The sequence below is a fragment of the Pseudomonas sp. CH61 genome (genome assembly GCF_059429415.1).
In genome coordinates, this window is the sequence record NZ_CM182098.1 from 4,010,391 (window position 1) to 4,125,733 (window position 115,343).

Genomic DNA, 115,343 nt, shown 5'->3' on the forward strand with positions numbered 1-115,343 from the left:
TGGGCGAGTTTCTGGCGCTGGCTACTATTCACTTTCTGGCCGTGGTTGCTCCCGGCCCCGACTTCGCGGTCACCATTCGCCAAAGCGTACGATTCGGCCGACTGGTGGGGATTTGCACGGCGCTGGGTATTGGCGCGGGGATTTCCGTACACGTGCTGTACACGCTGCTCGGTGTGGGCGCATTGATGCACACCACCCCGTGGTTGCTGACCGTGGCCAAAGTGATTGGCGGTGCCTACATCCTGTACCTGGGTGTCAGCCTGCTGCGCAGCAAACCCAAATCGGCCATTGAAGGTGAGAAAACCAGCGAGGAGCCGGTGGTTGAACAAACCCTGTTCAAAGCCTTCAGCACCGGGTTTCTGACCAACGCGACCAATCCCAAGGCCACACTGTTTTTCCTGGCTATTTTCACCACGATCATCAGCGCCAGCACGCCACTGCAAATCCAGGCCTTTTACGGACTGTGGATGTGTTTTGTGAATGCGCTGTGGTTTGTCGTGGTCGCGCTGTTTTTCTCGAGCAGTCGGGTTCGAGTGCTGTTCATGCGCATGGGACATTGGTTCGAACGCACCATGGGCGTGGTGCTGATCCTGTTTGCCGGGCGCTTGATGCTGTCCTGGTAAACAGACGGAAAATGCAAAAAGGCCCATCGAATCGCTTCGACGGGCCTTTTTCTTCATGACCTGATGGCACAAACACAAATCACGCGCATACAAAAACGCCGCTCTGTTGAGCGGCGTTTTTGTGAATATGGAGCGGGAAACGAGACTCGAACTCGCGACCCCGACCTTGGCAAGGTCGTGCTCTACCAACTGAGCTATTCCCGCAATGGCGTCCCCTAGGGGACTCGAACCCCTGTTACCGCCGTGAAAGGGCGGTGTCCTAGGCCACTAGACGAAGGGGACACAGGCTACAACTTTCACTAATAAAAACGCCGCTCACTGAGCGGCGTCTTTAGAATTTGGAGCGGGAAACGAGACTCGAACTCGCGACCCCGACCTTGGCAAGGTCGTGCTCTACCAACTGAGCTATTCCCGCAAATGGCGTCCCCTAGGGGACTCGAACCCCTGTTACCGCCGTGAAAGGGCGGTGTCCTAGGCCACTAGACGAAGGGGACACGCTACCCGGAACACATGGTGTGTGTTTCGGTGTCCAGATCCTTGTCCGAAGACTTGGTTCTGGTTTCACTCAGCACCGCCCGAAAGCGCTACTGTTTAAAATTGGAGCGGGAAACGAGACTCGAACTCGCGACCCCGACCTTGGCAAGGTCGTGCTCTACCAACTGAGCTATTCCCGCATTGGCGTCCCCTAGGGGACTCGAACCCCTGTTACCGCCGTGAAAGGGCGGTGTCCTAGGCCACTAGACGAAGGGGACACACTACAACATTCACTCCCTGCCGCGCTTCGCTGTGTGCTTTACGCTGCAAGTGGCGCGCATTCTATGGATGGATTGAGAGGTCGTCAACCCCTTGATATAAATTTATTTAAATCAATGACTTCGACCTGCTTTACGGCGACAACCGGGCTTTTCCGTCGCCCGACGATTGACGCCTATATTCTGCCACTCGCCAAGACGTTATAGTCCACCGCACAGTGATGGCAATCTGCACCCGCAGCGCCAGCATTCATATAAGCAGCGTGCGGCCGATACAGATTGAACCTGCCGATCCAACTCGTCGAGCGGCGCTAGGCGGTTAAATGCCCAGCCACTACACTCGCATGCGAACCCTATAAAGAGGTCTTACCGGTGACACCACTCATGATCACCCTGCTTGTCATAGCCGGGATCGCAATTCTGATCGCCATTGGCTACATGAACCATGTGGTGGAAAACAACAAACTGGAGAAGGCCCGCACCAAGGTCGAACTCAACGACCGCCTGCGCCGCTGCGGCGAACTGACCGAAACCTTCCCGGGCCAGTTCATGACCCCGGCCCTCAAGCTGCTGCTGACCCGTCTGGAACTGAACGTCTGCCAGCGCCTGCTGAACCTGGAAAAAACCAGCGCCACCACCAAAGCGCGCATCACCGAACTGAGCGCCCTGGTCGCCCAAGGTGAATCGATCCCGGTCAACAACCCACCGGCACCGATCCTGACCGAAGCCAAAGCCAAAGACGTGCGCTTCCTGCTCGAAGCCCTCCACGGCCAGATCACCCGCGCCGCCCACGACGGATTCCTGCCGCCGAACGAAGCCAAACACTGGATCCGCGAAGTCCGCCACATTCTGGTGCTGCTGCACATCGAATTCTTCAACAACCTCGGCCAACAGTCCCTGCAACAAAACCAGCCAGGCCAGGCCCGCCTCGCCTTCGAACGCGGCGTGCAATACCTGCGCAAACAGCAGGATCCGCAGATGTACGCAGAACAACTGCAATACCTGGAAAAACTACTGGCCCGCGCCAACGCCCAGGTCATGGACAAAATTGCACCGGTTGAAGGTGAAGAGAACCAACTGACTGCCGGCCTCAAAGATGTAGAGGCCGATGCCGACTGGAAAAAGAAAGTGATTTACGACTGAGTGCAGAGGTTGAAAGAGAAGCCATCGAGAGGTGGCTTTTTTGTGGGCTCGCGGGAGTGAATCTGATAGAAAACCGGTGAATGTGAGGCCGCTTTCGCGAGCAGGCTCGCTCCCACAAAGGGGATTGAGCACATCTGACAGAGATGGGTTGGCTGTCAGACCGCGATCGCGAGCAGGCTCACTCCTGCATTGGGACTGAGTACATCCGATAGAGGATTGGTCGGCTGTCAGGCCGCTTTCGCGAGCAGGCTCGCTCCCACAAAGGGGATTGAGCACATCTGACAGAGATGGGTTGGCTGTCAGACCGCGATCGCGAGCAGGCTCACTCCTACATTGGGACTGAGTACATCCGATAGAGGATTGGTCGGCTGTCAGGCCGCCTTCGCGAGCAGGCTCACTCCTACATTGGGACTGAGTACATCCGATAGAGGATTGGTCGGCTGTCAGGCCGCGATCGCGAGCAGGCTCACTCCTGCATTGGGACTGAGTACATCCGATAGAGGATTGGTCGGCTGTCAGGCCGCTTTCGCGAGCAGGCTCACTCCTACATTGGGACTGAGTACATCCGATAGAGGATTGGTCGGCTGTCAGGCCGCCTTCGCGAGCAGGCTCGCTCCCACAGAAAAGCAAAAGCAACGCCCACCTCACAACCGCTTCCGCTTCTCACCACTCAACAGGATGAGCGTTAGCTCGGCTGCAGCTCTTGATCTTAAGGCCCGTCGGCAGGCTGAGTGGAGGGATTGATCCGGGGGTGGGAGCGCAGCGACCGTTCGACGAAGTCGAACACATCGAGAGGAGGTGCAGCGAAGCAAACCGTAGGCGATGCCCCCGGATTAATCACGGAGCGAAGGAACCCCGAGCCCCAGCGAGCGGGCCGAACGTCAGGGCGCAGACCTTTTGGTTACTTTTGGGGCGTTTGCCAAAAGTGACCCGCTGTAAGAGCGGAACCGCCAGCAGCAGCACTCGAAAAAACGGATATACACCCAAACCCCAAGAGCATGGCCGGCCCAAAGGCCGCCAAGCCCAAAGCATCAAAGCGTCAAAGCCGAAAATGCCCAACCATCCCACGCAACTCACTCCCCAACTGCGCCAACTCAACACTCGAAGCCGCATTCCCACGCATCGCGATCGACGACTGATCCGCACTCGCACGAATACTCGTCACACTGCGGTTGATCTCCTCCGCCACCGAACTCTGCTCCTCGGCCGCCGCCGCAATCTGCTGATTCATCTGCTGAATCAACGACACCGCCGCCGCAATACTCCCCAGCGCACTCTCAGTCTGCAACGCATCACTGACCGCCAGCTTCACCAACTCCCCGCTGCTCTGAATCTGCTGCACCGACGAATGCGCCGCCGAGCGCAACGCACTGACCAGCCGTTCAATTTCCTCAGTCGATTGTTGCGTGCGTCGAGCCAGCGCACGCACTTCATCGGCCACCACCGCAAAGCCCCTGCCCTGCTCCCCGGCCCGCGCCGCCTCGATGGCAGCATTCAACGCCAATAGATTGGTCTGTTCGGCGACACTCTTGATCACTCCCAGCACCGTGCCGATATTCTGGATTTCAGCACTGAGGCTTTCGATGCTGGAACTGGCCGACGTCGCCGAATCAGCCAACTGCTCGATGCGCGCCATGCTCTGGCGCACCACCTGCTGACCACTCTCGACCTTGTCATCCGCCGTCTGCGCGGCCAGCGCCGCCTCTTCGGCATTGCGTGCGACGTCATGCACGGTGGCGGTCATCTGGTTCATCGCCGTGGCGACCTGCTCGGTTTCTTCCTTCTGGCTGCTGACCTCAAGGTTGGTCTGCTCGGTGACCGCCGACAACGATTGCGCTGAACTGGCCAGTCGCTCGATCCCCGCCTGCAAACCACTGACAATGGTGTTCAGACCCGCGCCCATCTGTTGCATCGCCAGCATCAACTGACCGATCTCGTCGCGCCGAGTCACCTCAACGGTCGCACTCAAGTCGCCGGCGGCAATCTGCTGGGCAACCTGAATCACGCTGCGCAATGGCGCGACGATCAGTCGGGTGATCAGCCACGCAGCGAGCAACCCGACGAGCAAAGCCAACGCCGATGAACCAATGATCAACAGCGAGTTTTTCTTCAGTTCCGCCTGCATCGCGCCATCTTCAGCGACATAAGCCTGATTCACCCGCTCGACCACCTCGTTGGCGCGCTGGTGCAATTGCTCGTAGACGGTTTTTTCCTGGGCGAGCAAACCGGTGTATTCGGCCAGTTTGTCGTTGAAACCGGCGATATGCCCGGACACCTCATTGAGCACGGTCAGGTAACCCTCGTCCTTGACCGTAGATTTCAGTTCTTCGGCCTGCGTCTGGGCCTGAGCGGCCTGTTCGATATTGCCCTTGCCGGCGCTGTCGGGATCGCCCTTGCGGCTTTGGTCGAGGCGAATCCGCGCTTCGTTCATCGCTTGCAGCATCAGCCGCGACACCTGACTGACTTGGCTGGCCTGCTCAATGAACTGGGCACCGTCCTTGCCCTCGGTGTCCTTCAAGGTATACGCACCGTCGTCGGCAAGCCCGGCCTGCAACACGTCGAGGTTGTTGGCCACACTGGACACCGACCAACTGGCCATTTCCAGCGCAAGATCCTTGGCCTGAGTCAACGAGACAAACTCGTCGAACGCTTTGCGATAAGCGCCGAGCGACTGCTGCACATCATTCATGACCGACACATTGGCCGCCGACTGCGCTTTGAGCTGATCAGCCAGAGCAACCAGCTCGTCGACGCCCTTACGCAAGGCATCGGCCGTTTTCGGATCGCCTCGCAAGGCATACTCCTGCTCGAGCAGGCGCACTTTGAGCAGGCTGCTGTTGAGCGAAGACATCTGTTTCAGCCCGTCGAAACGCTGACTGATGGTTTGCAGGGACCAGACGCCAATAGCTGCCACCAGCGCCGTGAGGAGCAAAACCAGCACAAACCCGATACCCAGTTTTTTTGCCATACCGAGGTTGGCAAAACGTCCTTGCATGGCCGAAATCATTGCGCGTAGTCCCCTGCCATTGTCAGTAGAGCGAAGAGTCGCAACGGCCATCCACCGGCACAAGTCTCTGGCGTCGGAATAATGGCAAAAAGCTACGCCTGCGTCGTTTTCAGAACGCTTGAGGTCGATCCGAACCGGTGTGGCGAAAAAACTGCCGGGCGCGTGGATCACACGCGTAGGCGACGTTGATACGCAGCCAATCGCCCGACTCGCCACTGGGGCTGAAGGTATCAGGCGCTGACAGCAACACACCGTAGCGTTGAGCCTGCCGGCGCACCCGAATCTGATCGCTCATGCGCGAGCGCGCCCAGATGAACAAGCCACCCGCAGGCTTGCCGAAAACCTCCCAATCGGCGTCCTCCAGCGCCTGCAACGCGGCCGCGCGATCGGCATTCAGCCGTTGACGCTGGCGTTGCACCAGTTTGCGGTAAGCGCCACTGACCATCAGGCTGGCCAACACGGCCTCGGAAAACCTCGACACCCCCAGCCCGCTGATCATTTTGACCTGCGCCAGGCGCCTGACAATGTCGCTGTCGGCGAAGACGAACCCGACCCGCAAGGAACTGCTCAGCGTCTTGGAAAAACTGCCCACGTAGATGACTCGCCCACCATCGTCCAGCGCCGCCAGTCGCGTACCGTTACCGGTGTGCAAGTCCGCGTAGACGTCATCTTCGATCACACGCAGATCGTAGGCTTTGCTCAGTTGCAGGATGCGTTGCGCCACGCTCGGCGACAGGCAACTGCCTGTAGGATTGTGATGATGACTGTTGATGAACAACGCACCGGGCCGAAACTGTTGCAGCAAAGTCTCCAGCGCTTCGATATCCGGCCCGTTCGGGGTTCGGCTCACCTCAAGCATACGCACGCCATGCAGGCGCAGCAGATCAAACAGCGGCGCGTATCCCGGCGTTTCGACCACCACGCAGTCTCCGGCCTTGAACAAGGTGCGCACGATCAGATCCAGCGCATGGCTGGCGCCGCCGGTACTCAGCAGCTGCGAACTGCGGGCCTCGATACTGAACAGCTTCAGGCGTTTGGCAATTTGCTCGCGCAACGCTGGAAGACCCAGGGGCGTGCTGTAGTTGAACAGGCTGGCCATGTCGGTGCGCGCCACCTCGCGCAGGGCATAACTGAGGTCGTCAGGCTCGCGCCAGCTTTGCGGCAGTCCGCCGGCACCAAGATTCAAGCCACCTGCGGCCTCGCAGACGGCATCGCACCAGGCAAACCGGCCTTCGAATGGCGCCAATTCATCCTCTGCGCCGAGTGTCGATGGCGAGGCGGCGACACTGAACCCGGTGCCTTGGCATGAGCTCAGAATGCCCTGCGATACCAGCCGTTCACACGCCTCGACCACACACGACTGGCTGAGCAGGTTGCCCCGGGCAATTTGCCGCACGGAGGGCAAACGGGTGGCCGGCGGTACGCCACTTTGCAGGATCCACTCGGTCAGTCCGTCAACAATCTGCTGCACGACCGGCACCATTGCCTGTCGATCAATTCTCAATTCCATGAGCAAGCAAACTCCTGTCCGTTTTGCTGGCGGCAGTAAATCACAGCCGCGCCGGACAGGCTGTGCGACAACGCCGCCAAAAGCGACCGTTCTAACCGTTTGATACACATTGTTTAAGGGACTTCACGGAACTGGCCGTGCCCCACAAAAAAAGCCCGCATTGAATGCGGGCGGTTTTTTCTGGCGCTTTATTCAGAATGCGGTGACGCCGCCGTCCACTGCCAGCGAGTGGCCGGTGGTAAATGCGGCACCGTCGCTGCACAGGTACAACACGGCACTGGCAATTTCCTCGACTTTGCCAATGCGACCGACCGGGTGCATGGCATTGGCGAACTCGCCTTTCTTCGGGTCGGCCTCATAAGCGCGGCGGAACATGTCGGTATCGATCACCGCCGGACACACCGCGTTGACGCGAATTTTCTTCTTGGCGTATTCGATGGCTGCCGATTTGGTCAAACCGATCACCGCGTGCTTCGACGCCGCGTAAATGCTCATCTTCGGCGCCGCGCCCAACCCGGCTACCGAGGCGGTATTGACGATCGCCCCGCCGCCCTGCGCCAGCATCAGCGGCAGTTGATACTTCATGCACAGCCAGACGCCTTTGACATTGACGCCCATGATCGCGTCGAACTCATCCATCGAACCGTCGGCCAGTTTGCCTTTTTCGATTTCGATGCCGGCATTGTTGAAGGCATAGTCGAGACGGCCGTAGGTGTTGATGACCTCGTCCATCAGATTTTTCACTTCGCTTTCGACGGTAACGTTGCAGCGCACGAAGGTCGCTTCGCCTCCGGCTGTACGAATCAGCGCCACCGTGCCCTCGCCCCCTGCCGCGTCCAGGTCGGCGACCACAACTTTCAGGCCTTCGGCGGCGAACGCCTGCGCGGTCGCACGGCCGATGCCGTTGGCCGCGCCGGTAACTACGGCAACCTGACCGGAAAACGTCATGCTCATTGTTATGTCCTCGAAGGGATGGATGCAGGGGGATTTGTTGAGTGGCAGCATAGCCATTGAGGTATGCCGGACGTCAGCACTATCCAACGGCTGTTTAAGTGCCCATGCATCGCAGTGATAAAACCTGCCCAGTGATCATCACTGCACTGGATCGGCGTGCATTCGCCGCATCAGCCGACCTTGCGCCAATGCTGTCGAGGGTCTATCAACAAGGCTTCATTCCGTTCGAGTGCCTGCCATGACCAATCAGACCAATCGCCAGTTTCTGCTCGCCAAACGCCCGGTGGGTGCGGCTACCCGCGAGACCTTCACCTATCAGGAAGTACCGGTCGGCGAACCGGCGGCGGGCCAGATTCTGGTCAAAAACGAATACCTGTCCCTCGACCCGGCCATGCGCGGCTGGATGAACGAAGGCAAGTCCTACATCCCGCCGGTCGGTATCGGTGAAGTCATGCGCGCGCTGGGCGTAGGTAAAGTCATCGCTTCGAACAATCCGGGCTTTGCGGTCGGGGATTACGTCAACGGTGCCATTGGCGTGCAGGATTACTTCCTCGGCGAGCCAAGAGGTTTCTACAAAGTCGATCCGAAACTGGCGCCGTTGCCGGTGTATTTGTCAGCGTTGGGCATGACCGGCATGACCGCCTACTTCGCCCTGCTCGATGTCGGCGCACCGAAGGCCGGTGACACCGTAGTGTTGTCCGGCGCTGCGGGTGCAGTGGGCAGCATTGCCGGGCAGATTGCCAAGATCAAAGGTTGCCGTGTGGTTGGCATTGCCGGTGGCGCCGACAAGTGCAAATTCCTCATCGACGAATTGGGCTTTGACGGTGCCATCGACTACAAGTCCGAAGATGTCGTAGCGGGGCTTAAACGCGAATGCCCGAAAGGCGTCGACGTGTATTTCGACAACGTTGGCGGTGACATCCTTGATGCCGTGCTCAGCCGTTTGAACATGAAGGCGCGCGTGGTGATCTGCGGCGCGATCAGCCAGTACAACAACAAGGAAGCGGTCAAAGGCCCGGCCAACTACCTGTCGCTGCTGGTCAACCGCGCGCGGATGGAAGGCTTTGTGGTAATGGATTACGCGGCGCAGTACGCCAGTGCGGCGCAGGAAATGGCCGGGTGGATGGCCAAGGGGCAGCTCAAGAGCAAGGAAGATATCGTCGAAGGCCTGGAGACCTTTCCGGAGACGCTGATGAAATTGTTCAGCGGCGAGAATTTTGGCAAGTTGGTACTGAAAATCTAAAATCACCACAAAACAAATGTAGGAGTGAGCCTGCTCGCGATAGCGGTGTGTCAGTCAACATTAACGTTGTTTGACACACTGCTATCGCGAGCAGGCTCACTCCTACAGAGTTTTGCGGTGCCTGATCAGGCGATTTCGCCTACAACCGACGCCAATGCCTTGGCCGGATCAGCCGCCTGGCTGATCGGACGGCCAATCACCAGATAATCGGAACCGGCATCCAGCGCCTGACGCGGGGTCAGAATACGGCGCTGATCGTCCTGCGCGCTGCCGGCCGGACGAATCCCCGGGGTCACCAGTTGCAGCGACGGATGTGCGGTTTTCAGCGCCGTGGCTTCCAGCGCCGAGCACACCAGACCGTCCATGCCAGCCTTCTCGGCCAGCGCAGCCAGACGCAAAACCTGCTCTTGCGGTTCGATATCCAGACCGATACCGGCGAGGTCTTCGCGCTCCATGCTGGTCAGCACGGTCACGCCGATCAGCAGCGGTTGCGGGCCGCTACGCTTGTCCAGCTCTTCACGGCAAGCAGCCATCATGCGCAGGCCACCGGAACAATGCACGTTGACCATCCACACGCCCATCTCGGCAGCGGCTTTCACGGCCATCGCGGTGGTGTTGGGAATGTCATGGAATTTCAGGTCGAGGAATACTTCAAAACCCTTGTCACGCAGGGTGCCGACAATTTCTGCGGCGCAACTGGTGAACAGTTCCTTGCCCACTTTGACCCGGCACAGTTTCGGGTCCAACTGGTCGGCCAGCTTCAGTGCGGCGTCACGGGTGGGGAAATCCAGGGCGACGATGATAGGAGTCTGGCAGGCGGACATGAATGGGCTCTCAGGCAGGTCGAAATCGGCGCGCATTGTAGCGGAACCGGCGGCGGCGCGGCACCCGATGATCGGTAAATCGTCGCGCCGACCGTGATCAGCATAGCGCTCGCTGCTATTGTGTCGACTCCGATACACAACCGACATGCCAGCAACAAGCACCCGCGCTAGCCTCGCCAGCCGCAACACGTCCTTACATCAGCACTTCCCGCCTCACGGCCGGACGCCTATGCTGAAACCACCACCTCGCAGCCCATCTTTTGTGGTTGGCGGCCTACTGGCAGATGAACAGCCTCATGCACAACACCCAAATGACCGCGACGGATGAGCCTAAAGACGACAAGCGCTGGAGCATTCGTGCGCTGATCGTCGACGATGACGTGCCGATCCGCGAGCTGATGATCGATTACCTCGCCCGTTTCAATATCCACGCCAGTGGCGTCACCGACGGTGCGGCGATGCGTCAGGCGCTGCTCGCCGAGCATTTCGACGTCGTCGTGCTGGATCTGATGCTGCCCGGCGAAGACGGCTTGTCGCTGTGCCGCTGGCTGCGCGCCGAATCGGACATCCCGATCCTGATGCTCACCGCCCGCTGCGAACCGACCGACCGCATCATCGGCCTGGAACTCGGCGCTGATGACTACATGGCCAAACCGTTCGAGCCACGCGAACTGGTCGCGCGCATTCAGACCATCCTGCGCCGGGTGCGTGATGACCGCACCGAGCAACGGGCCAACATTCGTTTCGACAACTGGCGCCTGAACAGCGTGCTGCGCCAGTTGATCGCTGACGATGGCTTGGTAGTGCCGCTGTCAAACGCCGAATTCCGCCTGCTGTGGGTGTTTATCGAACGTCCGCGCCGGGTACTCAGCCGCGAACAATTGCTCGATGCGGCCCGCGGTCGTTCGATCGAAGCGTTCGATCGCAGCATTGATTTGCTGGTGTCGCGCCTGCGGCAGAAACTCGGTGACGACCCGAAAGCCCCACAGCTGATCAAAACCGTGCGCGGTGAAGGTTACCTGTTCGACGCGCGAGACATCGGCTGATGCGGGCGCGCTTCGACACGCTGTTCGGGCGCCTGTTTGGCGTACTGTTCGTGGCGATCGTCCTCGCGCACCTGCTGGCTTTCACCTGGTTCCGCCTCTACGGCCCGCCTCCGCCACCTCCGGAGTTCTCCCAGGGCGCCAACGGCCAACCGATGGCGCAGGACCCGCGCTACCCGCCACGGCCCCCGCGCCCATGGTTCGGTGGGCCGGTGGTGCCGCTGACCTTCCAGTTCATCACGCTGATGATCGCGGCGTGGTACGGCGCCAAACTGCTCAGTCGCCCGATCCAGCGCCTGAGCGATGCCGCCGAACGCCTCAGCGAAGACCTCGACAGCCCGCCGCTCGACGAGTCCGGCCCACGGGAAGCCCGGCAAGCGGCGCACACCTTCAACCTGATGCAACGGCGCATTCGCGAACAGGTGCAGCAGCGCGCGCGGATGCTCGGTGCCGTATCTCACGACCTGCGCACGCCGCTGTCTCGGCTGAAACTGCGCCTGGAAAACATCAGCGACGAAAAGCTGCAAGGCCAGATGCGTCAGGATCTCGACGACATGATCGGCATGCTCGACGCCACGCTCACCTACCTGCACGAACAGCGCACCAGTGAAGCCTTGCAGTTGATGGATGTGCAGGCGCTGGTCGAGTCACTGTGCGAAAACGCTCAGGACCAAGGTGCCGACGTGCAAGTCAGCGGCCATTGCACACCGTTGCCGGTGCAACCGATGGCGCTGCGTTCGTGCATCAACAACCTCATGGACAATGCCCTGCGTTATGCCGGCCAGGCACGCATCGAGTTGCAGGATCAGCGCGAACAACTGCTGATCCGCGTGATCGACCACGGCCCGGGGATTGCCGAAGACAAGCGTGAAGCGGTGTTTGAGCCTTTTTATCGCTTGGAAGGCTCGCGCAATCGCAACTCCGGCGGTGTAGGTCTGGGCATGACTATTGCCCGCGAGGCGGCGCAGCGTTTGGGTGGGCAGCTCAACCTCGAAGAAACCCCCGGCGGTGGTCTCACTGCCGTCATTCGCCTGCCGCGCCCCTGAGAAACACACATCCCCTTGTAGGAGTGAGCCTGCTCGCGATAGCGGTTTATCTGTGAGAGTTGCTTTGACTGACACACCGTTATCGCGAGCAGGCTCACTCCTACAGGGGTGGAGGTGAAATTTCAGTCTGTGTACCCATCGGTACAAACCCCACATACCCCCGACAACTTGCGCCCTGACGCTGCATAAGCCGGTACACCCACCGGTTTGCCATTCCAGGGAGTGAGTCCGATGATCGGTAGCGTCAGCAATTACACGAGCTATACCAGCACCAGCAGCACCTCCACGCAAAACGCCCGCAGCCAGCAACTGCAAAAAGAACTGTTCGCCAAACTCGACAGCAACGGCGACGGCGCGGTGGACCAGGACGAACTGAAAAGTGCCCTGTCGCAGAAATCCGACGACGGCCTGCTGGTCAACCTGAGCAAACAGTTCGGCGATCTGGACAGCGACGCCAGCGGCAGCCTCAGCGCCGAAGAAATGACCGCCATGGCGCCACCCCCGCCACCACACGATCAAGCACCAGACACCGACCTGGCCGACGCCCTGATCAGCGCCCTCGACAGCGATGGCGACGGCGCCATCAGCAGCGACGAACTGAGCAGCGGCCTGACCAGCGCCGGCAGCACTGCCGACAGCAACGAACTCTTCTCCGCCCTCGACAAGAACAAGGACGGCACCGTCAGCCAGGACGAACTCACCGCCAGCCTGACCCCACCACCGCCACCTCCCCCGCAAATCAACAGCGACGAGCTGTTCAGCCAACTCGACGCCGATGGCGACGGCAGCGTGACCGCGACAGAACTGAGCAGCGCACTGCAAACCAGCAACAACAGCACCGAAACGACCAGCACCGACACCAGCGCCGCGCTGCTCAAGGTGCTCGATAGTGACAGCAGTGGTGGCGTGAGCAGTGATGAACTGAAAGCGGCTTTACAGGCTGGGCGTGAACGACCTGACGAAGAACAGACCGCTTCGACCCAGAGCACGACAGAAGCGCTGAACCGCATGATTGCCAATTTGAGCAAGCAGTACTCGCTGGAGAAGACGGCGTCGGTGGGCAAGTATTTGAATGTGGCGACTTGAGTCGACGACATTATTTGCCGCGGACAATCAAAAGCCCCTCACCTTAACCCTCTCCCAGAGGGAGAGGGGACTGATTGAGGTGTTTGGGAGAGCTACAGCGACGTGAAATACCGAGTTGAACGCAAATTTTGAGAGGCCCACCATCGGCTCCCTCTCCCTCGGGAGAGGGTTGGGGTGAGGGGCGAATCCACCACAAAACCAAAGTCGAACACCCGCTCTTCACCACTCAATAGGCCGAGTGTCAGCTCGCCTGCTCTTGATCTTGATCCACGGGCGACGTCGGAAGGCTGAGTGGAGGGATTGATCCGGGCGTGGGAGCGCAGCGACCGTTTGGCGCAGCCAAACACAGCGAGAGGAGGTGCAGCGAAGCAAACCGTAGGCGCTGCGCCCGGATCGATCCCGCAGCGAAGGAACCCCGAGCCCCAGCGAGCGGGCCGCACGCAGGAGCAAGCCCTTTTGGTTACTTTTGGCTGGGCCGGCATTCCGGGCGTTTGCCAAAAGTGACCCGCCGTAAGGGCGGAACCCTAAGCCGCCGTTACCGCAGCAACGGATATTCACCCAACCCCAAACCCGATCCCAAACCCGCTAGCGCCGCTCCTCAACCCGCCCCTGGCTCTTACTCCAATCCGTCAACAAACTATAAGCCACCGCCAACAACGTAGGCCCGATAAACAACCCGATAAACCCAAACGCAATCAACCCGCCAAACACCCCAAGCAACACAATCACCAACGGCAAATTCCCGCCGCGACTGATCAGATACGGCTTGAGCACGTTGTCCACGCCACTGATGATGAACGTCCCCCAGATCCCGAGAAACACCGCCATCCCATACTCACCCTTCCACGCCAGCCAGGCCGTCGCCGGCACCCACACCAAGGGCGGCCCCATCGGAATCAGACTCAACAGGAAGGTGACAATCCCCAGCACCAACGCCCCCGGCACCCCGGCAATCAAGAACCCGATCAACGCCAGAACCGCCTGCGCCGCCGCCGTGCCGATCACCCCGTTGACCACCCGCTGCACCGTACCCGCCACCAACTCGATGTAATACCCGGCACGATCCCCGATCAAGCGCTCCAGCAGACTGTGCACAAACGCCGCCAGCCGAGGCCCGTCACGGTAGAAAAAGAACACAAAGACAATGCTCAACGTCAGCTCGAGAATCCCGCCGCCGATCTGCGCACTGCGCGCCAGCAGCCAGTTACCGACCTGCCCCAGATAAGGTTTGATCGACACCATCAGTGCGGCGCCCTGCTGATCGATGCTGTTCCACAGCCCGACCAGTCGCTCGCCCACGAACGGCACAGTCACCAGCCACACCGGCGCTTCCGGCAGACCATCGACCTGCACATCCTTGATGAACGCCGTGGCATCACGCACATGATCCCCCACGTTGAACCCCAGCCATACCAGCGGCGCGGCCACGAGCAACATCCAGCCCAGCGTCAGAATCCCTGCAGCCAGCGATTCACGACCATTGAGCCAGCGGGTCAACAGGCGCATCAGCGGCCAGCTGGCAAACGCCAGCACCGCGCCCCAGAACAGCGCCGACCAGAACGGCGCCATCACCCACAGGCTGGCACCAAACAACACCAGCAGCAGGATCTGCACCAGCAGGCGATCATTATTGAGCATGTGAGGTCTCGAAAAAGTCAGTCAGGCAAAGAGTAGGCGAACACGCCGCGCGTGCTCGCCGAAACAGCTTAACGCAACAGATCGATGCGCAGGCCAGAGCCTTCGACACTGCCGGTTTCCATGCGTGCCGCCCGCACGCCCTGATTGATCAGCGCCTGGCGCCAGGCCTCGGCCTTGGGCCCGGATACCGTAACGCGCAACGTCGTGTCGAGATTAAGGCCACGGGAAATCAGGCGTAGCCAGGTGTCATCCGGCTCATCCACGCGATCAGGAAAATCCAGCTCACCGGTGCTTTTCAGTTGACGCAACAGGGTCGCCGAGGTCGGCAACAGCTCACCCAACGGTGCTACCGCCTCGAACTGTTCGACATGCAGATAGGCTTTGCGATTGCCGCGGGTGATGCTGTAAAGCGCCACCAGCGTGTTGTCCCGCGGTGCGGCCAACCTCAATAGCAGGTAGGCCTGTTGCTCGTCGGCGCCATACAGTTTGGCGTTACCGAACACTTCGTTGGCCCACAGGCTGCTTTCGCCGCAATCCCGTGCCTGGCACCAGAACAGCAATTCGGCGTCCTGTTTTTGCAGGGCTTCGCGAGCAGCGGTAAAGGCTTCGTTGGCGGAGTGTTCGGGTGGCAACTCATAGGTCACCGAAGTGGTCTGGCCACGGGCGGTGACCTGGCCGTCGAAACGCAGTTGCCCGCTGATCTTGCGGATCGAACCCAGCGGATAGATCCGCTCCAGTTCAACCGGAGGGCGATAGTCGACGATCTGTGCATCGGCCAGACGCGGCACGATCTGCAGATCCTGACTGCCCGGCACATCGGCGGCGAACGAAACGGTACTGAAACAGCACAGTGCCAACAGACTGAGTGACCGCATAGTCAGGCTCATCGGATCGGCATGACTGGGTAATTCGAGGTCGCAGCGGTGTAGAAATCCATCGTGGTTGTCTCCCATTTCAACCCGACCAGCCTCGACAGTTGCCCGCAGCAAGTCAAGGAATGGCGAAGAAGCGATTGAAACAGTCTGCGACAAGGTCGGCCCCGGCTTCATCGTTCAGGTGCAAATGGTGCCCGCCCGCCAACTGTTCCCGACTAAAGGGTAGACGCTCCAGCAACTCGGGATGTTTGGCCAGCATACCGTCAGCCGCGACCACCAGATGCGTAGGACAACTGACCCGCAGCGCGAAAGCCATTGCCTGTTCCTCGGTCAGGCGCAGCGGCGACGGCAGGGTCAAGCGATTGTCGGTGCGCCAGGTGTAGCCGCCGGGCACTGGCATCAGACCGCGCTGAGCCAACAGTTCAGCCGCCTCACGACTGACCGCCACCAGACCTTTCATCCGCGCTTCGATGGCGCGGTCGAGGGTGTTGTAGACCGGTTTGCGTTTCTCGCGCAGATCCAGTTGCGCTTGCAGTGCCATGCCCATACGTTCGGCGGCGTTTTCGCCTTTATCTGTAGGAGGAATCACGCCGTCAATCAGCGCCAGATGGCTGATGCGTTCCGGTAACGAACCCGCCAACACCATCGAGACAATGGCGCCCATCGAATGCCCGAGCAGGCCGAACCGCTTCCAGCCCAGTTGCTCGGCGACTTGCAGCACGTCATGGGCGTAGTCCCACAGGGCATACCCGGCACCGTTCGGCCGATGCCCGGAATGCCCGTGCCCGGCCATGTCCAAAGCGATGATGCGCAAGCCTTTGAGCTTCGGCGCCAAACGGGCAAAGCTGTTAGCGTTGTCGAGCCAGCCATGCAGCGCGATCACCGGCACACCGTCCTCGGGCCCGAACAAATGCGCGGCCAGTTCGATATGCGGCAGGCTCAGGCGCACTTCTTCGAAAGTCGGACTCATGCGCAATCCTTGTCCTGACGGTTTTGCCAACGGGTAAACAGATTCTTCAACAACCGTGCGGTGTCCTGCGGGCGCTCAAGCGGGAACATGTGCCCGCCGGGCATGCTCAATGCCTCACCCTGGGCCAGACGCGAAACGAAACGGGTGTGATGACGCATGACCACGCGACTCGTGTGCCCGCGCACCACCGCCAGCGGCACCTGCAATTGTCGGGTGCGACCGGGGCTGGTGTGGGGCACGCCGCGATAGATGCTGATTTCGGTCGCCGGATCGAAGCGCAGACGCAGCTTGTCGCCGACCTGGTGCAAACCGTGTTGCAGGTAGGCATCGAAGCATTCCGGATCGAAACCGCGAAACAGTGTTTTACCGGCAAAGTAGCTGCGCGCACTGGCGAGATCGGCGAATTCTTCACGCCGGCCGAGGGTGCGGCCGGCCGGGGTCAGCTTGTCGATGAAGCCAAAACGCTTGGCGGCACGGATCACCCACTGATCGGTGCGGGTCAGCACGGGCGAATCAAGCATCACCACGCCGCGATACAGCTCCGGGCAACGCAAAGCTGCATGCAGGTGCAGCACGCCGCCGAAAGAATGGCCGACACCCCACACCGGTTGATCCTGCTGCTGCAAATGGTGGATCAGCTCATCAACCAGGTTGTACCAGTTGTCGTCCACCGGAAAACGCGGGTCATGGGCATGCTGCTCCAGATGCGCAACCCGGTACTCGGGCGCCAGCGCCGCGAACAACTTGCCATAGGTGCCCGAGGGAAACCCGTTGGCGTGGGCGAAAAAGATCGGTTGCGACATACGGGCAAATCCATGAGCGGGAAACGTGCGTTGATTGTCCGCAAGACCGAGTCCGGCAGCAATGACCGTAACTGCCAGGAATGATGACAGTCCGCTCAGGGCTATGGTGAGTCAGTCGGATCGCTACCCCCTCACCCCAGCCCTCTCCCCCAAGGGGGCGAGGGGGAAAGGGAGCCGATCTCCATGCTTTTCCGAATCTGGATTCGACTCGGTATCTCAGGTCGATGTACTTCGAATAAACCACTCGGTCAGTCCCCTCTCCCCCAGGGGGCGAGGGGAAAGGGAGCCGATCTCCATGCTTTTCCGAATCTGCATTCGACTCGGTATCTCAGGTCGATGTACTTCGAATAAACCACTCGGTCAGTCCCCTCTCCCTCTGGGAGAGGGTTAGGGTGAGGGTGGCTGCTCACCCAACGGCACCACCGCCATGGTCAGGCGCGACACACAACTGGCCTTGCCTTCATCGCTGGTCAGACGGATATCCCACACATGGGTGGTGCGGCCAATGTGAATCGGCTTGGCCACCGCCGTCACCCGGCCACTGCGCAAGCCGCGCAAGTGGTTGGCGTTGATCTCAAGCCCCACGCAGTAGAACTTGCTGGCATCGATGCACAGATAACTGGCCATCGAACCGACGGACTCCGCCAGCACCACCGACGCGCCGCCGTGCAGCAAACCGTAGGGCTGATGGGTGCGATGATCGATGACCATGCTCGCGGTCAGCGATTCTTCGTCGAACGCTTCGAAGCGGATGTCCAGCACTTCGCCGATGGTGTTCTTCTGGATCGCGTTCAACTGCTCGATGTTCGGAGTGGTACGCCACAGGCTCATCGCAGACTTCCTTTGTTGTTTTAGGGGTCGCTCAATCCTGCCACAGCACCGCCTCGCTGCGCTCGCTCCATTCTTCGAAACGCGCGCCATAGGTGTCTTCGATGACGTTGCGCTTGATCTTCAAGGTCGGCGTGAGGAAGCCGTTTTCCACCGCCCAACTGTCCTTGACCACCACCAACCGGCGCAGGCGTTCGTGCTTGTCGAGCACGGCGTTGACCTCCTCCAGGAGTTTTTCCAGACTCGAATGCAGACTCGCCCGGCCCTCCTCCTGATTGACGCTCGACAGCACACACAAACCCAACGGCGCACTTAACCCGTCACCCACCACGCACACCTGCTCGATGCGTGAATGCACCGCCAGGCGATTTTCGATCGGTGCCGGAGCAACGTATTTGCCCTTGCTGGTCTTGAAGATTTCCTTGAGTCGGCCAGTCAGGCGCAGGCGCCCTTCAGCATCCTGCTCGCCCTTGTCTCCGGTGCGCAGAAAGCCGTCCTCAGTCAGGGTCTCGGCGGTCTTCTGCGGCTCCTTGAAATAGCCGAGCATGTTCGCCTGACTGCGTACCTGCACCTCGCCCGACGCATCGATACGCACTTCGACATCCGGGCACGGTTTGCCGATCCAGCCCTGTTTGTATTGCCCGGGCAGGCAAATGTGCGAGTAACCGCAGCCCTCGGTCATGCCATAGACCTCCAGCACATCGAGGCCAAGTTTCCGGTACCAGGCGAGCAAGGTCTGCGGTACTGGCGCAGCACCGGACAACGCCACACGCAAGGCATCCAGCCCGAGTCCGGCGAGCACTTTGTGTCCGACCCGCTTGCCAATGAACGGCAGACCGAGGAGAAAATCCAGACGCTGCGCCGGGATCTTGCTATACACGCCCATCTGAAATTTGGTCCAGATGCGCGGCACGCCGAACATCGCGGTCGGCCGCGCTCGCTGCAAGTCAGTGATAAACGTCTCAAGACTCTCGGCGAAGAACACCGTCTGTCCGGTATAAATCGACGCCAGTTCCACGAACATGCGCTCGGCGACGTGGCAAAGCGGCAAGTACGACAGCAGCCGGTCGCTCTCGTTAAGCCCGAACAGTTGGGTGCCGCGCGTGGTAGCGAAACCGAGATTGGCAAAACTGTGCATCACCCCTTTGGGCAGGCCAGTGGTGCCGGAGGTGTAGATGATCGTCGCCAGTTGCTCGGCCGCTGGACGCGGGTCGTCCTGAATCGGCGAGCTGCGCTGCAAGTCCGCCCAGCTGAAATCGAAATCCCCGGGCGGGTGCAGTGGCAGGCTGATGGTCGGCAGATCCGCCGGCACGCCTTTGGCCATGCCCGGCCAGTCGTCGAGTTTGCCAATGAAGGCCAGAACGCTTTCCGAGTGATTGAGTACTTGCGCGACGGAGTCGGCGGTGAGGTTGGGATACAACGGGACGGAGACGTGCCCGGCCATCCAGATCGCCAGGTCGGCGATGATCCAGTGCGCGCAGTTTTTCGAGATCAGGGCGATGTGGCTGCCTTGTGGCAACTCGCGAGCGCGCAGCCAATGCGCGGCGCAGCGAGCCTGATGGCCGACGTCGGCCCAGCTCAGGGTTTCGACCTGGCCGCCGCCAATGGGCTGCACGAGGAAGCGCTGGCGCGGGTGCCGGGCTTCACGTTCGTAGAACACGTCCAGCGGCAAACGGAAGGCGGCAGACATGCGACTCGCTCCTGTTTTTCGGGTCTGGAGCAAGCGTAGTCAACCAAGCAAGTGCTTGGTTGGAAAATTCACACAAATAATTTCAGGGTGTACGCAGAAACCAATGTGGGAGCGAGCCTGCTCGCGAATGCAGTGTGTCAGACACATAAAGGGTGAATGACACGCCGCTTTCGCGAGCAGGCTCGCTCCCACAAGGGATCAGCGTTACGGATGTTTGAGGCTCTTGAGGGTCATCGAACCAATCAGCAACTCTGGGCTCTCCAGCTCAGCCAACCCGGCGGTGCTGACCTTCTCCGGCGGATACCCGGCGCCATGCTGCAGATAGCTCAGCAGATTGCCCACCAACGGGTTGTGGCTGACCAGCAGCACATTGCTCACCGACACCAGTTGATCGGTGACCTTGTCCGGATCAACCTCCGGCGTCAGCCACTCGACCGTGCGAATCTCCGGCTCGAAACCCAACGCTTCGCGAACAATCTGCGCGGTTTGCTGCGCACGCAGATAGGGGCTGGCGTAGATTGCCGTCAGCGGCTGGCCGATCAACCGGGCGGCGCTGCTCAAGGCTTCTTTGCGACCGTGCTCGGTCAGTTCCCGTTCGGAGTCGGGACACGAGCCGTAAGGCACAGCCTCGCCGTGACGCAATACCCAGAGTTTCATAGCTTGGGTTCCTCATCTCGAACCGGATGTGGCGCCGGGGCAACGGCGTGCGGCGCTTCACCTTCCGGGGTACGCGGCGTTGGCCAGTCGGCGAACGGCCAGGGTTTCTGGTCGCTGTGGAAACTGCCGAAACGGCCGATCTGCGCCAGAAACTGGCTCAGGCTGTCGCCGAAATTCATCAGGCTGGCGCTCGGGGCGCCATAGATCAAACGATAGATCAATTGCACCAGCACCACCGCGCCGAGGATGAACTGCGCCACTTGCCAGACCAGCACATAGACGATCATCCACAACACGCGCAGGAGGATGGACTCGTACTTGGCTTCGGTTTTCGGATCGTTCATGGCTTGCTACTCCCGGCTCACTCAGTTGAAACCGCTGGTGGAAATAAAATCGACGTCGGTTTTCGGCTCGGCCCGCATCAGTAGACCGATCACCTGCTCCAGCGTGCGTCCTTCGAACAGGATCGCGTGCAGCCCGGCGACCAGCGGCATATAGACGCCGACTTCCTGCGACTTGGCCTTGAGCACCTTCAAGGTGTTGACGCCTTCGGCGACTTCACCGAGGCGCGACACCGCTTCGTCGAGGCTCAAGCCCTGACCCAGCGCGAAACCGACCTGATAGTTGCGACTCTTCGGCGACGAACAAGTCACGATCAGATCGCCGACACCGGCCAGACCGAGGAAGGTCATGGGATTAGCGCCCTGATTCACCGCAAAGCGGGTCATCTCGGCGAGGGCGCGAGTGATCAGCATGCTCTTGGTGTTCTCGCCCATTTCCAGCGCCACCGCCATGCCGGCGATGATCGCGTAGACGTTCTTCAACGCACCGCCCAGCTCGACACCAAAACGGTCGGCGCTGGCGTAAACGCGGAACGTACGACCGTGCAGCGCGGCTTGCACGGCTTTGCACAGCTCTTCGTCTTCGCTGGCGACCACGGTGGCCGTCAGCGCGTGCTCGGCAATTTCCCGCGCCAGGTTCGGCCCGGACAACACGCCGATGCGCGCATTCGGGGCGATCTCTTCGAGAATCTGGCTCATCAGTTTGAAGGTCTGCGCTTCGATGCCTTTAGTCAGGCTGACCAGCATCTTGCCGCTCAGGCGCTCGGCATGGGCGGCGAGTACCGTGCGCAATGCGCTGGACGGCAGTGCGACGAAGCACAAATCACAGGCGTCGAGGGTTTCCTGCAGGTCGGTGACAGCAGTCACCCCCGGCAGAATCTTGATGCCTTTGAGGTAACGCGGGTTTTCGCGATTGACCCGGATGGCCTCGGCCTGCTCGGGGTCACGCATCCACTGCCGGACTTGATGGCCGTTCTCGGCCAGTAGATTGGCCACGGCGGTACCAAAACTTCCGCCTCCCAGGACCGCAATCGGGCGCTGTTCAGTCATATGCAATCCGTTAATCCATACCAGTGGCGATGCCGGCATTATACGGGGCGACCCGGTCGCGGCCAGCCCCCGCAACAATTACCGACACTTGTAGGAAGAAGACCGATAAAACCTAGGAAAATGCCTGCAACGTGACTGGAAAAGTCGCTGCCCTCGGTTAACATGCGCGCCAATTCTTTGCTTTCAAGGCTGTGTCGTGTCCGTCGGTTCTCTTCCTCCGCGTTCGTCTCTGTTGCTGGCGCTGCTGTTCAGCCCGGTTTTGCAGGCGGACGATCTGTTTGTCGACAGCGAAGCGCTGCCGCAGGTGCTGACGGCCACGCGCCTGAAACAGACGCCGGCGGAGGTGCCGGGGAGCATGACCGTACTCGACAGCGAACTGATCAACGCCAGCGGTGCCCGCGACATCAGCGAACTGCTGCGGCTGGTGCCGGGGATGATGGTCGGCAACATCAATGGCAATCAGGCAGCGGTCAATTACCACGGCACCAACGCCAGCGAAGCGCGGCGCATGCAAGTGCTGATCGACGGCCGCTCGGTGTACCGCGCCGGTTTGTCTACGGTGGACTGGAGCGATATTCCGGTGGCCATGGAAGACATCGAGCGCATCGAAGTATTTCGCGGCCCGAACACCGTCAGTTACGGTGCCAACGCGTTGATGGCAGTTGTCAACATCATCACCCGCCACCCGGCGGACAGCCACGGCACACGCCTGAAGTACACCCGTGGCCAGCGCGGCATCAATGACTTTTATGCCAGCCAGGGCACCGGTTGGAATGGCGGTGATTTACGCCTGTCGTTGTCTGGCCAGGAAGACGATGGCTTCGACAGCGATCGCAGTGGTGCCGATTACCGTGACAGCCGCCGCTTGAACCGTTTCAGTCTTGCGGTCAGCCACACCCTCAGCGATAACCAGAGCCTCGACTGGCAGGTCAACGCCAAGGATGGGACCAACCAGCGACCGTACACCTACCGCCCGGTGTTCTCCGGGATTACCGCCGCCGGGAATAATTCCGACGTGGTGGCCAAGGATTACGCCGGTTCGGTGCGCTGGAACCTCGACATCAACCCGGAACACAGCCTTTATATACAAGGCTCGGCGCAACACTGGGATCGCCAGCAAACCTGGCGCGCCTGCGATGCCGAGGTGTCATTCAGCCCCGAGCTGACGCAACTGTGGCAGCTCAACCCGAATTACACCGAACGTCTGGCGCGCAACATCACCCGGTTCACCGGCCCCGGCGCGGCGCCCGGCACACCGCAGGAAATGGCCTTGGCCAATCAGGTGCTCGAGCAATGGCGCAACGGCGCCAGCCGAACCCTGTGCGGCGACATCGACCAGAGTGCCCGCGAATCGCGCTACGACCTCGAACTGCAGGACACCCTCAGCCTGTCCGACAGCCTGCGTCTGGTCAGCGGCATGAACTATCGTTACGACCGCGCCGACTCCGAAACCTACTTCAATGGCACGCTGGACGACACCACGTGGCGCGCGTTCGGCCAACTGGAATGGCGCGCCACGGAACACTGGCTGTTGCAGGGCGGTGCGATGTTCGAAAACACGCAACTGATCGGCAGTTCGCTGACCCCGCGCTTCGCCGTCAATTACCTGATCAACCCGCGCCATGGCCTGCGTGCGGTGTACTCGGAAGCAATCCGCTCGCCGGACATGTTCGAGAACAACGTCAACTGGAGCTATCAGGTCAGCAACCTGCACCCTTCCGCCTACGGCCAGTCTTCGGCGCGCTACTTCGTCAAGACGCGGGGGCCGGGCGATCTCGATCAGGAGCACATGCGTTCACGGGAACTGGGCTACAACGGCTATTTCGCCGAGTTGGGTCTGGCTGTGGATGTGAAGCTGTTCTACGACGAGATCACCGGGATGATCAGCGAGCCGCTGCGTAACAACCAGTACATCGCCAGCAACGCCAACAGCTCGCGTTTTCGCGGCACGGAAACCCAGCTCGACTGGCGCGTGAGCCTGGCCGACCGCTTGCGCTTCACCTACGCCTTTGTCGATGCCGAGGCGAGTAACCCACTGGATCAGCAGTTCACTTCGCGTAACAGCGGTTCGGCCGGTTGGCTGCGCGACTGGGGCCACGGCTGGAACAGCGCCCTCTTCTATTACGGCGACAATGCACTCAACGGTTACCGCTTCGAGCGGGTCGACACGCGCATCGCCAAACGCATCGCGCTGGGCAAAGCGCAGTTACAACTGGCTGGCGTGCTGCAACAGCGTCTAGACCATGAGCCGACCACCTTCGTCGACAATAATTACGACGAGCGTCGGGTGATGTATTTCAGCGCCGAGCTGGAGTTCTAGGATGCGCCACGGGCCGTCACGGAAGCTGCCAACCTTTGGCCACTGGCTGGCCGGGGTGTGTCTGTTTCTGACCGCTTGGCTGCACGGTGTGGCGGTGCAGGCCGCCGATATTCTGTTGACCGGCGCCGAGGAAAGCCCCGGCGTGCAAGCGTTCGTCCAGGCGCTCAGCGAATTGCGCCCGACCGACAACGTGCGCTTCCAGCCACTGGCCAGTCTGCCGGCACCGGGCAAACTGCCCGCCAGTCTGCGCCTGATTCTGCTCGATCTGCCGAGCCTCGACTGGCGTCTGCAAGAAACCCAAGGCCCGGCGACGCTGGTGCTGCGCATCAGTCGCTTGCAGGCTCGCCAGCGTCTCGGCAGCACGCAACCGGCACACCTGAGTTTGCTGTGGAGTGATCCGCCGCTGAGCCGCCAGTTGCAGTTGATCCGGCGCATTCTGCCCCAGGCCCGGCGGATCGGCGTGTTGTTCGATGAGCACAGCGAATTCCTCCTCAAGGAGCTGAATCTCGCCGCCGCGCCGCTGAACCTGCAAATCGTCAGCGAGCGCTGGGACAACACCCACGACAGCCGCCCTTTGCAAACCGTGCTGAAAAACAGCGACGTACTGCTGGGGCTCGACGATCCCGATCTGTACAACCCGAAAACCGCGAAGAACCTGCTGCTCAGCAGCTACTCACGGCAAGTCGCGCTGGTCGGTCCCAACATTGCTTTCGTCCGCGCCGGCAGCCTGGCCAGCACGTACAGCGATCAGAACGACTGGCTGGCGATGCTCGATCAATTGCTCGACCAACCCTCGGCCAGTTGGCCGCGGACGCTCTACCCCGCACGTTTTAAAGTCTCAAGTAATGCGCAGGTCGCTCGTTCACTCGGTATCGAGCCGCTGAATGAAGCGTCTGTCGCCAGCGCGCTGGCTGAAGGAGAACACCGCCCATGAGTTTCCGTCGCCGTTGGGACATCAATACCCGCACCCAGTTGATCAGCCTCGGCCCGGCGTTGTTGCTGACCCTGCTGTTGATCAGCTTCTTCACCTTCGTGCGCATTCAGGATTTGCGCCAGGAGCTGAATCACACCGGCCAACTGATCGCCAACCAACTGGCACCCGCCACCGAATACGGGGTGATTTCCGGCAACAACGAAGTGCTGGAAAGCCTGCTCAAAGCCACACTGGCCACGCCCAACGTACGTTTTCTCGAAGTCCAGGACAGCGCCAACCGGATTCTGGTGTACGTCGAACAACCCGCCGCGGCGCACGGTCGACCGCATCAGGTCGAAGTGTTTCAGGCACCGGTACGCTTGCAACGCATCGCCCTGCACAATGATTTCTTTCAGGACGGCAAGGTCAGCAATGGCGGAGCCAGCGAGGACTATCTGGGCCGGGTGATCGTCGGTCTGTCCAATGATGCCTTCAGCCAGCGCCAGCAGGAAATCCTGTTCAAGGCCGGGATTCTCGCGCTGTTCGCCCTGCTGTTTACCTTTGTCCTGGCGCGGCGCCTGGCCGGTAGCCTGTCGCAGCCGATCCGCAATATCGGTGATGCGGTCAAGGCCATTCAGGACGGCGATTATAAAACCCCGCTGCCGATCGTCGATGACACCGAACTGGGCGCGCTGTCGCAGCACATCAACAACCTCGCCCAAGCCCTGGAACAGGCCAGCCGTGAGCAGCATCAAGCCATGGCACAACTGATCCAGACCCGTGAAGAAGCGGAAAAGGCCAACAACGCCAAGTCCGACTTTCTGGCGATGATGAGCCATGAACTGCGCACGCCCATGAACGGTGTGCTGGGCATGCTGCAATTGCTGGAAACCACCGAGATGACCGAGGAGCAGGTCGAATACGCCGCCCTCGCCTCGGAGTCCACCGAACACCTGCTGAAAGTCATCAACGATATTCTCGACTTCTCGCGCATCGAGCGTTCGGAGCTGGAACTGGAGCACATCCCCTTCAACCTCGCCGAACTGATCGGCGCCTGCGCGCAGTCGTTCCAGCACAGCGCGGTACAGCGAGGGCTGGCGCTGAATCTGCGGATCCCGGACGACATGCGCGGTTTGCAGGTGCAGGGCGATCCGACGCGGATCCGGCAGATTCTGGTCAATCTGGTCGGCAATGCGCTTAAGTTCACCGAGCAAGGTCGGGTCAGCATCGAGGCGCAGTGGCAGTCGCTGGATCACGAACTGCTGTGGTTCACCTGTTCGGTGCGCGACAGCGGCATCGGTATTTCTTCTGAAAGTCTGGAGTTGATGTTCAACGCCTTCCAGCAGGCCGACAGTTCGATTTCACGGCGTTACGGCGGCACCGGTCTCGGTCTGCCGATTGCCCGTACGCTGGCCGAACGCATGGGCGGCACCTTGCGCGCGCAGAGCGAGGAAGGTCGCGGTTCGGTGTTCACCCTGGAAATTCCGCTGGCACTCTATAAGCAGGCGCTGCCGCCACTGGCCGCGCCGCGTGCACTTAACGGCAAAGAGCACGGTGAAGGGCGCAATGTCTTGCTGGTCGAAGACAATCCGGTGAACCAGACAGTTATCGAAGCGATGCTGCGCAGTCTGGGCTTTACTGTCAGTGTTGCCACTGATGGTGCACAAGCCGTGCGCAGTGCCGAGGGCAGCGACTTTGAGGTGATTCTGATGGATTGCCGTTTGCCGATCATCGATGGCTACGAAGCGACCCGGCAGATCCGGCGGCTGCCTGGACGCAGTGAGGTGCCGATCATCGCGCTGACCGCCAACGCCTTGCAGGGCGACCGTGAAACCTGTCTGTCGGCGGGCATGAACGATTATCTGGCGAAGCCGTTCAAACGTAATGATCTGCAGCAGATTCTGCAGCGCTGGGTGTCGTAGTGTGGGCCTTTCGACCATCTGCGACTGGCGTGAAAAGCGAAAGTGCGGCAGTCTTAGGCACCCGAACGAGCCTCAAAAGGGGCTTGAATAAAAATTTCAGTGCACAAGTGTACATTCATGTCCTTGGTGCTGTGACTTTCACCACAACGCAATAGTCTATGAGTAGGCTGCCGGTTCGAGGCATGAACGCTTCGAACGGTCGGGAAGATTTGCCCCACCTGCCGCATGGGATTATTGAGGAGCTCGCATGACCAAACAAAACGCCTTTACTCGGGAAGATCTGCTGCGCTGCAGTCGCGGTGAGCTGTTCGGCCCAGGTAACGCGCAACTGCCCGCCCCGAACATGCTGATGGTCGATCGCATCACCCTGATCAGCGAAGAAGGTGGCAAGTACGGCAAAGGTGAATTGGTCGCCGAACTGGATATCAACCCTGACCTGTGGTTCTTCGCGTGCCACTTCGAAGGCGATCCGGTAATGCCGGGCTGCCTCGGTCTGGATGCCATGTGGCAACTGGTCGGTTTCTTCCTGGGCTGGCAAGGCCTGCCGGGCCGTGGCCGTGCGCTGGGTTCGGGCGAAGTGAAGTTCTTCGGTCAGGTGCTGCCGACCGCCAAGAAAGTCACCTACAACATTCATATCAAACGCGTCCTCAAGGGCAAGCTGAACCTGGCCATTGCCGATGGTTCGGTGACTGTCGACGGTCGCGAAATCTACACCGCCGAAGGCCTTCGCGTCGGCGTGTTCACCTCCACTGACAACTTCTAAGGGTTATTCGCATGCGCCGCGTCGTTATCACTGGTCTGGGCATCGTTTCGTGCCTGGGCAATGACAAAGAGACCGTCTCCGCTAACCTGCGTGCAAGCCGCCCTGGCATCCGGTTCAACCCGGAATATGCCGAAATGGGTCTGCGTAGCCAGGTTTCCGGCTCCATTGACCTCAACCTTGAAGAACTGATCGATCGCAAGATCTATCGCTTCGTCGGCCACGCAGCGGCTTACGCCTACCTGGCCATGAAAGACGCCATTGCTGACTCCGGCCTGACCGAAGAGCAAGTGTCCAACCCGCGTACCGGCCTGGTGGCGGGCTCCGGCGGTGCTTCCACGCTGAACCAGATGGAAGCGCTGGACATTCTGCGCGAGAAAGGCGTGAAGCGCGTTGGCCCATACCGCGTAACGCGGACCATGAGCAGCACCGTTTCCGCTTGCCTGGCCACGCCATTCAAGATCAAGGGCCTGAACTACTCCATCGCTTCTGCCTGCGCCACCAGTGCTCACTGCATCGGTACCGCCATGGAACAGATCCAGATGGGCAAGCAGGACATCGTTTTCGCCGGTGGCGGTGAAGAAGAGCACTGGAGCCAGTCGTTCCTGTTCGACGCGATGGGCGCTCTGTCCAGCAAGCGCAACGACACCCCGGAACAAGCTTCCCGTGCCTACGACGCCGACCGTGACGGTTTCGTCATCGCTGGCGGTGGCGGCATGGTCGTGGTTGAAGAGCTGGAACACGCTCTGGCCCGTGGCGCCAAGATCTACGCGGAAATCGTTGGCTACGGCGCAACGTCCGACGGCTACGACATGGTTGCCCCGAGTGGCGAAGGCGCGATCCGCTGCATGCAGATGGCGATGTCCACCGTTGATACCCCGATCGACTACCTGAACACCCACGGCACCTCGACTCCGGTCGGCGACGTCGCGGAAATGAAGGGTGTGCGTGAAGTGTTCGGCGACAAGGCACCGGCGATCAGCTCGACCAAGAGCCTGTCCGGTCACTCACTGGGCGCCGCCGGCGTTCACGAAGCGATCTACTGCATGCTGATGATGGAAGGCAACTTCATTGCCGGTTCCGCCAACATCGACGAGCTGGACCCGGAAGTGGCCGATCTGCCGGTGCTGACCAAGACCCGCGAGAACGCCACCATCAATACCGTGATGAGCAACAGCTTCGGCTTCGGCGGCACCAACGCCACGCTGGTACTGAAGCGCTGGGAAGGCAAGTAATTCCCCCCGCTTGAGCCACACATGAAAACGCCCCGACTGGTTCGGGGCGTTTTTTTTCGTCTGCAGAAAATAGCCGGGACACTACCGGTCCGTGTTGTTGATCGTTCCCACGCTCTGCGTGGGAATGCAGCCCGTGACGCTCCGCGTTACTGGACGCGGAGCGTCCCCAGAGGCATTCCCACGCGGAGCGTGGGAACGATCAAAGACAGGGGGCTGCGGTGTTCTGGAGATGAAACTTCTGTCATGAAACTTTGCGCCCTGCGACCGAATGTCGCGGATTCCGCGGGCTGTAGCAATGTTGCGGTTTTCGCAAAAATACATTGCACAAATTGAGCGTTTACTTAGCAAGCTAACAAACCATATAACAGAGTCCTGCACACGCCTTGCTGCAGATAACTTGAGATTTGGAGCTAGCAGATGACTGTAAAAGTAACTGAACGCGACGATTCACACATGTCCCACGAAGGCGTAGCCGCCGGTATCCGCATCTGGGATGTGCATCAACAAGACTTGCTGGTCGGCATGTTCCACAACGAGATCGATGCCCACAACTACAAGGCCGAACTCGAAGTGCAAGAGCAACAACGCGAAACCCGCTCCTCCTGATTCAAGCACAGCATTGAAAACGACAAACCCCGCCATGAGCGGGGTTTGTCGTTGTTACAGCTTTATCGATTTACCACATCAGATCATCAGGGATCTGATACGCGGCGTACGGATCGTCCTCGGTGCTGACCTCTTCAGTCTGCACGTTGAGCTGGACGATGCGCTGCGGGTCGCGCTCCTGGATCTTCAGGGCCGCTTCACGCGGGATCACTTCGTAGCCGCCGGCATGGTGGACGATCGCCAGCGAACCGCTGCTGAGCTTGTTGCGCATCAGCGTGTTGACCGAGATACGCTTGACCTTCTTGTCGTCGACGAAGTTGTAGTAGTCCTCGGTGGTCAGCTTCGGCAGACGCGAGACTTCGATCAACTGCTTGACCTGCGCCGCACGCGCCTTGGCCTCGGCTTTCTCTTTCTGCTGGCGGTTCAGCTCCTGGTCGCGCTTGACCTTCTCGGCCATGGCTTCCTGGGCGGCGCGTTGCTGCGAGTCATCCAGCTCGATCTGGCCTTTGTGGGCCAGACGCTGCTGCTTCTGCTTGTCCTTGCTGACCTGTTTGGCCTGCTTTTGGTTGACCAGGCCTGCTTTGAGCAACTGGTCGCGAAGGGAAATACTCATGGGACTTACTCACTTGGGCAGTTGCTCAGCCGCAGCCGGGCACATTCTTTTCCTGACGTTTGGCTTCACCCCACAGGGCGTCCAACTCTTCGAGGGTGCAATCTTCTATGGGACGGTGGGTGTCGCGCAATGCCTGTTCGATAAATCGGAAACGTCTTTCAAACTTGCCGTTGGCGCCACGCAGCGCAGTTTCCGGATCGACCTTCAGATGCCGGGCCAGATTGACCACGGAAAACAGCAGGTCACCGATCTCGTCGGCCACGGCAACGGGATCGTTTTCCGACATGGCTTCGAGGACTTCATCGAGCTCTTCGCGCACCTTGTCGAGCACCGGCAAGGCGTCTGGCCAGTCGAAACCGACCTGCCCTGCGCGCTTCTGCAACTTGGCCGAACGCGACAATGCCGGCAGCGTGGCTGGCACATCGTCGAGCAGTGACAGTTGCTCAGGCGCGGCAGACTTCTCGGCGCGCTCGTCGGCCTTGATCTCTTCCCAGCGTTGTTTGACCTGTTCTTCGCTCAAGCGCGGAACATCCAGCGGCGCGTACAGATCGCCAGTCGGAAAGACATGAGGATGACGACGGATCAGCTTGCGGGTAATGCTGTCGATCACCCCGGCAAATTCGAAGCGCCCTTCTTCCTTGGCCAACTGGCTGTAATACACCACCTGGAACAGCAGATCGCCCAACTCGCCCTGCAAATGATCGAAGTCGCCGCGCTCGATGGCATCGGCGACTTCGTAGGCTTCTTCGAGGGTGTGCGGAACGATGGTCGCGTAGGTTTGCTTGATGTCCCACGGGCAACCGTACTGCGGATCGCGCAGACGGCTCATGAGGTGGAGCAGGTCTTCAAGGCTGTACATCATTTAGCTGTCTCACCACAAAATCCTGTAGGAGTGAGCCTGCTCGCGATCGCGGTGTATCAGCCACCATTAATGTTGACTGACACTCCCTCATCGCGAGCAGGCTCACTCCTACATTGGTCATCTTCAGGGCGTACGGTTACGCCGCGTTTCGATGATATTCGGCAACTGCGAAATCCGCCCGAGCAACCGCCCCAGCGCATCCAGACCCGGGATCTCGATGGTCAGCGACATCAACGCGGTGTTGTCCTCTTTGTTCGAGCGGGTGTTGACCGCCAGCACGTTGATGCGCTCGTTGAGCAGCACCTGCGAAACGTCACGCAGCAGCCCTGAACGGTCGTAGGCGCGGATGACGATGTCCACCGGATAGGTGAGCACCGGCACCGGGCCCCAGCTGACCTGGATGATCCGCTCTGGCTCGCGCCCGCCCAGTTGCAGCACCGAGGCACAGTCCTGACGGTGAATGCTCACGCCACGGCCCTGAGTGATGTAGCCGACAATCGCATCGCCCGGCAGCGGCTGGCAGCAGCCGGCCATCTGCGTCATCAGGTTGCCGACGCCCTGGATCTGAATGTCGCCACGCTTGCCCGGTTTGTAGCCGGTGGCTTTGCGCGGAATCAGTTCCAGTTGCTCGTTACCGCGTTCCGGCTCGACCAGTTGCTGCGCGAGGTTGACCAGTTGCGCCAGACGCAAATCGCCAGCACCGAGGGCGGCGAACATGTCTTCGGCGGTTTTCATGTTGGCCTTGTCGGCCAGCTTGTCGAAGTCCACCGCCGGCAGACCGAGGCGCGTCAGTTCGCGTTCGATCAGGGTTTTACCGGCGGCAACGTTCTGATCGCGCGCCTGCAACTTGAACCAGTGAACGATCTTCGCCCGCGCCCGCGAGGTGGTGACGTAACCGAGGTTGGAGTTCAGCCAGTCGCGACTCGGCGTGCCGTGCTTGCTGGTAATGATCTCGACCTGCTCACCGGTCTGCAGGCTGTAGTTGAGCGGCACGATGCGCCCGTTGATCTTCGCGCCACGGCAGTTGTGACCGATTTCGGTGTGCACGCGGTAGGCGAAGTCCAGCGGCGTCGCACCTTTCGGCAAGTCGATGGCGTGACCGTCCGGAGTGAAGATGTACACCCGGTCCGGCTCGATATCGACACGCAGCTGTTCCGCCAGACCACCGATATCGCCCAGCTCTTCGTGCCACTCGAGAACCTGACGCAGCCAGGAGATTTTCTCTTCGTAGTGGTTCGAGCCGGATTTGACGTCGGTGCCCTTGTAGCGCCAGTGTGCGCAGACGCCGAGTTCGGCTTCTTCGTGCATCGAGTGCGTACGAATCTGCACCTCAAGCACTTTACCCTCAGGGCCGATTACCGCCGTGTGCAACGAGCGGTAGCCGTTCTCTTTCGGGTTGGCGATATAGTCGTCGAATTCTTTCGGGATGTGCCGCCACAAGGTGTGGACGATGCCCAGCGCGGTGTAGCAGTCGCGCATTTCCGGGACCAGCACGCGCACCGCACGCACGTCGTAGATCTGGCTGAATTCCAGACCCTTGCGCTGCATTTTGCGCCAGATCGAATAGATGTGTTTGGCCCGGCCGCTGATGTCAGCGTCGACGCCGGTGGCCTGCAATTCATCCTTGAGCTGGGTCATCACGTCGGCGATGAAACGCTCGCGATCAAGCCGTCGCTCGTGGAGCAACTTGGCGATCTGCTTGTATTGATCCGGCTCGAGATAACGGAAGGACAAGTCCTCCAGTTCCCATTTGATATGACCGATGCCGAGTCGGTGCGCGAGCGGCGCATAGATGTCGAAGACTTCGCGGGCGACACGGTTACGCTTTTCGTCGTCGGCGGTTTTCACCGCGCGAATGGCGCAGGTACGTTCGGCCAGTTTGATCAGCGCAACGCGAACGTCATCGACCATGGCGACGAGCATTTTGCGCAGGTTTTCCACCTGCCCTTGCGTGCCCATGACCATCGACTGACGCGGACTGAGACTGGCGCTGATGGCCGCCATGCGCTGCACGCCGTCGATCAGTTTGGCCACCACCGGGCCGAAGCGCTGGCCGACCGCCGCGAGTTCGATCTGGCCTTCGCGCACGCCGCGATACAGGACCGCTGCGACCAGCGAATCCTGATCGAGCTTGAGGTCGGCGAGAATCTCGGCGATTTCCAGGCCCGTACTGAAACTGCCGGAGCCTTCGGCCCACAGATTCTTCCTGGCATTGGACTGTTGTTCGGCCTCGCGAGCGAACTCGCAGGCTTCCTTCAAGGCTTCGCGATCCAGTGCCAGATCGACACTGACCGCGTGATCGAGCCAAGCCTCGAGATTGATACTGCCGTCAGTGTTGATCGGCTGGTGTGCTCTCACCTGTACCATCTTGCTTTACCTTCCCTACGACGCAGATTCAATGCGTCAAATCGCTGATCCTTATTGTCCGTTTGCGCTCGCGGGGCTAAAGCGAGCGCTGCGCGGACAGATCAGACGGATTCAGACGAGCCATCCTGGCTCGCTTCAAATAACGCCATGGCCTCGACATGTGCCGTCTGAGGAAACATATCGAGAATCCCGGCACGTTTTAACCGGTAGCCCTGCTTGATCAATTCGACCGTGTCGCGCGCCAGAGTTGCAGGGTTGCACGACACATACACCAACCGTTTGGCACCCAGGGTCGCCAGCTTGCGAACCACCTCGAAAGCACCGTCACGCGGTGGGTCCAAGAGTACCGCAGAAAAGCCGTTTCCGATCCACTGGGCATCGGTCAAAGGCTGGGATAAATCGGCTTGAAAAAACTTTGTGTTATGCAAATTGTTACTAGCGGCGTTGGCTTCGGCGCGATCGACCATGGTCTGCACGCCTTCAACTGCCACCACTTCGCGCACGGCTTTGGCCAGCGGCAAAGCAAAGTTGCCCAGGCCGCAGAACAGATCCAGCACGCGCTCGTCGCTGCCAGGTTTCAACCAGTCCAGCGCCTGCGACACCATCGCTTCGTTGACGCCGGCGTTGACCTGGATAAAGTCGCCCGGCCGGTACGCCAGATCCAGATTCCACTGTTCCAGGCGATAGCCCAGCGACTGAGTCGCATCCACCGGTTGTGGCTCACCTTCGCCATGCAGCCACAACTGCGCTTGATGGAACTGGCAGAAGTCCTTGAGGATGTTCAGATCCGCTTCGGACAACGGCGCCATGTGCCGCAGCAATACCGCCAGCGACGAACCACTGAACAACTCGACGTGACCCAGCGCTTGCGGTTTGCTCAAGCGACGAAGCATCTCCGGCAAACGGGTCATGATCGGTTGCAAGGGCTGTACCAGCACCGGACATTCGCTGATCGCGACAATGTCCTGACTGCCGGCGGCACGGAAACCGACTTCGAGTTTCTTCGCCTTCATGTCCCAGCGCACCGCGATCCGGGCGCGACGGCGATAGCCGAATTCGGGACCGGTCAGCGGTGCTGCCCATTCTTCAGGTTCGACACCGGCAACGCGCGACAATTGCTCGGCGAGCATGCGCTGTTTCAGGGCGAGTTGTTCGTCATGGGGCAAATGCTGAACGCTGCAACCGCCGCAACGGCCGGCGTGCTGGCACGGTGCCGGGCGACGCAATTCGCTGGCCTTGAACACGCGCTCGGTGCGCGCCTCGACCACTTTGCCGTGGGCGCCGAGCACCCGCGCTTCGACCTCTTCACCGGCAAGCGCGCCGAGGACGAACCAGGTTTTGCCTTCGAAAAACGCGATACCGCGACCGTCATTGGCCAGGCGCTCGATGCTCAAGCGCTGCTTTTTACCGGTCGGAATTTGCGCGGCCTTGCTGCCACCCGTGGGCTGGAAGCGCAGGCCTCTCTCGTGCTTGGCCATCAGTTGGGCGCGTCGAAAATGCCGGTCGACAGATAACGGTCGCCACGGTCGCAGATGATCGCGACGATCACCGCGTTTTCAACTTCTTTGGACAGGCGCAGCATCGCTGCCACCGCACCGCCTGAGGACACGCCGCAGAAGATGCCTTCCTCGCGGGCCAGACGCCGGGTGACGTCTTCGGCCTCGCTTTGCGCCATGTCGACGATGCGGTCAACGCGGTCAGCCTGATAGATCTTCGGCAGGTATTCCTGCGGCCAGCGGCGGATGCCGGGAATGGCCGAGCCTTCCATCGGCTGCAGACCGACGATCTGCACGCTGTCGCTCTGCTCTTTCAAGTAGCGCGACACGCCCATGATGGTACCGGTGGTGCCCATCGAACTGACGAAATGGGTGATGGTGCCCTGGGTCTGACGCCAGATTTCCGGGCCGGTGGTGGTGTAATGCGCTTCAGGATTATCGCCGTTGGCGAACTGATCGAGCACCTTGCCACGGCCTTCGGCTTCCATACGCTGCGCCAGATCGCGCGCGCCTTCCATGCCGTCTTCCTGGCTGACCAGAATCAGCTCGGCACCGTACGCGGTCATTGCCGCTTTGCGCTCGGCGCTGGAGTTGTCCGGCATGATCAGGATCATCTTGTAACCCTTGATCGCAGCGGCCATGGCCAGCGCGATGCCGGTGTTGCCCGAGGTTGCTTCGATCAGCGTATCGCCGGCGTGGATGTGCCCGCGCAACTCGGCGCGAGTGATCATCGACAACGCCGGACGGTCCTTGACCGAACCCGCCGGGTTATTCCCTTCGAGCTTGAGCAAAAGGGTGTTGCTGGTGGCACCGGGCAGGCGCTGCAAACGCACCAGCGGAGTGTTGCCGACGCAATCGGCGATGGTTGGGTACTGCAGGGTCATGGCGTATTCGCAATCCAGACGTGCGGGGGCGCCTATCATACCGGCAAACCCGCGCAGGCCATATCACGCAAAGTGCGGTGCTTATGGTTTATGGGAATAAGCAGCAATAGTCTCACCACTGGTGAGACTTTTACGCTGGGTCATCTTTTTTTGCGGTGATGCAAATGGCCTCATCGCTGGCAAGCCAGCTCCCACAGTGACCCGTGTTGCTCTATTAATAATGTCAGCAGTGCTGACACTGTCTTGTATTGCTCAAACAATCTGCGGGTAAAACACACTCCCTATGGGATGGGAGTAAGCGATAAAAGTCGCACCAGTGGTGCGACTTTTGTGTTGAGCCATTTTCATTGGTGGTGATGCGCAGAGACTCTTCGCGAGCAGGCTCGCTTGTATGGTAGGACTTGAAGGGAGGAGGAGGGACAAGGCTCGATTCTGACTGTTAGCGCAGTACAGACCGTGGGAGATTTCACCCTCCTCCTTTCACCCAAGCGCCGATAAAGAATGCATCTGGCCTAGACCGACGATAGGAACAAGCCTGCGCCTCTGGGTGAACCCTTCAAGTGTTCAAACCTTAGCCCGGAGGATTTCTCATGGCAATGCCCGTCGTTACTACTCAGTCGATCATCGGGGTTGATGTCGCCAAGGACGAACTGGTGATTTATTGCGCCGAATCAGATCAGCTCGAGACAATCTCTAACACCAAAGCAGCAATCAAAAAATGGCTCAAAACTGTAGCCAAGCCAGTGGCAATCGCCATCGAAGCCACCAATATCTATCACCAGGAATTTGCTGATCTGGCGTATGCCAATGGTTGCGTGATCTATATGGTTGGCGGTTATGAGCTCAGCCATTACCGCAAAGGCGTGAACGTTCGCGCTAAAACTGATGCGCTGGATGCCCGATTACTGGCCCGTTATCTGACAAACGAAGGGGACCACTTACACCCTTGGACACCGCCGTCGCCCTTGTATTGCCGGCTCATCAGTCTTTTCCGGCGCCGTGCGGCTCTGGTCCAGGCTCGTGTCAGCCTCAAGCAGAGTTGGGAGAATGAGCCGTTGCTCAAAACCGCTTTCAAAAATCAGATAAACGCCATGCAAAGACTGGAAATCCTGCTGGAGAAAACGATCCTGACGCAGATAGACGAAGCCGGTTTAGGCGCTCAGCTCAAGCGTTGCATGAAGGTAGAAGGCATCGGTACGTTGACCGGCGCCCGCTTGCTCGCATCCTTTCAGCGTGGGGATTTCAGGAATGCCGACGCTTTCATCGCCTTTCTAGGCCTGGATCTGCGCATATCTGACTCAGGCAAAAAGAAAGGCCGTCGCTGCCTGACCAAACGAGGCGACTCAGAGGCGCGTCGGTTGCTGCACAACGCTGCAATGGCGGCGAGCCGGACCTCGGCGTGGAAAGGGTTTTATGAGGCTTTGAGAGCGCGCGGATTGAGCACTACCCAAGCACTGGTCGCACTAGCCCGCAAGCTTGCTCGGGTGGTATTTGCTCTGTTGAAAAACCAGAGCGAATACTCAACTAAAGCCGTTTAGGGGCTAGGCATGAACCATAGAATCTCCCACAGGGAGTAGTGTCATTCGCAGAATAGTGTCAGCAGTGATGACCCTATTAGCTGTTGATCACACAATCTGCGGCGAACCGAGCTCCAATGTGGGAGCGAGCCTGCTCGCGAAAGCGTCAGACGGCGCAACACAATCATCCGCCAGCAACCGCAAATTCAACCGCAACCCCACCCCGCCATTCTCCGCCCAAATACTTCCGCCCTGACGCTGCACGGCATTGCGCGCGATGCTCAGCCCCAAGCCAAATCCACCGTCCCCAGGCCGCGAGCCATCCAGCCGGGTGAACGGTGAGAAGATCCGCTCCAGATCCCCTTCCGCTACGCCGCCGCCCTGATCTTCCAGCCACAGATGCCAGAAATCGCCATCGCGCCGTCCATCCAGTCGTACGATCCCGCCCGGTGGCGAATGCCGAATGGCGTTACGCAGAATGTTCTCCAGCGCCTGCGCCAGCGTGTTCAGATTGCCCCGCACCCAGCACGACGCTTCGACCGCGCACTGCAACTGCAAACTCGGCCAGCCGCTTTCGTAGCAGGCGTTATCCGTGAGCATTTCCCACAGGGCCTGGATCTGAATCGCCTCGTCAGGCAGTGGCGTACGGTCGGTATCGAGCCAGGCCAGTTGCAGGGTTTCCTCGACCAGACGCTGCATACCGTCGACTTCACGACCGATGCGCTCGCGCAGTTGCACCAGACCCTGTTCACTTTCGCTGGCCACGCGCAAGCGGCTCAACGGCGTGCGCAATTCGTGGGACAGATCACGCAGCAATTGCTGTTGCAGAGCCACGGTCGATTGCAGGCGCTCTGACATCGAGTCGAACGCTCGCGCCAGCTCTCCAAGTTCATCCGGGCGCTGGGTGATGCCGCTCGACAGGCGCACATTCAATTGATCGGCGCGCCAGGCATTGGCCTGTTCGCGCAGGTTGTTCAGTGGCACAACCAACAGGCGATAGAGACCGACGCACAGCAACAAGGTGAACAGACCGGGAATCACGCCATTAGTGATAACGCGCCAGAACAGCCGATATTTGCCCGGCAGGAAACGCTCGGGTAGCTCGATCACCAGGCTGCCGGCGGCCGGTTCTTTGGGAAAAGGTATGCGCAGCCACGGCCGGTTCTGTTTGTGAATCGGCCAGTCGAGACCACGCAGGAAAGTCAGATGCTGGATCTCCTGCTCATTCAGCGGATCGCTGCTCAGCGACTGCAAGTTGCCGCCGATGACGCCGACCCAGCTGGCTTCACGCAACTCCATGCTCTGCAACCAGTCATCGACCCCGCTGCGGCCGCCGTGCTGCCACGCCTGTTCCGCTTGCGCGGCATAACGGCTGAGCGTGCCGCGTGCCTCGTCGGAGAGGAACTGGTTGCGCTCCTCCATATAACGACCCCACGACCAGCTCAGCCAGATCATCAGCAGACAAAATGCGACCAGCAGAAACGCCAGTTTCCAGAACAACGAATGCCGCCCCGGCAGTTCAGAGCGTTTCATCGGCGGCGCTCAAGACGTAACCCTTGCCCCACACGGTGCGCACTTCACGCTCGGTGTAACCGATGGCTTTGAGTTTGCGGCGGATCTGGCTGATGTGCATGTCGAGACTGCGGTCGTGCGCCGCGTAGCCGCGCTGCAGAACGTGCTGATAAAGGAAGGCTTTGCTCAGCACTTCCTCATCATTGCGGTTGAGGGTTTCCAGCAAGCGGAATTCGCTGCGGGTCAGACCGGCGGGTTGCTCGCGAAAAAACACATCGCACTGTTCGTCATCGAACCTCAGCGTACCGGCGGCTACGGGCATCGCAGGCGCGGCCGGGCGCCGATCCAGCGCAACCCGACGCAGGATCGCTTCGATGCGCACATGCAACTCGGCCATGCTGAAGGGTTTGGGCAAATAGTCATCGGCGCCCAGACGGAAACCGCTGATGCGATCCGCCTCGGCACCGAGGGCCGACATCAGCAGCACCGGCGTCGAATGGCTCTGGCGCAATTGCGTCAACACCTGCAAACCGTCCATGCCCGGCAACAGGATATCCATCAGCACCACGTCGAACGGCTGGCGTGTGGCGATGCTCAGGCCCTCCTGGCCATTCTGGCACCAGGTCACCTGAAAGCCGCTGCGGCCCAGATGTTCGTGAACATAGGCGCCGAGAACCGGATCGTCTTCGATGGAAAGAATGCGTGGCTGGCCGACGGAAACAGGAGTCATGAGTATCTGCAAGTAATTCTCAGTTGAGCGCGATTATTCAAGATTGCCGGGCAACGGGCAACACAAGGCTGCCCTTTCTGACAAACGAGCACCGGCGCCCTGACCCACCCTGACAGCATTTTTCCGGAGATTGCCTGCGAGCAAATCGCTACACTGCGCCCATGCCGCGTGCCGGATGCACGCATGAGTCAACAGATCAGCGGGATGCAGGAGATAGGCGTGCTCAAGAAACTGGGAATCAAAGGTCGCGTGTTGTTGCTGACCTTGTTGCCGACCAGCCTGATGGCGCTGGTGCTGGGTGGTTATTTCACCTGGACGCAGCAGTCCGACTTGCAGAGCCAATTGATGCAGCGCGGCGAGATGATCGCCGAGCAACTGGCGCCGCTGGTGGCCCCCGCCATGGGTCACGGCAACAGCGATCTGCTGGAGCGCATTGCCACGCAGTCCCTTGAACAACCGGATGTGCGCGCGGTGACCTTCCTCGCCCCGGACCGCTCACCGCTGGCCCACGCCGGCCCGACCATGCTCAATCAGGCGCCGAGCGGCGACAGCGCGCATTTGCAACGGCGCAGCGGCAATGACGCGACGCGTTATCTGATGCCGGTATTCGGCAAGCATCGCAATCTCGCTGGCGAACTGATCCCGGAAGAGTCCGAGCGTTTGCTCGGCTGGGTCGAATTGGAACTGTCGCACAACGGCATGCTGCTGCGCGGTTATCGCAGCTTGTTTGCCAGCCTGCTGCTGATTGCCGCCGGTCTGGCGGGCGCGGCGCTCTTGGCATTGCGCATGGGCCGCACCATCAACCGCCCGCTGAGCCAGATCAAACAAGCCGTCGCGCAGCTCAAGGACGGCCATCTGGAAACGCGTTTACCGCCGCTCGGCAGTCAGGAACTGGATGAGCTGGCGTCGGGCATCAACCGCATGGCCGGCACCCTGCAAAACGCCCGCGAAGAACTCCAGCACAGTGTCGATCAGGCCACCGAAGACGTGCGCCAGAATCTGGAAACCATCGAGATCCAGAACATTGAACTGGACCTGGCGCGCAAAGAGGCGCTGGAAGCCAGTCGGATCAAATCCGAATTCCTCGCCAACATGAGTCACGAGATCCGCACGCCGCTCAACGGCATTCTCGGTTTCACCCATCTGTTGCAGAAAAGCGAACTGACCCCGCGTCAGCTCGACTATCTGGGCACCATCGAAAAATCCGCCGACAGCCTGCTGGGGATCATCAACGAGATCCTCGACTTCTCGAAAATCGAAGCCGGCAAACTGGTGCTCGACCATATTCCGTTCAACCTGCGCGACCTGCTGCAGGACACTCTGACCATCCTCGCCCCGGCCGCGCACGCCAAACAGCTGGAGCTGGTCAGTCTGGTCTATCGCGACACGCCGCTGTCGCTGGTCGGTGACCCGCTGCGTCTGAAGCAGATCCTCACCAACCTGGTGAGTAACGCGATCAAGTTCACCCGCGAAGGCACCATCGTCGCCCGAGCGATGCTTGAAGATGAACAAGAAGACAGCGTGCAACTGCGCATCAGCATTCAGGACACCGGCATCGGTTTGTCGAACCAGGACGTGCGCGCGTTGTTCCAGGCGTTCAGTCAGGCCGACAACTCGCTGTCGCGGCAACCGGGTGGCACCGGTCTGGGGCTGGTGATTTCCAAACGCCTGATCGAACAGATGGGCGGCGAAATCGGCGTCGACAGTACCCCGGGCGAAGGCTCGGAATTCTGGATCAGCCTGAGCCTGCCCAAGACCCGCGACGACGCCGAAGACTTGCCGGCTGCGCCGTTGCTCGGGCGCCGCGTGGCGGTGCTGGAGAGTCACGAACTGGCGCGGCAGGCCTTGCAGCATCAACTGGAAGACTGTGGCCTCGATGTCACGCCATTCAACACGCTCGAAACCTTGACCAATGGTGTCACCGGTGCCCACCAGACCGATCAGGCGATTGATCTGGCAGTCATCGGTATCACCAGCAACGACATGCTGCCCGAGCGTTTGAATCAGCACATCTGGGACCTCGAACACCTCGGCTGCAAAGTGCTGGTGCTGTGCCCGACCACCGAACAGACGCTGTTCCATTTGTCGGTGCCCAATCCACATAGTCAACTGCAAGCGAAACCGGCCTGCACACGCAAATTGCGCCGCGCCTTGGCCGATCTGGTCAACCCGCGCCAGCCGCGCAATGAGCCGGGCGAACCGCTGTCGAGCCGGGCACCGAAAGTGCTCTGTGTCGACGACAACCCGGCCAACCTGCTGCTGGTGCAAACCCTGCTCGAAGACATGGGCGCCAAGGTGCTCGCCGTGGAAAGCGGCTACGCGGCGGTCAAAGCGGTGCAGAGCGAGTCCTTCGATCTGGTGCTGATGGACGTGCAGATGCCGGGCATGGACGGTCGCCAAAGCACCGAAACCATTCGCCAGTGGGAAAGCGAGCGGCATTGCACGCCGCTGCCGATTGTCGCGCTCACCGCCCACGCCATGGCCAACGAAAAACGCGCGCTGCTGCAAAGCGGCATGGACGACTACCTGACCAAACCGATCAGCGAGCGGCAACTGGCGCAAGTGGTGCTGAAATGGACCGGCCTGGCCTTGCGCAATCAAGGACCGGAGCGCATCAGCGACAGTACGGCGGGCAACAATGAACTGCCAGTGCTCGATCACGAGGAAGGTTTGCGTCTGGCCGCTGGCAAGGCAGATCTGGCGGCGGACATGCTGGCCATGCTGCTCGCCTCACTGGAAGCCGACCGCGAAGCCATTCGTACGGCGTGCGAAAACCGCGACCAGAACGCCTTGATCGAACGTGTCCATCGCCTGCACGGTGCCACCCGTTATTGCGGCGTACCGCAATTGCGCGCGGCCTGTCAGCGCAGCGAAACCCTGCTCAAGCAGGACGACCCGAAGGCCGTAGCAGCGCTGGAAGAACTGGAGCGCGCAATCAACCGGCTGGCGGCGCAAGCGAAGATCAGCGCCTGATCCACGGCAATGCCGGCCGACACCGGCAGCGCTAAAGTGGGTTCGGGTGATTCAATCCGTGTCGATGCTCAAGGAGGATTTCATGCGCACGCTCGTTTTCAGTAGCCAAACCTATGACCGCGACAGCTTCCTCGCCGCCGATTGCCCGGCGGCTATCGAGCTGCACTTTCAACCAGCGCGACTCAGCCTCGATACGGCGGCCCTGGCCGACAAACATGAAGTGGTCTGCGCCTTCATCAATGATGACCTCAGCGCGCCGGTGCTCGAGCGTCTGGCCGCTGGCGGCACACGCCTGATTGCCCTGCGATCGGCGGGTTACAACCATGTCGATCTGGCCGCAGCGAAACGTCTCGGACTGGCCGTGGTGCGCGTGCCGGCCTACTCGCCGCACGCGGTGGCCGAACATGCCGTGGCGCTGATCCTCGCCCTCAACCGCCGTCTGCACCGCGCCTACAACCGCACCCGTGAAGGCGATTTCAGCCTGCACGGCCTGACCGGTTTCGATCTGGTCGGCAAAACGGTGGGGATTGTCGGCACCGGGCAGATCGGCGCGACCTTCGCGAAAATCATGCACGGCTTCGGTTGTGAGCTGCTCGCCTACGACCCCTTTCCGAACCCGGATGTTCTGGCGTTGGGTGCGCGTTATCTGAGCCTGCCGGAACTGCTCGCGCAGTCGCGGATCATCAGCCTGCACTGCCCGCTCAACGAGCAGAGCAAACACCTGATCAACCGCGATTCACTGGCGCACATGCAGGCCGGCGCCATGCTGATCAATACCGGTCGCGGTGGACTGGTGGACACCCCGGCACTGATCGATGCATTGAAGGACGGCCAGCTCGGCTATCTGGGGCTGGATGTCTATGAAGAAGAGGCGCAACTGTTTTTCGAGGATCGTTCCGACCTGCCCTTGCAGGACGATGTGCTGGCGCGCTTGCTGACCTTTCCCAACGTGATCATTACTGCGCATCAGGCCTTTTTGACGCGTGAAGCACTGGGGGCGATTGCCGCAACCACCCTGCACAACATCGCGACCTGGGCGGCGGGAACGCCACAGAACCAGGTCGAGGGCTGAGCGCTTTTCAGCTTACTTAGGTGAAAGCGAGGACGCCAGAATCAGCAACGCCAGCCAGGCGAAGCCAAAAAAGCGCTGTTTCATCGAGTGGCCGTTGCGCAGCAGGAACCAGACGAAAAACATCGGCAACAGGAAGATCATGATCTTCAGCCAACCTTCCACCGGGCGACTGCCGTCGGCATTGGCCTGCTCAGTGGCCGGTTGCTCGGTTGGCTGCTGGCGCCGACGCCGCGCGGCGGCCGGCATGACTTTCGGTAAAGGTTGCGGTTCAGGCGCTGGAGCACTGACTTCGGGCACAGCCTTGTTACGCGGCAGGCTGCCAAACGAGATTGTTGCAGCCTGTACTGGCGCGGCTGCGGTCTGCGCGTGTACTGCTTGCTCCGCCATTGGAGCCCCACAATGAATGCACGCGTTGGCTTCGGAGCTGATGCTCTTCTTGCATTCATAACATTCGATCAGCGCCATGTTCCGTTCCTTCAGAGTCGAGGCCGGCAGTTTGCCATGAGCGTCGCCTCAATTGAACCTGATCGAAGGTCACACGCGCGCATCATTCTGCAATCAAGCCCGTGCTAGCATGTCGCGCATATTTGGAGGACCCATGGTCGAACACGATTTCCGCTACACCCTGATGAACCCGCAACACACCCTCACCGAATGCCGCGCCCTTGTTCCGGGCCGCTATCAGGTCACCGGCAATGGTGGCTCGATTCGCATCGGTGACGCGCTGTTGGTCACCCTCAAAGGCAGCAAGGACTTGTCCATGCGCCTGACCGTTGAAACCGTCCGCCACCTGATCAATCCGCCGGGCCAATGGACCGCGATGACCACCGGCCCGGTGTTCGGTGAACTGGCGATCCACACCTGGCAGGTCAACTGCGACAGCTGCGCCAAAGAGCTGAGTTTCGAATTCGCCGTGGACGCCAAACTCGGCAAAGCCGCCGAGAAACCGGCTGCCACCGCGCGCATCGCCGAGCTGGGCTGGAAAGCCTTTGGCGACAAGCACCTGTGCCCGAAATGCCAGGAGCCTGCGTGATGAAACGCTTTGCCCTGACCGCGTTGGTCGGTGTGGGTCTGGTGGGGTGCGCTGCGGAGCCAGTGCAACTGCAACAGAACCGCAGCTACATTCTGGAGTGGATCGGCGAGCGGCCGTTGATGGATTACAGCCATCTGACCGTGACCCTGGGCGATGATGGCCGCGCTTACGGCAACGGTGGCTGCAACCATTGGTTCGCGCCGTATACGCTGGACGGTGACAAGCTGACCTTCGGCAAGATCGGCAAGACCCGCAAGCTCTGTGCACCAGCGCTGATGGAACAGGAACAACGCTTTCTGCAGGCGCTGGAACATGTCGAGCGCTGGGACATCTCGCCGATCGAGCAGATGCGCTTCTGGCCGGCTGAAGGCAAGCCCTTGCGTTGGTGGCTGGAAGAAGGCTAAAAAGCCCTCACCCTAACCCTCTCCCAGAGGGAGAGGGGACTGATTGGGGGGTATTGGGGAGCTACGCCGACCTGAAAGGTCTTCATCGAATCCATAATCGACTGGGTCTTTTAGGTCGGTGAGTCGGCCAATGCCCTCACCCTAGCCCTCTCCCAGGGGGAGAGGGCACTGATTGGGGGATATTGGGAAGCTACGCCGACCTGAAAGGCCTATGCCGAATCCATAATCGACCGGATTTTGCTTTGGCGACCCCATAATCGACCTGATCTTGCTTTGGCGAATCTACAATCGACTCGATCTCTCAGGTCGATGTAACTCGCCAGACACCTCGGTCAGCCCCCTCTCCCCGTGGGAGAGGGCTGGGGTGAGGGGCTTTTGACGTTACTGGGTCGCCTGCAACGCCTCAAGCTTGGCCATCACCCCCGCCGCCGTCTGCTCCCCCATCAACTGCTCACGCACCTTGCCCTTGTTGTCGATGATGTACGTCACCGGCAGTGCCTCACTGCGTGGCAACTCGAACAACTCCGCCGGATCCTGCGCCAGCACGGTGAACTTGATGCCGAGCTTCTCGCTGGCGTCTTTCAGTTCCACGCCCTGCACATTGTCGAAGTTGACCCCGAACACGCCGACGTTCTTGCTCTTGAGCTCATCAGCCAAATGGTTGAGTTCCGGGATTTCAGTCCGGCACGGGCCGCACCATTCGGCCCAGTAGTTGAGCACCACCCATTGTTTGTCCAGACGCTCCGACGCTACCTTCTGACCGTTCTGGTCGATACCGTAATCATTGCCGCAGCCCCCCAGCATCAACGCCCCGATTACCGTCAATGCCGCTGCCAATCGCCGTGTCATGTCGTGTTCCTTGTGAAAATTTGAAGGCGCCTGCGACCCATTGCCTCCGAAGGTTCTGGATTGCGCGCTGCACAGTTAGAATAGCCGCCACTTTACGCCAGAAGCGACCCGCCATGACCGATCTGACGCTTTATCACAATCCGCGCTGCTCGAAATCCCGCGGCGCGCTGGAACTTCTTGAAGCCCGCGGCCTGACCCCGAACGTCGTGCGTTACCTCGAAACCCCTTTGAACGCGGCGCAAATCAAGGCCCTGCTCGGCAAGCTCGGGATCAGCGCACGCCAGTTGCTGCGCACCGGGGAAGATGAATACAAAATGCTTCAACTGGCTGACGAAAGCCTCAGCGAAGCGCAATTGATCGACGCCATCGCCCAGCATCCAAAACTGATGGAGCGGCCGATTCTTGAATCGGGTGACAAAGCCATCATCGGTCGTCCGCCGGAAAATATCCTGGAGTTGTTGCCGTGAGCGCGCCGTACATTCTGGTGCTGTATTACAGCCGCAACGGCTCGACCAACGAGATGGCCCGGCAAATTGCCCGCGGTGTCGAACAGGCGGGTCTCGAAGCGCGCTTGCGTACGGTGCCAGCGATTTCCACCGAATGCGAAGCCGTGGCTTCGGACATCCCGGACGAAGGCGCGCTGTATGCCACGCTCGATGACCTGAAGAATTGCGCCGGCCTGGCACTTGGCAGCCCGACGCGTTTCGGCAACATGGCCGCACCGCTGAAATACTTCCTCGACGGCACCAGTAACCTGTGGCTGACCGGCGCCCTCGTCGGCAAACCGGCCGGCGTGTTCACCTCCACCGCCAGCCTGCACGGCGGTCAGGAAACCACGCTGCTGTCGATGATGCTGCCGCTGCTGCACCACGGCATGCTCATCACCGGCCTGCCGTACAGCGAGTCGGCTTTGCTGGAAACCCAGGGCGGCGGTACGCCTTACGGTGCCAGTCATCACGCTGGGGCTGACGGTAAAAAAGGCCTCGATCAGCATGAAGTGGCGCTGTGTCGCGCGCTGGGTCTGCGGCTGGCTAAAACCGCTCAGAAACTGGAGGGCTGAGATGGCGAAGAAGCCGAAGATTCTGCCGAGTGTCGAGTGGCTTGAGCCACGGGTGAAAGCGATGCGGGTTGTCAGTCTGCTGAGCTTTTTTGCCCTCGCCGGCTTGCTGGCGGCCTACTACTTGCTGTTCGCCGACCTGCACGGCGCGCGGCCGTGGGTGATTCTGCTGGTCGAACTGATCCCGTGGATCGTCCTAGCCCCGGCGATGATCATGGGCAGCGCCCGTGGGCATTCGTGGATGTGTTTTGTGGTGAATCTGTATTTCATCAAAGGCGCACTGGCGGCGTATGACCCGAACCGCCAGTTGTTTGGTGTGCTGGAAATGGTCGCGAGCCTGGCGGTGTTCTGCTCGGCGCTGTTGTATGTGCGGTGGCGGTATCAGTTGAATCGCAAACTGGCTGGTGAAGGCGAAATCTCCGTCGCCTAAACGGACGCCTTCGCGAGCAGGCTCGCTCCCACAGGGGAAAGCATTCCAAACTGTGGGAGCGAGCCTGCTCGCGAATGGGGCGACTCGGTCTCAATGGTTAACGGTGTACGCGAGCATCATCGAAATCTGGCTCATCGGCCGCCCACCACTCTGCTCATGCCACTGATTGAACACATCCTGCACAATCGCCAGATCGCGCAGACTGGTCGGCGCCTTGTCGACGATCTTCTGTGCATTCAGCGCCGCGACCACGTCATAGCTCGGCACAAACGTATCCTTGCCGACCATGCGCAAAAAGCGTGGCGCCGACAGCCCGCCCAGTTGATGACCGTGCTTTTTCAAGTACGTCCACAGCCCGACGATATCGGTCACCGGCCAGTCGGCAATCAGCGCACCGAAACTGCCCTTCTCCTTCTCCACATCGAGAATGAACTGCGCATTGCGCGGCACGCTTTTCAGTTTGCCGAGATGACGGATGATCCGCGCATCCTGCATCAGGCGCTCGAGATGTTCGGCGCTCATCAACACAACTTTTTCCGGGTCGAACTTGAAGAACACTTCCTCAAAGGCCGGCCACTTGGCGTCGACCAGACTGTGCTTGAGGCCGGCACGAAATACGCGCAGGGCCATGGTCGAGAGGTAGCGGTCGTCGCTGATCTTGCGCAGTTGCGCCGGGGTCTTGGGAACGGGCAGATGGGCTTCCAGTTCAGCCGCCGAACCGAAGCGGTTCAGACAGTATTCGTGCAGCCACTTGTAATCGCGCATGCCCTCTCCTATTGAATGAAGCGAAGAAACCAATGTGGGAGCGAGCCTGCTCGCGAAGTGGGAGTCTCAGTCAACAAATCAGTTGAATGAAACACCGCTTTCGCGAGCAGGCTCGCTCCCACATTTGAAGGTGTTTACAAATTGACGACGTTAACGAAGCGCGAAGCCGCGGTCTCGTCGATTTTCAGGCTGGTGAAGTCGAACAGGTTGCGGTCGGCCAGTTGCGACGGGATCACGTTCTGCAGACTGCGGAAGATGCTTTCGGTGCGGCCCGGGGTCTTGCGCTCCCAGTCCAGCAGCATTTCCTTGACCACCTGACGCTGCAGGTTTTCCTGCGAACCGCAGAGGTTGCACGGGATGATCGGGAATTCCTTGAGGTCCGAATACGCCTGAATGTCTTTCTCGTTGCAGTACGCCAGTGGACGGATCACCACGTTGCGACCGTCATCGGCACGCAGCTTCGGCGGCATCGCCTTGAGGCTGCCATTGAAGAACATGTTGAGGAAGAACGTCTCGACGATGTCGTCGCGGTGGTGACCGAGGGCCATTTTGGTCGCGCCAATTTCGTCGGCAAAGGTGTACAGCGTGCCGCGACGCAGGCGCGAGCACAGCGAGCAGGTGGTCTTGCCTTCCGGGATCAGCTCCTTGACCACCGAGTAGGTGTCTTTCTCGACGATGTGGTACTCGACGCCCAGCTCTTTCAGATAGGCCGGCAGCACGTGTTCGGGGAAGCCCGGTTGCTTCTGGTCCATGTTCACCGCGACGATCTCGAACTGGATCGGGGCAACCTTCTGCAGGTGCAGCAGCACGTCGAGCATGGTGTAGCTGTCCTTGCCCCCGGACAGGCAGACCATGACCTTGTCGCCATCTTCAATCATGTTGAAATCGGCGACCGCCTCGCCGGCCAGGCGGCGCAGGCGCTTTTGCAGTTTGTTCTGGTTGACCGTAAGAGTGCCCATGACGCGAAATCCGTGAGGTGTGACGAAAGGCCGGCATTTTACGCAAAAACCCCGGCGTTGTGGGCACAGGTTGTCGCGGTCAGCCGACAACGGGTTAACAGACCCCGAGGCGATTACCCGCCCTGTTTACAGCGCGATTTGCTCTAAGCCCCCAATACCTGTGCGGGTAAGACCTTTCTATACTGCGACATAAGGTCGCACACAATCTGAAGACCTGTATTTGCTCGGCCACCTTGGCCCGTAGGCGCTCCGTTGGGGGGCGATGGCAATAACAAGAGGAGTGACTGGCATGATCCATCACGTAGTGGGACTTTTTACCCACCCCGATCAGGAATGGAAGGAAATCCGTGGCGACCAAGAGGAAAGCATCAGCCACATGTACCTCACCCACACGCTGATTCTGGCGGCGATCCCCGCTGTCTCGGCGTTTATCGGCACGACTCAGGTCGGCTGGGTGATCGGCAACCGCGCACCGGTGATGCTCACCGTCGAAAGCGCAATCTGGATGACCGTCATGTCGTACCTGGCGATGCTCGGCGGCGTCGCGGTGATGGGCGCGTTCGTGCACTGGATGGCGCGCACCTATGACGCCAATCCAAGCCTTGCCCGTTGCGTGGCCTTCGCCACTTACACGGCGACACCGTTGTTTGTCGGTGGGCTGGCAGCGCTGTATCCGCATATGTGGCTGGGGATGATCGTCGGCACGGCGGCCATCTGTTACACGGTTTATCTGCTGTATGTGGGTCTGCCGACGTTCATGAATATTCCGTCGGACGAGGGTTTTCTGTTCTCGAGCTCGGTGCTGGCGGTGGGTCTGGTGGTGCTGGTCGCCATCATGGCGTTTACCGTGATTGTCTGGGGGCTGGGCGTAGGGCCCGTTTACACGAACTGACTCGACAGGCTGAATACAGGCCGCCGCAAGGCGGCCTTGTCGTTTGGCGGATGACCATTCGGCAGCTCGATGATTCGCAAGTCTGCGGCGTTGCGGCATACTCGACGCCTCTGGAGATCCATCAAGCATGCCCGAGCAACTCAATACCCGCGTCGAAGACTGTTACCAACTCGCAGAATCCTTTTTCAAACGTTCATTCCCTCGTCCTGTTGTCAGCCTCAAGCTGCGCGGGCAAAAAGCCGGTGTCGCGCATCTGCACGAGAACCTGCTGCGCTTCAATCCGCAGCTGTACCGGGAAAACGCCGAACACTTCCTCAAGCAGACCGTGGCCCACGAAGTCGCGCACCTGATCGCCCATCAGTTGTTTGGCGACCGTATCCAGCCGCATGGCGAAGAGTGGCAACTGATCATGCGCGGGGTTTACGAACTGCCGCCGGATCGCTGCCACACCTATGCAATCAAACGCCGCAGCGTGACCCGCTATATCTACAAATGCCCGTGCGCCGACAGCGATTTCCCGTTTTCGGCGCAGCGCCATAGTCTGGTGCGGCAGGGGCGGCGGTATTTGTGTCGTAGCTGCCGGAGTACCTTGGTGTTCAGTGGTGAGATGCGGGTGGAATAACCCGGATTTGCAGTGCCTTGGCTGGCCCCTTCGCGAGCAGGCTCACTCCTACATTTGGAATGCGTTCCCCTGTAGGAGTGAGCCTGCTCGCGATGGGGCCTGTACAAGCACTAGAGAATTACCTTGGCCCGCCGCAATTCAGCAATCCGCTCAGCACTAAGCCCCAACTCCCCCAACACCTGATCCGTATGCTGCCCCAACACCGCGCCAACATGCCGCGGCGCCGGCAACGCCTCGGAAAACTTCAACGGACAGGCCATCTGCGCCTGCGTCGTGCCATCATCACGCGGCACCTGCGTCACCAGTTCCCGAGCCTGCAATTGCGGATGGCGCACCGCCTCACCCAGGCTCAACACCGGCTCGACACACGCATCGATCCCGGCAAACATCTCGCACAATTCAGCAAAGTCATGCTTTTCAAACTCGACCGTCAGCGCGTATTTCAACGCCCGCTGCTGCTCAGGCTTTGAGGACAAGCCCTGCGCCGCCAACTCCGGCCGGCCCAACGCCGTACAAAGTTGCTGCATGAACCCCGGTTCCAGACTGCCTACCGACATCCAGCGGCCATCGCGAGAGCGGTAATAATCGTAGAAGCTGCCGCCGTTGAGCATCTGGTCTTCCCACTCCGGCTCTTCGCCGCACGCCAGATACCCCGCCCCCACCATGGCATTCAGGCTGAACGCGCAATCGGTCATGCTCACATCCAGATGCGTGCCCTGCCCGCTCTGCTGCCGCGCAATCACCGCTGCCAACAAGCCGATCACCCCGTGCAACGAACCACCGGCGACATCCGCCACTTGCATGCCCAGCGGCAACGGCCCGCTGTCGGCGCGGCCGGTGTAACTGGAAAGCCCGGCCAGCGCCAGATAATTGATGTCATGCCCGGCGCGATCCTTGTACGGCCCGGTCTGGCCGTAACCAGTGATCGACACATAAATCAGCTTCGGGTTGATCGCCTTCAGCGCTTCATAACCCAAGCCCAGACGCTCCATCACACCGGGGCGAAACTGCTCGAGGACGATGTCGTAATCGGCCAGCAACTGCTTGACCACTTCCACGGCTTCAGGCTGTTTCAGATCCAGCGCCAGGCTGCGCTTGTTGCGATTGAGGTAGGCGTGACTGGCCGAGACTCCGCCATCATGCGGCGGCAAAACGCGCAGCAGGTCCAGGCGCGTCGGTGACTCGATGCGCAACACCTCGGCGCCCATGTCCGCCAGCAACAACGAGGCAAACGGCCCCGGCAGCAGCGTCGAGAAATCGAGAATTTTCAGTGAGGCCAGCGGTGCGGACATGGGCGAACTCCTTAAGCGATGCACTCAGCCTAGGCAGCGATGCCGCGCACGGCAATCACCGCAAATGTCAGCGGGTGTGACCGTTACGCTCAAACAGCAGGCAAGAAAAAACCCGCCGAAGCGGGTTTTTCATGAAGCGAGGGTTACTTGACGCTGCTAGGCGTCGGGCCTTCAGCCACACCCAGGTCATCTTCCGGACGGGTATCAGCGATACCACGACCGCCCGAGGCCAGCTCGGTTTGCAGCGTGTCGGTGTCCAGCTCTTTCACCCACTTGGCAACCACGATGGTCGCTACTGCGTTACCAACGAGGTTGGTCAGGGCGCGTGCTTCGGACATGAAGCGGTCGATACCGAGGATCAGCGCCAGACCGGCCACTGGCAGGTGACCTACCGCCGACAGGGTCGCTGCCAGCACAATGAAGCCCGAACCGGTTACACCCGCCGCGCCTTTGGAGGACAGCAGCAACACTACCAGCAGAGTGATCTGGTGAGTGATGTCCATGTGCGTGTCGGTGGCCTGAGCAATGAACACGGCGGCCATGGTCAGGTAGATCGCGGTACCGTCGAGGTTGAACGAGTAACCGGTCGGGATCACCAGACCCACTACCGATTTCTTCGCGCCCAGACGCTCCATCTTGATCAGCATGCGTGGCAGTACCGATTCCGACGAGGACGTGCCGAGGACGATCAGCAGCTCTTCACGGATGTAACGGATCATCTTCAGCACGCTGAAGCCGTGCATGCGGGCGATACCGCCAAGGACGATGAGGATGAACGCCAGGCAAGTGATGTAGAAGCAGATCATCAGTTGACCCAGCTGCACCAGCGAACCAACACCGTAGGCACCGATGGTGAATGCCATTGCACCGAAGGCACCGATTGGCGCGAGCTTCATGATCATGTTGATGATGTTGAACATGACGTGGGCGAAGCGATCGATGAAGTCGAGGATCGGCTTGCCGTAGGCGCCCAGGCGATGCAGGGCGAAACCGAAGATCACCGAGAACATCAGCACTTGCAGGATGTCACCGGTGGCGAACGCGCCGACGATGGTGGTCGGGATCACGTTCAGCAGGAAACCGACAACGCTTTGGTCAGCGCCAGCCGCTACATAAGAAGCGACTTTCGAAGCGTCGAGGGTGGCGACGTCGATGTGCATGCCGTTGCCCGGTTGCACAACGTTGACCACGACCAGACCGACCAGCAGCGCGATGGTCGAAACGATTTCGAAGTACAGGAGTGCGTAACCGCCGGTCTTGCCGACCGACTTCATGTTCTGCATGCCGGCGATACCGCTGACCACGGTGCAGAAGATGATCGGAGCGATGATCATTTTGATCAGCTTGATGAACCCGTCACCCAGTGGCTTAACCGCGACACCGAACTGCGGGTAGTAATGACCAAGCGCAATACCGATGATGATTGCGATGATCACCTGGAAATACAGGGATTTGTACAGTGGCTGACGAGTCGTCATTGCAGATTTCCTCAAGAGCCTCGCGTGGCAACATCCATCTGTTGACCGCGAAACCTGAATTGCGAACCCTCCTGCACTGGAGGGATTTGTTGTTGGAGCAGCGTTTTCCATCTGGGCCAAACGCACGCTTCTGTGGCTTGTATCGCAAACGTCGTGCCACTTTGGTGCGATTGCCTGCAAGCCTTTTGATATCAGGGATCACAGGTGCATGGATGTCACCATCCGGTTACTCAAGTGTGGCGGATTTCCGCCAACTCGCCGCTTCTCGTCCTACAATTTGGCGGAAATCCGCCTTGTAGGCGTGTCCAGCCGCCGGCTACCATCCGGCGCCTGAGGAAGGATCTGCCGCTTATGCGCGAACGCACCATCGCCAGTCATTTTGCCCGTGCCGCCCTCGGCGGCGCACGCCGCGTGGGTTTCGATTACTCGGGCCTGCTGCTGCAACTGGGCATCAGCCCTGAATTGCTCGATGAGCCGCGTGCGCGCATTGCTCCGGAACAATTCACCCGATTGATTCAGGGCCTGTGGCTGGCGCTGGACGACGAATACCTGGGTTTCGGCAACGCCCCGAGCAAGCCCGGCAGTTTCGCGATGATGTGCCATGCCTCGATTCACTGCCGCAATCTGGAGAAGGCACTGCAACGCGGTTTATTGTTTTATAGCCTATTCCCCGAAGCCCCGCGCCTGAGCCTGACGCGCGAAGACGAATGGGTGCGTTTGAGCCTCGATGATTCGCAGATGTGGGACCCGGATCACTTTCTCACTGAAAGCCTGCTAGTGATCTGGCATCGCCTCGGTAGTTGGCTGATTGGCCAGCGGATTCGCCTTGAACAGGCGACTTTCAGCTATCCGCGCCCCGAACATGGTGCCGAATACGACCTGCTGTTCCCCTGCCCCATGACCTTCGGCACTGAGCAGAGCAGCCTGTTGTTTCACAGTCGCTATCTGTCTATGCCGCTGTTGCAGGACGAACGCACGCTCAAACATTTCCTCGAACGCTCGCCCGCCGACCTGCTCTCACGCCCGGACGACGGCGACAGCCTGAGCAGCCGCCTGCGTCGTTTGCTCAGTCGTGACAGTGCGAACTGGCCGGATCTGGAAGCGGTGGCGGCACATATGCACATCAGCCCGCAAACCCTGCGCCGGCATTTGCGTGAGGAAGGCACGAGTTTTCAGGAGTTGAAGGATCAGTTGCGGCGGGATATCGCCATTTATCATTTAGGCCGGGCGGAGCTGTCGTTGCAGCAGATTGCCGAGCAGTTGGGATTTTCCGAACCGTCGGCGTTTCATCGGGCGTTCAAGAAGTGGACGGGGCTGACGCCGGGGGCTTATCGGGCGCAGGAGCAGTGAGGCGCTAAATCAAAAACCCCTCACCCTAACCCTCCCGAAACGTCGGACCGCCCGGAGGGAGAGGGGACTGATTGGGGGTTGCTCAAGATGTACGCCGACCTGAACGCTCGCTACTGAATCCATAATCGACTGGCTATTTCAGGTCGATGTAGAACGCCAGACACCCTCAGGATCGGCGTTTCATCGGGCGTTCAGGAAGTGGACGGGGCTGACGCCGGGGGCTTATCGGGCGCAGGAGCAATGAGGCGATAAATCAAAAGCCCCTCACCCTAACCCTCTCCCGGAGGGAGAGGGGACTGATTGGGGGATGTTCAAGATGTACGCCGACCTGCAAGCTCTCTATTGAATCCATATTCGCTGCAAATCGCTCAGGTCGATCATTTTCGCAAGACACTTCGGTCAGTCCCCTCTACCTCTGGGAGAGGGTTAGGGTGAGGGCAACTCCCGATCACACCGCAGGAAAATGAATCCTGAACGCCGCCCCACCCATCGGCGAGTCGCCCAACGCCAGTTTGGCGTTGTAGCTTTCAATAATGTCCTTGACCACCGCCAACCCGATGCCCTGCCCCGGATGTTGGGCATCCAGTCGCTCACCGCGCTCGAGAATCCGCGCACGCTGATCCGGCGGCACGCCCGGGCCGTCATCTTCAACGCACAGTTCGATCCCGGCCAGCGTCTCGCGCACGCTGATGCGCACTTCGCCCAGACACAGGCGATAAGCGTTCTCCAGCAAGTTGCCCAGCATCTCCAGCAACGCCCCCTGCTCGATCGGCACATAACAGTGCTCAGGCAGATCGAATGCCACGCGCACATGCTTGTCGCGGTACACCTTGTCGAGGGTGTCGCAGAGGCTTTTCAGCACTGGTTGCAGGCGCACCTGGTGGCGCACCAGTCCGCTTTTGCGCAAGCTGGCCCGTTGCAGTTGATAGCTGATCTGCTGGCTCATGCGTTCGATCTGACTCTGCAGCACCCACGCTTGATCGCGTTCTTCGGGACGCTGGGCCATGTCCTCGCTAACCCCTTGCAGTACCGCCAACGGCGTTTTCAAGCTGTGCGCCAGATCATCGAGAGAATCGCGATAACGACTACGTTGCTGGCGTTCACTGTGCAGCAAACGGTTGAGCGAGCCGGTCAGGCGCAGCAACTCGCGCGGATGTTGTTCGGTGAGGCTTTCACGGGTGCCACCTTCGATTTCGTCGAGTTCCTGACTGAGCCGGCGCAAGGCTTTGAGGCCCCAGGTCAGGCCGATCCACAACAGTGCCAACAGCACGAGCAACGCAGCGCCGAAGCCCAGATAGAGATTTTCGCGCAGGCCTTCGAGGGTGGTTTCGTACTCGCGCACCGGTTGCAGGGCAACGATGCTGAACGCCGCGCTTTTGCCACCGAGCAGTTTCACTTCGACGTCGTAGACGAAGAATTCCTGACCATTGGTTTCACGGATCCGCGCAAACTCGTTACCGAGGCCGTCGTAGCGCGGCTTGTAGTTGATCTGCTCTTCCTGGGTGGCTTTCGAGCGCCAGACCAGATGCCCTTCGCGGTCGTAGATGTAGCCCAGCAATCGGAAGTCGGTGAGATTGAAGCGCTCATCCGGCAACTGATTGGGCATCACCAGCCGACCGTTTTCAATGCGCGCGGCTGAGATCAGCGTGGTCACGTCCGAAGCCAGGCGCTGCTCGATCGAGTCCTGCAACGCGAGGCTGAACGCGCCTTGCATCGCCGGCAGCAAGGCGAGCATGAACAACACCGCCAACGTGGTGGCGGCGAGCATCAAGCGAACGCGAAGGGAACGAATCAAGTGCAGCGCTCATTGAACAGGTAGCCGAGGCCGCGCACGGTATCAATCGGCTTGAACCCGGCCGGGCCTTCGAGTTTACGGCGCAGACGGCCGACCAACACTTCGATGACATTCGGATCGCGCTCGTCGTCGTCCGGGTAGAGCTGCTCCATCAAGCGATCCTTGGGCACCACTTGTTGATGGTGGCGCATGAGGTATTCGAGGATGCGGTACTCGTAGGCGGTCAGCGCCAGCGGTTGCTCGTCAAGGGTCGCCTGTTTGCGATTGAGGTCGAGCAGCAGCGGACCGGCGACGATGGTCGACTGGGTGAAACCGCTGGAGCGGCGCAGCAAGGCATTCAGGCGCGCATCGAGTTCTTCGAACTGGAACGGCTTGACCACGTAATCGTCGGCGCCGGCGGCGAGGCCTTCGACCTTGTCCTGCCAGTTGCCGCGCGCGGTGAGGATCAGGATCGGGAAGGTCTTGCCGCCCGCGCGCAATTGGCGAATCAGGTCGAGACCGCCCATGCCCGGCAGGCCGAGATCGATCACCGCCAGGTCAAAGTTGAACTGTCCGGTCTGGTACAGCGCCTCTTCGGCATTGGCCACGGACTCGACCACGTGACCGCTTTCCGTCAGGCGGGTTTGCAGGTGATGGCGCAACAGCGCTTCATCTTCGACGACCAACAGTTTCATAACGCTCTCCCGGGTAAATCCAGAATCTCCAAAAACACACCTGTGGGAGCGAGCCTGCTCGCGAAGGCTGTGTGTCAGTCGATAAATTGATCGACTGATTCACCGCTTTCGCGAGCAGGCTCGCTCCCACATTGAACCTGCTGGCAACTCCTTAGAAATTGTAGTTAGCCGACAGGTAAGTCTGCGCGCTGCTGTTCAAGTCCAGCGAACCTTGCTTGCTGCCACCGCTCTCTTTCATCTCGGTGCTGGCGTTGCTCATCAGGTAACGGTAACCGAGTTCGACCGAGGTGTTCTGCGAGACTTGCTGCAACACACCGAACTGGCCGCCGACGGCGTAACCGATGTCACTGTCGCGGCTGTAGCCTGGCGAGTCCTGAGTCAACTTGGTCAGACCGGCCGTGGCACCGCCGAACAACTTGGTGCTGCCGCCCACCGGGTAGAACAGATCGTAGCTGCCCAGCAGGTTTTCCTGACGCAGTTTAATGCCATTGTGCGAGCCCGACACGTTGTCGTAGGTGGCGTAGTAGCGGCCCTGGCTGTTTTGCTGACCGAGGCGCACGCCGTAGGTGTTGTTACCGTCGATGGCGCCGGTGGCGTTCGGGTGGTCGAGGTTGTTGTTGAGTGCGTGGGACTTGTCGATCTTGTCGCTGGTCTGGCCGAACGTCAGGCCGGCAAAGTTGCTGGTGTCGTCGGCATTGGCCGCGATGCTGGAGCCTAACAGGGTAAATGCCAGCAGCAGTTTGTTAAAACGAGTCATGGGTATTTCCTCTTTCACAGTTGCTGTTTGGGTATGGCGCAAGGTTACTGACCCTCCCCTGTACCGCCCCTGAACCGTCTCTGAACCTGACCTGAACCAAATGAACTAGGCTGTTTTGACCTTTTACTGTCAGGAGACCCGACCATGCGCCTGTTCCTCGCCCTTACCTTGCTGGCTGTCAGCAGCCTTGCTCAGGCTGCGATCAAGACTGAAGAAATCCCCTATCAGAGCGCCGACGGCACGAAACTGATCGGCTACTACGCCTACGACGACGCCATCAAAGGCAAGCGTCCGGGCGTCGTCGTTGTGCACGAATGGTGGGGGTTGAACGATTACGCCAAACGCCGCGCACGCGATCTCGCCGCACTTGGCTACAGCGCGTTGGCGATCGATATGTACGGCGAAGGCAAGAACACCGAGCACCCGAAAGACGCGATGGCGTTCATGCAGGCGGCGACCCAGGATGCGGCGGCTTCCAGCAAGCGCTTCGAGGCAGGGCTGAACTTGCTGAAGAAACAGCCGCAGACCGACGCCAACAAAATCGCCGCCATCGGTTACTGCTTCGGCGGTGGCGTGGTGCTCAACGCCGCGCGGCAAGGTGAGCCATTGGCGGGCGTGGTGAGTTTCCACGGTGCGCTAGCGACCAAAACCCCAGCGACGCCCGGCAGTGTGAAAGCAAAGATTCTGGTCGAGCATGGCGCACTGGACAGCATGGTTACGGCGGATAACGTCACGGCGTTCAAGGCAGAAATGGACAAGGCCGGGGCTGACTATAAATTTGTCAGTCTGGATGGCGCCAAGCATGGCTTCACCAATCCGGATGCCGATCGCCTGAGCCATGGCGAGCACGGTGGCCCGGACATCGGGTACAACAAGGCAGCGGATGAAAAATCCTGGGCGGACATGAAAGCGTTCTTGCAGAAAATCTTCAGCTGATCAGAGAGACCGCAGCGCGGCCTTCGCGAGCAGGCTCGCTCCTACAATTGAAATGCGTTCCCCTGTAGGAGTGAGCCTGCTCGCGATAGCTTCACCGCTATCTCGACCTCGGCCCGACTAACCGGCAAAATGCCCGCCATGAATCTCACCCCCATCCTGCCCTCCTGCTGCACCGCGCTCGACAGCCACTGGCCGTTGCCGACGGTGTTGCCCGACACCGTGCTGCTCAGCACCCATTTCGACCCGACCCGACTGCTCGGCGATGACTTTCAGCGCAGTGCCGTCGTTGCACCGCCAAGCATTCAGCGTTCGGTGGCCAAGCGTCAGGCTGAGTTTCTAGCCGGGCGAATTTGCGCCCGGGCGGCGTTGGAGCAACTGGAAGGCAGCAGTGTTGTGCCAGCGATTGGCGAGGATCGCGCGCCGATCTGGCCCGCGCATATCTGCGGCTCGATCACGCACAGCACCGGACGTGCGGCAGCAATTGTCGCCAACAAAAGGCACTGGCGCGGTTTGGGCATGGATCTGGAAAACCTGCTCAACACCGAACGCGCCGAGCGCTTGGCTGGGGAGATTCTGACGCCACCTGAAATGCAACGCATGACGGCCGCCTCGCGCGATCAGTTGGCGTTGTGGGTGACGCTGACGTTTTCGGTGAAAGAAAGTTTGTTCAAGGCGCTGTACCCGATTGTGCAGCAGCGCTTTTATTTCGAGCACGCTGAAGTGCTGGAGTGGACTGAGGCCGGTGAAGTCCGGTTGCGCTTGTTGACGGACTTGTCTGCCGAATGGCGCAACGGCACTGAACTGGAGGCGCAGTTCGGGGTGCAGGATGGGCAGTTGTTGAGTCTGGTCAGCATTCAGGCCTGAAATCTTCAGCGCCTGTTCAGGCCTCTTCGCGAGCAGGCTCGCTCCCACATTTTGAAATGCATTCCCCTGAGGGAGCGAGCCTGCTCGCGAAGGCGGCATCGCGGCCACCACAAGAATTACCGGCGTTCCTGATTGCGCGGCCAACTCAGGCTAAAACAAGCCCCCCCCCAGACTCTTGCTCTTGCCAATGATCGCCCGGCCGTCATGCCAGTGAATGATCCGTCGCACAATCGACAACCCCAGACCATGCCCGCCCGACGCCCGTGTGCGGCTGTCGTCCAGACGTAGAAACGGTGTAAAAATCCGCTCCCACGCCACTTCCGGCACGCCCGGCCCGTCATCTTCGACATCCACGCGGCAGCGCAATTGCCCGACCTGATAACTCACCGTCACGTTCGAACGTGCATGGCGCATCGCGTTGCTCACCAGATTCTGCAGCGCTCGATGCAGATAGCGTGGCTCGGCTTCGACCCAGGCATCATCGTTGTCCGCAGCAGACAGGCACAAACCCCGCTGCACGGTGACCTCGGCGCGCAACGGCGCCAGCTCTTCAATTACCTGATTGACCAGCGCATCCAGATCGATGCGCTGGAAGGTCAGCGCCGGCGAACCTTGCTCCAGTCGCGCATAGGTGAGCATTTCATCGACCAGCTTATCGAGATCTTCGATGTCGTGATCCATGCCTTCGCGGTACTTCTCCAGCGCTTGCGGCGTGGTCGCCGAGCCGATCATTTCCAGGCCGAAACGCAGGCGCGCCACCGGCGTGCGCAATTCGTGGGACACCGCGCGCACCAGTTCGCGCTGGATCGCCAGCAACTGTTGCAAGTGCTCGGCCATGCCGTTGAACGCCGACGCCAGACGCCCCACCGAGTCGGCACCGCGCGCCGGCACACGGGTTTCCAGGCTGCCCTTGGCAATCCGCGTGGCCGCTGCTTCGAGGCCGCGCAAACGGCGTTCGAGCTGACGCACCAACAGATAAACGATAAGGCCGATCAGGCTCAGACCAAGTGCCGCAATCAGCACCAGCCATTCCGGCGGGTACGGGTTCATCTGATACAGCGGGCCGATCTCCAGCACCCACGGCGTGCCGACCATGCCGGCAAACACGCGAATCGAATCGCCGCCCTTGCCCAGCGCCATTACCGTATCGCCTTCGGCCACGCGGCGGCTCTGGTCTTCGTCCATGTCGGCGTCATTCACCGTGACCAGGCGCAGATCAAAGCCGAAGCCTTTCTCTTCCTTTATCTGCGCGAGGCGCTTGGGTTGCTCGCCGACCGGTACGCGCACGAGCTCATCGGCCAACAGGTAAATAGTCGCGCGAGCCAGTTGTTCGCTGATCTGCTGCACTTCCCCCACCAGCACCAGTTGCTCTTTGTCGCTGACCATTCGATAGACCTTCGCCGCGTGCGGTCCGGTCTGCTCGACCAACGCCTGACCACGCTGCACGCGGGTGCGCTGGGTCAGATCAAGGTCGGTTTCGGCAAATTTCTTCAGCGCCAGCGGAATCCCCAGTAAACGCTCCCACACCAGCAACGCGCGATGACGCTCGGTTTCGTTCATCGGCTGCAGGTTGCCGGCCATCAGCGAGAACGTGCCGTGGGCCAGACGTTCGCGGTACTGCTCGCTGCGCACCTGGTTGAGCAGGTTCAGCGCCAGCACCCCGAGCACCGCCACCAGAATGATCGCTGCGCACATGCCGCCGTAGATGCGCAGGAAGATCGAGTTCACAGCGGCAGGTCTACGCAGGCTTCGGGAACGAACAGATAACCTTTGCTGCGAATGGTCTTGATCAGGCGTGGATGGTCGGGGTCGTCACCGATTTTCGGGCGAATGCGCGAAATGCGCACATCGATCGAGCGGTCCTGGCCGTCATAGCCGATGCCGCGCAGGGCGGTGAAGATTTCTTCGCGGGACAGAATGCGCCCGGCGTTGGACACCAGCAGCCATAACAGATCGAACTCGGCGCTGGTCAGTTCAATGCCATTGTCACTCAGCCACGCCTCGCGCAAGGCGTCGTCGACCACCAACGGACCAAATTGCAGACGACGGGATTTTTCGGCGACCGGTTCAGGTGTGTCGCTACGTCGCAGCAACGCTTGAATGCGCGCCAGCAACAGACGCGGGCGCACCGGTTTGCACACGTAATCGTCGGCACCGAGGTCGAGCCCCTGGATCTGATCGGCATCGTCGGTGCGCGCGGTGAGCATCAGAATCGGCCCATCGAAATGATTGCGCACCTTGCGGCAAATGCTCAGGCCATCTTCGCCGGGCAGCATCAGGTCAAGGATCACCAGATCCGGCTGCTCCTTGATGATCCGTGCCGCCGCCAGCGCACCGTTGCCTTCGATGTCCACGCGCAGTCCATTGGCTTGCAGGTAGTCGCGCGTCAGTTCGGCCAGTCGCTGGTCATCCTCGACGATCAATACCTGAAAGGCTTGTTGCTCCACCGGTGACCTCTGCTTTCTATTGTTATTGATAAAAGAGGAACGTCTGCCTCGACACACTTCCCTGTGGGAGCGAGCCTGCTCGCGAAGGCGTCGTATCAGCCAACATCTGAGTCAGATGACACAGCGCATTCGCGAGCAGGCTCGCTCCCACAGTTTCAGATCCTCCCGTCCTTTTGTCATGTTTCGGGAGGATAAGAATGCCTGTGCATGGGCCGATTGTATAAACGGCGTACAGCCAGAACACAAGTCGGTAAATGCGTTCGGAGACGGCAGTTTTTTGTGATAGGGTTCGCGCCCTTAAAAAACCGCTGAAGCGTTTTTCCCGGTGAAAAAACGGAGACAAACGGTCTAGCTCAGCAGGTTCGCGGCCTACACGCTTGTTCCTCGTTTCACACACAATTTACGCACAGGTTTATCCACAGGTAGTACGTTGCAACACCCCTCGAAACGCATTATCTTGTAGCACGGCGAAAAAAAAACCCTACATATAGGGTTTTTGACTTAAACGCCCAACCACATTTCAGACCTGAAACTCAAGCGATTTATTGCCGGTTTCCGGTTGAACCAAGCAAGTTTTTCAAAGCCCAAACCGCACTTGCGGATGGCACCGTTTTTTACCTCGCAGCGGCGAGAACGGTACGGGTGTTGCAGTCATTACTGTCACCTGGGAAGGAATCCGGTTCGAGCCCTGGCTCGTAGCCAAAAACTTCGGCAAGGATGCGGCTTCATCAGCCTTTTTTCCTACTGTCCCGAAGTTGTTATACCCGACGCCCGTCGGCTGTAGTGCTTCTGGACAGAACGGTGGGCACCATGATGGTGCCCAAACAAACATAGAGAATGTGGAGACCACCCCCCATGCAAACCGACACAACTCGCGAGAACCCGCAGGGCACCTTGCCGCAGGCCGCTGATTCGAATTCGGATCTGGCAGCCACCGCGCCTGGCCAACTGCGCGTGATCAAGCGCAATGGCACTGTCGTTCCTTACACCGATGACAAGATCACCGTCGCTATCACCAAAGCGTTCCTCGCAGTTGAAGGCGGCACCGCTGCCGCTTCGTCGCGAATCCACGACACTGTTGCGCGCCTGACCGAACAGGTCACCGCCACCTTCAAGCGTCGTATGCCGTCGGGTGGCACCATCCACATCGAAGAAATCCAGGACCAGGTCGAACTGGCCCTGATGCGTGCCGGCGAGCAGAAAGTTGCGCGCGACTACGTGATCTACCGTGACGGTCGTTCGAAAGAACGCGCTGCCCACGCGCCGGCCGAAGAAGCGGTCAACGCTCACCCGTCGATCCGCATCACCCGTGCTGACGGCAGCCTGGCGCCGCTGGACATGGGTCGTCTGAACACCATCGTCACCGAAGCCTGCGAAGGTCTGGAAGAAGTCGACGGCGACCTGATCCAGCGCGAAACCCTGAAAAACCTCTACGACGGCGTGGCCCTGACCGACGTCAACACCGCCCTGGTGATGACCGCTCGTACCCTGGTTGAGCGTGAGCCGAACTACTCGTTCGTGACCGCCCGCCTGCTGATGGACACCCTGCGTGCCGAAGGTCTGGGTTTCCTCGGTGTGGCCGAAAGCGCCACTCACCACGAAATGGTTGACCTGTACGCCAAGGCACTGCCGGCCTACATCGCCAAAGGTATCGAGTTCGAACTGCTGAACCCTGTGCTGGCTTCCTTCGACCTGGAAAAACTGGGCAAGGCGATCAACCACGAGCGTGATCAGCAATTCACCTACCTGGGCCTGCAAACCCTGTACGACCGTTACTTCATCCACAAGGATGGTATTCGTTTCGAACTGCCGCAGATCTTCTTCATGCGCGTGGCCATGGGCCTGGCGATTGAAGAGAAGAAGAAAGAAGACCGTGCGATCGAGTTCTACAACCTGCTGTCGTCCTTCGACTACATGTCGTCGACCCCGACACTGTTCAACGCCGGTACCCTGCGTCCACAGCTGTCGAGCTGCTACCTGACCACCGTGCCGGATGACCTGTCGGGCATCTATCACGCGATCCACGATAACGCCATGTTGTCGAAATTTGCTGGCGGCCTGGGCAACGACTGGACGCCGGTGCGTGCACTGGGTTCGTACATCAAGGGCACCAACGGCAAGTCGCAAGGCGTGGTTCCGTTCCTCAAGGTAGTGAACGACACCGCGGTAGCCGTTAACCAGGGTGGCAAGCGCAAAGGCGCTGTGTGTGCCTACCTGGAAACCTGGCACATGGACATCGAAGAGTTCATCGAACTCCGCAAGAACACCGGTGATGATCGTCGTCGTACCCACGACATGAACACCGCCAACTGGATCCCTGACCTGTTCATGAAGCGTGTCTTCGATGACGGCAAGTGGACCCTGTTCTCGCCATCCGAAGTGCCGGACCTGCACGACCTGACCGGTAAAGCCTTCGAAGAGCGCTACGAGTACTACGAAGCGCTGACCGAATACCCAGGCAAGGTCAAACTGTTCAAGACCATCCAGGCCAAAGACCTGTGGCGCAAAATGCTCTCCATGCTGTTTGAAACCGGCCACCCATGGCTGACCTTCAAAGACCCGTGCAACCTGCGCAGCCCGCAGCAGCACGTCGGCGTGGTTCACAGCTCGAACCTGTGCACCGAGATCACCTTGAACACCAACAAGGACGAGATCGCCGTTTGCAACCTGGGCTCGATCAACCTGCCGAACCACATCGTCAACGGCAAGCTGGACACCGCCAAGCTGGAACGCACCGTGAACACCGCTGTTCGCATGCTCGATAACGTGATCGACATCAACTACTACTCGGTGCCACAAGCGAAGAACTCCAACTTCAAGCACCGTCCGGTCGGTCTGGGCATCATGGGCTTCCAGGACGCTTTGTACCTGCAGCACATTCCTTACGGTTCCGACGCTGCCGTCGAGTTCGCCGACAAGTCGATGGAAGCGGTCAGCTACTACGCGATCCAGGCTTCCTGCGACCTGGCTGATGAGCGTGGCGCGTACGAGACGTTCCAGGGTTCGCTGTGGTCCAAAGGCATCCTGCCGCTGGATTCGCAACAGATCCTGATCGAGCAACGCGGCCAGAAGTACATCGATGTCGACCTGAACGAAACCCTCGACTGGGCACCGGTTCGCGCCCGTGTACAGAAAGGCATTCGTAACTCGAACATCATGGCCATCGCACCGACCGCGACTATCGCCAACATCACTGGCGTATCGCAGTCGATCGAACCGACCTACCAGAACCTCTATGTGAAATCGAACCTGTCGGGCGAATTCACCGTGATCAACCCGTACCTGGTTCGCGACCTCAAGGCTCGCGGTCTGTGGGACTCGGTCATGATCAACGACCTGAAGTACTACGACGGTTCGGTTCAGCAGATCGAGCGCATCCCGCAAGAACTCAAAGAGCTCTACGCGACCGCGTTCGAAGTGGACACCAAGTGGATCGTTGACGCGGCCAGCCGTCGTCAGAAGTGGATCGACCAGGCCCAGTCGCTGAACCTGTACATCGCCGGCGCATCGGGCAAGAAGCTCGACGTGACCTACCGCATGGCCTGGTACCGTGGTCTGAAAACCACTTACTACCTCCGTGCCCTGGCCGCGACCAGCACCGAGAAGTCGACCATCAGCACCAGCAAACTGAACGCTGTTTCCAGCGGCGGCAACCACGGCGACGATTCGGTTCTGGCTGCTCCTGCCGGTCCTGCTCCAGTGCCAAAGGCTTGCGCGATCGACGAGCCGGATTGCGAAGCTTGCCAATAAGCTGAGCTGAATCAGGCGTTGCGAGACGCCTGATACTCTTCAGGCAAAAGAAAACCCCCGACAGACTTCTGGTGTGTCGGGGGTTTTCTTTTGTCTGGAAAAAACCACAGGCATAAAAAACGGCGAAGCCCTGATTGCGGGCCTCGCCGTTTTTATGTTGCAGCCTCCGTCAGCTCATCAAGGACTCGGCCATTGCCTGCCCTACCACCGGGATGGTGAAAGAATCGCCGTTGTTGGTGTAGAAGGTTTCAATGGTGTTGGCCCCCTTGTTCCAGTCCTTCAGGAAAAGACCGGAGTCCAGGTTGCCGCTCTGCACGTCCGCAGCATTGAAGATGTAGACGCCTTGGTCGTTGGTCATGATGCGGACATCATTGAAGCTCTGGATGTTTTTCAGGGTGACGATATCGATGCCCGCGGTGCCGTCATCGGAAATCGCAACCATGGTTTTGGAAGAGACGAAATATGCATCGCTGCCCTCGCCACCATACGCGTCACCCGAAGCATTCAGGTACAGCTTGTCCGCGCCCGCCCCGCCATGCAGTTCGTAGCCATGACCCGAGCCCGTCAACGTATCGTTACCGTCGCCTCCGTTGGCAATGCCTGAAAAGACCGTGATGTTGTCATTACCGGCTTCACCATAAAAGACCGACCCCACATCGCGCGCGTAACCCATGATGTAATCATCGCCATTACCGCCATAAATGGTGTCGGACTGGTTTTGCGTCGAGACAGCTACGGCCAGAGCGCTGATATCCGTGAAGCTATGTCCGTACAGAGTGTCGTTGCCATCACCGCCATACAAGACGTCGTTACCGTCTCCCCCCTCCAACACGTTGGCGTAGGTGTTACCGGTCAAGGTGTCATTGAACGCCGAACCGATCAGATTATCGATATTGATGAGCACATCACCTTGGGCATCGCCGCCGGAGATGGAACCTGTCAGAAGATTGATCTGCACTGCATCGGAACTGTTGACGTACCAGGCGCCATCACCTCGACCCACACCGGTCAAGGTATCCGCACCGCCGCCGCCAATGAAACTCTCGGCGGCTCTGGCACTGCCGGTAAAAGTGTCGGCATAACTTGTGCCCTGGAACGCCTCGATCGAGGTGTAGGCGTCGCCCGCAGCAATACCGGTAAGCACTGTTGGACTCAAATCCAGCGTGACGCCGGAAGTCTCACTCGCAAAGCTGAGGATGTCGGTGCCGCCGCTCCCGTCGAAATTATCCGCACCCAGCCCACCGACGAAGATATCGCCGCTATTTGATCCACGAATTTGCTCGATACCGACATACGTATCACCCAAGGCGATGCCGGAGTTCACGCCGGTCTTGGTGTTGATCGTCACACCGGTCGGGCTGTCGATATAGCTGGCGACGTCAAAACCATTGCCACCAATGAACTGGTCAGCGCCTGCACCACCCGACAAGGTGTCGTTGTTGGCGCCGCCAGTAATGACGTTGTCCAGACTGTTGCCGAACCCGACAAAGCTGCTGTTGCCCACGTAAGTCAGGCGCTCGACGTTGTCGGCCAGACGCAGGTTGGTGACCACAGTGCGCACTTCGTCATCGCCACCGCCGGCGGTTTCGATCACGTTGACTGCCGAGCCATTGACGAAATACACGTCGTTGCCCGCGCCGCCGATCAGTTTGTTGCCTGCAAGGCTCGCGGTCAGCGAGTCGTCAAATGACGAGCCGATCACGGTTTCGATGTTCCACAGTCGGTCGCCCTGCGCGTCACCGCCGACACCGACCGCGCCACTGAGCAGGCTCGCCGTCACACCGCTTGCCGAACCCGAGTAATCAACGGTGTCGTTGTTGCCCATCGAACCATCGAACGTATCGGCGGCTGCGCCACTGATGAAAATGTCGTCGGAGTTCGAGCCTTGAATCACCTCAATGCCAACATACGTATCACCCTCGGCAATGCCGGTGTGGACGCCGGTTTTGGTGTTGATGGTGATCGAGCCGGGACTGTCGATGTAGCTCACGGTATCGGTGCCAGCACCGCCGATGAACTGGTCAGCGCCTGCGCCGCCCGACAGGGTGTCATTGTTGGCGCCGCCAGTGATGACGTTGTCCAGACCGTTGCCGAACCCGACAAAGCTGCTGTTGCCAACGTAAGTCAGACGCTCGACGTTATCGGCCAGACGCAGGTTGGTGACCACGGTGCGTACTTCGTCATCGCCACCGCCGGCGGTTTCGATCACGTTGACTGCCGAGCCGTTGACGAAATACACGTCATTGCCCGCGCCGCCGATCAGTTTGTTGCCTGCAAGGCTCGCAGTCAGCGAGTCGTCAAATGACGAGCCGATCACGGTTTCGATGTTCCACAGTCGGTCGCCCTGCGCGTCACCGCCGACACCGACCGCGCCACTGAGCAGGCTCGCAGTCACACCGCTTGCCGAACCCGAGTAATCAACGGTGTCGTTGTTGCCCATCGAGCCATCGAACGTATCGGCGGCTGCGCCACTGATGAAAATGTCGTCGGAGTTCGAGCCTTGAATCACCTCAATGCCAACGAACGTATCACCCTCGGCAATGCCGGTGTGGACGCCGGTTTTGGTGTTGATGGTGATCGAGCCGGGACTGTCGATGTAGCTCACGGTATCAGTGCCTGCACCGCCGATGAACTGGTCAGCGCCTGCACCACCCGACAGGGTGTCATTGTTGGCGCCGCCAGTGATGACGTTGTCCAGACCGTTGCCGAACCCGACAAAGCTGCTGTTGCCGACGTAAGTCAGGCGCTCAACGTTGTCGGCCAGACGCAGGTTGGTAACCACGGTGCGTACTTCGTCATCGCCGCCGCCGGCGGTTTCGATCACGTTGACTGCCGAGCCGTTGACGAAATACACGTCATTGCCCGCGCCGCCGATCAGTTTGTTGCCTGCAAGGCTCGCAGTCAGCGAGTCATCGAAGGACGAGCCGATCACGGTTTCGATGTTCCACAGTCGGTCGCCCTGCGCATCACCGCCGACACCGACCGCACCACTGAGCAGGCTCGCCGTCACACCGCTTGCCGAACCCGAGTAATCAACGGTGTCGTTGTTGCCCATCGAACCATCGAACGTATCGGCGGCTGCGCCACTGATGAAAATGTCGTCGGAGTTCGAGCCTTGAATCACCTCAATGCCAACGAACGTATCACCCTCGGCAATGCCGGTGTGGACGCCGGTTTTGGTGTTGATGGTGATCGAGCCAGGGCTGTCGATGTAGCTCACGGTATCGGTGCCCGCACCGCCGATGAACTGGTCAGCGCCTGCACCACCCGACAAGGTGTCATTGTTGGCGCCGCCAGTGATGACGTTGTCCAGACCGTTGCCGAACCCGACAAAGCTGCTGTTGCCGACGTAAGTCAGGCGCTCAACGTTGTCGGCCAGACGCAGGTTGGTAACCACGGTGCGTACTTCGTCATCGCCGCCGCCGGCGGTTTCGATCACGTTCACTGCCGAGCCGTTGACGAAATACACGTCGTTGCCCGCGCCGCCGATCAGTTTGTTGCCTGCAAGGCTCGCGGTCAGCGAGTCGTCAAATGACGAGCCGATCACGGTTTCGATGTTCCACAGTCGGTCGCCCTGCGCGTCACCGCCGACACCGACCGCGCCACTGAGCAGGCTCGCCGTCACACCGCTCGCCGAACCCGAGTAATCAACGGTGTCATTATTGCCCATCGAGCCATCGAACGTATCGGCGGCTGCGCCACTGATGAAAATGTCGTCGGAGTTCGAGCCTTGAATCACCTCAATGCCAACGAACGTATCACCCTCGGCAATCCCGGTGTGGACGCCGGTTTTGGTGTTGATGGTGATCGAGCCAGGGCTGTCGATGTAGCTCACGGTATCGGTGCCCGCACCGCCGATGAACTGGTCAGCGCCTGCACCACCCGACAGGGTGTCGTTGTTGGCGCCGCCAGTAATGACGTTGTCCAGACCGTTGCCGAACCCGACAAAGCTGCTGTTGCCAACGTAAGTCAGACGCTCGACGTTATCGGCCAGACGCAGGTTGGTGACCACGGTGCGTACTTCGTCATCGCCACCGCCGGCGGTTTCGATCACGTTCACTGCCGAGCCGTTGACGAAATACACGTCGTTGCCCGCGCCGCCGATCAGTTTGTTGCCTGCAAGGCTCGCGGTCAGCGAGTCATCGAAGGACGAGCCGATCACGGTTTCGATGTTCCACAGTCGGTCGCCCTGCGCATCACCGCCGACACCGACCGCGCCACTGAGCAGGCTCGCCGTCACACCGCTTGCCGAACCCGAGTAATCAACGGTGTCGTTATTGCCCATCGAGCCATCGAACGTATCGGCGGCTGCGCCACTGATGAAAATGTCGTCGGAGTTCGAGCCTTGAATCACCTCAATGCCAACGAACGTATCACCCTCGGCAATCCCGGTATGTACGCCGGTTTTGGTGTTGATGGTGATCGAGCCGGGACTGTCGATGTAGCTCACGGTATCGGTGCCCGCACCGCCGATGAACTGGTCAGCGCCTGCACCACCCGACAGGGTGTCGTTGTTGGCGCCGCCAGTGATGACGTTGTCCAGACCGTTGCCGAACCCGACAAAGCTGCTGTTGCCGACGTAAGTCAGGCGCTCAACGTTGTCGGCCAGACGCAGGTTGGTGACCACGGTGCGTACTTCGTCATCGCCACCGCCGGCGGTTTCGATCACGTTCACTGCCGAGCCGTTAACGAAATACACGTCGTTGCCCGCGCCGCCGATCAGTTTGTTGCCTGCAAGGCTCGCAGTCAGCGAGTCATCGAAGGACGAGCCGATCACGGTTTCGATGTTCCACAGTCGGTCGCCCTGCGCGTCACCGCCGACACCGACCGCACCACTGAGCAGGCTCGCCGTCACACCGCTTGCCGAACCCGAGTAATCAACGGCGTCGTTATTGCCCATCGAACCATCGAACGTATCGGCGGCTGCGCCACTGATGAAAATGTCGTCGGAGTTCGAACCTTGAATCACCTCAATGCCAACATACGTATCACCCTCGGCAATGCCGGTGTGGACGCCAGTTTTGGTGTTGATCGTGATCGAGCCGGGACTGTCGATGTAGCTCACGGTATCAGTGCCAGCACCGCCGATGAACTGGTCAGCGCCGGCGCCGCCCGACAGGGTGTCATTGTTGGCGCCGCCAGTGATGACGTTGTCCAGACCGTTGCCGAACCCGACAAAACTGCTGTTGCCAACGTAAGTCAGGCGCTCGACGTTGTCGGCCAGACGCAGGTTGGTGACCACAGTGCGTACTTCGTCATCGCCACCGCCGGCGGTTTCGATCACGTTGACTGCCGAGCCGTTGACGAAATACACGTCGTTGCCCGCGCCGCCGATCAAACTGTTGCCCGCCAGACTTGCGGTCAGGTTGTCGTTGAACGCAGACCCGACGACCGTCTCAATGGAGGTCAAGGTGTCACCCTGCGCATCCCCGCCAATACCCGTGCCTGAAACCAGGTTAACGGTTACCCCGGCTGTCGAGTTGGCATAAGACGCGGTATCGATACCGTTCCCGCCATTCAAGACATCAGCACCTGCCCCGCCATCCAGCAGGTCATTGCCCTCGCCACCACTCAGCGAGTCATTTCCTGCAAACCCATACAACTCATCCGCACTTGACGTGCCTACCAGTGTGTCCGTACCCGACGTTCCGTTTATAACTGCCATTGTTTCTTCCTTGCCTTTTTGATGAATCGATAGTCAACGCAATGCTTCAGAATCGCCTCGACAAGGCCGAGTACTTTTGCGCTTGGTCATTGATGAGACGTTTAACCGCCCTGCAACCAGAGGTCTCCATGACCTGCGGAAGTTTGACGCGCCCCCTCCTTTGCTCGGGGCATCTGCAATTACTGCACCACAGCTGCCGACGAACGGTAGGTCTCTAAGAAAAGCCTGACAGCAGGCAAAAAAAAACCGACGCCCAAGGCGTCGGTTTTCAGTGCAGCGATTCGATCACATCAGGTCATCTGAATGATGGTCTGCATGATGGTGCTCTGGGTCGAAATGGTCTTCGCGTTCGCCTGATAGTTGCTCTGGCCCTTGATCAGGTCCACTAGCTCATTGGTCAGGTTAACGTTTGACTCTTCCAGCGAGTTGGACTGAATCGAACCCAAGGTGCCGGTTTCCGGAGCGTCATAACCCGGGATACCTGAAGCGAAAGTCTCCTTCCAGCTGGTGCCACCTACCGCTTGCAGACCTTGCTCGTTAGTGAAGCTGGCCAGGGCAACCTGACCGATCGCCTTGTTCTGGTTGTTGCTGAAGTTGGCGAACAGCGTACCGGTGCCGTCGATGGTCAGGTTGGTTATCTGGCCAGTGGCGTAACCATCCTGAGTCGGGATGGTACGCGAGGTGTCAGCGTTGTACTGAGTGGTCTTGGCCATCGAAATGGTTACACCATCCGGGTTGGCAGCTGCGCCGTTAGGTGTAAAGACACCGTTGGTCACTGTGCCTGGCTTCCAGTTCATCAGGGTCAGATCGCTGCTGATCACCGGAGGATCACCTGCAACCGCGGCAGGCGTGCTGACCTGGACGAGTTTGCCGGCAGAGTCGAACGTCAAAGTCGATGCAATCGGCGGAGTGGCAGCTTTGCTTGGATCACTGCCGGTGGCATCCGGGTTGCGCCCATCGACCAGCGTGTACACCTTCCAGGTGTTTTCGCCCGTCTTCACGACGTACTGATCCATGTTGTGCTTGTTGCCCTGCGTGTCATAGATCGGGGTGCTGAACGACTCGGTGTAAGTCTCGACCTTGGACGGGTCGAACTTGACAGCGTTGGTGCCGGTATCAACGATCACCGGTGCCGACGAGTTCAGGTTGATGCTCGAAGCCACGGCCGAAGTGGACTTCGGCGCCAGGTTCGAGGTGTCGATCTTCAGGTCGGTCAACACACCCTTGATGATCTTGCCGCTGGAATCCACGGCGTAACCTTGCAGACGCGAGGTGTAGTCGGTGTTGGTGATGAAACCGGCGTCGTCGACTTTGAAAGTACCGGCACGGGTGTAGGAAATCGAGCCGTTGTTGCTCATGGTGAAGAAGCCGGAACCGTTGATACCCATGTCCAGCACGTTACCGGTGTTGTTGATGTCACCCTGAGTGAACTGCTGGGAAACGTTGGCCAGGCGAACACCGTTGCCGATGACTTTGCTGCCGGTGCCCAGACGGGTCGCCGAGTAAACGTCTTCGAATTCTGCACGGGACGACTTGAAACCGGCGGTCGCGACGTTGGCGATGTTGTTACCGGTCACGTCCAGTTGTTTGTTGGCTGCATAGAGACCGCTAAGGCCGATATTGAAAGACATATTCCACTCCTTTGTTGCCGGTTAGTCGGCTCTATATACCAATGGTTTGTACTTTGGACAGGGCAACGGAGCCCTTGCCAGCCAGGTTGAGCATCAGCTCGCCACCGGTCTGGCTGATCGTCACGCTGTTGACCGTTGCCGGCAGGTAAGTGGCCAGATCGGTCGCGGTGCCGTTGATCGGTGCGCTCGCCTTGAAGGTGTAGGTACCGGTCGGCACGAGGGTGCCGGACGTGTCCTTGCCGTCCCAGGTGAAGCTGGCACTACCAGCGGCGCGACTGCCCAGATCGATGGTGCGAACCGTCTTGCCGCTGCTGTCGGTGATGGTCACGGTACCCTCAGCAATGGACGTCGACAGGTTCACCGAACCGGTCAGGCCTTTGCTCGGATCGTCGAGCTGCGCGGTGTTGGTCTGCACGATCACATTGCGACCGACCAGCGACGAAGCTTGCAGCGCCTGCGACGAGTTGTAGTTGCCGGCCAGGCCACTCACGGTGGAGTTCAGCGTGGTGATGCCTTCGAGGCTGCTGAACTGCGCCAACTGCGCAACGAATGCGCTGTTGTCCTGCGGGTCGAGCGGGTTCTGGTTTTTCAGCTGGGTGACCAGCAATTGCAGGAACGCATCCTTGCCCAACGCTTGACCGCCGGTGGCACTGTTGGTCGCCGAGGCGATGCCGCCCGTCGTGGTGCTGCTGGTCTTCGCCGAGTTGGCGAGGATGTCCTTCAGGCTCGGCGTAGCGGTGGTATCGGTAACACTCATGGCAGTCGCCCCTTATTACTGACCGAGGGTCAGTACCTTCTGCATCATGGTTTTGGCGGTGTTCATCATTTCGGCGTTGGTCTGGAACGAACGACTCGCGGAAATCATGTCAGCCATTTCTTCCACCACGTTGACGTTCGGGTAGTAGACGTAGCCTTTGGCGTCAGCCGCCGGATGATTCGGCTCGTAGCGCGCTTCGAGGTTGCTCTGGTCTTCGACCACACCGAGCACCTGTACGCCCTGACCGGCCGCGTCCTGGCTCTGGAACAGCGAATTGCTGCCGCTGTTCTGGCCGCCCTGGAACATGGTGGCGAATACCGGGTGACGGGCGCGATAGGTCTGGTCGATGCTCGACGAGACGGTCTCGGCGTTGGCGATGTTCGAGGCCACGGTGTTCAGACGCGTGGTCTGTGCGCTCATGCCGCTGCCGGCAATGTTGAAAACGCTGGACAGGGACATGAATTACTCTCCGCGCAGGGCTGATACCAGCCCTTTGAATTTGCTGTTGAGCAGGGTGAAGCTGGCCTGGAAGCCGACGGCGTTTTCCGCGTAGTTCGACTGTTCCAGTTGGGCGTCCACGGTGTTCTGGTCGATCGAAGGTTGCATCGGCGTGCGATACATCAGCGATTCGTCGCCGTTGCCCAGGCCTTCAGCTTCGATGTGACGGCTGTTGGTCATGTTCAGGGCGATGGTGCCGTTGGCGTTTTTCTGGGTCTGTGCTTCAAGCACTTTGGAGAAGTCCAGATCCCGCGCCTTGTAGTTCGGGGTGTCGGCGTTGGCGATGTTGTTGGCCAGCACTTCGGCACGCTGGGCGCGGAAGCCCAATGCCTTTTCGTGAATGCCGAGCGCTTTATCGAAGCTGATGCTCATGTCGGGAACCTTCAGGTGACCGGTTTTTCGTAACTGAGCTTTAGCAAGCGCCGTGCCAAACCATAATCCCCCTATAAACCGGGGCTTTGCCGGGAGTCGGCAAAGCGGCAATGCCAGAAAAGCGGCAACCGGTTTCCGCCGGATGCCGCTTTTCTGCCGCTTGCCGTCCATCTCATACACACCACGGTCCCTGTAGGAGTGAGCCTGCTCGCGATAGCGGTGTGTCAGGCACCGATGATGCTGAATGTGCTACCGCTATCGCGAGCAGGCTCACTCCTACAGGGGTTTTGTGGTGTCAGGGAGAAATTCCGCAGGCACAAAAAACGGCAGGCCTTTGCGGGCCTGCCGTTTTTTGTGTTGCCGATGCAATCACTTCGCCTGGTAAATGATCCCCGGGCTGCACTGCACCATCTGGTAATGGTCCGGCAAACCGTTCAACGCTTCGGAAGCGCCAAGGAACAGATAACCGCCCGGCTTCAACGTGCTGTGAATGCGCAACAGGATGTCTTTCTTCACTTCGGCAGAGAAGTAGATCAACACGTTGCGGCAGAACACGATGTCGAACTTGCCCAGCGCGGCATAGCTGTCGAGCAGGTTGAACGAACGGAACTCCACGCGGTTCTTGATCGGCGCCTTGATCACCCAGCGCCCCGGCCCTTTCGGGTCGAAGTAACGCTGCAAACGTTCCGGCGACAAACCACGACCGATCGCCAGGCTGTCGTACTCGCCCGTCTTGCAGTTGGTCAGCATAAGGCCGGACAAATCAGTGGCAACGATCTGCACACCCATCTTCAACTGGCCAAGGTTGCTGCGCTCGAACTCGTCGATCGACATCGACAGCGAGTACGGTTCCTGGCCCGACGAGCACGCCGCCGACCAGATCCGCAGACGCTGGTTGGGGCTGGCCTTGATCGCTTCAGGCAGTACCTTGTTCTTCAAGACTTCAAACGGATAGGTGTCACGAAACCACAGGGTTTCGTTGGTCGTCATGGCATCGACCACCTGCTCGCGCAAACCGCTGCGCGGCTGGGTCTGGATGCGCTGAACCAGCTCACCCAAGGATTTGATGCCTTGCTGCTCCATCAGTTTGTTGAGACGGCTCGAGACCAGGTATTGCTTGTTTTCACCGAGCAAAATGCCACAGGCTTTTTCCAGGAACACCCGGAACTGTTCGAAATCCAAATTACCCGTAGACAATGATGCCGCCTCTTAAATCGTGTTGACCGCCAGGGGCAGAAGGCCCCTAGCTGATATCTGCTGCTTTGATCCGGTCGACTACCCGGGATGCCAGGTCATCAGGGCGGAACTTGGCCAGGAAGTCATCAGCACCGACTTTCTTGACCATCGCCTGATTGAATACCCCGGACAACGAAGTATGCAGGATGATATGAAGCTTTTGCATGCGTGCGTCGCCGCGGATTTCCGCCGTCAGGGTGTACCCGTCCATCTCCGGCATCTCGATGTCGGAAATCATCATCAGGAACTCTTCTTCCGGCTTCTTGCCCTCGTCGACCAGCTTGCGCAGGTAATCCAGCGCCTGCTTGCCGTCGTTCAGCGCCACCACTTCGACACCGATCGTCTGTAGACAACGCGTGACCTGCTTGCGCGCCACCGACGAGTCATCGACCGTCAAGACACGCAACGACAGTGCCTTGGTCTGGGTCTCGACATCGACCACGCCCACCGAAATCGCTTCCGGTGTCGGCGCAACTTCCGCCAGCACTTTCTCGACGTCGATGATTTCGACTAACTGATTGTCCACCCGAGTCACAGCGGTCAGGTAATGATCGCGACCCGTGCCCTTGGGCGGTGGATGAATCTCTTCCCAGTTCATGTTGACGATGCGCTCCACCGAGCGGACCAGGAAACCCTGGGTCTTGGTGTTGTACTCCGTGATGATCACGAACGGGTTGTTCTTGTCTTTCAACGCTCCGGAACCGGTGGCCATTGCCAGATCAAGGATCGGAATGGTCGCCCCCCGGATATTTGCCACCCCGCACACGACAGGACTGGACTTGGGCATCAACGTCAGCGACGGGCACTGCAACACTTCCCGCACCTTGAACACGTTGATTCCATAGAGCTGCTGACCGTCAAGACGGAACAACAACAGCTCCAGGCGATTCTGCCCTACCAGTTGCGTGCGCTGGTTCACCGAATCCATTACACCAGCCATGCCCAGACTCCTACATCAACGCCAAGTGTTGTTGCGACGCACATTCATTGCTAAACGGCACGGCGCTTGCTTTTTAACTCGTATGAACGCTCAAACGACATTTTTTCGACGCCTGACATCTCCCCTCCGCAGAGGGCTTTGTGCTGCGGGCGCTATTTGCTGCTTTTTTGCTGGCAGCCCTGCCATTGCTGATGCGGTTACCTTGCCTGACATGCTTATCGGCGTCACTCAGGGCTTTCTTGAGTTCACCGTAGAAGACTATCTGGCAACCAGTCAAACGGAAGGCCGCTACGAAATCGAAGTAAACCAGCTCGACCCCCGCATGCGCATGCCTATGTGCGACAAGGAATTGACAGCGACTTTGGAGAGTCCCGCACGTCCGTTGGGCCGGGTTACCGTGAAGGTTCGCTGCGAAGGCGCCTCGCCCTGGACCGTGTTCGTGCCCGCTCAAGTCCGCCTGTTTCGCGAGATCGTGACCACCACCCGACCGCTGAAACGTGCAGGGATTATCGAACCACAGGACGTGACCCTGCGTGAGCGCGACGTGAGCACGATCAACCAAGGCTTTCTGACGTCGGTAGACGAAGCGATCGGGCAGAAATTAACCCGACCAACGGTAGCCGATCAGGTCATCACCTTGGTTCATCTGGAACAGGCCGAAGTCATTCGCAAAGGCGATCAAGTGGTCATCACCGCCCGCAGCGGCACGCTCGCCGTGCGCATGCCCGGGGAAGCGCTGGCCAATGGCGGTTTGAAGGAACAGATCCGGGTGAAAAACCTCAACTCGCAACGGGTCATCAAGGCGCAAGTCACCGCGCCGGGCCAAGTGGAAGTCGCGATGTAGAAAACTGGCGCTGACCCCGGCTGTTCCCTAAACTGTGCCGCAGCAGGACACGCGCCGGCGCATGCAAGGCTCATTGTAAATGTGCCTAAAGTTTTCCAGGGGATGGCCGAAAACATGGCAAGCGTCCAAATTCCCAGAGGTTTTTATCATGGTCATCGATTTCAGCCGTTTGAACAGCTCCTCGTCACTTACGGGCAGTACACGTACCAGCAACGCCAAGGAAACCGCCGAAACCGGCACCTCCGCGCCGCTGAATACCCAGGCCGAACCGGCCAGTACCGCAAAAAGCGGGGAATCGGTACACCTCAGCAATGAGGCTCAACAGTTGCAGAAGGTCACTGACAAGCTGCGCGATCAACCTGCTGTCGACAAAGCCCGTGTGGCCGAGTTGAAAGCCGCGATTGCCGATGGCAGCTATAAAGTCGACAGCAACCGTGTAGCCAGCAAACTGCTCAACTTCGAAGCCCAGCGCTAGGCCTTTGCCGGCGCGAGGCTTTTGGACGCTTAACACCCAAGGCCAGCCATGCACGACACTAATTTATTGCAACTGATCAACGACGACTTTGCTCCAGCTCAACAATTGCTGGAGTTGCTGCAAACCGAATCTCTCGCGTTGCACGGTCGCGACATGCCCCTGCTGGAAGAAATTCTGGCGCACAAACAGGCATTGATCATTCTGCTTGAACAGCATGGCCGCAAACGCAGCGAAATACTCGCCAGCCTCAACTTGCCGACAGACCGCAGCGGTCTGGAGCAACTGGCTGGCCAGTCGAGCATTGGCGAGCAGTTGTTGACGCAAGGCGATGCATTGACCGATCTGATTGCTCAATGCCAGGCCGCCAACGTCAAGAACGGCCAGTCGATCCAGATCCAGCAGGCCGCCACGGCCAATCAGCTGAAGATCCTCACGGGTGGTGAAGCGCCGGCGCTGTATAACGCCAGCGGCACTTTTGCCAAACCCGCCACACCGCGTCCGCTCAGCCAGGCATGAGCCGTTGATGCGCCAGCACTATCAACCCGAGAAACATGCTGGCAAAATGCTGGCAAGTCGTCATATTTTGTCTGGAGATTGATAAACCGTGTCCAACGCCCTCAGCGCGGATGATGCTCCGCAGCCCCCTAAGGTGCTTACCACGCCACTGGAAATCTCCAGCAACCTGCGCCAGCTGCAAGAGAGCCACGATCCGCTGATCATCACCTTTCATGAGCGCAGCCAGCGCTTCCAGAGCTATCTGATCAAAGTTGACCGCGACAGCGCTTCGATCGCGCTGGACGAGATGATCCCGCGTGATGGCGAACGCTTTCTGCTCGCCGGCGAACCATTCAAGGTCGAAGGTTTTCATGACGGTGTGCGCATTGCCTGGGAATGCACCGGCACGCTGAATATCGAAGAGTCCGAAGGTGATCGTTTCTACACCGGCGAGCTGCCCACTGAAGTGGTTTACCACCAGCGCCGCAATGCCTTCCGCGCCGCGCTGAAACTGACTGATCTGGTCAGCGTTGAACTGGGCGGCGAAAAGCTCAAGGCTCCGATCAACGGCAAACTGCTGGATATCTCCGCGACCGGCTGCAAGCTGCGTTTCGAAGGCGATATCACTGATCGTCTGCAATTGGGCCAAGTCTATGACCGCCTGATCGCGCCGCCACTGTTCGGCAACCAGCCGACCTCCGTCGAATTGCGCTATCTGCACTTCGAAGAAAAACTCAACATCACCTTTGCCGGCCTGCGCTTCCACAACATCAGTGGTCAGGCAGCGCGCAACGTTGAGCGTTTCGTGTATCAGTTGCAACGTGAAGCACGCCGTTTCGACAAAGACGATATGTGATTCGCAGCGACAATAAAAAGGGCAGCCCCTGGTGGGACTGCCCTTTTTTATGCGCGGTGCTTTTTGTTCAGTTCAGGGTCTTCCGCCGCTGAGATCCGGTGCAGGCTTGTCGCTACCGCTATCCGATTCCGCTTCTGCTGCAGGCTCTGGCTGCGCATCGGCTTCAGGCTCCGGCTCGGGAGTCGGCGGCGCTTGCACAGGGTCCTGCACCATCTGCTCCTGCACCACCTGCTCGTCTACTCGAGGGTCAAGCGCTGCCACCAGTGGCGAGCTGGACATGCTGTCGGGCATGGCCACGTGATGCAGCGGCGCATCGTCGACCTGATGCAGATTGGTCACGGCTTTCGGCCGTATCCGCCATACCAGCACCAGCGCGAAGAAGCTGAAAAACGCATACAGGCTCTGACTGCCGAAAAGCTTCATCAGCACACCCGCGAGCAACGGCCCGATGCTCGCACCGACCCCGTAGGTCACCAACAGCATCGCCGTCAGCGACACCCGGCGATCACCCTCGACATGGTCATTGGAGAACGCCACCGCCAGTGGATACAGACAGAACTGTACCAGCGAACAGAGAAAGCCAACCCCGAACAGCACCTCAAGCGGCACCTGCGGCAACACCGCCAACGGCAACGCCGCCACCGCGAGGAACCCGGCAAAGCAGCGAATCAGCAACGCCCGGTCATAACGATCGGACAACCAGCCCAACGGCCACTGCACCAGCAAACCAGCAAAGATGCAGCTACCCATGAACAGACCGACCTGCTCGGTCGACAGTCCCTGCTGCGAGGCATACAACGGTGCCAGACCGTAGAACGAACCGATGATCAAACCGGCACCGAGCACCGTGCTCAAAGACTGCGGCACCCGCTTGATAAAGAAGCGCGGTTCCATCGGTGCCGGATGCAGGGGCGCCGGGTGAATCCTTCGAGTCAATGTCACAGGCACCAGACACAGCGCAAAGCACAGCGCGACCAGCATCAGCAGTTCCAGACCCAGCCCTGGGTGCATGACCAGAATCAATTGACCCAGCACCAGGCCAAGGTAAGACGCGATCATGTAACCGCTGAACACCAGACCTCGCTGATTGGCGTCAGCCTGCTCGTTGAGCCAGCTCTCGATCACCATGTATTGGCACATCATGCCCAGACCGACAATGGTCCGCAGCACCAGCCACGCCGGCAGCCAATCGACCAGCCCATGGCCGAGCACCGCCGCCCCGACGATCCCGGCACAGGCGGAATAAGCACGAATATGCCCGACACGGGCGATCAGCCGGTGACCGATCTTGCCGCCCAGCACCAGGCCGAAATAGTTGGCCGCCATCAGCGCACCGACCCAGAGGCCGTCGACATTGTCAGCGGCCAGACGCAAGGCCAGATAAGTGGATAGAAGGCCCGAGCCGATCAACATCATCAGCGAGGCGAAATACAGCGCTCGAAAGGATTTCCAGATTTGGCGCATCGGCGTTCCGAGCGGCTCCTTGCAGTAAATATCGGGCTACCAGAACGATAGCCCGATGGCGGCGGTACGTCAGGCCTGGGCTGCTAGAACACGTCGTTCCCAGGGAGTGATTTCATCAAAGAAGCTGGTCAACTCCATGGTCTTCGAAGCGATGTAGCCTTCGATGAACTCCTGTCCGAACAGTTCCCTCGCCAATTGGCTACGTTTCAGACGTTCGAGCGCGGCATGCAAAGTACACGGCAGCGAGAGGTTGTCCGGCACTTCGAACTCGCCCTGAATCGCCTCGCTCGGTTCCAGCTCATGCTCGATGCCATGCAAACCGGCAGCCAGACTGGCCGCAATCGCCAGATACGGGTTCGCATCGGCGCCCGGCAAACGGTTTTCCACCCGACGAGCAGCCGGCGCACTCGCCGGAATTCGCAGCCCGGCCGCACGGTTGTCGTGGGACCAGCACGCATTGTTCGGCGATGCATAGGGATGGCACAGCCGCTGATAGGAATTCACATTGGGTGCAAACAGTGCGGTGAAATCAGCCATGCCTGCCTGCTGACCACCGATGAAGTGGCGGAACATCGCCGTCGGCTGGCCGCTTTCGTCGCTGAAGACATTCTTGCCACTGCCGATGTCGACGATGCTCTGGTGAATGTGCATCGAACTGCCCGGCGTGTGTGCCAGCGGTTTAGCCATGCACACCACGGTCAGACCGTGCTTGAGCGCGACTTCCTTGAGCAGATGTTTGAACAGAAAGGTCTGGTCGGCGAGCAACAGCGGATCGCCGTGCAGCAGATTGATCTCGAACTGGCTGACACCCATTTCGTGCATGAAGGTATCGCGCGGCAGTCCGAGTGCCGCCATGCATTTATAGACTTCGTTGAAGAATGGCCGCAGACCGTTATTGGAGCTGATGCTGAACGCGGATTGGCCATCCTCGCGGCGACCGTCGAGACCGACTGGCGGGCGGAACGGTTGGGTCGGATCGGTGTTGGGGGCAAAGACAAAGAATTCCAGCTCGGTCGCCACCACCGGCGCCAGGCCCCGCGCGGCATAACGGGCAATGACTTTTTTCAACTGGCCACGGGTCGACAGACTGGAGCTTTCGCCGGTCAGTTCATCGGCATCGCAAATGGCCAGGGCACGCGGGTCGTCGCTCCACGGCAAGCGATGGATCTGGGTCGGCTCGGCGACCAGTGCCAGGTCTCCGTCATCGCTGCCGTAAAACCGCGCTGCCGGATAACCGCCCATGATGCATTGCAGCAGCACACCCCGCGCCAACTGCAAACGCCGTCCTTCGAGGAACCCCTCGGCGGTCATCACTTTGCCCCGGGGTACGCCGTTCAAATCCGGCGTGACACATTCAATCTCATCAATGCCCGTCAATCGCTGCGCGAGTGAACGCTGGCCATCGGTTGTCATGACGCAATCCTTGTTATTGTGCGAGCCGCGAACGGCGACCCGTACAAAATAGGCTTCGGCTGTTCGGAATATCAAGCAGCGTCAAACAAAAACCTGTGTCACGGCAGATAAAGGCTGAACACCCCGCCGCCAAGCGGTCCGCCATTGCGGATTTCGGTGCGCCCTTCGACACCGTTGCGCTGATGCAGCGCGGCGATACGATTGGCGAAATACAAACCGAGTCCGGTGCTGCCACTGCTGTGATTGATGCCTTGCACGTAATCGGCCTGACGCTCGAGCATCTCGGCCGGGTAGCCGTCGCCGTCATCGTTGATGGTCAGGACCAGTTGTCCAGCCTCGTCGCTGACGGTGATCAGCAACGACTCGCGGGCATAGCGAATGGCGTTGTTGATACAGTTGCCGAGCACCGAAGCAATTAGCTCTCGATCAAAGAAACCCAGCGGGCTCAGCGGATCAACCTCATAAGTGGCGACGATGCCGCGACTGGCAAATACTTCCTGATGCGCCGCCAGTTGCGCCTCGATAAAGTCATCGAGTTCGTGATACGCCGGTTGCAGCGGCATCTGGTTGACGCCGAGCTTGTACAGCCCGAGCAACTGCACCAGCATGCCGTTGAGGTGGGCGAACTCGAAGTCGATGACGCCCTGCTCAGTGCCTTCGCGCAGTTCTTGCGGCAAGCGCGCGAGCCATTGGCTGTGGGCCTGCATCAGCAAGGCCAGCGAGTTCTTCATGTCGTGGACGGTGGAGGCGATCACCGTGGAAAAATCCAGCGCCTGCTTGTCGTTGCTCATTCGCCAAACGCCTTGCTTTTCAGCTTCTGATAACGCGCATGACGCGCGTCGGTGTCGGGCATCAGGCCAACCATTTTCAGGCAGGCCCGACATTCTTCCAGCTCCGCCGACGGCACACTGGTGTCGGTGCCGTGGAGCAGCGACTGGGCCATGTTCAGCGCGATACTGATGTTCTTCGGTTGCATCTTCAGCGCCTTGCGGAAAACCTCGCGAGCCTCCACCAGGTTGCCGGTCTTGTACACCCGCACGCCCTGACGGTTGAGGTCGGCAGCAGCGTTGCTGGAGCTGAGAATAGTCGGGTCATCGGTGAGCTTGGCGATGTCTTTCATCACCGCAGGGTCATCCCCGTAGATCTCCGCACAGCTCTTGAGCATCGAGGTGCCCGCCTCGGCCTGCCCGAGCATCTGCAACTGCTTGGCGACCAGCAACGCCGCCTCTGGACTCATGAACTGCTCCATGCCGTCGAGGCGCATCAGTGCTTGTTCGGTGAGCTTGTCAGCGGTTTCCGCATCGTTGAGGAGCAGACTGGTGGCTTTCATCAGACGTGCACGAATCTGCAGGCCCGGGTCGGTCGGGTTTTCTTTGGCCACGGCGCTGAGGGTGGTGTTGATCTCAAGACGCGTGCGCGTATCGAGACCACGTTCGCTGCCCTTGCTGATCAGCGCGTGGGCCAGCCCGAGGTTGCTTTCCGGATCCTTGAAGCGCGACTGCGCACCTTGCGACACCGCTTGGCGGTAAGCACGCGAGGCGGTGTCGAAATCTTCGTTGGCCATCGCCAGTTTGCCGAGCAAAGCCTGTCGGCGCACCGCCAGTGGCGAAAGACGAATGGCCTCTTCGAGCACCTGTTGCGCGCCTTTGGTATCCCCCTCCGATACCAGCACATCGGCCATGCCGTCGTACAGCGACGGCATCATCGGGAACACCTTCAGCGCTTTCTCATAAACGCCTTTAGCCTGTGCAACCTGACCGCGCTTGAACAACAACTTGCCCAGCCCGGCAAATGCCCACGGCAATGGGCGGTCAGCAATGATGCTGTCGTAGAGGCGCTCCAGCGCTTCGTTCTGGTTCATGTCGCGTAGCGCATCAGCGCGGTAGCGCAGGCACAGCGGCGAATAGCGGATGTCCTGCTTGCACAGGGCGATGCAAGCGTTGAGCACCTCGACCGGTTTGCCACGGTCGAGGGCTTGCAGAATCGGTTTGAGCAACGTCTTGCGCTGCTCCAGACGCTCCAGGCGCTGGGCCAGACCGGAACGGTTGAACGGCTTGGTCAGGTACGCATCCGGCTCATGCTCGAGGGCACTGAGCACCATCGCCTGACTGGTCTCGGCGGTGACCATGACAAACACTGCTTCATGGCTGATGAGCTTTTCCAGCATCAGGTCTTCGAGAACCTGTTGACCGTTCTTCTTGCCGTCGCCGAGATGGAAATCCTGCAGGATGAAATCGTAGGACTTCTGTGCGCACATCTTCAGCGCCTGCTCACCGGTGTCGGCCGTATCGACGTCCTTGACCCCAAGCTCGCGCAGCATCGAACGCACGGAACTGCGGAAATCCGAGAAATCATCGACGATCAGAAAACTCTTTTGGTGATACGACAGCATCGAAGATTTCCAGGCAATTGAAGTGAGGGCAATTTCAGGCGCGCAGATGATAGCTGGCGGCCAAATGCTATCAAGCGATTTCGCGCGACTTTTAAGTCACCGAATGGGTTATCGGCCAGAAGTGCTGTTCCCTGAAGCCAGGGCTTCAAGATTCCTCTGCGAGCATTTACCCTGCGCGCCAGGACAACTTTCCACTACAAGGTTTACATCGTGTACATCAAAGGACGCTGCATCGTTTCCGCCTGCGCTCTGCTGCTTGTTCAGCAGGCAATGGCGGCTGGAATGGACTGCACAAAAGCGGCGAATGCCGCCGAAAACACTGTTTGCGCGAACAAGTCGTTGTATGAATTGGATGCGCAGATGGGCGTGGTTTATCGGGGATTGATGAAGGTTTCAGCAGACGCTAAATCTGAACTCAAGACGCTTCAGCGTCAGTGGCTAAACACCCGTGACGAATGCACGGATGATGTCTCTTGTCTCGAACGTCGCTACAGCGAACACCTGCAAGTATTAAAGGCGCAGTGGAAGGAAGCGGTAGTCTACAAGCCGAATGACATCGATAAACAGGCCCTGGACGATCTGCAAAAGCGTACTCAAGCGGCAAGCAAAAGTGATCCGCAATTTGCCCTGGAACGGACGCTCGCTTCTTTAGCGATTAAAAGTCCACTGACTATGTTTGACGCAGAACCGGACGAGGGTGAATACGCCGAAAAAACCCACTTTCCGAAAACCGCCCCCAAGGGTGTTACACAAAGTGAGTGGAAGGCTTTGCTGGCGTCCAATCTGGACAATGATACTGAGCAGGGGCAGACCACGTTCAACTTGCTGGATCTGAACGAAGACGGGCAACGCGACTTAATCGTCCAGACCTACACCGGAGGCACGGGGTTGTTTAGTTTCTTCGAAACCTATCGCCGCGACGGTGATCGCTTCATTCGCAGAACTGCTGCACTCGGCGAAGAATCAGGTGTCGGCAGCTCGCTGTATTCCATCAGTGATCGCGGCGCCAATCAGTCGGTGAACTGGATCAGCATTCGCGGCAAGGTCTATGCCGCCTATCGCGACAGCAATTATGGCGTTGATCAGGTCTATTTACTCAGCCCGCTGCAAGTCAATGTCGAAGTGCCCACGCTGACGGTTCGCTATCGCTATCAGCTCAACATTCCCCGCAATCAGACTAAAGAGGACAACAAGACCACTTACACGCTGGAACCCAAACTGCGGCGCGCACTTGCAAAAGGTCTCGCGACGGTGGGCGAAGAATCATCCGACACTGATGGGAAAAGAAAACCGCTGTGCCCTATTCCTCAGTCGGCAGAGGAGCCCGAGGAATATTACGGTTATGGCGCGGGCTATTATGTGATTGAAATGATCGCCGACTTTCCGGTGACCATCGGCAATGAATGTTTTATCGCCAGACTGAACGACCATTTCGGAAACTACGGCAAAAAAGACGGACTGTACGCGCAGCTGACGATGCGTAAACCGGGCTCGATAGAACAAGAGCGCGAGTATGAAGTCCATGGACGGCGACGCATTACTCAGGTAAGTACTTCAGTGGGTAAAGCAGGAAGCGGCGCCGAAGATTAATCTGCAACGTACCCGCATGGATATACCCCCCCCCCGACAGGCCACACTAGTCGGGGTTGTTGACTATGTACTGCCAGAGCTGAAACTTTCCTGCGGGCAAAACAAAACCCCAACTGCTTTCGCAATTGGGGTTTCGGAATTTAATCTTGACGATGACCTACTCTCACATGGGGAAACCCCACACTACCATCGGCGATGCATCGTTTCACTGCTGAGTTCGGGATGGGATCAGGTGGTTCCAACGCTCTATGGTCGTCAAGAAATTCGGGTACTGAGTCGTTGCCAGTTGGCCTCGCTTCAGCAAATTGGGTATGTGACAGCTTTCGGTGTTTGTGAACATCGAACTTTCGGTTCGTTTCGTCTTCACACACCGCAATCTGGTCTCTCTCGCTTTTCAGCTCGGAGCATGCAAATTGCTTGGGTGTTATATGGTCAAGCCTCACGGGCAATTAGTATTGGTTAGCTCAACGCCTCACAGCGCTTACACACCCAACCTATCAACGTCGTAGTCTTCGACGGCCCTTCAGGGAACTCAAGGTTCCAGTGAGATCTCATCTTGAGGCAAGTTTCCCGCTTAGATGCTTTCAGCGGTTATCTTTCCCGAACATAGCTACCCGGCAATGCCACTGGCGTGACAACCGGAACACCAGAGGTTCGTCCACTCCGGTCCTCTCGTACTAGGAGCAGCCCCTCTCAAATCTCAAACGTCCACGGCAGATAGGGACCGAACTGTCTCACGACGTTCTAAACCCAGCTCGCGTACCACTTTAAATGGCGAACAGCCATACCCTTGGGACCGGCTTCAGCCCCAGGATGTGATGAGCCGACATCGAGGTGCCAAACACCGCCGTCGATATGAACTCTTGGGCGGTATCAGCCTGTTATCCCCGGAGTACCTTTTATCCGTTGAGCGATGGCCCTTCCATACAGAACCACCGGATCACTAAGACCTACTTTCGTACCTGCTCGACGTGTCTGTCTCGCAGTCAAGCGCGCTTTTGCCTTTATACTCTACGACCGATTTCCGACCGGTCTGAGCGCACCTTCGTACTCCTCCGTTACTCTTTAGGAGGAGACCGCCCCAGTCAAACTACCCACCATACACTGTCCTCGATCCGGATAACGGACCTGAGTTAGAACCTCAAAGTTGCCAGGGTGGTATTTCAAGGATGGCTCCACGCGAACTGGCGTCCACGCTTCAAAGCCTCCCACCTATCCTACACAAGCAAATTCAAAGTCCAGTGCAAAGCTATAGTAAAGGTTCACGGGGTCTTTCCGTCTAGCCGCGGATACACTGCATCTTCACAGCGATTTCAATTTCACTGAGTCTCGGGTGGAGACAGCGCCGCCATCGTTACGCCATTCGTGCAGGTCGGAACTTACCCGACAAGGAATTTCGCTACCTTAGGACCGTTATAGTTACGGCCGCCGTTTACCGGGGCTTCGATCAAGAGCTTCGCGTTAGCTAACCCCATCAATTAACCTTCCGGCACCGGGCAGGCGTCACACCCTATACGTCCACTTTCGTGTTTGCAGAGTGCTGTGTTTTTAATAAACAGTCGCAGCGGCCTGGTATCTTCGACCGGCATGAGCTTACGGAGCAAGTCCTTCACCCTCACCGGCGCACCTTCTCCCGAAGTTACGGTGCCATTTTGCCTAGTTCCTTCACCCGAGTTCTCTCAAGCGCCTTGGTATTCTCTACCCAACCACCTGTGTCGGTTTGGGGTACGGTTCCTGGTTACCTGAAGCTTAGAAGCTTTTCTTGGAAGCATGGCATCAACCACTTCGTGTTCTAAAAGAACACTCGTCATCAGCTCTCGGCCTTAAGATCCCGGATTTACCTAAGATCTCAGCCTACCACCTTAAACTTGGACAACCAACGCCAAGCTGGCCTAGCCTTCTCCGTCCCTCCATCGCAATAACCAGAAGTACAGGAATATTAACCTGTTTTCCATCGACTACGCTTTTCAGCCTCGCCTTAGGGACCGACTAACCCTGCGTCGATTAACGTTGCGCAGGAAACCTTGGTCTTTCGGCGTGGGTGTTTTTCACACCCATTGTCGTTACTCATGTCAGCATTCGCACTTCTGATACCTCCAGCAAGCTTCTCAACTCACCTTCACAGGCTTACAGAACGCTCCTCTACCGCATCATCCGAAGATGATACCCGTAGCTTCGGTGTATGGTTTGAGCCCCGTTACATCTTCCGCGCAGGCCGACTCGACTAGTGAGCTATTACGCTTTCTTTAAAGGGTGGCTGCTTCTAAGCCAACCTCCTAGCTGTCTAAGCCTTCCCACATCGTTTCCCACTTAACCATAACTTTGGGACCTTAGCTGACGGTCTGGGTTGTTTCCCTTTTCACGACGGACGTTAGCACCCGCCGTGTGTCTCCCATGCTCGGCACTTGTAGGTATTCGGAGTTTGCATCGGTTTGGTAAGTCGGGATGACCCCCTAGCCGAAACAGTGCTCTACCCCCTACAGTGATACATGAGGCGCTACCTAAATAGCTTTCGAGGAGAACCAGCTATCTCCGAGCTTGATTAGCCTTTCACTCCGATCCACAGGTCATCCGCTAACTTTTCAACGGTAGTCGGTTCGGTCCTCCAGTTAGTGTTACCCAACCTTCAACCTGCCCATGGATAGATCGCCCGGTTTCGGGTCTATTCCCAGCGACTAGACGCCCTATTAAGACTCGCTTTCGCTACGCCTCCCCTATTCGGTTAAGCTCGCCACTGAAAATAAGTCGCTGACCCATTATACAAAAGGTACGCAGTCACAGAACAAAGTCTGCTCCCACTGCTTGTACGCATACGGTTTCAGGATCTATTTCACTCCCCTCTCCGGGGTTCTTTTCGCCTTTCCCTCACGGTACTAGTTCACTATCGGTCAGTCAGTAGTATTTAGCCTTGGAGGATGGTCCCCCCATATTCAGACAAAGTTTCTCGTGCTCCGTCCTACTCGATTTCATGACTAAGAGATTTTCGCGTACAGGGCTATCACCCACTATGGCCGCACTTTCCAGAGCGTTCCGCTAATCTCAAAGCCACTTAAGGGCTAGTCCCCGTTCGCTCGCCACTACTAAGGGAATCTCGGTTGATTTCTTTTCCTCAGGGTACTTAGATGTTTCAGTTCCCCTGGTTCGCCTCTTGCACCTATGTATTCAGTACAAGATAACCATCTTATGATGGCTGGGTTCCCCCATTCAGACATCTCCGGATCAAAGTCTGTTTGCCGACTCCCCGAAGCTTTTCGCAGGCTACCACGTCTTTCATCGCCTCTGACTGCCAAGGCATCCACCGTATGCGCTTCTTCACTTGACCATATAACCCCAAGCAATCTGGTTATACTGTGAAGACGACATTCGCCGAAAATTCGAATTTCTCAATTAAGAGAACTCACAAATTTTACCTTAGCCTGATCCGTTACCAGTGAAAGTAACGTTCAGTCTATCTTTCTATCACATACCCAAATTTTTAAAGAACGAACTAGTCAAAGACTAGAAATCAACATTCACCATCACAACGATGGAATGCTCATTTCTAAGCTTTATACAAGAGAAGCAGTAGTGGTGGAGGCAAGCGGGATCGAACCGCTGACCTCCTGCGTGCAAGGCAGGCGCTCTCCCAGCTGAGCTATGGCCCCGTATTTCTACAGGCGTTTCCCACACAAAATTGGTGGGTCTGGGCAGATTCGAACTGCCGACCTCACCCTTATCAGGGGTGCGCTCTAACCAACTGAGCTACAGACCCAATTTCGAGCTACTAAGGCCGACCTCACCCTGCTCTTAACCACAAAGCATGGGGTACGCTCTAACCAACTCAGCTACAAACCGATACAGGCTGCTTCTTTCGTCTTCTTCAATGAATCAAGCAATTCGTGTGGGAACTTATGGAGCAGCTGATGTCGTCGATTAAGGAGGTGATCCAGCCGCAGGTTCCCCTACGGCTACCTTGTTACGACTTCACCCCAGTCATGAATCACACCGTGGTAACCGTCCTCCCGAAGGTTAGACTAGCTACTTCTGGTGCAACCCACTCCCATGGTGTGACGGGCGGTGTGTACAAGGCCCGGGAACGTATTCACCGTGACATTCTGATTCACGATTACTAGCGATTCCGACTTCACGCAGTCGAGTTGCAGACTGCGATCCGGACTACGATCGGTTTTATGGGATTAGCTCCACCTCGCGGCTTGGCAACCCTTTGTACCGACCATTGTAGCACGTGTGTAGCCCAGGCCGTAAGGGCCATGATGACTTGACGTCATCCCCACCTTCCTCCGGTTTGTCACCGGCAGTCTCCTTAGAGTGCCCACCATGACGTGCTGGTAACTAAGGACAAGGGTTGCGCTCGTTACGGGACTTAACCCAACATCTCACGACACGAGCTGACGACAGCCATGCAGCACCTGTCTCAATGTTCCCGAAGGCACCAATCCATCTCTGGAAAGTTCATTGGATGTCAAGGCCTGGTAAGGTTCTTCGCGTTGCTTCGAATTAAACCACATGCTCCACCGCTTGTGCGGGCCCCCGTCAATTCATTTGAGTTTTAACCTTGCGGCCGTACTCCCCAGGCGGTCAACTTAATGCGTTAGCTGCGCCACTAAGAGCTCAAGGCTCCCAACGGCTAGTTGACATCGTTTACGGCGTGGACTACCAGGGTATCTAATCCTGTTTGCTCCCCACGCTTTCGCACCTCAGTGTCAGTATCAGTCCAGGTGGTCGCCTTCGCCACTGGTGTTCCTTCCTATATCTACGCATTTCACCGCTACACAGGAAATTCCACCACCCTCTACCATACTCTAGCTCGACAGTTTTGAATGCAGTTCCCAGGTTGAGCCCGGGGATTTCACATCCAACTTAACGAACCACCTACGCGCGCTTTACGCCCAGTAATTCCGATTAACGCTTGCACCCTCTGTATTACCGCGGCTGCTGGCACAGAGTTAGCCGGTGCTTATTCTGTCGGTAACGTCAAAATTGCAGAGTATTAATCTACAACCCTTCCTCCCAACTTAAAGTGCTTTACAATCCGAAGACCTTCTTCACACACGCGGCATGGCTGGATCAGGCTTTCGCCCATTGTCCAATATTCCCCACTGCTGCCTCCCGTAGGAGTCTGGACCGTGTCTCAGTTCCAGTGTGACTGATCATCCTCTCAGACCAGTTACGGATCGTCGCCTTGGTGAGCCATTACCTCACCAACTAGCTAATCCGACCTAGGCTCATCTGATAGCGCAAGGCCCGAAGGTCCCCTGCTTTCTCCCGTAGGACGTATGCGGTATTAGCGTTCCTTTCGAAACGTTGTCCCCCACTACCAGGCAGATTCCTAGGCATTACTCACCCGTCCGCCGCTGAATTCAGGAGCAAGCTCCTGTCATCCGCTCGACTTGCATGTGTTAGGCCTGCCGCCAGCGTTCAATCTGAGCCATGATCAAACTCTTCAGTTCAAACATCTTTGGGTTTTTAAGAAACCCTAAACTTGGCTCAGCAATCGTTGGTTACATCTTTGATTTCTCGCGGAGTAACTTGTGATGCTGATAATCTTGTTGACTATCAGTCTGACTCCACAAGCACCCACACGAATTGCTTGATTCAGTTGTTAAAGAGCGGTTGGTTAAGATCTTTCGTCTCAACCGAGGCGCGCATTCTACAGCAGCCTCATTTGCTGTCAAGTGATTATTTTCAGAAGTTTTCGAAGAATTCTTCAACAACTTCAACCACTTGCGCTTCCGATCTCTCGTCAGCGGGAGGCGAATTCTACAGCGTTACACGCTGCTGTCAACACCTCTTTTTCAACTTCCTTTCGGCTTCGATGAACTGAAGCAACCTGCTGCCGAAACCTACATAACTCATTGAATCTCAAGGAGTTTTCCGTTTCGACTGCGCCGGAAGTGGGGCGAATTATAGACATCTGAAATCTGCCGTCAACCGTTAATTTGGCTTTTCTATCGATCAGTGGAAAAAGCCTTCTATATAGACGATAGAGGCGCTTACGCACGCCTGATTCAAAATCAAGGAGACAGCCCCTCTAGCAGCAAGCGCAGGCAAGCCCCCTTGGCCCATGACAAAGCCAGAGCCTTGAGCATTGGGTTAGCGAACAGCAAAGGAGAGGAGTTTCTATAGTAGATGGTGTCCCAGGGCAGGTTCGAACTGCCAACCTTCCCCTTAGGAGGGGGATGCTCTATCCAATTGAGCTACTGAGACACACGTTTCGTCGCAGCAGACGCTGCATGACGGACGGCGTGCATGTTAACCACCGAACCCCGATTTGTCATGTCGTCCGTAGGGCTTTTTAAGTGTAGGCAGGCGCCCTGTGATGCTGCGGGAAGAATTACCGTGCATTTTGCACGCCGCCTTAAAAGCCATCAGTGCAGATTGCAACCTGCACAATCCGAAAAACTCGCTCAAATGCTTGTTTTTAAAGGACTTAACAGAGGTTAGACTGTTGGCACGACGGCTGCTATGTCTGTTCAATAGAAGAACATTCGGAGCTACGCCCATGAACAGCACCCTTTTGCTTGCAAACGCAATTGCTCTGGCGGTTTTGGTGAGCTTCCATTTTATCCCCGCAAGCGACTCGCCGGAGCCATTGGCCCAGCGTATGCCGCATTACTTGCAGGTACAAAAAGCCCCCCAACTGGCAGTACTGAGCGATCAGGGCACATCAACACCGCTGGCCGTCAGTAGCTCTGAGCAAGTGCGACCAGCACTGACCTCCGAACATCTGGTTTTTTGAAATATCTTCAGGAGTACAACATGTCCAAGTCAGCTGCGGGATTTCTGATCCTCGCCCTTTTGAGTGGCGTTGCGCATTTATCGCTGTTCGAAGGCGCTGAAATCACCCTGCCCCTGATTGGCTGCGCCGTTTTTGCCGTGCTATTTGTGCTGGCACTGGCAGCAGGACGAAAGATCAAATTTGATCCGGTTTTACGCTGAGCCGGATCAGACGCAAGAGATCATTGACGGCGTCCGCCAGATCTCCGGAATTGTCGACAATATGTACTGGCCCATCACTTGATCTCCTATCCTTGAACAACGCATTGCGAGCCAGTCTTGCATCAATTTGCTCAAGCGTTTCCCTACCACGCTTGAGCAGACGCTCTCGCAGTACTTCATCCCTGACCGTCAGCAAAACCGGCAGCAACGCTGGATAGCATTCAATTGCCTGACGCAGATTGGCCCTAGAGCCATTGACCAGCACATGCTGCCCATCGCTTAGGCGCTGATCCATTTCCACCGGAATCCCGTAGGCAAGACCATTGGCACGCCATGCCAGCGAGAAATTGCCAGCATGCTCACCACGCTCGAACTCGTCCGGTGTTACACCAATAGCATCCTCCCCTACCGATTCGGCAGATCGTGTGATCACCCGGCGCATCACATGGCAATTCAAAGCGCGTAATGGCTCCCGAGCTGCCTCAATCAAACTGTCCTTGCCTGAACCGGAAGGCCCCATCAAATAAATTAGCTTGCCATCCATCCTGAAAACGCCCTCCAGCGGGTGCCTGCCACTAGTAAATCGGCAATTTGCCACTATCCTGTAAAGGTAAGGAACAAGGATGCAGAACCCGCATAGAATGCACGTTCTGATGCCTTCGGACATTAATTCATGTGCAGCAGGAAGCGGGCAAGGATGCGGACAGAGGCGAAGTTTTCAAACCAGTCCGCATTTCTGATAATTGGTGCTGGCATTACGCCTTTACCCAGCTCAATATTTGTCACAGAATTGACGCCAATGATCTGGCAATTTTGAGGCATGATGCGGGCCTCTTAACAATTCAGGTTGAACCATTTGGCGCGGATGCTTGTCCTACCACACATCCTGCGGCCAATCCCGAGAACCGCTCCCCTGAACTAACCGGTTAAATATATGCGCCCATTGAAACAGGCAATTTATTCCAGCCGTACGGCTGACAAGTTTGTCGTACGTCTGCCAGACGGAATGCGTGAACGCATTGCCGAGGTGGCTCGCAATCATCATCGCAGCATGAACTCCGAGATCATTGCGCGCCTTGAGCAGAGTCTTATTCAGGAAGGCGCACTGGGCGAAGAGCTGAGCATGCGCCTGGACAGCCCGGAGCTGTCGTTGCACGAGCGCGAGCTGTTGCAACGTTTCCGCCAGCTATCTCATCGTCAGCAAAACGCTTTGGTGTCCTTGATTGCCCATGACGCCGAAATGGCAGCAGACGCGTCCTGAGCCATACCGAACATCTCAAGCCAGCTTAATTGCTGGCTTTTTTTTGCGCGGCATTTGAGATTTCGCAGACACAAAAAAGCCCGCCAATTGGCGGGCAGTTTCGCTAATACCGATCAGAGCAGGAAGATTGTCGCCAACCCCAGGAAGATGAAGAAACCACCACTGTCCGTCATCGCAGTGATCATCACGCTCGCCCCCATCGCCGGATCTCGCCCCATCTTCGCCAGGGTCATAGGGATCAACACTCCCATCAACGCAGCCAGCAACAGATTCAGCGTCATCGCTGCCGTCATTACCACGCCCAACGACCAACTGCCGTAGAGCAGATAAGCAACGACGCCGATCACACCGCCCCAGACCAAGCCATTAATCAAGCCCACCGCCAACTCCTTGCGCATCAGACGCGAGGTATTGCCAGTGCTGACCTGATCGAGCGCCATGGCGCGAACAATCATGGTGATCGTCTGGTTACCGGAATTGCCACCGATACCCGCCACGATCGGCATCAGCGCTGCGAGCGCTACCAGCTTCTCGATCGAGCCTTCGAACAGACCGATCACTCGAGAGGCGACAAACGCAGTGATCAGGTTGACCGCCAGCCATGCCCAACGGTTGCGTAAAGACTTCCAGACGGAGGCGAAGATGTCTTCCTCTTCACGCAGACCGGCCATGTTGAGAACTTCGCTCTCACTCTCTTCACGAATCAGGTCAACCATTTCATCAATGGTCAGACGGCCGATCAACTTGCCGTTCTTGTCGACTACAGGGGCCGAGATCAAGTCGTAACGCTCGAACGCCTGCGCGGCGTCGTAAGCGTCTTCGTCCGGATGGAAACTCACCGGATCGCTGGCCATCACTTCGGCAACCTGCTTGTCCGGGTCATTGACCAGCAGACGCTTGATCGGCAGCACACCCTTGAGCACACCGTCGTAATCAACCACGAACAGCTTGTCGGTGTGACCAGGAAGCTCTTTGAGACGACGCAAATAGCGCAGAACCACTTCGAGACTGACATCCTCGCGGATAGTCACCATCTCGAAGTCCATCAGCGCACCAACCTGCTCCTCGTCGTAAGACAGGGCCGAGCGTACGCGTTCACGTTGCTGGTTATCCAGACTCTCCATCAGCTCATGGACGACGTCTCGCGGCAGCTCGGAAGCCAGGTCAGCAAGTTCGTCGGCGTCCATGTCCTTGGCCGCAGCCAAGAGCTCGTGATCGTCCATGTCGGCGATCAGCGTTTCACGAACGGAGTCGGATACTTCGAGAAGGATATCGCCGTCGCGATCAGCCTTGACCAATTGCCAGAGCGTCAGACGATCGTCCAGCGGCAGGGCTTCAAGGATGTAGGCAACGTCAGCGGAGTGCAGATCATCGAGCTTGCGTTGCAGCTCGACGAGGTTTTGTCGGTGAACCAGGTTTTCGACGCGATCGTGATGCGCGCCTTCCTGGCGGTGAGTCAGGTCTTCGACGACCCGCTGACGCTGCAGCAGTTCGACGACCTGAGCCAGGCGATCCTGCAGGCTTTCTTGTGTTTTCTTTACTTCGATTTCAGACATAGGCGAACTCCACTCCCAGCAGCGGGGCACGCCGGAAGGATCAATCAGTCAATTCATGATTGGTGAAACTATTTACTGAGTAACTACTGGGTAAGTCCATGGAGGTTTTCCATAAGCCCCGGCGGGGCTGACGGGCGCAATGATACACCGCCTGACGGTTTAAAACGTTAAAAAATCGCGGTCGAAACAAGCGCTTGCGAAACAAACCTGAGCACTGTCCTGATCCCTGCAAATGCGACGACTCATCCTGAAAAGAAAACACACCAGCGCCGAAAGATGTAGCGACTACCCTTGAGCGTAGATCGTCATGGAGGACGCCGAATGCCATTGAAACCATCCCACCTCGTACTCACCAGCCTGCTCTGCCTGCCACCCACCGGGGCCGCCCTCACCCTCCATCGCTGCGAAGCCGCTGACGGCAGCATCACGTTCACCTCGATGAGCTGCGCACAAGGCGAGCAGCGCTCAGCACAGGAAGTCCACCCCTACTCACCCGGATCGGTTGTGGCAGTGATGCCGGAACACAACCATGAAGAAACATCAGGCATGACAACGCGAAATAGAGAACCAGGCATTGTTGGCCACACTGAAGACAAATGCGGAAACCTGATCGACGCGAGACAACGTCGCGCCGCGATCATCAATCAACGCGTGATTGCCGGCATGAGTCAGCAAGATGTTGAAAGCGCGCTAGGCAAACCGGACAAAGTGAATATTCGAACATCGACGACGAGCTATCGATACGACCTCAAGCGAGGCAGGAGTGCTCAAATAGATTTTGACGAGAGAGGATGCGTGAAGGCAAAAGCCAAATCGCGGACAGCAAAAAGCCCGCGTTAAACGCGGGCTTTTCGGTATATGGTGCACTCGACAGGATTCGAACCTGTGACCGCTCGGTTCGTAGCCGAGTACTCTATCCAGCTGAGCTACGAGTGCATTTGTGTTTTTAGACCAGACCACAACTGGCTGAAACCAAGTTATTCACATTGCTGCAACTAACTCTTAAATGGTGCACTCGACAGGATTCGAACCTGTGACCGCTCGGTTCGTAGCCGAGTACTCTATCCAGCTGAGCTACGAGTGCATTTGTGTTTTTAGACCAGATCACATCTGGTTGAAGCCAAGTCATTTACATTGCTGTAACTGACTCTTAAATGGTGCACTCGACAGGATTCGAACCTGTGACCGCTCGGTTCGTAGCCGAGTACTCTATCCAGCTGAGCTACGAGTGCATTTGTTGCGCCGCATTATAGCCCGTCTAATCTCTATTCCAACCACTTTTTCTATTAATTTCAACAACTTACAGAAAAAGCCAGATTACGACGTACTAAGCAAATAATGGCGGAGAACGGGGGATTCGAACCCCCGACACCCTTGTGAGGTGTACTCCCTTAGCAGGGGAGCGCCTTCGGCCACTCGGCCAGCTCTCCGCAACACGGGGCGTATCTTAACCAACCTTTTCCCCGTTTGCAAACATAAAAATCGATAAAAATTAATGGCTTGGTTCTTCGTCCTTCTCTTTCTTTATACGCAGGTAAATTTCCTCACGGTGCACGGCAACCTCTTTCGGGGCGTTGACGCCGATACGCACTTGGTTTCCTTTAACGCCGAGCACGGTCACGGTGATTTCGCCATCACCGATAATCAGGCTTTCTGCGCACCGACGAGTCAGAATCAGCATACCTTTCTCCTCACGCAATTCAGTTCAGGGACAACAGTCTGCAAAAAAAAGGCACCCGACCTACAACCGGAGCGATCGTAGCCCTACATGCCTGAGTATTGACCAGCGCGAGCAAAAGAACAGTTCAGGGCTCGCGCCATTCAAAAAATAAAGGGCGCGGTCAGACCGCGCCCTTCAAGAAACGGAATTACTCGCCTTGACGGGCCGGAGCATCCAGTTCGAAAGCTGTGTGCAGGGCGCGCACGGCCAGTTCCAGGTACTTCTCTTCGATGACCACGGAAACCTTGATTTCCGAAGTCGAGATCATCTGGATGTTGATGCTTTCTTTTGCCAGGGACTCGAACATGCGGCTGGCCACACCTGCGTGGGAACGCATGCCGACGCCGACGATCGAGACCTTGGCAATCTTGGTGTCACCAACCACTTCACGGGCACCGATCTCGCGAGCGGTGTTTTCCAGCACGGTCTGTGCGGCCTGGTAGTCGTTGCGGTGTACGGTGAAGGTGAAGTCGGTGGTGTTATCGTGCGCAACGTTCTGCACGATCATGTCGACCTCGATGTTCGCGGCACTGATCGGGCCGAGAATCTTGAACGCCACGCCCGGGGTGTCTGGCACGCCACGGATGGTCAGCTTGGCTTCATCGCGGTTGAAAGCGATGCCGGAAATGATCGGCTGTTCCATGGTTTCCTCTTCATCAATAGTAATGAGGGTGCCCGGACCCTCCTTGAAGCTGTGCAGTACGCGCAGCGGAACGTTGTACTTGCCGGCGAATTCCACCGCACGGATCTGCAACACCTTGGAACCGAGGCTGGCCATTTCCAGCATCTCTTCAAAGGTAATCTTGTCGAGACGCTGAGCGACTGGCACGACACGCGGGTCAGTGGTGTAAACACCATCAACGTCGGTGTAGATCTGGCACTCGTCAGCCTTCAACGCGGCAGCCAGTGCCACACCGGTGGTGTCGGAACCGCCACGACCGAGGGTGGTGATGTTGCCGTGCTCGTCGACGCCCTGAAAACCGGCGACAACCACCACGCGACCCGCTTTCAGATCACCACGAATCTTCTGGTCATCAATCTGCAAGATACGCGCTTTATTGTGCGCACTGTCGGTCAGGATCCGCACCTGGTTACCGGTGTACGACACCGCCGGCACACCGCGCTTGATCAGCGCCATGGCCAACAGGGCAATCGTCACCTGCTCACCGGTGGAAACGATCACGTCCAGTTCACGCGGAACCGGTTGAGTATCGCCACTGATTTGCTTGGCCAGATCGATCAGACGGTTGGTTTCGCCGCTCATTGCAGACAGCACAACCACCAGGTCATCGCCGGCATCGCGGAATTTCTTAACCTTGTCGGCGACCTGCTCGATTCTCTCGACAGTACCGACCGAGGTGCCTCCAAATTTCTGTACGATCAAAGCCATTTCAAAGCCGCCTCTGCCCATGAAGGGCGCCCAATAATCACTCGAACAGCCGCCGGGCCCGCCACTAGACTGCGGGCCCGCCGTGCCGTCTTATAAACCCTGCTCGACGAATGGAACGGTCAGCGCCAATGCGCCATCCAGCGCGCCGGCGTCGATACCGCCGCCCTGCGCCATGTCCGGACGACCACCGCCCTTCCCGCCCACTGCCGCAGCAGCCTGCCTCATCAAATCACCGGCTTTGAGTTGGCCAGTCAGGTCTTTGGTTACGCCAGCAACCAGAACGACCTTTTCCTCATGGACACTGCCGAGCAGGATCACTGCGCGGCCGAGTTTGTTCTTCAACTGATCAACCAGCGCCAGCAGCGCTTTGGCGTCCTGACCATCCAGACGTGCGGCCAAAACCTTCACGCCTTTGACGTCCAGTGCCGAGGACGACAGATCGTCGCCCGCAGCGCTGGCCGCCTTGGCTTGCAACTGCTCGAGTTGCTTCTCCAGTTGGCGGTTGCGCTCCAGCACAGCCGACAGCTTGTCGATCAGGTTGTCGCGACTGCCCTTGACCAGGCTGGCCGCTTCCTTGAGTTGTTCTTCTGCCGCGTTCAAGTAGGCCAGTGCTTGCGCACCAGTGACTGCCTCGATACGACGCACGCCCGATGCCACACCGCCTTCGCTGATGATTTTCAGCAGGCCGATGTCGCCGGTACGGTTGGCGTGGATACCGCCGCACAGCTCGACGGAGAAATCGCCGCCCATGCTCAGCACGCGCACGTTGTCGCCGTACTTCTCGCCGAACAGCGCCATCGCGCCTTTGTTCTTGGCGGTTTCGATGTCGGTTTCTTCGGTCTCAACGGCGGAGTTCTTGCGGATCTCGGCGTTGACGATGTCTTCCAGTGCTTTGATCTGTTCCGGCTTGATCGCTTCAAAGTGGCTGAAGTCGAAACGCAGGCGCTGGCTATCGACCAACGAACCTTTCTGTTGAACGTGCTCGCCCAATACCTGACGCAGCGCAGCGTGCAGCAAGTGCGTGGCCGAGTGGTTCAGCGAAGTCGCGTGACGCACTTCGGCATCGACGTGAGTTTCCACTGGCGCGCCAATGGTCAGGCTGCCCGAATCCAGCACACCGTGGTGCAGGAACGCGCCGCCGGTCTTGGTGGTGTCACGTACGTCGAAACGTGCGTTGCCAGCCTGCAGATAACCACAGTCGCCGATCTGGCCGCCGGATTCAGCGTAGAACGGCGTCTGGTTCAGAACGATCACCGCCTCTTCGCCTTCATTCAAGACGTCGACCGACTGGCCATCTTTATAGATAGCGACGATTTTTGCCGAACCGCTGGTGTCTTTGTAGCCGGTGAACTCGGTGGCCACATCAACCTTGACCAAGGTGTTGTAGTCCAGACCGAACGAGCTGGCCGAACGCGCGCGAACACGCTGGGCTTCCATCTCACGCTCGAAACCGGCTTCGTCGACAGTCAGGCTGCGCTCGCGGGCGATGTCGGCGGTCAGGTCCATCGGGAAACCGTAAGTGTCGTAGAGTTTGAACACCACGTCGCCCGGCACCACGGTGCCTTTGAGTTCCAGCAGATCCTGCTCGAGGATCTTCAGACCGTGCTCCAGCGTCTTGGAGAACTGCTCTTCTTCAGCCTTGAGCACGCGCTCGATGTTGCTCTGCTGCTTCTTCAGTTCCGGGAAGGCTTCGCCCATCTCGGCAACCAGCGCCGCGACGATCTTGTAGAAGAAGCTGCCAGTGGCGCCCAGCTTGTTACCGTGACGGCAAGCGCGACGGATGATCCGGCGCAGTACATAACCGCGACCTTCGTTGGATGGCAGTACGCCGTCGGCGATCAGGAAACCGCACGAACGGATGTGATCGGAAACAACCTTGAGCGAAGACTGATCGCCATTTTCGCAACCGATGGCTTCAGCCGAGGCCTTCAGCAGGTTCTTGAACAGGTCGATGTCGTAGTTGGAGTTGACGTGCTGCATCACCGCACTGATCCGCTCCAGGCCCATGCCGGTGTCGACCGACGGTGCTGGCAACGGATGCAACACGCCATCGGCGGTGCGGTTGAACTGCATGAACACGTTGTTCCAGATCTCGATGTAACGGTCGCCATCTTCTTCCGGCGAGCCCGGTGGGCCGCCCCAGATATGGTCGCCGTGATCGTAGAAAATCTCGGTGCATGGGCCGCACGGACCGGTATCGCCCATGGTCCAGAAGTTGTCAGAGGCGTATGGCGCGCCTTTGTTGTCGCCGATGCGGATCATGCGCTCGACCGGCACACCGATTTCTTTGGTCCAGATGTCATACGCTTCGTCGTCGGAGGCGTAGACGGTGACCCAGAGTTTTTCCTTCGGCAGTTGCAGAACGCCGGTCAGGAAGGTCCACGCGTAGGTTATCGCGTCTTTCTTGAAATAGTCGCCGAAGCTGAAGTTACCGAGCATTTCAAAGAACGTGTGGTGACGAGCGGTATAACCGACGTTTTCCAGGTCGCTGTTCTTGCCACCGGCACGCACGCATTTCTGGCTGCTGGTCGCACGGGTGTACGCACGTTTTTCCTGGCCCAGGAAGCAGTCCTTGAACTGGTTCATCCCCGCGTTAGTGAACAGCAGGGTTGGGTCGTTGCCCGGAATCAAAGAGCTGGAGGCTACACGGGTGTGGCCTTGCTCTTCGAAGAAGCGAAGGAAGGCTTCACGGATTTCTGCGCTTTTCATTAGGTTCTTCCACGGAGGCTGCGGCCAAAGGCCTGTTCGAAACGTCAACAGACGAAGCGACGGCAAAGGGCCGCATTATATCGGCCCTGCGCGCGGGGTACAGCGTGTTTATACGATAGAAACGGTCAATTGGACGGCTAACGCTGTCACTTGCGCGAAAACTCGACGAATGTCGCGATCACTTGCTCGATTTGCGAGCGATTGACGTCCATGTGCGTGACCATACGCAGGCGCGCGGCGGCGCTCAACTTGATCCCGCGTTCGGCAGCAAAGGCCTTGATCGCTTCGGCTTTGTCGCCCATTTGCACATAAACCATGTTGGTTTGCACGGGTTCGACGATGAAACCTGCTTCACGCAGACCTTCGGCGAGCAATTGCGCATTGGCGTGATCGTCGGCCAGACGCTCGACGTTGTGATCCAGCGCATACAGCCCCGCCGCCGCCAACAACCCGGCCTGGCGCATGCCGCCACCGACCATTTTGCGCAAACGCCGGGCCTTGCCGATCAGTTGCTCAGAACCGCACAACACCGAGCCGACCGGCGCGCCAAGACCTTTGGACAGGCACACCGACACCGAATCAAAGTACTGAGTGATTTCCCGCGCATCGACACCCAGCTTGACCGCCGCGTTGTACAGGCGCGCGCCGTCGAGGTGCAGTTGCAAGCCTTTGTCCTGAGTGAAGCGACGGGCCCGAGCCAGATACTCCAGCGGCAGGACTTTGCCCTGCATGGTGTTTTCCAGCGCCAGCAGACGGGTCCGGGCGAAATGGAAGTCGTCAGGTTTGATCGCTGCGGCGACCTGATCCAGATCCAGCGATCCATCGGCCTGTACTTCCAGCGGCTGCGGCTGGATCGAACCGAGTACCGCCGCGCCCCCACCTTCGTACTTGTAGGTATGCGCCTGCTGACCCACGACGTATTCGTCGCCGCGCTCACAGTGCGCCATCAACCCCAGCAGATTACTCATGGTGCCGGTCGGCACGAACAGCGCTGCAGCAAACCCCAGACGCTTGGCCAATTCGGCTTCCAGACGATTGACCGTCGGATCTTCGCCGTACACGTCATCGCCAGTGTCCGCCGCAGTCATTGCGTCGAGCATGGCGGGAGTCGGTTGGGTGACGGTGTCGCTGCGAAGATCGATAACGCTCATGAACCTGGCCTCAAGTCAGCAGGGGAAATCCCTTTACGAAGTGGAATTACTGCGGGCATCGCGTGGATTAATCAACCCTTGAGCGCGAAAAGGTCAGGTTACTTCTTGAGAACACACCATCCATGTGGGAGCGAGCCTGCTCGCGAAAGCAGTCTGTCAGTAACACATCTGCTAACTGACACACTGCTTTCGCGAGCAGGCTCGCTCCCACAGGTTCTGTGCAGGGCCGGAAAATATGTGTTAAAAACGCTGCGCCGCCCGAGAAAGGGCGGCAAAAACGTTCTCAGGGCGGGGTGCAATTCCCCACCGGCGGTAATTGCGCGCAACGCGTATAGCCCGCGAGCGCTTGGTGCTGACACGGCTTTGGTTGTGCGCGGCGGCAAGGTCAGCAGACCCGGTGTGATTCCGGGGCCGACGGTCATAGTCCGGATGAAGAGAGAACGGGATTAACGCCAAAGGGCCGTCCGCGCGATGTTGTGCGTGTGCGCACCCTTGAATCCCTTTCGATTCATAACGCCCTGTTTTTCACACAAACAGGAGTCAGAACATGCAACCCACCGCTATCGACAGCAAAAACAAACACCCTCACGGCGAGCGCGTCGCGTTCATCCAGGCCTGCTGGCACAAGGAAATCGTCGACCAGAGCCGTAAAGGCTTCGTCGCCGAAATGATTGCCTTGGGTTATCAGGAATCGGACATCGACATCTTCGAAGTCGGCGGCGCCTTTGAAATGCCCCTGCACGCCAAGTTGCTGGCCAAGACCGGTCGCTATGCCGGCATCGTCGCCGCAGCCTTGGTCGTGGACGGCGGCATCTACCGTCACGAGTTCGTCGCCCAGTCGGTGGTCAGCGGCCTGATGCAGGTGCAACTGGAAACCGAAGTGCCGGTGTTCTCGGTGTCGCTGACGCCGCATCACTTCCATGCTGGCGACGAACATCAGAAGTTCTTCTTTGAGCACTTTGTGCACAAGGGTCAGGAAGCGGCGCGGACTTGCGCGGATACGCTGCGCAAGGTTCGCGCGCTGCGCCGTACTGAGCCGCATGCTGTAGCCGTGTAAACACGGAACCAAAACTGTAGGAGTGAGCCTGCTCGCGATAGCGGAGTGTCAGTCGACCACTGTAGTGACTGATACATTGCAATCGCGAGCAGGCTCACTCCTACAGGGGTTTTGCGTAGGATCAGGCGAGATTTTCGTCGGTGGTCGGGACGATCAGGATGCCCGCGCGCAAGCCGTTCTTGACCTTGGGATTGGGGAAGATGATCCGCGCGCCCTGCTCTTCGATGATCCAACGGGTATTGGCCAAATCCTCGGCCAACACATAACCCACTTCCAACTCTGAAAAGTTTTCGATGTCCTGCGGCAGGTTCAAACGAAAGGCATCGCTGTGCTTGATGATTTCCCGCGCGACGCTGAACAGCTGCAAACCATCCAGCCGTGGTTCAGCCATCTCCGGCTCAGTGCCTTCGATGATCTGCTTCAGACGAGTTTCCAGCAGCGAGACGTTAACCCCGTCGTTCTGCCCGAACGGCCGCGCCTTGCCCAGTTCCAGCGTGAAAGCCTCGGCACCGAGTTTGTCGTAGGTGTACGAGCTGAACACGATCGACGGTTTGTTCTGCAACAGCACCGCCTCCATGCCGGCAGCGCGCAGGCGCGCCAGCTCAAGGCGTGAATGCTGGCGACCTTCCTTCCACGGATACAGCGCGAACTGTTCGATCTTCGAGCCGCGAATAGCGGTGTGCAAGTCGTAGTGCAGACGCTGGCGATCCGGCAGGCTGAAGAAACTCGCCGCCAACCGCTCCAGCTCACAGGCACGCAGCGCTTCGCTGCCACTGCTTTGTTCATGACGGCCGTTGAACAGCCGATTGACGTCCTGCTCGACGAAACGCTCGCCTTTGCGAATCGCTTCCGGGTTGCCGAACAGGAACAGAATGCGTGCGCGCGGCTTCAGATCGCCACGCGCGATGTCGTGCAGCAGCCGATCAAGCAACTCGATCGGCGCTGTTTCGTTGCCATGGATGCCCGCCGACAGCAGCAGGTCCAGGCCGTTGTCGCGTGCTTCGGGTGGCCGGACTTCCAGCGCACCTTCGCTCAACCAGCGCATCCGCACGCCTTCGACAGTCAGTTGAGTCTTCTCCGCCGGTTCGCGGCCGGCGAGGGTCAGTTCAAGCAGTTTGCCGAGGGCGAGCATAGAGCGGTTTCCTTAGTGGTCGTGGTTGCAATCCGGGCCGTGCACGTGGTCTTCGTCGTCGCCGACGTCAGCCGGTTCCATTTCCAGTTGCAGACTTACCAGATTAGTCGCCAATGGGCGCAGCAGCAGGTTGGCGTACTCGGCGTCACCTTCTTCAACGTCCACGCCGATCAGCAGTTGGCCACGGCCGTCCTGCTGGATCCACAGCTCTTTGCCTTGCCACATGACCGCGACGCGGGTGCAGGAAGTCTCCAGTTGCGTGCCGTCGGTGTCTTCAAGGATCAGCTGCAGGGAATCGCTCATGTTTTTACTCTCTTGGGGAGACAAGCCGCGCGCCGCGTTCAGGCGACGCGCCGGCCATCAATTGATCTGGAATGGATAAACCGCGCCCAGTTTAAGGATTTGCGTCAGTTCATCCAGTGCCGTCCGGCATTCAAGCAGCAATTGCGGATCCGCCAGATCGGTTTCGCTCAGGCGGTCGCGGTAATGCTTTTCAACCCATGCGGTCAACGAACCGTACAACGGTGGCGTCATGATAACCCCTGGGTTGACCGCCGCCAGTTCGGTTTCGTTAAGCGCGACGCGCAGTCGCAGGCACGCCGGGCCGCCGCCGTTCTGCATGCTTTGCTTGAGATCGAAAACTTTCACTTCGCGGATCAGACCACCGGAGCTGGTCAGGCTTTGCAGATACGCCCAGACGCGCTCGTTGGCCTGGCACTCTTGCGGCACGATCAGCAGCATCGAGCCGTCAGGACGCGACAGCAACTGGCTGTTGAACAGGTAGGAACGTACCGCATCATCCACGGTGACTGCCGAACGCGGCACACACACGGACTGGAAATTGCCGCCGACTTTGGCCAGCTTGCTTTGCAACTCGGCCAGCATCGAGTCGGTGTCGAGGAAGGCGTCCTCGTGATAGAACAGCACCTCGCCATTACCCACGGCGATCACGTCGTTGTGGAACACGCCCTGATCGATCACGTTCGGGTTTTGCTGGGCGTAGACCACACCTTCGTCACGCAGACCGTGCAGACGGGCGACGGCTTGCGACGCTTCGAGGGTTTGGCGCGCAGGGTACTTTTGCGGCGCCGGGAAACGGTTGTCGAACGCACTGCGACCGAACACAAAGAACTCGACGCCCGCCTCGCCATACTCACGGCAGAAACGCGTGTGGTTGGCCGCGCCTTCGTCACCGAACTGCGCGACCGCTGGCAATGCTGCGTGATGAGCAAAGTGCTGCTGATTGGCGAACATCGCACCGAGCACACGGCTGGTGGTCGGATGCTCGATGCTGCGGTGGTATTTGCAGTTGAGGTTGGCGGCGGTGAAATGCACGCGGCCATCAGCGGTATCGGCACTCGGGCTGACCGTGGCGGCGTTGGCCACCCACATGCTCGACGCCGAGCAACTGGCGACCAGCAGCGGCATCGCCTCTTTGGCAGCACGTTCGATCACTTGCGCGTCAGTGCCGCTGAACCCCAGACGGCGCAAAGCGGCCACGTCCGGACGCTCCTGCGGTGCCAGCACACCTTGCTGAAAGCCCATTTCCATCAGCGCTTTCATCTTCGCCAGACCTTGCAGCGCGGCTTCCTTCGGATTCGAAGACTGCTGGCTGTTGCTCTGGGAGGCAACGTTGCCGTAGGACAGACCACCGTAGTTATGGGTCGGCCCCACTAGACCGTCAAAGTTGACTTCATAGGATTTCATCAGCGAGGCTCCACGAGAATCTGTTGTTATAGGCTTCAGGTAACAATTCAGTCAGACCGCGTCGCGGCTATCGCGAGCAGGCTCACTCCTACAGGGATTTTCATCGCTCTTGTAGGAGTGAGCCTGCTCGCGATGGCCGTTACGCCATTTTCACGCCAGGCGTCAGGGCTGCTGGCAAAGTCAGGCTCCGTGTTTCCAGCGACGCCACCGGATACGCGCAGTAATCCGCTGCGTAATAGGCACTGGCGCGATGGTTGCCCGAAGCACCGACACCGCCGAACGGCGCGCTGCTCGCAGCACCGGTCAGCTGTTTGTTCCAGTTGACGATCCCGGCGCGGCTTTCCAGCCAGAACTGCTGATAACGCGCTTCGGAATCCGACAGTAAACCAGCGGCCAGACCATAAGCCGTGTCATTCGCCTCAGCGATCGCCGCTTCGAAATCGACGTAACGGATCACTTGCAGCAACGGGCCGAACAGTTCTTCGTCCGGGCGCTCGGCAACCGCCGTCACGTCAACAATGCCCGGCGTCAGCAACGCGGCTTGCGCCTGCGGCTGCGTCATTGCCAGCAGCGATACGGCGCCATTGGCCAACAGATGTGCTTGAGCGTCCATCAGCGCTTTCGCCGCGCCGAGGGAAATCACCGAGCCCATGAACGGCGCGGGTTGCTGATCGAATGCACCGACCTCGATGGTCGAGCTGACTTCAACCAAACGCTTGAGCAGGCTGTCGCCCCACGCGCCCTGCGGCACCAGCAGACGGCGCGCACACGTGCAGCGCTGGCCGGCAGAAATGAACGCCGACTGAATGATCGTGTAAACCGCTGCATCCAGATCCGCGACCTGATCGACCACCAGCGGATTGTTGCCACCCATTTCCAGCGCCAGAATCTTGTCCGGACGACCGGCAAATTGCTGATGCAGGTGATTGCCGGTGCGGCTGGAACCGGTGAAGAACAGACCGTCGATGCCCGGGTTCGCCGCCAGCGCGATGCCGGTTTCGCGAGCACCTTGCAGCAGGTTCAAAACGCCTGCCGGCAGACCGGCTTCGATCCAGCACTTGACCGTCAGCTCGGCGACTTTCGGCGTCAGTTCGCTTGGCTTGAACAGCACGCTGTTACCGGCCAGCAATGCCGGAACGATGTGACCGTTCGGCAAGTGGCCGGGGAAGTTGTAAGGGCCGAACACCGCGACTACGCCGTGCGGCTTATGGCGCAACACGGCAGTAGCATCGCCCAACGGGCCGCTTTTCTCGCCGGTACGTTCACGGTAGCTCTGCACCGATATCGCGATCTTGTTGACCATGCTGGTCACTTCGGTCGCAGATTCCCACAGCGGTTTACCGGTCTCTTCACCAATGGTGCGAGCCAGTTCGTCAGCGTGGTTTTTCAGCGACGCGGCGAAAGCTTCAAGCACGCTGATGCGCTCTTCCAGCGTACGACGTGCCCAGCCCGGAAACGCCTGACGCGCAGCCTGCACCGCCGATTCAACCTGAGCAGTGGTGGCGCCCTCCCCCGACCACAGCACTTGCTGGGTCACCGGGTTCAACGATTGAAAAGCTTCGCCCTGACCGGCCAGCCACTCACCTGCGATGTATAGCGAATTCATTATTTCGACTCCCGTGCAGCGGACAACGCCACGGCGCGCACTTGGTCGCCTGCGTTGAGTTGAAGACGTTTGGCGGTCTGCGGATCGACCACCAACGTACCGGCAGCCAGACGCGCCGGCGCAGCGGTGATGCGGCAGTCTTCGCGCTTGCGGTTATGGATGATGAACGGCGTGGCGTCGTCGCCCGGCGTGCCTACGGCCAGCACCAGCGCTTCACTGTCACGCACCGCGCGGATCTTGCCGGTTTCGCATTCGATGGCCGGGCCGGCGTCGAAGATGTCGACGTAACCCTGATAGCTGAAACCTTCACCCTTGAGCATGGCCAGTGCCGGCTCGGTGTCCGGGTGAACCTGACCGATGACACTACGCGCGCCTTCGGACAGGAAGCAGGTGTACAGCGGGAATTTCGGCATCAGCTCAGCGATGAACGCCTTGTTGCCGACACCGGTGAGGTAATCGGCCTGGCTGAATTCCATTTTGAAGAAGTGCCGACCGAGGCTTTCCCAGAACGGCGAACGACCGGCGTCATCGGAGACACCGCGCATTTCGGCGATGATCTTGTTGCCGAACAATTCAGGGAATTCAGCGATGAACAGCATCCGCGCCTTCGACAACATGCGACCGTTGAGACCGCTGCGGTAATCGGCATGCAGGAACAGCGAGCACAGCTCGGAATTGCCGGTCAGGTCGTTGGCCAGAAACAGCGTCGGAATTTCGCGATAGATGTTCAGTTCTTGCGAGGCACTGACCGTCAGGCCAACCCGGAAGTTATACCAAGGCTCACGCATACCGACGGCGCCAGCAATGGCGGAAATCCCCACCACGCGGCCGTCATCGTCTTCGAGCACGAACAGATAGTCCGCATCGCCACGGCCGGCTTCGCCGCGAAAAGTCTTCTCGGCCCAGCCGACCCGATGGGCCAGACGTTCTTCGTTGGCCGGCAATGTGGTCAGGCCGGTGCCGGTGCTGCGGGCCAGGTCGATCAGCGCGGATAAATCGCTGCTGCGTACGGGACGAACAATCATGCTATCTCCTCAAACGGGCCGCTTTCGCCACCCGTGAAACTCGCTAAGGCGTTAAACCGCCACCAGGCGCACGCTGGCACCTTCACCGACGCCCAGGGCTTCGGCCGCTTCCAGATCCAGAGTCACCGGTTTACCCGGCGCGTAATCCAGCTCCAGCAATACCGCGCGGTAATCCTGCAACTGCGCGTTGGCCACCAGATACTGGCGCCCGGCACCTTTCACCGGCTCGCCGATCTTCACCGGCACCACACGGCTTTGGGCGATCGAGCGGATCCCCGAAACACGTGCATGCAGGGTCGGGCCACCGTCGAAAATGTCGATGTAGTGATCGGTCTCGAAGCCTTCGCGCATCAGGATGTCGAAGGTGATTTGCGCACGCGGGTGCACCTGGCCCATCGCCTCTTGGGCGGAATCCGGCAGCAGCGGCACGTAGATCGGGTAATGCGGCATCAGCTCGGCGAGGAACGTACGGCTTTTCAGCCCGCACAGACGTTCGGCTTCGGCGTAGTTGAGGTCGAAGAAGTTGCGACCGATCGCATCCCAGAATGGCGAGTCGCCGTTCTCGTCGCTATAACCGACGATCTCGGTCACCACCGAATCGGCGAAACGCTCCGGGTGGCTGGCGACGAACAGCAAACGGCCACGGGAGTTGAGTTCCGACCATGGCGAACCGACCAGCTCGCGCTGCACGTAGAAACTGGTCAGCAAGCTGTTGCCGGTCAGGTCGTGGCACTGCGAGAGCACGTGGATCTTGTTGTGGATCTTCAGCTCGCGGGAGGCGTGCACGAAGGTCTCGTTGCGGAAGCTGTAGAACGGCTCCGAATAACCGGCCGAGGCGACGATGGCCGAGCAGCCGACCAGCTTGCCGGTGGTGGAATCTTCGAGGACGAAGAAATAGCTTTCTTCACCGTTGAAGCTCACTTCGGCAGCGAACGAGGCTTCGCTCGCAGCAATCTTGTCGCTCAGACGTTCCACGTCATCCGGCAAGGAAGTGACACCAATCGGGCTGTCCGCAGCCAGACGCTGTACCTCGCCCAGATCAGCCATTTGCGCGGGGCGCATCACCAGCATGGTGTCACTCCTTTTCTCTTATCAATTCACAGAAGAAATACCGGGCCTACATGGAGATCAATGTAGGAGTGAGCCTGCTCGCGATTGCGGTCTGTCAGAAACCAATGAGTCGACTGACATACCGCAATCGCGAGCAGGCTCACTCCTACAGTTGATCTGGTCCGGCATAAAATTTTGATCGACGCCTGAAAAACTCCAGGCGCCGAAGGGTCTATCAGGCTTGTGTCAGTGCTGCAGCAGCGCGTTCAAAACGATCCAGACCGGCATCGATATCGGCGTCTTCCACCACCAGACTAGGAGCGAAACGAATCACGTCCGGGCCAGCCTGCAGAATCATCAGGCCTTCTTTTTCAGCGGCGTTGAAGATGTCTTTGGCCTTGCCTTTCCAGGCATCGTTCAGTACGCAACCGATCAGCAGACCGAGGCCACGCACCTGCGTGAACAGGCCGTATTTCTCGCCGATCTGCTCGAGGCGCGCCTTGAACTTGTCGTGCTTGGCGTTCACGCCGTTCAGCACTTCAGGGGTGTTGATCACGTCAATCACCGCTTCCGCGACCGCACACGCCAGCGGGTTGCCGCCGTAGGTGGTGCCATGAGTGCCGACGACCAGATGTTTGGCCAGCGCTTCGGTGGTCAGCATCGCCGCGATCGGGAAACCGCCGCCCAGGCTCTTCGCGCTGGTGAGGATGTCCGGGGTCACGCCGTAATGCTGGTAGGCGAACAGCTTGCCGCTGCGGCCCATGCCGGTCTGCACTTCGTCGAACACCAGCAGCGCGTTGTTCGCGTCGCACAGCTCGCGGGCACCTTGCAGGTAAGCCAGTTCGGCCGGCAGTACGCCGCCCTCGCCCTGGATCGGTTCCAGCACGACCGCACAGGTCTTGTCGGAAACTGCGGCTTTCAGCGCGGCCAGGTCGTTATAAGGCACGTGGGTGATGCCGGTGATTTTCGGGCCGAAACCGTCGGAGTACTTCGACTGGCCACCGACGTTAACGGTGAACAGGGTACGGCCGTGGAAGCTGTTCAGCGCGGCGATGATTTCGTACTTCTCGGTGCCGAAACGGTCGAACGCCACGCGACGGGCCAGCTTGAACGCGGCCTCGTTGGCTTCAGCGCCGGAGTTGCAGAAGAACACGCGCTCGGCGAACGTGGCGTCGATCAGCTTGTGCGCCAGGCGCAGCGCTGGTTCGTTGGTGAACACGTTGGACACGTGCCACAGCTTGTTCGCTTGCTCGGTCAAGGCACCGACCAGCGCCGGGTGCGCGTGGCCCAATACGTTAACGGCAATCCCGCCGGCGAAGTCGATCAGCTCGCGGCCGGCCTGATCCCAGACACGGGAACCGGCGCCACGCACCGGAATGAAAGCGGCAGGCGCGTAGTTGGGAACCATTACCTGGTCGAAATCGGCGCGTTGTACCGCAGCGTGCTCAACGGACATCGGAGTCTCCTGATGAGGGCCACCCGCCTGAAACTGGCGAGCGATGGGGGGATTGTAAGGACAGTTTTCTGCCCGGCCTTGTCGCCAAGCGACAACTTCTTATAGCGCAAACCCCGGATTTTCCCGGGTTTACGGCAATGCGACAAATAGCGTCGCAAAGGCGCAGTTTACCGGGCGCCGCCGATTTGCGGCAGGTTGCTGAGAATACCAATTCAACCCCGCGACAAAGATATAAATATGTACCGCACAAGGGTGGCCCATTCCTGATTTGCTGCGCGTTCTTTCAACGCCAAGGATTGGCCCATGCACCTGACTCAACGACACCCTGCGGCAGCCTCGACCGCCACGAGTGACGCGCAGTATCAAGACGATCATTATCTGCCGCTGAAAAACGCTCTGCCCGACTGGCTCGGCAACGCTTCATCGAGCCGGCGCCAGCGACTCAAAGACATCCCGCCGCAGATGTCAGCTTCCCTTCAAGCAGCGCCTGTCGAGCAACATCAACAGATGAAGGCCCTCAACGCCGCGCACTGGACCGCACAAAGCAAGGTCGACCAGAGCCTGGAACATCTGCAGGACGCCAGCGCCTTTGCCGAACCTCTGCTCAAACAGGAACTGAACAATTGCTTTGGCCTGGATCTGGATGTGCGCGAAACCTTCGTGCGCCTGTACATCCCCGCCACCACGCCCTGGTTCCCGATCAGAACCGGCACGCGTGCCTGGACGGTCTCGTTACTGGACGCTGCGCTGCACAATTTCGAGGAGTCGGAAACCGGTGACGACGCCTTCGACGTAGACTCAACCTTTGTCACCCGGCCCTCCGCCACCGGCCAGTTCACGACCCTGCCGTCAATCAAGACCAAATTGAGCATTGCCGCCTTCACCCAACTGTGCCGAAGACTGGACCTCGGCGCTCAGTACAAAACCCATCTCGAAGACAACCTCGGCTATACCGATCCGATGGTGGCGTCCGTATTGCGCAGCAAACTGGACGACAGTCAGAAGGCCGCGATGAAAGCCGCCCTGCAATGGGCGCGGATGAACCGCGATGTATCGGAAAGTTATTTTCGCTTGATCGACGCCGTGCTCGACGGCATGAAAGGCCTGTACGTCAGCGGGGCGCCCGTGTTGTGCCATGACATGGGGATGCTGTGCGCGCCGCTCACCGGAATCGTCGTGTTTGCCCCTGATCTGTACGCATCACGCGACCCTGCGCGCGTGGTGGCTTACGTCCCCGATGATCCCGAGCACCCCTTCAAGGAATACGCCTCGACCAACGATCTGATCGTCGAACTGACGCGCCAGTTACGCTCGAAAGACTACCAGCAGTTTTTCAGCCGCTTCGTGAACCACGAACATCGCGGCTTTTTCTTCAGCACCCTCAATAGCCGCTTGACGAAGATCGAGTGGCATCCGCCAGAGCCCGGCAGCTCACTGCCCGCGTGGCGCGAAACGGCCGTCGAGCATCCCGATCTGCAGACCACGCTGACACCGTTCCATGACGGTCTGTGGCAACACCTTTACCAAACGAAACTGAACAAGATCTTCAATGACGCCCGAGTGATCGCCGTACCCACCGCTATCGTCGATCAAAAAGCACGCTGGGCGTTCTGGGATTCGGTGAGCAACGTCATCTCCAACATCGTGCAGGCCGCCGCGCTGATCGTCGCACCGTTCGTGCCGGTGCTGGGTGAAGCAATGATGGCCTACATGGCCTATCAAATGCTCGATGAAGCCTTCGAGGGCATCATCGAATGGGGACAGGGTCGCACGACCGAAGCATTCACACACCTGATGGGCACCGTCGAATCGCTGATCCAGCTGGGTATCTTCGGCATGGGCGGTGCGATTGGCGCCGGCGAGTTTCGCAAGGTCTTGCCCAAGGAAGTTGTCGCATTCATCGACCGCTTCAAGCCTGTGAAGCTGGCCAGCGGTGCAACCCGCTACTGGGAGCCCGATCTGGCCCGGTACCAACACCCGGCAGAACCCGATGCCAGTTCAATACCCAATGAACTGGGCTTGCACACTCACCAGGACAAACAACTGCTGCCACTTGAGAATGCCCACTTTGCAGTCAGTGAAGGCGCGGTTCCCGGCCAGTACCGCATTGATCACCCGACCCGAGCCGACGCTTACCAGCCGGTGGTGCGGCACAATGGCGCCGGCGCCTGGCACACCGAACTGGAACGACCGCTGGAGTGGGACACCGACACGGCGCTGCGGCGAATCGGTCCGGCAGTCGAGTCGTTCTCACCGACCGAGCGCGAGGCATTGCTGCGGGTCAGCGGCGTCACCGAAGATGCCGTGCGCAAAATGCATGTCGATCAGCAAACGCCGCCACCACTGCTGGCTGATAGCATCCAGCGCTTCAAGATCGATCAGCAACTGCAACGCCTGATCAATCAGCTCGATAGCGACGTCAGCGAGGAATTCCTGCGGGCCGATCCCGCGACGCAACTGCAACTGCTGACTCAGCACGGTCGCTGGCCCAACACCCGGCGCCTGCGTTTGGTCGATCGGCAGGGTGAATTGATCTGGCAATCTTCGGCGGACGAAACCTTGCCGCTGACCGAGCTTGATCAAAGTCGCCTGATCGATGGCGATCTGCTCAAGAGCCTGCTGGCTACCCTCGACGAACAACAAGCCAAAGCCCTGCTCGCAGAACCGTTCGGCGGGCCAATGCCTTCGCTCGACGTGCGCAGCCAAAACCTGCGCCAGCAACTGGCCGCTCTCGCTC

General features: G+C 58.9%; 91 protein-coding genes, 13 tRNA genes, 3 rRNA genes, 2 pseudogenes and 1 riboswitch (2 of these 110 cut by a window edge). Of the genes and pseudogenes, 37 read left to right on the forward strand and 72 right to left on the reverse strand.

Annotated elements, in window-relative coordinates; all coding sequences use genetic code 11:
- A protein-coding gene (locus AC5SEM_RS17950) for a LysE family translocator (RefSeq protein ID WP_137218860.1) crosses the window boundary here: on the forward strand, positions 1-623 show its 3' portion. It extends 16 nt beyond the left edge of the window; the window shows 623 of its 639 coding nt (coding positions 17-639); its start codon lies beyond the left edge, outside the window; it ends in the stop codon at positions 621-623.
- Positions 624-751: 128 nt separating this feature from the next.
- Here AC5SEM_RS17950 and AC5SEM_RS17955 read toward each other — a convergent pair.
- From AC5SEM_RS17955 to AC5SEM_RS17980, 6 genes are all read right to left on the reverse strand, one after another.
- Positions 752-827 (reverse strand) — tRNA-Gly (locus tag AC5SEM_RS17955).
- Between the two features lie 2 nt (positions 828-829).
- A tRNA-Glu gene (locus tag AC5SEM_RS17960) sits at positions 830-905 on the reverse strand.
- A gap of 57 nt (positions 906-962) precedes the next feature.
- Positions 963-1,038, reverse strand: a tRNA-Gly gene (locus AC5SEM_RS17965).
- 3 nt (positions 1,039-1,041) lie between these two features.
- A tRNA-Glu gene (locus AC5SEM_RS17970) sits at positions 1,042-1,117 on the reverse strand.
- A 104-nt stretch (positions 1,118-1,221) separates the two neighbouring features.
- A tRNA-Gly gene (locus AC5SEM_RS17975) sits at positions 1,222-1,297 on the reverse strand.
- Between the two features lie 2 nt (positions 1,298-1,299).
- Positions 1,300-1,375 (reverse strand) — tRNA-Glu (locus tag AC5SEM_RS17980).
- Between the two features lie 384 nt (positions 1,376-1,759).
- Here AC5SEM_RS17980 and AC5SEM_RS17985 point away from each other — a divergent pair.
- Positions 1,760-2,518: a hypothetical protein gene (locus AC5SEM_RS17985; RefSeq protein ID WP_016986536.1), complete on the forward strand. Its 759-nt coding sequence runs from the start codon at positions 1,760-1,762 to the stop codon at positions 2,516-2,518.
- Between the two features lie 1,039 nt (positions 2,519-3,557).
- Here the strand turns inward: AC5SEM_RS17985 and AC5SEM_RS17990 are convergent.
- The 4 genes and pseudogenes from AC5SEM_RS17990 to AC5SEM_RS18005 all read right to left on the reverse strand — a co-directional run bounded on the left by AC5SEM_RS17990 (position 3,558) and on the right by AC5SEM_RS18005 (position 7,989).
- Positions 3,558-4,439 (reverse strand): methyl-accepting chemotaxis protein, encoded by an 882-nt coding sequence (locus AC5SEM_RS17990; RefSeq protein ID WP_495473478.1) that lies wholly within the window; start codon positions 4,437-4,439, stop codon positions 3,558-3,560.
- Positions 4,416-5,576 (reverse strand): annotated as a pseudogene (locus AC5SEM_RS17995) (HAMP domain-containing protein); the annotation flags it as partial. The gene AC5SEM_RS17990 and the pseudogene AC5SEM_RS17995, both read right to left, overlap by 24 nt.
- A gap of 58 nt (positions 5,577-5,634) precedes the next feature.
- Positions 5,635-7,035 carry an aminotransferase-like domain-containing protein gene (locus AC5SEM_RS18000; RefSeq protein ID WP_495470953.1) on the reverse strand — a complete coding sequence of 467 codons (1,401 nt, stop codon included), beginning with the start codon at positions 7,033-7,035 and terminating at the stop codon, positions 5,635-5,637.
- A 192-nt stretch (positions 7,036-7,227) separates the two neighbouring features.
- On the reverse strand, positions 7,228-7,989 hold the full coding sequence (locus AC5SEM_RS18005) for an SDR family oxidoreductase (protein ID WP_077574099.1): 762 nt from the start codon (positions 7,987-7,989) through the stop codon (positions 7,228-7,230).
- 238 nt (positions 7,990-8,227) lie between these two features.
- Between AC5SEM_RS18005 and AC5SEM_RS18010 the strand changes: the two genes are divergently transcribed.
- Positions 8,228-9,232 (forward strand): NADP-dependent oxidoreductase, encoded by a 1,005-nt coding sequence (locus AC5SEM_RS18010; RefSeq protein WP_077574100.1) that lies wholly within the window; start codon positions 8,228-8,230, stop codon positions 9,230-9,232.
- A 125-nt stretch (positions 9,233-9,357) separates the two neighbouring features.
- Here AC5SEM_RS18010 and pyrF read toward each other — a convergent pair whose 3' ends face one another.
- Entirely contained in the window at positions 9,358-10,056 is a 699-nt protein-coding gene (gene pyrF, locus AC5SEM_RS18015; RefSeq protein WP_495470954.1) for an orotidine-5'-phosphate decarboxylase, read from the reverse strand.
- Between the two features lie 296 nt (positions 10,057-10,352).
- Between pyrF and AC5SEM_RS18020 the strand changes: the two genes are divergently transcribed.
- The 3 genes from AC5SEM_RS18020 to xopAW all read left to right on the forward strand — a co-directional run bounded on the left by AC5SEM_RS18020 (position 10,353) and on the right by xopAW (position 13,231).
- Positions 10,353-11,102: a response regulator gene (locus AC5SEM_RS18020; RefSeq protein WP_016983639.1), complete on the forward strand. Its 750-nt coding sequence runs from the start codon at positions 10,353-10,355 to the stop codon at positions 11,100-11,102.
- Positions 11,102-12,145, forward strand: coding sequence for a sensor histidine kinase (locus tag AC5SEM_RS18025; protein ID WP_495470955.1), 1,044 nt, complete (start codon positions 11,102-11,104; stop codon positions 12,143-12,145). The genes AC5SEM_RS18020 and AC5SEM_RS18025 overlap by 1 nt, the downstream gene beginning before the upstream one ends.
- Before the next feature lie 231 nt (positions 12,146-12,376).
- Positions 12,377-13,231 (forward strand): XopAW family type III secretion system calcium-binding effector, encoded by an 855-nt coding sequence (gene xopAW, locus AC5SEM_RS18030; protein WP_495470956.1) that lies wholly within the window; start codon positions 12,377-12,379, stop codon positions 13,229-13,231.
- A 585-nt stretch (positions 13,232-13,816) separates the two neighbouring features.
- On the opposite strand, the gene AC5SEM_RS18035 is transcribed toward xopAW, so the two are convergent.
- From AC5SEM_RS18035 to AC5SEM_RS18075, 9 genes are all read right to left on the reverse strand, one after another.
- Entirely contained in the window at positions 13,817-14,869 is a 1,053-nt protein-coding gene (locus AC5SEM_RS18035; protein WP_123594406.1) for an AI-2E family transporter, read from the reverse strand.
- Between the two features lie 68 nt (positions 14,870-14,937).
- Positions 14,938-15,744: a DUF4892 domain-containing protein gene (locus tag AC5SEM_RS18040; protein ID WP_077574104.1), complete on the reverse strand. Its 807-nt coding sequence runs from the start codon at positions 15,742-15,744 to the stop codon at positions 14,938-14,940.
- Between the two features lie 115 nt (positions 15,745-15,859).
- Complete coding sequence (locus AC5SEM_RS18045) at positions 15,860-16,714, reverse strand: alpha/beta hydrolase (RefSeq protein ID WP_077574105.1); 855 nt, start codon at positions 16,712-16,714, stop codon at positions 15,860-15,862.
- The gene (locus tag AC5SEM_RS18050) at positions 16,711-17,517 is read right to left on the reverse strand and encodes an alpha/beta fold hydrolase (RefSeq protein ID WP_495470957.1); all 807 of its coding nucleotides are present in this window, start codon (positions 17,515-17,517) and stop codon (positions 16,711-16,713) included. Before AC5SEM_RS18050 ends, AC5SEM_RS18045 begins: the two co-directional genes overlap by 4 nt.
- Before the next feature lie 387 nt (positions 17,518-17,904).
- Positions 17,905-18,348 carry a hotdog fold thioesterase gene (locus tag AC5SEM_RS18055; protein WP_077574107.1) on the reverse strand — a complete coding sequence of 148 codons (444 nt, stop codon included), beginning with the start codon at positions 18,346-18,348 and terminating at the stop codon, positions 17,905-17,907.
- 31 nt (positions 18,349-18,379) lie between these two features.
- Positions 18,380-20,035 (reverse strand): AMP-binding protein, encoded by a 1,656-nt coding sequence (locus AC5SEM_RS18060; protein ID WP_495470958.1) that lies wholly within the window; start codon positions 20,033-20,035, stop codon positions 18,380-18,382.
- A gap of 204 nt (positions 20,036-20,239) precedes the next feature.
- Entirely contained in the window at positions 20,240-20,692 is a 453-nt protein-coding gene (gene sixA / locus AC5SEM_RS18065) for a phosphohistidine phosphatase SixA (protein ID WP_495470959.1), read from the reverse strand.
- The gene (locus AC5SEM_RS18070) at positions 20,689-21,036 is read right to left on the reverse strand and encodes a DUF4389 domain-containing protein (RefSeq protein WP_008087808.1); all 348 of its coding nucleotides are present in this window, start codon (positions 21,034-21,036) and stop codon (positions 20,689-20,691) included. Before AC5SEM_RS18070 ends, sixA begins: the two co-directional genes overlap by 4 nt.
- A gap of 21 nt (positions 21,037-21,057) precedes the next feature.
- Entirely contained in the window at positions 21,058-22,083 is a 1,026-nt protein-coding gene (locus tag AC5SEM_RS18075) for an NAD(P)H-dependent glycerol-3-phosphate dehydrogenase (protein WP_077574109.1), read from the reverse strand.
- 196 nt (positions 22,084-22,279) lie between these two features.
- On the opposite strand from AC5SEM_RS18075, the gene AC5SEM_RS18080 reads away from it, so the two are divergent.
- The 6 genes from AC5SEM_RS18080 (at position 22,280) to AC5SEM_RS18105 (ending at position 29,839) form a co-directional block, all read left to right on the forward strand.
- Positions 22,280-24,403, forward strand: coding sequence for a TonB-dependent receptor plug domain-containing protein (locus AC5SEM_RS18080; RefSeq protein ID WP_331691749.1), 2,124 nt, complete (start codon positions 22,280-22,282; stop codon positions 24,401-24,403).
- A 1-nt stretch (position 24,404) separates the two neighbouring features.
- Entirely contained in the window at positions 24,405-25,337 is a 933-nt protein-coding gene (locus AC5SEM_RS18085) for an ABC transporter substrate-binding protein (protein WP_495470960.1), read from the forward strand.
- Positions 25,334-27,238, forward strand: coding sequence for an ATP-binding protein (locus AC5SEM_RS18090; protein WP_495470961.1), 1,905 nt, complete (start codon positions 25,334-25,336; stop codon positions 27,236-27,238). Before AC5SEM_RS18085 ends, AC5SEM_RS18090 begins: the two co-directional genes overlap by 4 nt.
- Before the next feature lie 247 nt (positions 27,239-27,485).
- Positions 27,486-28,001: a 3-hydroxyacyl-[acyl-carrier-protein] dehydratase FabA gene (fabA, locus tag AC5SEM_RS18095; protein ID WP_003227150.1), complete on the forward strand. Its 516-nt coding sequence runs from the start codon at positions 27,486-27,488 to the stop codon at positions 27,999-28,001.
- A gap of 11 nt (positions 28,002-28,012) precedes the next feature.
- Entirely contained in the window at positions 28,013-29,233 is a 1,221-nt protein-coding gene (fabB, locus tag AC5SEM_RS18100; protein WP_034155815.1) for a beta-ketoacyl-ACP synthase I, read from the forward strand.
- A gap of 417 nt (positions 29,234-29,650) precedes the next feature.
- Entirely contained in the window at positions 29,651-29,839 is a 189-nt protein-coding gene (locus tag AC5SEM_RS18105) for a hypothetical protein (protein WP_077574113.1), read from the forward strand.
- A 70-nt stretch (positions 29,840-29,909) separates the two neighbouring features.
- On the opposite strand, the gene AC5SEM_RS18110 is transcribed toward AC5SEM_RS18105, so the two are convergent.
- The 5 genes from AC5SEM_RS18110 to cysM form a co-directional block, all read right to left on the reverse strand.
- Complete coding sequence (locus AC5SEM_RS18110) at positions 29,910-30,452, reverse strand: DUF2058 domain-containing protein (RefSeq protein WP_016987455.1); 543 nt, start codon at positions 30,450-30,452, stop codon at positions 29,910-29,912.
- A 25-nt stretch (positions 30,453-30,477) separates the two neighbouring features.
- Positions 30,478-31,311: a nucleoside triphosphate pyrophosphohydrolase gene (mazG, locus tag AC5SEM_RS18115; protein WP_116033253.1), complete on the reverse strand. Its 834-nt coding sequence runs from the start codon at positions 31,309-31,311 to the stop codon at positions 30,478-30,480.
- A gap of 126 nt (positions 31,312-31,437) precedes the next feature.
- On the reverse strand, positions 31,438-33,681 hold the full coding sequence (relA, locus tag AC5SEM_RS18120) for a GTP diphosphokinase (protein WP_077574114.1): 2,244 nt from the start codon (positions 33,679-33,681) through the stop codon (positions 31,438-31,440).
- Positions 33,682-33,782: 101 nt separating this feature from the next.
- Positions 33,783-35,159, reverse strand: coding sequence for a 23S rRNA (uracil(1939)-C(5))-methyltransferase RlmD (gene rlmD, locus AC5SEM_RS18125; protein WP_495470962.1), 1,377 nt, complete (start codon positions 35,157-35,159; stop codon positions 33,783-33,785).
- On the reverse strand, positions 35,159-36,061 hold the full coding sequence (gene cysM, locus AC5SEM_RS18130) for a cysteine synthase CysM (RefSeq protein ID WP_495473479.1): 903 nt from the start codon (positions 36,059-36,061) through the stop codon (positions 35,159-35,161). Before cysM ends, rlmD begins: the two co-directional genes overlap by 1 nt.
- A 590-nt stretch (positions 36,062-36,651) precedes the next feature.
- On the opposite strand from cysM, the gene AC5SEM_RS18135 reads away from it, so the two are divergent.
- Positions 36,652-37,599 carry an IS110 family RNA-guided transposase gene (locus tag AC5SEM_RS18135; protein ID WP_495470963.1) on the forward strand — a complete coding sequence of 316 codons (948 nt, stop codon included), beginning with the start codon at positions 36,652-36,654 and terminating at the stop codon, positions 37,597-37,599.
- An 87-nt stretch (positions 37,600-37,686) separates the two neighbouring features.
- Here AC5SEM_RS18135 and AC5SEM_RS18140 read toward each other — a convergent pair whose 3' ends face one another.
- Positions 37,687-39,111 (reverse strand): sensor histidine kinase, encoded by a 1,425-nt coding sequence (locus AC5SEM_RS18140; protein WP_495470964.1) that lies wholly within the window; start codon positions 39,109-39,111, stop codon positions 37,687-37,689.
- Positions 39,098-39,820 (reverse strand): response regulator transcription factor, encoded by a 723-nt coding sequence (locus tag AC5SEM_RS18145; protein ID WP_116033229.1) that lies wholly within the window; start codon positions 39,818-39,820, stop codon positions 39,098-39,100. The genes AC5SEM_RS18140 and AC5SEM_RS18145 overlap by 14 nt, the downstream gene beginning before the upstream one ends.
- 219 nt (positions 39,821-40,039) lie before the next feature.
- Here AC5SEM_RS18145 and AC5SEM_RS18150 point away from each other — a divergent pair, with 219 nt between their 5' ends.
- Both AC5SEM_RS18150 and AC5SEM_RS18155 read left to right on the forward strand, forming a co-directional pair.
- Positions 40,040-42,793 (forward strand): response regulator, encoded by a 2,754-nt coding sequence (locus AC5SEM_RS18150; RefSeq protein WP_077574147.1) that lies wholly within the window; start codon positions 40,040-40,042, stop codon positions 42,791-42,793.
- Between the two features lie 82 nt (positions 42,794-42,875).
- The gene (locus tag AC5SEM_RS18155) at positions 42,876-43,865 is read left to right on the forward strand and encodes a 2-hydroxyacid dehydrogenase (RefSeq protein ID WP_495470965.1); all 990 of its coding nucleotides are present in this window, start codon (positions 42,876-42,878) and stop codon (positions 43,863-43,865) included.
- Between the two features lie 12 nt (positions 43,866-43,877).
- Here the strand turns inward: AC5SEM_RS18155 and AC5SEM_RS18160 are convergent, their stop codons facing one another.
- Positions 43,878-44,330 (reverse strand): hypothetical protein, encoded by a 453-nt coding sequence (locus AC5SEM_RS18160; RefSeq protein ID WP_116033234.1) that lies wholly within the window; start codon positions 44,328-44,330, stop codon positions 43,878-43,880.
- 133 nt (positions 44,331-44,463) lie between these two features.
- Between AC5SEM_RS18160 and AC5SEM_RS18165 the strand changes: the two genes are divergently transcribed.
- Positions 44,464-44,898, forward strand: a complete 435-nt coding sequence (locus AC5SEM_RS18165; RefSeq protein ID WP_077574120.1) for a hypothetical protein — start codon at positions 44,464-44,466, stop codon at positions 44,896-44,898.
- Entirely contained in the window at positions 44,898-45,302 is a 405-nt protein-coding gene (locus AC5SEM_RS18170) for an META domain-containing protein (RefSeq protein ID WP_454565325.1), read from the forward strand. The genes AC5SEM_RS18165 and AC5SEM_RS18170 overlap by 1 nt, the downstream gene beginning before the upstream one ends.
- A 381-nt stretch (positions 45,303-45,683) precedes the next feature.
- Here AC5SEM_RS18170 and AC5SEM_RS18175 read toward each other — a convergent pair whose 3' ends face one another.
- On the reverse strand, positions 45,684-46,151 hold the full coding sequence (locus AC5SEM_RS18175) for a TlpA disulfide reductase family protein (RefSeq protein ID WP_322844454.1): 468 nt from the start codon (positions 46,149-46,151) through the stop codon (positions 45,684-45,686).
- Positions 46,152-46,264: 113 nt separating this feature from the next.
- Between AC5SEM_RS18175 and arsC the strand changes: the two genes are divergently transcribed.
- From arsC to AC5SEM_RS18190, 3 genes are read left to right on the forward strand one after another with little or no spacing between them, the layout of a single operon-like run.
- Entirely contained in the window at positions 46,265-46,618 is a 354-nt protein-coding gene (gene arsC / locus AC5SEM_RS18180; protein WP_495470966.1) for an arsenate reductase (glutaredoxin), read from the forward strand.
- Positions 46,615-47,211: an NAD(P)H:quinone oxidoreductase gene (gene wrbA / locus AC5SEM_RS18185; protein ID WP_495470967.1), complete on the forward strand. Its 597-nt coding sequence runs from the start codon at positions 46,615-46,617 to the stop codon at positions 47,209-47,211. The genes arsC and wrbA overlap by 4 nt, the downstream gene beginning before the upstream one ends.
- Before the next feature lies 1 nt (position 47,212).
- Positions 47,213-47,638, forward strand: a complete 426-nt coding sequence (locus AC5SEM_RS18190; protein ID WP_077574125.1) for a DUF2069 domain-containing protein — start codon at positions 47,213-47,215, stop codon at positions 47,636-47,638.
- Positions 47,639-47,728: 90 nt separating this feature from the next.
- On the opposite strand, the gene AC5SEM_RS18195 is transcribed toward AC5SEM_RS18190, so the two are convergent.
- Both AC5SEM_RS18195 and ttcA read right to left on the reverse strand, forming a co-directional pair.
- Positions 47,729-48,403 carry a DNA-3-methyladenine glycosylase I gene (locus AC5SEM_RS18195; protein ID WP_160059065.1) on the reverse strand — a complete coding sequence of 225 codons (675 nt, stop codon included), beginning with the start codon at positions 48,401-48,403 and terminating at the stop codon, positions 47,729-47,731.
- 134 nt (positions 48,404-48,537) lie between these two features.
- Entirely contained in the window at positions 48,538-49,362 is an 825-nt protein-coding gene (gene ttcA / locus AC5SEM_RS18200) for a tRNA 2-thiocytidine(32) synthetase TtcA (protein ID WP_495470968.1), read from the reverse strand.
- A 289-nt stretch (positions 49,363-49,651) separates the two neighbouring features.
- Between ttcA and AC5SEM_RS18205 the strand changes: the two genes are divergently transcribed.
- Both AC5SEM_RS18205 and AC5SEM_RS18210 read left to right on the forward strand, forming a co-directional pair.
- Complete coding sequence (locus AC5SEM_RS18205; protein ID WP_007917515.1) at positions 49,652-50,254, forward strand: Yip1 family protein; 603 nt, start codon at positions 49,652-49,654, stop codon at positions 50,252-50,254.
- A gap of 127 nt (positions 50,255-50,381) precedes the next feature.
- Positions 50,382-50,876 carry a SprT family zinc-dependent metalloprotease gene (locus AC5SEM_RS18210; protein WP_077574127.1) on the forward strand — a complete coding sequence of 165 codons (495 nt, stop codon included), beginning with the start codon at positions 50,382-50,384 and terminating at the stop codon, positions 50,874-50,876.
- Between the two features lie 110 nt (positions 50,877-50,986).
- On the opposite strand, the gene AC5SEM_RS18215 is transcribed toward AC5SEM_RS18210, so the two are convergent.
- Positions 50,987-52,168 (reverse strand): CaiB/BaiF CoA transferase family protein, encoded by a 1,182-nt coding sequence (locus tag AC5SEM_RS18215; protein WP_495470969.1) that lies wholly within the window; start codon positions 52,166-52,168, stop codon positions 50,987-50,989.
- 143 nt (positions 52,169-52,311) lie between these two features.
- Entirely contained in the window at positions 52,312-53,646 is a 1,335-nt protein-coding gene (locus tag AC5SEM_RS18220; RefSeq protein WP_077574129.1) for a dicarboxylate/amino acid:cation symporter, read from the reverse strand.
- 351 nt (positions 53,647-53,997) lie between these two features.
- Between AC5SEM_RS18220 and AC5SEM_RS18225 the strand changes: the two genes are divergently transcribed.
- Entirely contained in the window at positions 53,998-54,996 is a 999-nt protein-coding gene (locus AC5SEM_RS18225; RefSeq protein ID WP_495470970.1) for an AraC family transcriptional regulator, read from the forward strand.
- Between the two features lie 448 nt (positions 54,997-55,444).
- Here AC5SEM_RS18225 and AC5SEM_RS18230 read toward each other — a convergent pair whose 3' ends face one another.
- From AC5SEM_RS18230 to AC5SEM_RS18240, 3 genes are all read right to left on the reverse strand, one after another.
- Positions 55,445-56,791 (reverse strand): ATP-binding protein, encoded by a 1,347-nt coding sequence (locus AC5SEM_RS18230; RefSeq protein ID WP_116033317.1) that lies wholly within the window; start codon positions 56,789-56,791, stop codon positions 55,445-55,447.
- Positions 56,788-57,465: a response regulator transcription factor gene (locus AC5SEM_RS18235; RefSeq protein WP_016987432.1), complete on the reverse strand. Its 678-nt coding sequence runs from the start codon at positions 57,463-57,465 to the stop codon at positions 56,788-56,790. The genes AC5SEM_RS18230 and AC5SEM_RS18235 overlap by 4 nt, the downstream gene beginning before the upstream one ends.
- 151 nt (positions 57,466-57,616) lie before the next feature.
- On the reverse strand, positions 57,617-58,222 hold the full coding sequence (locus AC5SEM_RS18240; protein WP_123453372.1) for a hypothetical protein: 606 nt from the start codon (positions 58,220-58,222) through the stop codon (positions 57,617-57,619).
- A 144-nt stretch (positions 58,223-58,366) separates the two neighbouring features.
- Here AC5SEM_RS18240 and AC5SEM_RS18245 point away from each other — a divergent pair, with 144 nt between their 5' ends.
- A complete protein-coding gene (locus tag AC5SEM_RS18245; RefSeq protein WP_495470971.1) occupies positions 58,367-59,158 on the forward strand; it encodes a dienelactone hydrolase family protein in 792 nt (263 codons plus the stop codon).
- A 138-nt stretch (positions 59,159-59,296) separates the two neighbouring features.
- Positions 59,297-60,022 carry a 4'-phosphopantetheinyl transferase family protein gene (locus AC5SEM_RS18250; protein ID WP_495470972.1) on the forward strand — a complete coding sequence of 242 codons (726 nt, stop codon included), beginning with the start codon at positions 59,297-59,299 and terminating at the stop codon, positions 60,020-60,022.
- A gap of 116 nt (positions 60,023-60,138) precedes the next feature.
- Here the strand turns inward: AC5SEM_RS18250 and AC5SEM_RS18255 are convergent.
- Positions 60,139-61,750, reverse strand: a pseudogene (locus AC5SEM_RS18255) (ATP-binding protein).
- Positions 61,747-62,469 (reverse strand): response regulator, encoded by a 723-nt coding sequence (locus tag AC5SEM_RS18260; RefSeq protein ID WP_116033307.1) that lies wholly within the window; start codon positions 62,467-62,469, stop codon positions 61,747-61,749. Before AC5SEM_RS18260 ends, AC5SEM_RS18255 begins: the two are co-directional and overlap by 4 nt.
- Before the next feature lie 855 nt (positions 62,470-63,324).
- Between AC5SEM_RS18260 and AC5SEM_RS18265 the strand changes: the two genes are divergently transcribed.
- Positions 63,325-66,219: a ribonucleoside-diphosphate reductase subunit alpha gene (locus AC5SEM_RS18265; RefSeq protein WP_495470973.1), complete on the forward strand. Its 2,895-nt coding sequence runs from the start codon at positions 63,325-63,327 to the stop codon at positions 66,217-66,219.
- A gap of 169 nt (positions 66,220-66,388) precedes the next feature.
- Here AC5SEM_RS18265 and AC5SEM_RS18270 read toward each other — a convergent pair whose 3' ends face one another.
- From AC5SEM_RS18270 to AC5SEM_RS18300, 7 genes are all read right to left on the reverse strand, one after another.
- A complete protein-coding gene (locus AC5SEM_RS18270; RefSeq protein WP_495470974.1) occupies positions 66,389-71,884 on the reverse strand; it encodes a beta strand repeat-containing protein in 5,496 nt (1,831 codons plus the stop codon).
- Between the two features lie 290 nt (positions 71,885-72,174).
- Entirely contained in the window at positions 72,175-73,515 is a 1,341-nt protein-coding gene (gene flgE / locus AC5SEM_RS18275) for a flagellar hook protein FlgE (RefSeq protein WP_077574148.1), read from the reverse strand.
- A 31-nt stretch (positions 73,516-73,546) separates the two neighbouring features.
- Positions 73,547-74,272, reverse strand: a complete 726-nt coding sequence (flgD, locus tag AC5SEM_RS18280; protein WP_077574149.1) for a flagellar hook assembly protein FlgD — start codon at positions 74,270-74,272, stop codon at positions 73,547-73,549.
- A gap of 15 nt (positions 74,273-74,287) precedes the next feature.
- Positions 74,288-74,731, reverse strand: coding sequence for a flagellar basal body rod protein FlgC (gene flgC / locus AC5SEM_RS18285; RefSeq protein WP_003227217.1), 444 nt, complete (start codon positions 74,729-74,731; stop codon positions 74,288-74,290).
- Positions 74,732-74,734: 3 nt separating this feature from the next.
- Positions 74,735-75,142: a flagellar basal body rod protein FlgB gene (gene flgB, locus AC5SEM_RS18290; RefSeq protein WP_007917581.1), complete on the reverse strand. Its 408-nt coding sequence runs from the start codon at positions 75,140-75,142 to the stop codon at positions 74,735-74,737.
- A gap of 369 nt (positions 75,143-75,511) precedes the next feature.
- Positions 75,512-76,339, reverse strand: coding sequence for a protein-glutamate O-methyltransferase CheR (gene cheR / locus AC5SEM_RS18295; protein ID WP_007917583.1), 828 nt, complete (start codon positions 76,337-76,339; stop codon positions 75,512-75,514).
- A 46-nt stretch (positions 76,340-76,385) separates the two neighbouring features.
- Positions 76,386-77,318 (reverse strand): chemotaxis protein CheV, encoded by a 933-nt coding sequence (locus AC5SEM_RS18300; protein ID WP_007917585.1) that lies wholly within the window; start codon positions 77,316-77,318, stop codon positions 76,386-76,388.
- Positions 77,319-77,400: 82 nt separating this feature from the next.
- On the opposite strand from AC5SEM_RS18300, the gene flgA reads away from it, so the two are divergent.
- The 4 genes from flgA to AC5SEM_RS18320 all read left to right on the forward strand — a co-directional run bounded on the left by flgA (position 77,401) and on the right by AC5SEM_RS18320 (position 79,988).
- Positions 77,401-78,162: a flagellar basal body P-ring formation chaperone FlgA gene (gene flgA, locus AC5SEM_RS18305; protein WP_095123060.1), complete on the forward strand. Its 762-nt coding sequence runs from the start codon at positions 77,401-77,403 to the stop codon at positions 78,160-78,162.
- Positions 78,163-78,310: 148 nt separating this feature from the next.
- Positions 78,311-78,637: a flagellar biosynthesis anti-sigma factor FlgM gene (flgM, locus tag AC5SEM_RS18310; RefSeq protein WP_077574151.1), complete on the forward strand. Its 327-nt coding sequence runs from the start codon at positions 78,311-78,313 to the stop codon at positions 78,635-78,637.
- 48 nt (positions 78,638-78,685) lie between these two features.
- Positions 78,686-79,153 (forward strand): flagella synthesis protein FlgN, encoded by a 468-nt coding sequence (locus tag AC5SEM_RS18315; RefSeq protein WP_123594385.1) that lies wholly within the window; start codon positions 78,686-78,688, stop codon positions 79,151-79,153.
- 88 nt (positions 79,154-79,241) lie between these two features.
- On the forward strand, positions 79,242-79,988 hold the full coding sequence (locus AC5SEM_RS18320; RefSeq protein WP_095123064.1) for a flagellar brake protein: 747 nt from the start codon (positions 79,242-79,244) through the stop codon (positions 79,986-79,988).
- Positions 79,989-80,060: 72 nt separating this feature from the next.
- Here AC5SEM_RS18320 and AC5SEM_RS18325 read toward each other — a convergent pair whose 3' ends face one another.
- From AC5SEM_RS18325 to AC5SEM_RS18340, 4 genes are all read right to left on the reverse strand, one after another.
- Positions 80,061-81,452 carry an MFS transporter gene (locus AC5SEM_RS18325; protein WP_123594384.1) on the reverse strand — a complete coding sequence of 464 codons (1,392 nt, stop codon included), beginning with the start codon at positions 81,450-81,452 and terminating at the stop codon, positions 80,061-80,063.
- A gap of 69 nt (positions 81,453-81,521) precedes the next feature.
- A complete protein-coding gene (locus tag AC5SEM_RS18330; RefSeq protein ID WP_495473480.1) occupies positions 81,522-82,763 on the reverse strand; it encodes a glutamine synthetase family protein in 1,242 nt (413 codons plus the stop codon).
- 200 nt (positions 82,764-82,963) lie between these two features.
- Positions 82,964-83,656, reverse strand: a complete 693-nt coding sequence (locus AC5SEM_RS18335; RefSeq protein ID WP_495470975.1) for a sensor histidine kinase — start codon at positions 83,654-83,656, stop codon at positions 82,964-82,966.
- Positions 83,653-85,257: a tetratricopeptide repeat-containing response regulator gene (locus AC5SEM_RS18340; RefSeq protein ID WP_077574157.1), complete on the reverse strand. Its 1,605-nt coding sequence runs from the start codon at positions 85,255-85,257 to the stop codon at positions 83,653-83,655. The genes AC5SEM_RS18335 and AC5SEM_RS18340 overlap by 4 nt, the downstream gene beginning before the upstream one ends.
- Positions 85,258-85,467: 210 nt before the next feature.
- Between AC5SEM_RS18340 and AC5SEM_RS18345 the strand changes: the two genes are divergently transcribed.
- On the forward strand, positions 85,468-86,847 hold the full coding sequence (locus AC5SEM_RS18345) for a lysozyme inhibitor LprI family protein (protein ID WP_495470976.1): 1,380 nt from the start codon (positions 85,468-85,470) through the stop codon (positions 86,845-86,847).
- A gap of 144 nt (positions 86,848-86,991) precedes the next feature.
- On the opposite strand, the gene rrf is transcribed toward AC5SEM_RS18345, so the two are convergent.
- From rrf to AC5SEM_RS18375, 6 genes are all read right to left on the reverse strand, one after another.
- Positions 86,992-87,107: ribosomal RNA gene (gene rrf / locus AC5SEM_RS18350) — 5S ribosomal RNA — on the reverse strand.
- 168 nt (positions 87,108-87,275) lie between these two features.
- A 23S ribosomal RNA gene (locus AC5SEM_RS18355) occupies positions 87,276-90,169 on the reverse strand.
- A gap of 246 nt (positions 90,170-90,415) precedes the next feature.
- A tRNA-Ala gene (locus AC5SEM_RS18360) sits at positions 90,416-90,491 on the reverse strand.
- A 30-nt stretch (positions 90,492-90,521) separates the two neighbouring features.
- A tRNA-Ile gene (locus AC5SEM_RS18365) sits at positions 90,522-90,598 on the reverse strand.
- A 162-nt stretch (positions 90,599-90,760) separates the two neighbouring features.
- Positions 90,761-92,297: ribosomal RNA gene (locus tag AC5SEM_RS18370) — 16S ribosomal RNA — on the reverse strand.
- The 16S, 23S and 5S rRNA genes sit together here with 2 tRNA genes alongside, the layout of an rRNA operon.
- 680 nt (positions 92,298-92,977) lie before the next feature.
- Positions 92,978-93,054 (reverse strand) — tRNA-Arg (locus tag AC5SEM_RS18375).
- Positions 93,055-93,349: 295 nt separating this feature from the next.
- On the opposite strand from AC5SEM_RS18375, the gene AC5SEM_RS18380 reads away from it, so the two are divergent.
- Complete coding sequence (locus tag AC5SEM_RS18380) at positions 93,350-93,586, forward strand: hypothetical protein (protein ID WP_495473481.1); 237 nt, start codon at positions 93,350-93,352, stop codon at positions 93,584-93,586.
- A 20-nt stretch (positions 93,587-93,606) separates the two neighbouring features.
- Positions 93,607-93,786: a PA3371 family protein gene (locus tag AC5SEM_RS18385; protein WP_077574181.1), complete on the forward strand. Its 180-nt coding sequence runs from the start codon at positions 93,607-93,609 to the stop codon at positions 93,784-93,786.
- Here AC5SEM_RS18385 and phnN read toward each other — a convergent pair.
- Positions 93,761-94,330 carry a phosphonate metabolism protein/1,5-bisphosphokinase (PRPP-forming) PhnN gene (gene phnN, locus AC5SEM_RS18390; RefSeq protein ID WP_495470977.1) on the reverse strand — a complete coding sequence of 190 codons (570 nt, stop codon included), beginning with the start codon at positions 94,328-94,330 and terminating at the stop codon, positions 93,761-93,763. The genes AC5SEM_RS18385 and phnN overlap by 26 nt on opposite strands.
- A 390-nt stretch (positions 94,331-94,720) precedes the next feature.
- Between phnN and AC5SEM_RS18395 the strand changes: the two genes are divergently transcribed.
- Entirely contained in the window at positions 94,721-95,047 is a 327-nt protein-coding gene (locus AC5SEM_RS18395; RefSeq protein WP_003178899.1) for an Arc family DNA-binding protein, read from the forward strand.
- Between the two features lie 113 nt (positions 95,048-95,160).
- On the opposite strand, the gene mgtE is transcribed toward AC5SEM_RS18395, so the two are convergent.
- Complete coding sequence (mgtE, locus tag AC5SEM_RS18400; RefSeq protein ID WP_034153320.1) at positions 95,161-96,603, reverse strand: magnesium transporter; 1,443 nt, start codon at positions 96,601-96,603, stop codon at positions 95,161-95,163.
- 321 nt (positions 96,604-96,924) lie between these two features.
- Between mgtE and AC5SEM_RS18405 the strand changes: the two genes are divergently transcribed.
- Positions 96,925-97,443: a cell envelope protein SmpA gene (locus AC5SEM_RS18405; protein ID WP_123594080.1), complete on the forward strand. Its 519-nt coding sequence runs from the start codon at positions 96,925-96,927 to the stop codon at positions 97,441-97,443.
- A gap of 19 nt (positions 97,444-97,462) precedes the next feature.
- Here the strand turns inward: AC5SEM_RS18405 and AC5SEM_RS18410 are convergent.
- The 8 genes from AC5SEM_RS18410 to ltaE all read right to left on the reverse strand — a co-directional run bounded on the left by AC5SEM_RS18410 (position 97,463) and on the right by ltaE (position 103,573).
- Positions 97,463-97,539, reverse strand: a tRNA-Arg gene (locus AC5SEM_RS18410).
- A 71-nt stretch (positions 97,540-97,610) separates the two neighbouring features.
- A tRNA-Arg gene (locus AC5SEM_RS18415) sits at positions 97,611-97,687 on the reverse strand.
- A gap of 71 nt (positions 97,688-97,758) precedes the next feature.
- A tRNA-Arg gene (locus AC5SEM_RS18420) sits at positions 97,759-97,835 on the reverse strand.
- Positions 97,836-97,942: 107 nt separating this feature from the next.
- Positions 97,943-98,033, reverse strand: a tRNA-Ser gene (locus AC5SEM_RS18425).
- A gap of 62 nt (positions 98,034-98,095) precedes the next feature.
- Positions 98,096-98,284, reverse strand: a complete 189-nt coding sequence (gene csrA / locus AC5SEM_RS18430) for a carbon storage regulator CsrA (RefSeq protein ID WP_002554426.1) — start codon at positions 98,282-98,284, stop codon at positions 98,096-98,098.
- Positions 98,285-98,471: 187 nt separating this feature from the next.
- Complete coding sequence (locus AC5SEM_RS18435; protein ID WP_007919332.1) at positions 98,472-99,713, reverse strand: aspartate kinase; 1,242 nt, start codon at positions 99,711-99,713, stop codon at positions 98,472-98,474.
- A gap of 90 nt (positions 99,714-99,803) precedes the next feature.
- A complete protein-coding gene (alaS, locus tag AC5SEM_RS18440) occupies positions 99,804-102,422 on the reverse strand; it encodes an alanine--tRNA ligase (protein WP_495470978.1) in 2,619 nt (872 codons plus the stop codon).
- A 146-nt stretch (positions 102,423-102,568) separates the two neighbouring features.
- Positions 102,569-103,573 carry a low-specificity L-threonine aldolase gene (gene ltaE / locus AC5SEM_RS18445; RefSeq protein ID WP_077574185.1) on the reverse strand — a complete coding sequence of 335 codons (1,005 nt, stop codon included), beginning with the start codon at positions 103,571-103,573 and terminating at the stop codon, positions 102,569-102,571.
- A 275-nt stretch (positions 103,574-103,848) separates the two neighbouring features.
- A riboswitch (FMN riboswitch) is annotated at positions 103,849-104,019 on the forward strand.
- A gap of 101 nt (positions 104,020-104,120) precedes the next feature.
- Between ltaE and AC5SEM_RS18450 the strand changes: the two genes are divergently transcribed.
- Positions 104,121-104,630 (forward strand): 6,7-dimethyl-8-ribityllumazine synthase, encoded by a 510-nt coding sequence (locus AC5SEM_RS18450; RefSeq protein WP_034153324.1) that lies wholly within the window; start codon positions 104,121-104,123, stop codon positions 104,628-104,630.
- A gap of 121 nt (positions 104,631-104,751) precedes the next feature.
- Here the strand turns inward: AC5SEM_RS18450 and astE are convergent, their stop codons facing one another.
- From astE to AC5SEM_RS18485, 7 genes are all read right to left on the reverse strand, one after another.
- On the reverse strand, positions 104,752-105,762 hold the full coding sequence (astE, locus tag AC5SEM_RS18455) for a succinylglutamate desuccinylase (RefSeq protein WP_212621264.1): 1,011 nt from the start codon (positions 105,760-105,762) through the stop codon (positions 104,752-104,754).
- A 12-nt stretch (positions 105,763-105,774) separates the two neighbouring features.
- Positions 105,775-106,065: a hypothetical protein gene (locus tag AC5SEM_RS18460; protein ID WP_007919345.1), complete on the reverse strand. Its 291-nt coding sequence runs from the start codon at positions 106,063-106,065 to the stop codon at positions 105,775-105,777.
- Between the two features lie 57 nt (positions 106,066-106,122).
- Positions 106,123-107,469: an N-succinylarginine dihydrolase gene (gene astB, locus AC5SEM_RS18465; protein WP_160041479.1), complete on the reverse strand. Its 1,347-nt coding sequence runs from the start codon at positions 107,467-107,469 to the stop codon at positions 106,123-106,125.
- A 139-nt stretch (positions 107,470-107,608) separates the two neighbouring features.
- Positions 107,609-109,078: a succinylglutamate-semialdehyde dehydrogenase gene (gene astD / locus AC5SEM_RS18470; protein WP_495473482.1), complete on the reverse strand. Its 1,470-nt coding sequence runs from the start codon at positions 109,076-109,078 to the stop codon at positions 107,609-107,611.
- Positions 109,075-110,100 carry an arginine N-succinyltransferase gene (gene astA, locus AC5SEM_RS18475; protein ID WP_077574191.1) on the reverse strand — a complete coding sequence of 342 codons (1,026 nt, stop codon included), beginning with the start codon at positions 110,098-110,100 and terminating at the stop codon, positions 109,075-109,077. The genes astD and astA overlap by 4 nt, the downstream gene beginning before the upstream one ends.
- A 51-nt stretch (positions 110,101-110,151) precedes the next feature.
- Complete coding sequence (gene aruF, locus AC5SEM_RS18480; RefSeq protein ID WP_007919353.1) at positions 110,152-111,171, reverse strand: arginine/ornithine succinyltransferase subunit alpha; 1,020 nt, start codon at positions 111,169-111,171, stop codon at positions 110,152-110,154.
- A 214-nt stretch (positions 111,172-111,385) separates the two neighbouring features.
- The gene (locus AC5SEM_RS18485) at positions 111,386-112,606 is read right to left on the reverse strand and encodes an aspartate aminotransferase family protein (RefSeq protein ID WP_016983954.1); all 1,221 of its coding nucleotides are present in this window, start codon (positions 112,604-112,606) and stop codon (positions 111,386-111,388) included.
- Between the two features lie 303 nt (positions 112,607-112,909).
- Here AC5SEM_RS18485 and AC5SEM_RS18490 point away from each other — a divergent pair, with 303 nt between their 5' ends.
- A protein-coding gene (locus tag AC5SEM_RS18490; RefSeq protein WP_495470979.1) for a dermonecrotic toxin domain-containing protein crosses the window boundary here: on the forward strand, positions 112,910-115,343 show its beginning. 5,372 nt of this gene lie beyond the right edge of the window; only the first 2,434 of its 7,806 coding nucleotides appear in the window; it begins with the start codon at positions 112,910-112,912; its stop codon lies beyond the right edge, outside the window.

What these genes read in the sequence shown, in the direction of transcription:
- astA (WP_077574191.1), bottom strand. Translation starts at nt 110,100, where the DNA reads ATGATTGTTCGTCCCGTACGCAGCAGCGATTTATCCGCGCTGATCGAC.
- AC5SEM_RS18205 (WP_007917515.1), top strand. Translation starts at nt 49,652, where the DNA reads ATGATCCATCACGTAGTGGGACTTTTTACCCACCCCGATCAGGAATGG.
- AC5SEM_RS18165 (WP_077574120.1), top strand. Translation starts at nt 44,464, where the DNA reads ATGGTCGAACACGATTTCCGCTACACCCTGATGAACCCGCAACACACC.
- flgB (WP_007917581.1), bottom strand. Translation starts at nt 75,142, where the DNA reads ATGAGCATCAGCTTCGATAAAGCGCTCGGCATTCACGAAAAGGCATTG.
- flgC (WP_003227217.1), bottom strand. Translation starts at nt 74,731, where the DNA reads ATGTCCCTGTCCAGCGTTTTCAACATTGCCGGCAGCGGCATGAGCGCA.
- aruF (WP_007919353.1), bottom strand. Translation starts at nt 111,171, where the DNA reads ATGCTGGTGATGCGCCCCGCGCAAATGGCTGATCTGGGCGAGGTACAG.
- AC5SEM_RS18240 (WP_123453372.1), bottom strand. Translation starts at nt 58,222, where the DNA reads ATGACTCGTTTTAACAAACTGCTGCTGGCATTTACCCTGTTAGGCTCC.
- AC5SEM_RS17985 (WP_016986536.1), top strand. Translation starts at nt 1,760, where the DNA reads ATGATCACCCTGCTTGTCATAGCCGGGATCGCAATTCTGATCGCCATT.
- AC5SEM_RS18380 (WP_495473481.1), top strand. Translation starts at nt 93,350, where the DNA reads ATGAACAGCACCCTTTTGCTTGCAAACGCAATTGCTCTGGCGGTTTTG.
- flgA (WP_095123060.1), top strand. Translation starts at nt 77,401, where the DNA reads ATGAACGCTCAAACGACATTTTTTCGACGCCTGACATCTCCCCTCCGC.
- AC5SEM_RS18090 (WP_495470961.1), top strand. Translation starts at nt 25,334, where the DNA reads ATGAGTTTCCGTCGCCGTTGGGACATCAATACCCGCACCCAGTTGATC.
- AC5SEM_RS18385 (WP_077574181.1), top strand. Translation starts at nt 93,607, where the DNA reads ATGTCCAAGTCAGCTGCGGGATTTCTGATCCTCGCCCTTTTGAGTGGC.
- astE (WP_212621264.1), bottom strand. Translation starts at nt 105,762, where the DNA reads ATGCTCGCCCTCGGCAAACTGCTTGAACTGACCCTCGCCGGCCGCGAA.
- phnN (WP_495470977.1), bottom strand. Translation starts at nt 94,330, where the DNA reads ATGGATGGCAAGCTAATTTATTTGATGGGGCCTTCCGGTTCAGGCAAG.
- fabB (WP_034155815.1), top strand. Translation starts at nt 28,013, where the DNA reads ATGCGCCGCGTCGTTATCACTGGTCTGGGCATCGTTTCGTGCCTGGGC.
- AC5SEM_RS18060 (WP_495470958.1), bottom strand. Translation starts at nt 20,035, where the DNA reads ATGTCTGCCGCCTTCCGTTTGCCGCTGGACGTGTTCTACGAACGTGAA.
- AC5SEM_RS18020 (WP_016983639.1), top strand. Translation starts at nt 10,353, where the DNA reads ATGCACAACACCCAAATGACCGCGACGGATGAGCCTAAAGACGACAAG.
- xopAW (WP_495470956.1), top strand. Translation starts at nt 12,377, where the DNA reads ATGATCGGTAGCGTCAGCAATTACACGAGCTATACCAGCACCAGCAGC.
- AC5SEM_RS18340 (WP_077574157.1), bottom strand. Translation starts at nt 85,257, where the DNA reads ATGCTGTCGTATCACCAAAAGAGTTTTCTGATCGTCGATGATTTCTCG.
- ltaE (WP_077574185.1), bottom strand. Translation starts at nt 103,573, where the DNA reads ATGAGCGTTATCGATCTTCGCAGCGACACCGTCACCCAACCGACTCCC.
- AC5SEM_RS18215 (WP_495470969.1), bottom strand. Translation starts at nt 52,168, where the DNA reads ATGTCCGCACCGCTGGCCTCACTGAAAATTCTCGATTTCTCGACGCTG.
- AC5SEM_RS18025 (WP_495470955.1), top strand. Translation starts at nt 11,102, where the DNA reads ATGCGGGCGCGCTTCGACACGCTGTTCGGGCGCCTGTTTGGCGTACTG.
- sixA (WP_495470959.1), bottom strand. Translation starts at nt 20,692, where the DNA reads ATGAAACTCTGGGTATTGCGTCACGGCGAGGCTGTGCCTTACGGCTCG.
- ttcA (WP_495470968.1), bottom strand. Translation starts at nt 49,362, where the DNA reads ATGGGCACTCTTACGGTCAACCAGAACAAACTGCAAAAGCGCCTGCGC.
- AC5SEM_RS18335 (WP_495470975.1), bottom strand. Translation starts at nt 83,656, where the DNA reads ATGAGCAACGACAAGCAGGCGCTGGATTTTTCCACGGTGATCGCCTCC.
- AC5SEM_RS18040 (WP_077574104.1), bottom strand. Translation starts at nt 15,744, where the DNA reads ATGCGGTCACTCAGTCTGTTGGCACTGTGCTGTTTCAGTACCGTTTCG.
- AC5SEM_RS18085 (WP_495470960.1), top strand. Translation starts at nt 24,405, where the DNA reads ATGCGCCACGGGCCGTCACGGAAGCTGCCAACCTTTGGCCACTGGCTG.
- AC5SEM_RS18325 (WP_123594384.1), bottom strand. Translation starts at nt 81,452, where the DNA reads ATGCGCCAAATCTGGAAATCCTTTCGAGCGCTGTATTTCGCCTCGCTG.
- AC5SEM_RS18050 (WP_495470957.1), bottom strand. Translation starts at nt 17,517, where the DNA reads ATGTCGCAACCGATCTTTTTCGCCCACGCCAACGGGTTTCCCTCGGGC.
- rlmD (WP_495470962.1), bottom strand. Translation starts at nt 35,159, where the DNA reads ATGGCCAAGCACGAGAGAGGCCTGCGCTTCCAGCCCACGGGTGGCAGC.
- flgE (WP_077574148.1), bottom strand. Translation starts at nt 73,515, where the DNA reads ATGTCTTTCAATATCGGCCTTAGCGGTCTCTATGCAGCCAACAAACAA.
- AC5SEM_RS18055 (WP_077574107.1), bottom strand. Translation starts at nt 18,348, where the DNA reads ATGAGCCTGTGGCGTACCACTCCGAACATCGAGCAGTTGAACGCGATC.
- AC5SEM_RS18035 (WP_123594406.1), bottom strand. Translation starts at nt 14,869, where the DNA reads ATGCTCAATAATGATCGCCTGCTGGTGCAGATCCTGCTGCTGGTGTTG.
- AC5SEM_RS18220 (WP_077574129.1), bottom strand. Translation starts at nt 53,646, where the DNA reads ATGACGACTCGTCAGCCACTGTACAAATCCCTGTATTTCCAGGTGATC.
- AC5SEM_RS18265 (WP_495470973.1), top strand. Translation starts at nt 63,325, where the DNA reads ATGCAAACCGACACAACTCGCGAGAACCCGCAGGGCACCTTGCCGCAG.
- AC5SEM_RS18070 (WP_008087808.1), bottom strand. Translation starts at nt 21,036, where the DNA reads ATGAACGATCCGAAAACCGAAGCCAAGTACGAGTCCATCCTCCTGCGC.
- AC5SEM_RS18000 (WP_495470953.1), bottom strand. Translation starts at nt 7,035, where the DNA reads ATGGAATTGAGAATTGATCGACAGGCAATGGTGCCGGTCGTGCAGCAG.
- astB (WP_160041479.1), bottom strand. Translation starts at nt 107,469, where the DNA reads ATGAAATCCTATGAAGTCAACTTTGACGGTCTAGTGGGGCCGACCCAT.
- cysM (WP_495473479.1), bottom strand. Translation starts at nt 36,061, where the DNA reads ATGACCCTGCAGTACCCAACCATCGCCGATTGCGTCGGCAACACTCCG.
- AC5SEM_RS18250 (WP_495470972.1), top strand. Translation starts at nt 59,297, where the DNA reads ATGAATCTCACCCCCATCCTGCCCTCCTGCTGCACCGCGCTCGACAGC.
- AC5SEM_RS18160 (WP_116033234.1), bottom strand. Translation starts at nt 44,330, where the DNA reads ATGGCGCTGATCGAATGTTATGAATGCAAGAAGAGCATCAGCTCCGAA.
- AC5SEM_RS18145 (WP_116033229.1), bottom strand. Translation starts at nt 39,820, where the DNA reads ATGACTCCTGTTTCCGTCGGCCAGCCACGCATTCTTTCCATCGAAGAC.
- AC5SEM_RS18435 (WP_007919332.1), bottom strand. Translation starts at nt 99,713, where the DNA reads ATGGCTTTGATCGTACAGAAATTTGGAGGCACCTCGGTCGGTACTGTC.
- AC5SEM_RS18195 (WP_160059065.1), bottom strand. Translation starts at nt 48,403, where the DNA reads ATGCGCGATTACAAGTGGCTGCACGAATACTGTCTGAACCGCTTCGGT.
- AC5SEM_RS18135 (WP_495470963.1), top strand. Translation starts at nt 36,652, where the DNA reads ATGGCAATGCCCGTCGTTACTACTCAGTCGATCATCGGGGTTGATGTC.
- AC5SEM_RS18225 (WP_495470970.1), top strand. Translation starts at nt 53,998, where the DNA reads ATGCGCGAACGCACCATCGCCAGTCATTTTGCCCGTGCCGCCCTCGGC.
- AC5SEM_RS18460 (WP_007919345.1), bottom strand. Translation starts at nt 106,065, where the DNA reads ATGAGCGATTCCCTGCAGCTGATCCTTGAAGACACCGACGGCACGCAA.
- AC5SEM_RS18235 (WP_016987432.1), bottom strand. Translation starts at nt 57,465, where the DNA reads ATGAAACTGTTGGTCGTCGAAGATGAAGCGCTGTTGCGCCATCACCTG.
- arsC (WP_495470966.1), top strand. Translation starts at nt 46,265, where the DNA reads ATGACCGATCTGACGCTTTATCACAATCCGCGCTGCTCGAAATCCCGC.
- AC5SEM_RS18075 (WP_077574109.1), bottom strand. Translation starts at nt 22,083, where the DNA reads ATGACTGAACAGCGCCCGATTGCGGTCCTGGGAGGCGGAAGTTTTGGT.
- AC5SEM_RS18450 (WP_034153324.1), top strand. Translation starts at nt 104,121, where the DNA reads ATGCAACCCACCGCTATCGACAGCAAAAACAAACACCCTCACGGCGAG.
- pyrF (WP_495470954.1), bottom strand. Translation starts at nt 10,056, where the DNA reads ATGTCCGCCTGCCAGACTCCTATCATCGTCGCCCTGGATTTCCCCACC.
- AC5SEM_RS18170 (WP_454565325.1), top strand. Translation starts at nt 44,898, where the DNA reads ATGAAACGCTTTGCCCTGACCGCGTTGGTCGGTGTGGGTCTGGTGGGG.
- AC5SEM_RS17990 (WP_495473478.1), bottom strand. Translation starts at nt 4,439, where the DNA reads ATGCTGGCGATGCAACAGATGGGCGCGGGTCTGAACACCATTGTCAGT.
- AC5SEM_RS18105 (WP_077574113.1), top strand. Translation starts at nt 29,651, where the DNA reads ATGACTGTAAAAGTAACTGAACGCGACGATTCACACATGTCCCACGAA.
- AC5SEM_RS18315 (WP_123594385.1), top strand. Translation starts at nt 78,686, where the DNA reads ATGCACGACACTAATTTATTGCAACTGATCAACGACGACTTTGCTCCA.
- AC5SEM_RS18010 (WP_077574100.1), top strand. Translation starts at nt 8,228, where the DNA reads ATGACCAATCAGACCAATCGCCAGTTTCTGCTCGCCAAACGCCCGGTG.
- AC5SEM_RS18330 (WP_495473480.1), bottom strand. Translation starts at nt 82,763, where the DNA reads ATGACCGCCGAGGGGTTCCTCGAAGGACGGCGTTTGCAGTTGGCGCGG.
- AC5SEM_RS18405 (WP_123594080.1), top strand. Translation starts at nt 96,925, where the DNA reads ATGCCATTGAAACCATCCCACCTCGTACTCACCAGCCTGCTCTGCCTG.
- AC5SEM_RS18485 (WP_016983954.1), bottom strand. Translation starts at nt 112,606, where the DNA reads ATGTCCGTTGAGCACGCTGCGGTACAACGCGCCGATTTCGACCAGGTA.
- AC5SEM_RS18045 (WP_077574105.1), bottom strand. Translation starts at nt 16,714, where the DNA reads ATGAGTCCGACTTTCGAAGAAGTGCGCCTGAGCCTGCCGCATATCGAA.
- mazG (WP_116033253.1), bottom strand. Translation starts at nt 31,311, where the DNA reads ATGTACAGCCTTGAAGACCTGCTCCACCTCATGAGCCGTCTGCGCGAT.
- AC5SEM_RS18155 (WP_495470965.1), top strand. Translation starts at nt 42,876, where the DNA reads ATGCGCACGCTCGTTTTCAGTAGCCAAACCTATGACCGCGACAGCTTC.
- AC5SEM_RS18270 (WP_495470974.1), bottom strand. Translation starts at nt 71,884, where the DNA reads ATGGCAGTTATAAACGGAACGTCGGGTACGGACACACTGGTAGGCACG.
- AC5SEM_RS18140 (WP_495470964.1), bottom strand. Translation starts at nt 39,111, where the DNA reads ATGAAACGCTCTGAACTGCCGGGGCGGCATTCGTTGTTCTGGAAACTG.
- fabA (WP_003227150.1), top strand. Translation starts at nt 27,486, where the DNA reads ATGACCAAACAAAACGCCTTTACTCGGGAAGATCTGCTGCGCTGCAGT.
- AC5SEM_RS18300 (WP_007917585.1), bottom strand. Translation starts at nt 77,318, where the DNA reads ATGGCTGGTGTAATGGATTCGGTGAACCAGCGCACGCAACTGGTAGGG.
- csrA (WP_002554426.1), bottom strand. Translation starts at nt 98,284, where the DNA reads ATGCTGATTCTGACTCGTCGGTGCGCAGAAAGCCTGATTATCGGTGAT.
- mgtE (WP_034153320.1), bottom strand. Translation starts at nt 96,603, where the DNA reads ATGTCTGAAATCGAAGTAAAGAAAACACAAGAAAGCCTGCAGGATCGC.
- flgD (WP_077574149.1), bottom strand. Translation starts at nt 74,272, where the DNA reads ATGAGTGTTACCGATACCACCGCTACGCCGAGCCTGAAGGACATCCTC.
- AC5SEM_RS18110 (WP_016987455.1), bottom strand. Translation starts at nt 30,452, where the DNA reads ATGAGTATTTCCCTTCGCGACCAGTTGCTCAAAGCAGGCCTGGTCAAC.
- AC5SEM_RS18210 (WP_077574127.1), top strand. Translation starts at nt 50,382, where the DNA reads ATGCCCGAGCAACTCAATACCCGCGTCGAAGACTGTTACCAACTCGCA.
- relA (WP_077574114.1), bottom strand. Translation starts at nt 33,681, where the DNA reads ATGGTACAGGTGAGAGCACACCAGCCGATCAACACTGACGGCAGTATC.
- flgM (WP_077574151.1), top strand. Translation starts at nt 78,311, where the DNA reads ATGGTCATCGATTTCAGCCGTTTGAACAGCTCCTCGTCACTTACGGGC.
- AC5SEM_RS18175 (WP_322844454.1), bottom strand. Translation starts at nt 46,151, where the DNA reads ATGACACGGCGATTGGCAGCGGCATTGACGGTAATCGGGGCGTTGATG.
- AC5SEM_RS18245 (WP_495470971.1), top strand. Translation starts at nt 58,367, where the DNA reads ATGCGCCTGTTCCTCGCCCTTACCTTGCTGGCTGTCAGCAGCCTTGCT.
- AC5SEM_RS18190 (WP_077574125.1), top strand. Translation starts at nt 47,213, where the DNA reads ATGGCGAAGAAGCCGAAGATTCTGCCGAGTGTCGAGTGGCTTGAGCCA.
- alaS (WP_495470978.1), bottom strand. Translation starts at nt 102,422, where the DNA reads ATGAAAAGCGCAGAAATCCGTGAAGCCTTCCTTCGCTTCTTCGAAGAG.
- AC5SEM_RS18395 (WP_003178899.1), top strand. Translation starts at nt 94,721, where the DNA reads ATGCGCCCATTGAAACAGGCAATTTATTCCAGCCGTACGGCTGACAAG.
- AC5SEM_RS18005 (WP_077574099.1), bottom strand. Translation starts at nt 7,989, where the DNA reads ATGAGCATGACGTTTTCCGGTCAGGTTGCCGTAGTTACCGGCGCGGCC.